We start from the raw sequence: 111,580 nt of genomic DNA, 5'->3' as shown, positions 1-111,580 counted from the left end.
TCGTCGTCCAGGGCGCCCTGGCGTTCGCCGTCGGGGGCACGCTGATCGCCCGGATCCTGTACGAGGCGGCCGGCGCGCCCGCGCTCGCGGGGGCGTACGCGACGGCCGCGCTCAACGTGGGTGCCGTGGCGGGGCCGCTGCTCGCCGCCACGGTCCTCGCGCGGCCGACGGGGCCGTTCCTGCTGAGCGCGGGGCTCGTCGCGACGGCGTCGGCCTACGCGGTCGTCAGCGGTAGTCGTCGGGGTGGTCCTGCATCCACGTGTTGACGAAGCCGCGGGTGTCGAGCAGCGCCGCCCTGTGCTTCTCCAGGTTCTCGAAGGAGCTGTCCCCGGCCAGTGCCCCGTTCAGCTCCCCGATCCTCCGGATCGGCTCGGGGAAGTGGCCGGGTCCCTTGGGGTCGTTCCTCATCGCCCCTTCCAGTTCCTGGAGTTCCTTGTTCACGCGGCCCAGGAAGGGGCCGCAGTCCTTGGCGCAGGAGTCGGAGAGCGTGGCCTGGAGGGTGGCGAAGGCGCCGCGGACGTCCTCGCCGGCGGAGGGCGCGTAGGCGGCGTTCGGGTACCGGGTCGCGCTCGCCCCGCCCGGCGCGTCCCCGCCCGGTGCCGGGCCGTCGGGTTCGGGGGTCGTGGTGCAGGAGACGGCCAGGGCCGCCAGTACCGCGACGGCCAGTGCGGTGCCTCGTCCGGACTTCTCGTGGATCATGCGGGTCCCCTCCCGGTGTCATGGACCGGGCGAGCCTATCCGGGCCCCTGCCCCGGGGTCCGGCGCCGAACGGCTTCCGGCTCCTGCCTCCGCCCCGGGGTCCGGCGCCGAACGGCTTCCGGCTCCGGCCTCCGCCCCGGGGTCCGGCGCCGAACGGCTTCCGGCTCCGGCCCCTGCCCCGGGGCCCGGTGCCGGAAGGCACCGGTGCCGGACCCCGGGGGTCCGCCGTGCTTCCCCGGTCCCTCAGCCGGAGAAGCCGACGTGCGCGAGGCGCACCGGCCCGCGCAGCTCGACGCGGAGGTCCGCCACGTCCCGGAGGTGGCAGGGCGCTCCCACGGTGGCGTGGTCGTACGGGCCGTCCGTGGGGCCCACCGCGACCCGGGCGGCCTCGGTCCCGTCCGCTCCCGCGAAGAACGTCACCTCGCCCGCGCCGGACGCCGTCACGGCCAGTTCCGTGACGCCGTCTCCGAAGTCGCACGCCCGGTAGAGGAGGGTGCCCGGCGCGTCCGGATCCGCCGGGGTCACCACGTCGCCCGCCTCCCGCGAGCGGTCGGCGATCACGGTGCCCGTCTGTTCGTCGTAGTCGGCCGCTTCCAGGCCCGCGTCCAGGACCGGGCGCGGGCCCGGGGCCACGCCCGCCAGCTCGACGCGGACGGTGTGGCGGACGTCGGCCGAGGACGGACCGGCCAGGAACTCGTAGGCGCCCGGCTCGACCGTCCAGCGCCCGTGCGCCACGTCCCAGTGGGCGAGCGCGGACAGCGGCACCGTGAAGGAGGGCGTCGCCGTCGCGCCCGGCGCCAGGTGGATCCGCTCGTGGGCGACGAGCGCGCGGTGCGGGCGCGGGACGGACGGGGCGACCGCGCGCGCGTACACCTGGACGACCTCGTCCGAGGCGACGGCGCCGGTGTTGGCGACCGTGCAGGAGAGCCGTACCTCCCGCGCGTCCGCGGTCGCCGTCAGCCCCTCGTAGCCGAAGCTCGTGTACGTCAGGCCGTGGCCGAAGGGGAAGAGCGGGGTCCGGTCGGAGTAGAGGTAGGTCTGCCGGCCGCCGATGACGTCGTAGTCGAAGAGGTCCGGCAGGTCGGCGTCGGAGCCGTACCAGGTCTGCGGCAGGCGTCCGGCGGGGGAGACGTCGCCGGCGAGGACGCGGGCGAGGGCGGTGCCGGCGGCCTGCCCGCCGTGCGCGGTCCACAGCAGCGCCGGCAGCCCGGCGGCCGCGTCCGGCACCGCGTACGGGTAGGAGGAGACGAGGACGAGGACCGTGCGCGGGTTCGCCGCGCGCGCGGCCCGCCACAGGCGGTCCTGCTGGGGCGGGAGCGCCAGCGTCGTGCGGTCCTCCGTCTCGCGGCCGTTGATGTGCGGGTCGTTCCCGGCGACCACGATCACCGTGCCGGCCCCGGCCGCGGCCCGGGCCACCGCGTCCTCGCCCCGCTCGACCGTCTCCACGGTGAGGATCCCGGCGGATCCGCGATCGGCGGCAACCTTCACGCCATCGGCGGCGACAGAGACGTAGCCCCCCGTCCCGAGGTGCCGAAGGAGGAGCCCGTCATGTCCGCCGCCGATGGATTCGAAGCGGAACGTCTCCTGGACGACCCAGCCGCCCGGCTCGTCCGCCGAGGCCCGCAGCAGGCCGTCGTCGGCCACCGACAGGTAGCGGCCGCCGGGGGCGCGCAGGGTCAGCACCCCGTCGCCCCAGTCGATCAGGTCGAGGACCGAGCCCTCGGTGTCTGCGGTGAGCGGCGGCAGGTCGGTGCGGCCGGCGAGCAGCGCCGGGTCGAGGGCGATCTCCGCCCCGCGCGCGGACTCCGCGTCCGTGGCGTCGGGGACGCGCAGGGCGCGCCCGTCGGCGGTCCGCAGCCGGATCCGGTCGACGCCCTCGGCGAAGTCCACCCGGTCCGCGCCGAACCGCTCCCGGATCCCGTCCAGCGGGGAGGAGCGGTGCAGCGGCGAGCCGCTGTACCAGTCCCGTTTGGCGGCGTCGGCGAGCAGCCCGACCACCGCGATCCGGCCCCCGTCCTCCGGCCCGGGCGGCGCCAGCGGGAGCAGCGGGGCGCCGTCCGCCGCCGGTGCGTTGCGCAGCAGGACGAGCGCCGCCTCCGCCGCCTCCCGGGCCAGCGCGCGGTGGTCCTCGGTGTCGTACGCGGTCTCCCGGGCGTACGGATCGAGCTCCGGGTCGAACTCGCCGAGCAGGAACCGCACGGTCAGCTGCCGGCGCGCCGCCCGGTCCACGTCCTCCTGCCCGATCAGGCCCCGCTCCAGGGCGCGCTCCAGCCGGCCCAGCATCACGGAGGCGTCCGTGCCGTGGTCGGTGAAGGAGTCGACGCCCGCGCGGAGCGCCGCCGCGACGGCCTCCTCGTGGGTGTCGAAGTACGCCTGCGAGCCCGCGAGGTTGCTCGGCGCGCCCGCGTCCGAGCAGACGAGCAGCTCCTGCCCGGTCCAGGCCCGCAGCTCGGACTCCAGGTACGGGGAGAGGTGGTTGGGGCGGCCGTTGACCAGGTTGTACGCGGGCATCACGCCGGCCACCGTGCCCGCCTCGACGGCGCCGCGGAAGGCCCGCAGGTCGTACTCGTGGAGCACGCGCGGGCGGACGGACGCGGAGGAGGTGTCGCGGGCCGTCTCGTTGTTGTGCGCGAGCCAGTGCTTGAGCACCGGCGCCGTGCGCCAGTACGCGGGATGGTCTCCGCGCAGGCCGCGGGTGAACGCGACGGCGATCGCGGAGGTGAGCGCCGGGTCCTCGGAGTAGCCCTCCTCGCCGCGGCCCCACAGCGGATGGCGCAGCAGGTTCACGGTGGGCGCCCACACGTTGAGGCCGACCCGGTCGTCCCTGGCGCGCATCACGCGCGCCTCGCGGGAGACGGCCTCGCCGACCCGGCGCACCAGCTCCGGGTGCCAGCTCGCGCCGAGGCCGACGGCCTGCGGGAAGACGGTGGCCGGGCCCATCCAGGCGACGCCGTGCAGTGCCTCCTGGCCGGTGCGGAAGGCGGCGAGGTCGAGGCGCTCGACGGCGGGGGCGAACTGGTGGAGCAGCGTGAGGCGTTCGGCGGGGGTGAGGCGGCCGAGGAGGTCGGCGACGCGGTCGCCGACGGGAAGGGCCGGGTCACGGAAGGGCGGCCGGTCTGCGGTCACGTACGAGTCCCTTGGACGGCGGTCACCGGACGGCGACCGGAGGTTTCGAAGCGCTTCGATGCTCAAGCCCTCCAGGATGGGTGTCAAGGTGCCGGACGCCGGTACTTCCCGCTTCGGTCACAGGAGTTGAAGGCATCCGGCCGTATCGGTCACCGCTTCGAGAAACTCCTGAACGACTCTTGCCGCGCCTGGGGGTGTCACTTAGCCTCGCAGCAACATCGAAGCGCTTCGACTCGCCGGTGCCGCTCTGCCGCGCCCGTCGCCGCGCCCCCGGGGCCCCGCCCCGCCCGCATCCCGCACCTTGCTCCATCTCCGTCACCGCAGCCGGCCGGCGCTCCCTCGGACGCCGTGTGTCCTGGCGCGTGCCATGAAGGGTTGACGCAATGACGCCGAACGCCGCCTCCACGGGCTCCCCGAGAACCGAACCGAGCCGGAGGGGCTTCCTCGCCACCGGCGCCGTCGCCGCCGTCGCGGTGGCCGGCGGAGCCCCGCTGCTCACCGCCTGCGGCGGCGATGGCGACACCGGCAAGAAGGACGGCACCACCAGCGGCAAGGACGCCGCCAGGATCCTCCCCGCCTTCGTGGCCACCAGCGTCGTCCCCGCCGACCTCCCCGCGCGGAACGGCTCCGCCGCCGGCTACACCCGCGCCGTCCCCAGCACCGAACTCAAGGCGTCCGTACCGGAGAAGCTCGGCAAGGGCGGCGCGCTGACCGTCATGGCACCCTTCTGGGGCACCCCGCCCGCCCCCGGCAACCCGTACTACAGGGCCATGGACGAGGCCGTCGGCGTCCAGGCCACCTGGCAGAACCAGGACGGCAACGTCTACGACCAGAAGCTCGGCGCCGTCCTCGCCTCCAGCACCGTCCCCGACCTCGTCGTCGTCCCCGGCTGGAACCTCGGCGGCAAGATCCCCGGAGCCGTCAGCGCCAAGTTCGAGGACCTGGGACCGTACCTCTCCGGCGACAAGGTCAAGGCGTACCCCAACCTCGCCGCCATCCCCACCGACGCCTGGCAGCGCGGCATCTTCGGCGGCAGGCTCCGCGGCCTGCCCATGCCCGCCTCGTACGTCACCAACATCGCGCCCTTCTACCGCAAGGACCTCTTCGATGCGAAGGGATGGCAACTCCCCAAGAGCGCCGATGAGTTCCTGGCCCTCGCCAAGGAGATCACCAGCGCGAAGGCGAAGGTGTGGGCCTGCGCCGACATGACCTGGACCGCCTACAACATGTTCGGCGTCCTCAACGGCGGCGACAAGGCGCTCGGCTGGCACCTCGTCGACGGCCGGCTGGTCAACCGCATCGAGACCCCCGAGTACCTCGAAGCCCTGGAGTGGACCCGCAAGCTCTTCGACGCCGGCGTCGTCCACCCCGACGAGAAGGCCCAGAACCAGGGCGACACCAGCGTCCGCTTCACCTCCGGCCAGTGCCTCGTCTACAACAACGACCTCGCCCACTGGTACGGCAAGACCGCCGAGATGGCCGCCCAGAACCCGGACTTCGCGATGGCCGCCATGGACATCCCGGGACACGACGGCGGCGACCCCGGACTCTGGGCCACCAACCCCGCCAACATCTGGTCCTTCGTCCGCAAGGGCGCCCCCAAGGAGGTCGTCGAGGACGCCCTCGCCATCGCCAACTTCACCGCCGCGCCCTACGGCACCAAGGAGCGCATGCTCACCGACTACGGCGTCGAGGGCGTCCACCACACGATCAAGGACGGCCTGCCGGTCAAGACCGACGCCGGCAACCAGGAGGTCAGCAGCTCCTGGATGTTCATCGCCAGCCCCGCCCCCTACATCGCCCACCCCGACCTGCCCGAGATCACCACGGCGCAGATCGGCTGGCAGCAGCGGATGGGCGCCTTCACCCGCAAGTCCTCCTTCTACGGCCTCACCGTCGCCGAACCCAGCCGGTGGACGGGGCTCATGAACGACTTCGAGCAACTGGAGAAGGACATCGTCCGCGGCCGGAAGAAGCTCTCCGACATGCAGCAGGCCGTCTCCGAGTGGAGGAGCAAGGGCGGCGACGAGCTCCGCGACTGGTACAAGAAGCTCCTCGACACCACCGGCTCCGCGGCGAGCTGACGTGAGCAGGCACGACACCACCGACCGCCGGCCGAGGGTCCCCCTCGGCCGGCGGCTCCGCCGCGACCGCACCCTCCTCCTGATGACGGTGCCCGCCCTCGTCCTCGTCCTCGTCTTCCACTACGTCCCCGTCCTCGGGAACGTCGTCGCCTTCCAGGAGTACGACCCCTACCTCTCCACCAACGGCGTCACCGCCGTCCTGGAGTCCCCCTGGGTCGGCCTCGCCCAGTTCGACCGGGTGCTGACCGACCCCTCCTTCTGGGACGCCGTCGAGAACACCCTGGTGTTCTTCGTCCTCCAGCTGCTGCTCTTCTTCCCCGTCCCCATCGCCCTCGCCCTGCTCGTGCACAGCCTGCTGCGGCCCCGCGTCCGCGCCTTCGTCCAGGCCGTGCTCTACCTGCCGCACTTCTTCTCCTGGGTCATCGTCATCACCGTCTTCCAGCAGGTCTTCGGAGGCGCGGGCATCATCGCCCAGACCCTGCGCGAGCACGGCCACGAGGGCTTCGACCTGATGACCGACCCCGGCGTCTTCAAGTTCCTCGTCACCGCCGAGGGCATCTGGAAGGACGCCGGCTGGGGCGTCATCGTCTTCCTCGCCGCGCTCGCCGCCGTCGACCAGTCCCTCTACGAGGCCGCCGCCATCGACGGCGCCGACCGGTGGCGCCGCATGTGGCACGTCACCCTCCCCGCGCTCCGGCCCGTCATCGCCCTGCTCCTCGTCCTCCGCGTCGGCGACGCCCTCACCGTCGGCTTCGAACAGCTGCTGCTCCAGCGCGACGCCGTCGGACCCGCCGCCGCCGAGGTCCTCGACACCTTCGTCTGGTGGACCGGTCTGCGCAGCCAGGACTTCAGCTACGCCGCCGCGGCCGGACTCGTCAAGGGCCTCGTCGGCCTCGTGCTCGTCCTCTCCGCGAACAAGGCCGCCCACCTCATGGGCGAACAGGGGGTGTACCGGAAATGACCCAGCGACTCCTCGAACGGCCCCTGTCGGCCGTCCGCCCGCCCCACCCGGAACGGCGCTCCCGGTGGGCGGCGCCCGCCCGCCCCGTCTGGGAGGAACCACCGACCCGCGCCGGCCTCACCGCCAAGGCCGGCCTCCTCGTCCTCGCCTGCCTGGCGGTCCTCTTCCCGCTCTGGATCGTCGTCGTCACCAGCCTCTCCTCCAAGCGGACCATCACCGAGACCGGCGGCCTCGTCGTCGTCCCCCGCGACCTCACCCTCATCGCCTACCGGGAGCTGCTGAGCGGCGGCCAGGTGACCCGGGCCGTCCTGGTCAGCCTCGGCGTCACCGTCGCCGGCACCCTCTTCTCGATGACGGTCTCGGTGCTCTGCGCCTACGGCCTCTCCCGGCCCGGCTCCTTCGGACACCGGATCATCCTCTTCACGCTGATGGGCACCATGTTCTTCGGCGCCGGCCTCATCCCCACCTACCTGCTGGTGCAGACCCTCGGCCTCACCGACACCTACCTGGCCCTGATCCTCCCCAGCGCCGTCAGCGTCTTCAACATCCTCGTCCTGCGCGCCTTCTTCATGGGCATCTCGCCCGAACTCACCGACAGCGCCCGCATCGACGGCGCCGGCGACCTGCGCATCCTGTGGACGATCGTGATGCCGCTCTCCCGCGCGGTGATCGCCGTCATCACCCTCTTCTACGCGGTCGGCTACTGGAGCGCCTGGTTCAACGCCTCCATCTACCTCAACGACCAGACCATGATGCCGCTCCAGAACGTCCTCATCCAGCTCGCCCAGAAACAGGAGATCCCCGTCGGACTCGGCCAGGCCGTCAAGGCGGGCGACCTCTCCGGGCTCGCCGTCCAGATGGCCGTCATGGTCCTCGCCCTGCTGCCCGTCGCCGCCCTCTCGCCCTTCGTCCAGAAGCACTTCAAGAAGGGCATGCTCACCGGCGCCGTCAAGGGCTGAGCCCCAGGGCCCGTCCGGCGCGAAGGGCCGGACGGGCCCTCCCCATCCCCCTCAGGAAGGCCCCATGCCCCGCCTCGACGACCTCACCCGGCCCCCCGGCCGTCCCGCCCGCCTCCTCTACGGCGGCGACTGGAACCCCGAACAGTGGCCGGAGGAGACCTGGGCCGAGGACCTGCGGCTCATGCGGCGGGCCGGGGTCACCACCGTCACCCTCGGCGTCTTCTCCTGGGCCCGGCTCGAACCCGAGCCGGGCGCCCGCGAGTTCGGCTGGCTCGACCGGCTCATGGACCTCACCCGCGCGCACGGGATCGACGTCGTCCTCGCCACCCCCACCGCCTCCCCGCCGCCCTGGCTCGGCCGCCGCCACCCCGAGACCCTGCCCCGGGACGAGGACGGCCGCACCGAATGGTGGGGCTCCCGCCAGCACTTCGCCCACTCCAGCGAGGCGTACCGCGCCCACGCCGCCGCCATCACCGAGGACCTCGCCGCCCGCTACGCCGGGCACCCCGCGCTCGTGATGTGGCACATCAACAACGAGTACTGCACCTACGACTGGGGCGACGAGGCCGCCCGCACCTTCCGCGGCTGGCTCCGCGACCGGTACGGCACCCTCGACGCCCTCAACACCACCTGGGGCACCGACTTCTGGAGCCAGCGGTACGCCTCCTGGGACGAGATCCTGCCGCCGCGCCGGGCCCACTACCTGCGCAACCCCTCCCACGTCCTCGACTTCCGCCGCTACACCTCCGACCTGCTCCTGGAGTGCTACCGCGCCGAACGCGACATCGTCCGCAAGCACACCCCGCACCTGCCGGTCACCACCAACTTCATGCCGTTCTGGTCCGGCCAGGACGGCTGGGCCTGGGCCGCCGAGGAGGACGTCGTCTCCGTCGACGTCTACCCCGACCCGGCCGACCCCCGCGCCGGCGCCCACGAGAACGCGTTCGTCGCCGACCTCACCCGCGCCGAGGCCGGCGGCCGACCCTGGATGGTCATGGAACAGGCCGCCGGCGCCGTCAACTGGCGAACCGTCAACCGCCCCAAACCCGAAGGGCTCAACCGGCTCTGGACCCTCCAGGCCGTCGCCCGGGGCGCCGACGCCGTCCACTTCTTCCAGTGGCGCCCCTCCCGCCAGGGCGCCGAGAAGTTCCACTCCGGCATGATCGGCCACAGCGGCGCCCGCGGCCGCGGCTACCGCGAGACCGTCCGCATCGGCGCCGACCTCGCCCGCCTCGGCCCCCGCGTCGCCGGCAGCCGCGTCCCCGGCCCCGGGATCGCCCTCCTCCACGACTGGCACTCCTGGTGGGCCGGGCGCCACGAGGGCGCCCTCTCCGGCCACCTCGACCAGGGCGACCTCGTCCGTACCTGGCACCGCGCCCTCTGGGAGGCCGGACTCCCCGTCACCCTCGCCCACCCCCACCACGACCTCGCCGCCCACCCCCTCGTCGTCCTCCCGCACCTCTACCTGCTCGACGACACGGCCGTCGCGAACCTGGAGCGGTACGTCGCCGGCGGCGGCCGGCTCGTCTGCGGCTTCTTCACCGGCGTCGCCGACCCGCACGACCGGATCCGCCCCGGCGGCATGGACGCCCGCCTCCGCGCCCTCCTCGGCATCGACCGGATCGACGAGTGGTGGCCCCTCGACCCCGACGGCCCCGACGCCCGCGCCGACTGCGGCACCTTCCGCGGCACCCTCTGGTCCGAGGAACTGGTCCCCGCCCCCGGCGCCGAGATCCTGGCCTCCTACCGGGGCGGCCCGCTCGACGGCCGCCCCGCCGTCCTCCGCCACGGCCGCACCCGCTACCTCTCCACCCTCCCCGAACCCCGCGCGCTCCGTACCCTCCTCGCCGAGGCCGCCCACGAGGCCGGGATCCACCCCGTCGTGACCGGACTCCCCGACGGCGTCGAGGCCGTCCGCCGCGGCGACCTCCTCTTCCTGCTCCACCACGGCCGCGACCCGGTCACCGTCCGCGTCCCCGGCCGCCACCGCGACCTGCTCACCGGCGCCACCGTCGACGACACCGTCACCCTCGACCGCTTCGGCGCCGCCGTCCTGGAGGAGCACCCATGACCGCACCCGCCCCCGAACCCCCGCGCACCCCCGTGCACGGCACGTGGGAACCCGCGCCCGCCACCCGCTGGGAGGACGCCTTCCCCGCCGGGAACGGCCGGCACGGGGCCCTGGTGTACGGCGACCCCGCGGACGACCGGGTGATCGTCACCCACCACACCCTCGTCCGCCCCCACCACCGTCCCGGCGACACCGACCCGCCCCGCCTCGCCGGCCGGCTCCCCGCCCTCCAGGACGCCCTCCTCGCCGGCGACCTCACGGCGGCCGAGACCTTCACCGACGGCCGCCCGCTCCGCTGGATCCAGCCCTTCCATCCCGGCTTCCTCACCCGCGTCCGCGGCGAGCCCCCGGCAGGCGGCGCAGGGACGCGGCGCGAGGCGGACTTCACCACCGGCGTCGTCACCGCCACCACGGGCGACCGCGTCAGCCGGGTCCTCGTCTCCCGCGCCGACGACGTCCTCGTCCAGTACGTGACGGAGCCCGGACCCCGCGTCCGCGTCGAGCTCGACCACCGCCTCGACGGCGTCCCGCCCGGCCTCACGGCCGGCCGCTCCGTCGCCACCGCCCACGGCGAGACCGTCCTCACCCTGCGCGCCGGCTACCCCGGCTCCACCCTCGGCTACACCGGCGTCACCCTCGCCGTCGCCGACACCGGCCGCACCACCCTCACCGACCGGGGCATCCGCGTCGAAGGCGCCCGCCGGCTGCTCCTGCTCACCCGGGTCCGCCGCCACGACGGCCCGTACGACCCCGCCGCGGAGACCGCCGCGCTCCGCGCCCTCGCCGGCGAGGACGGCCCCGCCGCCGCGTACGCCCGGCTCCTCGGCCGGCACACCGCGCTCCACCGCGCCGCCTACCGCCGGGTCGCCCTCGACCTCGCCGCCGACCCCGCCGACCGCGCCCTGCCCGGATCCGCGCTGCTCGCCCGCCCCGCCGGACCCGCCCTCCTCGAACGCCTCTTCGCCGCCGGCCGCCACCACCTGCTCTCCTCGGCCGGCCTGTACCCGCCGCGCCTCTGCGGCCTGTGGACCGGCGACTGGGACACCGCCTGGGCCGGCGGCTTCACCACCGACGCCAACCTCGCCCTCCAGACCGCCTCCGCCGTCGCCGCCGACCTGCCCGAGGTCACCGACGCCCACCGCGCCCTGATCCGGGGCCAGTCGGCCCACTGGCGGGACAACGCCCGGGCCGTCTTCGGCACCCGCGGCATCGTCGCCCCCGCCCACACCGACGGCGAGACCGGCCACACCTACCACTTCGACCGCGAATACCCCCTCCACCTCTGGACGGCCGCCGCCGACTGGCTCCTCCTCCCGCTCCTCGAAGCGGACGAGGCCGACGGCCGCCGCGATCCCTGGCTCACTGGACTCCTCGACGAACTCGCCGACTTCTACGAGGACTTCCTCACCCGCACCGACGCCGCGGGGCACCTCGTCGTCGTCCCCTCCTACTCGCCGGAGAACCGGCCGCGCGGCGGCAGCTGGGGCGCCGTCAACGCCACCATGGACCTCGCCGCCGCCCGCCACGCGCTCACCGCCGCGGCCGACCGCGCCCCCGCCGACCGCGCCACCCGGCTGCGTGCCCTCGCCGACCGCCTGCCGCCCCACCGCGTCAACGACGACGGCGCCCTCGCCGAATGGGCCTGGCCCGGCCTCGGCGACCGCTACGACCACCGGCACCTCAGCCACCTCTACCCCGTCTGGCCGCTCGACGAGATCACCCCGTACGACACCCCCGGCCTGGCCCGGGCCGCCGCCCGCGCCCTCGAACTGCGCGGCAGCGAGAACGACTCGGCCCACGGCCACCTCCACCAGGGCCTCATCGCCGCCCGGCTCGGCGACGCCGGCCGCACGGGCGAGGCCCTCCGGCGGGTCCTCGGCGGCGACTACTTCCACGCCTCCCTGATGAGCGCCCACTACCCGGAGCGCGACGTGTACAACGCCGACGCCGCCCACGCCCTGCCCGCCCTGCTCATCGAGGCGCTGGTCCGCTCCACCCCCGGGCGGCTCGTCCTGTTGCCCGCCCCGCCGCCCGGGCTCTGCGCCCGCGGCCGGCTCACCGGCGTCCGGACCCGCTTCGGCGCCCGGATCGACCTGAGCTGGGCGCCGGGGGAGTGGCGGGCCGTGCTCCGCCCCGACCGGGACGCCGACGTCGAGCTCCGCGCCCCCGGGGTGCGGCGGCGGCTGAGGCTGCGGGCGGGGGTGGAGCGCGCACTGGTCAGTCCGCGGGCCGGCGGGCGGGCGGCGGACCCGAACTCTCCCGGACCGTCAGCACCGGCGTGAGCAGCTCCACCCCGGTCGCTCCCGGACCGTCCGGGCCGTCCGGACCGGTCAGCCGGGCGAAGAGCCGCTCCACGGCCCGCCGGCCCAGCTCCTGCGCCGGGATCGCCACCGAGGTGAGCGGCACGGACGCACGCTCGGCCACTGCCTCCGGGCAGACCGCGACCACCGACACGTCCTCCGGGACCGCCCGGCCGGTCCGCCGCAGCAGGGCGAGGAGCGGCTCCACGGCCGTCTCGTTCTGCACCACGAAGGCGCTGACCGCCGGGCGTTCGTCGAGGATGCGGGCGAGCACCCCGGCGACCGCGTCGTGACTGCCGTCGCACGGCCGGTGCAGCAGTCCGACGCCCAGCCGGGCGGCCCGCTCACGCAGTCCGCCGAGGGTCCGCTCGGCGAAGCCGGTGTGCCGGGCGTACACCCCGGGCGAGCCGCCGACGACGGCGATCTCCCGGTGCCCGAGGCCGGCCAGGTGCTCCACGCAGAGCGCCCCGGCGGCGGCGAAGTCCAGGTCCACGCAGTTGAGTCCGGCCGGGTCGGCGGGGAGGCCGACGAGGACGGCCGGCGGCGCGGCCCCGCGCAGCAGCGGCAGCCGCCCGTCGTCGAGCTGGACGTCCATGAGGATCACGGCCTCGGCGAGCCCGCTGCCGGTGACCCGGCGCAGCGCGGACGGCCCCTCCTCGCCGGTGAGCAGCAGGACGTCGTAGCCGTGCGCCCGGGCCGTGGTGGCGACGGCGACGGCGATCTCCAGCATGACCGGCACGTACATGTCGGTGCGCAGCGGCACCATCAGCGCGATGATCCGCGACCGGCTGCTGGCGAGCGCGCGGGCCCCGGCGTGCGGCTGGTAGCCGAGCTCCTCGATGCTGTCCCGCACCCGTCGCCGGGTGAGGTCGGAGATGGGCCGCTTGCCGCTGAGGACATAGCTCACCGTGCTGGCCGACACTCCGGCGTGCCGGGCGACCTCGGCAAGCGTGACCATCCGATCTCCCCGCGCGCAGGACTGTGGTGAATCGCTTCGACGGAGGCGTCGAACGTGTGCGTCGACGGCTCAGCGAGACCGTAACGCGGGGGAGTTGACGTGTCCAGACTGGCGGCGGGGAAAGGTCGAAGCGCTTCGACTGAAGGGGCGTCCCCGATGTCGACCGAACGGTTCAGTCTTGACAGTGAACTGATCGGTGTAGTTCCTTCTGTCGCAGCGGTGGCGCGGGTGGCCCGGGCCGCCGGAGGGACGAGGGAGGCGGAGAGATGTTCGCGGTGGTGTACCGGTGGCGGTTGCGGCCCGGGCGGGAGCAGCAGCTCATGGACGGCTGGCACCGGGTGACCCTGGCCATCCGTCAGGAGTGCGGCAGCTACGGCTCCCGGCTCCACCGGGCGGACGACGGCACCTGGGTGTCGTACGCCCGCTGGCCGGACCGGGAGACACGGGAGAAGTGCGGCACCCCCGACCCGGAGGGCGAGGCGATGATGCGCGAGGCGATCGCGGAGTACTTCCCCGAGACCCGCCTCGCCCTCGTCGACGACCTGCTCGCCGAGCCGGAGGCCGGCTGACGGGCCGGCCGGTCAGGAGGGGCCGGCGGGCTTGCGCAGCAGCTCGGTGAGGGCGGCGATGCTGTCCTCGCCGTGACCGGCCTCGGCGGCCCGCCGCACCAGGTCGTGCATCGGCGCGAGCCAGCCGGAGTCCACCCCGGTCTCCTTCTCCAGCTCCGCGTCGTGGGCGGTGCCGGCGAGGAAGAGGTTCACGGAGGACTCGCCGGCGCCGTAGTCGCCCCGGTCGATCTCGTCGGCGAGCACCGGCAGCAGCTCCTTGGTCATGTCGAGCAGCCGGCCGGTGAAGCCCACCATGCTCGCGGCCGTCCGGCCGCGCGCCTGGAGGGCGGCTGCGCCCTGGAAGAAGCCGACGAGCGCGGGCAGCAGGGCCGCCCCCACCGCCATCTCGTACAGCGCCGCCAGATCGGGCTCCTCGCCCAGGTGGACCGTGTCCCCGCCCAGCGCCCGCAGCGCCGGCGCGTGCGTGTCGAACGCCGCCCGGTCGCCGGCGTAGGTGAGCAGGGTCCCGGGCGCGCCGACCGCCGACGGCACGTCGAGGATGGCCCCCGCCAGGAACCGCGCCCCGTGCCCGGACGCCCACAGGGCCGTGTCGCGGGCCCCGGCGGGCGACCCGCTGTTGAGGGTCACCAGGGTCCGGCCGGCGAGCTCGGCCCCGGCCGCGCCGAGGGCGTCCCGGGTGGCGTCGAAGGTGGTGAGGCAGGTGACGGCCAGCGGGCTCGCCGCCAGGGCCTCCGCCGGTGTCGCGGCGACCGTCGCGCCGCGCTCCGCGAGCGGCGCCGCCCGCTCCGGCGTCCGGTTCCAGACCGTCGTCGGGTGGCCGGCGGCGAGGAACGCCGCCGCGAGGGCGCTGCCCATCGATCCGAGGCCGATCACGGTGACGGGTGTGCGGTGCTGCTCGGACATGCCCAACTCCCTGGTGCGCGTGGTGGATCGGGGTGCGAAACGTGCTGTTCACGGCCCCGGTTCCATCGTGCGAGAGCCCGTACATTGGATCAAGTACCGACATTTCTGTCGGGTACACACACGGATGTATGCGGAGGCGCGGGCGGCATGGGCGGACGGAAGTACACCTGCGGACTGGACGCGGCCATCACGGTCATGGGAGGCAAGTGGAAAGGGCTCATCCTCTTCGAGCTGGGTGAACAGCCGCTGCGGTTCGGCGCGTTACGCCGCGCCGTGCCGGGGATCAGTGAGCGGATCCTGATCCTCCAGCTCAAGGAGATGGCGGCGAGCGGACTGGTCCACCGCGAGGTGCACGAACAGGTGCCGCCGAAGGTCGTCTACTCGCTCACCCCCTTCGGGCACTCGCTGAACGCCGCCCTCGCTCCGCTCGGCGCGTGGGGCGAGGAGAACCTGGAACGGATCGAGCGGCTGCCCTGAGCGGGGCCGGGCGGCCGCGCGGTCTCCCCCGGTCGAGGGGAGCGCGTCCACGCCGGGTCCGTTGCCCGGCACCCGGCACCCGGCTAGTCTCTGTCCGCGATTCCGGCCGTGGTGCGGCATGTCGAACAGCGCGGCACGACGGCCGGCGGGAAGGTGAGGCAGGGGCCATGGGGCGACTCGTACCCGCGGTGACCAGGGCACTCGACATCCTGGAGCTCTTCCTCCAGGGAGACGGAACGCTCTCCGCCCCCGAGATCACCCGCCGGCTCCAGCTGCCCCGCACCACCACCCACGAGCTGGTCTCCACGCTCGCGGCCCGCAACTACCTCGTCCCGGTGCCCGACCAGCCCGGCCGCTACCGGCTCGGGGTGCGCACCTACCAGCTCGGCAGCCGGTACGCCGAGCGGCTCGACCTCGCCGCCGAGGGCCGCGAGGTCGCCCGTGAGATCGCCGAGAGCTGCGGCGAGACCGTCCACGTCGCCCTCCTGGAGGACGCCGACGTCATCCGCGTCGCCACGGTGGACTCCACCCACGCGGTCCGCGTGGTGCCGGAGGCCGGCCGGCGGCTCCCCGCCCACTGCACGGCCGTCGGCAAGATGCTCCTCGCCATGCTCCCCGCCGACGCGCTCGGCGAACTCCTGGACGGGCGCGCGCTGGTGGCCATGACCCCGGAGAGCATCACCGACCCGGACGTGCTGCGCGCCGCCCTCGCCGAGATCGCCGTCCTCGGCGTCGCCGTCGAGCGGCGCGAGTCCCACCCGGACGTCTCCTGCGTCGCCGCGCCCGTCCGCGACCGCTCCGGCCGGGTCGTCGCCGCGCTCTCCGTCTCCGTGCCGGTCATCCGCTGGGACGAGGCCCGTGAGGACGAACTGACCGCCCTCGCCGTGCGCGGCGCCGGTGAGCTCTCCGCCCGCCTGGGCCACCGCGGCGCCGTCCGCTGACCCGCCGGCGCGCACGCCGCCGGCGGGCACCCGGCCCTGCGTCACGCGGCGCGGGCTCGGCGGTGGGCGAACCGGGCCGCCGCCGGCGGCAGCCCGCTGTCGTGGCCGAACGGCGCCTGGTGCGTCAGCCGTCCAGGCGGACGACCCGGACCCCGCCCGCAGGGACGGTGAGCGTGCCGCTCGTCCGTTCGCCGCCGAGCAGCTCCGTGCCGGTGCCGTCCAGCGGCACCTTCGCCTCCGCGTCCGTGTGGTTGAGCGCGAAGAGATAGTGGCCGCGGGCGCCGGCCCGGCGGACGACCTCCACGTCGCGCGGGAGCGCGGTCCGCCCGGGCACGCCGGCGTCCTCGCAGGCCGCCGCCACGATCGTGTCCAGCGAGGCCGCGTCGAGGCGGGTGGAGACGTACCAGGCGGTGCCCCGGCCGAGCCGGTGCCGGGTGACGGCGGGCCCGCCCGCGGCCGGTCCGTCCGCGTAGGTCCAGACGGTCTCGGCGCCGCGCGGCCGGACGGACTCGGTCCACACGTCGCCGGTGAGCACGGCGCCGCCGGGGCCGGCGATCCCGACGCGCTGGTGGTCCAGGAGCGGCGACCACTCGTCGACGGTGAGGCCGAGGACGTCCCGGAGCGCGCCCGGGTAGGCGCCGGGGTGGACGGCGTCGTGCTCGTCGACGATGCCGGAGAAGTACGAGACGACCAGGGTGCCGCCGTTCTCCACGTACTCCCGCAGGTTCCGCCCGGCGGCCTCCGTGGTCAGGTAGAGCGCCGGGACGACGACGAGCGGGTAGGCCGAGAGGTCCGCCTCGGGAGGGGCGAAGTCCACCGTGAGGTGCCGGTCGTAGAGCGTCTCGTAGAAGCTGTCGGCGCGCTCCCGGGCGTCGTGGGCCTCGCTCGGGCGCCACTCCAGGCCCTGGGCCCACCAGGACTGCCAGTCCCACACCATGGCCACGTCCGGGACGGTCCGGCTGCCCCGGATCTCCTCCAGGGCGCCGAGGCCGGCGCCGAGTTCGGTCACCTCGCGCCAGATCCGGGTGTCGGTGCCGCCGTGCGGGACCATCGCCGAGTGGAACTTCTCGGCGCCGCGCCGGGACTGCCGCCACTGGAAGAACATCGCGCCCTCGGAGCCGCGGGCGACATGGGCGAGGGAGTTGCGGGCCATCTCGCCGGGGCGCTTGGCCGGGTTGCGGGGCTGCCAGTTCACGCCCGAGGTGGAGTGCTCCAGGAGCAGCCAGGGGGCGCCGCCGGCGACGGAGCGGGTGAGGTCGGCGGCCATGGCGAGGTTGACGTGGGTGCGCCGGCCGTCGGTGATCAGATAGTGGTCGTTGGTGACGAGGTCCACCTCGCGGCCCCAGGCCCAGTAGTCGATCGCGTCGCACTGGCTGAGCGCTGTCATGAAGTTGGTGGTGACCGGGACGCCCGGGGACAGCGCGTGGAGGATGTCCCGCTCGGCCCGGAAGTTCTCGCGGAGGGTGGCGTCGGCGAAGCGGCGGTAGTCGAGACGCTGGGCCGGGTTGCCGACGGTGGGGGTGGTGCGGGGCGGCAGGATCTCCTCGTACGCGCCGTACCGCTGGCCCCAGAAGGCGGTGCCCCACGCCTCGTTCACGGCCTCCAGCGAGCCGTACGTGCCGGCCAGCCACCGGCGGAACCCGGCGGCGCAGGTGTCGCAGTGGCAGGCGCTGACGGGGACGCCGTACTCGTTGTGGACGTGCCAGAGCGCGAGCGCCGGGTGGCCGGCGTAGCGGCGGGCCAGCTCGGTGGTGATCCGGGCGGCGGCCTCGCGGTAGGCGGGGGAGCTGTGGCAGATCGCCCCGCGCGAGCCGTAGGTGTGCCGGACGCCGTCGGCGGTGACGGGCAGCGCCTCGGGGTGCGCGCGGTAGAACCAGGCGGGCGGGGCCACGGTGGGGGTGCCGAGGTCGACCCGGACGCCGTTCGCGTGCAGGAGGTCGAGGACCCGGTCGAGCCAGCCGAAGTCGTAGCGGCCCGGCTCGGGCTCCAGGAGCGCCCAGGAGAAGATCCCGACGCTCACCATCGTGACGCCGGCCTCCCGCATCAGCCGGACGTCCTCCTGCCAGACGCTCTCCGGCCATTGTTCGGGGTTGTAGTCCCCGCCGAACGCGAGCCGGGTCAGGCCCTGGGGGGTCGTGGCTGACATGAGTCTCTCCTGAGCGCCTGGGGAACGGAAGGGGTGTGTGGTGAGCGTATCTGTGAACGTACACACACCAGATTCTGCAGCGACAACGCAACATAACCGCACAGGAACAACCATTGACAAGTGTCCGGAACGTTTCTCTACTGTGAACGCTCACAGATGCATGGTCGGCCTCCCCGTCCGAGGGGGAGGCCCCTTTCGGTCAGGGAGAACCCACCCATGCCCCAGATCACGCGCCGCAGCCTCGCCGCCGCCACCGCCGTCCTCCTGGGCGCCTCCGCGCTCACCGCCTGCGGATCCGACTCCGGCGACGAGGCGGGCGCGGCGTCCGGCTCCGTCGAGCTCACCTACTGGGCCTGGGCGCCCGGCATGGACAAGGTCGCCGCCCTCTGGAACGCCAAGCACCCCGACATCGAGGTCACGGTGCAGAAGCAGGCGTCCGGCGACGACCTCGTCACCAAGATCATCACGGCGGCCAAGGCCCACAAGGGCCCCGACCTCGTCCAGGCCGAGTACCAGGCCCTGCCGACCCTCGTCAGCAACGACGCCCTCGCCGACATCGCCGCCGAGGTCGAGGGCGTCGAGCGGCACTTCGCCCCCGGCGTCTGGCAGCAGACCACCTTCGGCGGCGACGCCGTGTACGCCCTGCCCCAGGACTCCGGCCCCCTGATGTTCTTCTACCGCGAGGACCTCTTCCGGCAGTACGGCCTCACCGTCCCCACCACCTGGGACGAGTTCGCCGAGACGGCCCGCGCCCTGAAGAAGAAGGCCCCGGAGAAGGCCCTCACCACCTTCTCCGCCAACGACTCCGGCCTCTTCGCCGGTCTCTCCCAGCAGGCCGGCGCCGCGTGGTGGACCTTCGAGGGCGACACCTGGAAGGTCGGCATCGACGACGCCGCCACCCGGAAGGTCACCGACTTCTGGGGCGGCCTGGTCGCCGAGGGCGCCATCGACAACCAGCCCATGTACACCCCCGCCTGGAACAAGGCCCTCAACACCGGCGAGCAGATCGCCTGGGTCTCCGCCGTCTGGGCTCCCGGCACCCTCACCACCGCCGCCCCCGACACCAGGGGCAAGTGGGCCATGGCCCCCCTCCCGCAGTGGAACCGGGGCGAGAACGCCACCGGCAGCTGGGGCGGCTCCTCCACCGCCGTCACCAGCGACTCGAAGCACAAGGCCGCCGCCGCGCGGTTCGCCACCTGGCTCAACACCGACCCCGAGGCGCTGGCCGCCCTCGTCCGGGAGAGCGGCATCTACCCGGCCGCCACCGCCGCCCAGACCAGCGGCGCCCTCGCCAAGGCCCCCGACTACTTCGCCAACCAGCCCGACTTCTACCCGAAGGCCGCCGAGATAGCGAAGACCACCGCCCCCGCCGCCTGGGGCCCCAACGTGAACGTCGCCTACACCGCCTTCAAGGACGAGTTCGGCAAGGCCGCCAAGGCCAGGACCGCGCCCGCCTTCGGCGCCGCCCTCGCCAAGGTCCAGGAGACCACGGTGACCGACCTCGGCAAGCAGGGCTTCGAGGTCGCGAAGTGACGCGGCCCTCCCAGGGCGCGCCCCGGTCGTACGGGGCCGAGGCGGCCCCGTACGCCCACCCGTCGCCCACCGCCACCCTCGGACGAGCGCGAAGCGCCCCGTACGCCCACCCGTCGCCCACCGCCACCCCCAGACGAGCGCGAAGCGCCCCCTACGCCTTCCTCCTCCCCGCCGCCGTCCTCTTCGCCCTCTTCTTCGCGCTGCCCATCGGCTACGCGGTCTGGCTCAGCTTCCACAAGATCGAGATCAAGGGGCTCGGCCTCGGCAAGGGAGCCAAGTCCGAGGTCTGGGCCGGCCTGGAGAACTACGCCTCCGCCCTCACCGACTCCGAGTTCCTCGCCAGCGCGCTCCGTGTCCTCGGCTACGGCGCCGTCGTCGTCCCCGTGATGCTCGGCCTCGCCCTCCTCTTCGCGCTCCTGCTCGACTCCCGGCGCGTCCGGGGCCGCTCCTTCGCCCGGCTGGCGATCTTCCTCCCGTACGCCGTCCCCGGCGTCATCGCCGCCGTCCTCTGGGGCTTCCTCTACCTCCCGGACGTCAGCCCCTTCCACCACCTCCTGGAGAAGGCCGGCCTCCCGCAGCCCGATCTCATGGACGGCGGCCCGCTCTACCTCGCGATGGCCAACATCGCCGTCTGGGGCGGCACCGGCTTCAACATGATCGTCATCTACACCGCGCTGCGCGCCCTGCCCGCCGAGGTGTACGAGGCGGCCACGCTCGACGGCTGCTCCGAACTCCAGATCGCGCTCCGCGTCAAGATCCCGATGGTGCTGCCCTCCCTGGTCCTCACCTTCTTCTTCTCCGTCATCGCCACCCTCCAGGTCTTCAACGAGCCGATGACGCTCAAGCCGCTCACCAACGGCATCCCCTCCACCTGGAGCCCCCTGATGAAGGTCTACAACGACGCGTTCACCGGCGGGAACATCCACGCGGCCTCCGCCACGGCCGTCGTCCTCGCCCTCGCCACCTTCGCGCTCTCCTTCACCCTCCTCAGGATCTCCAGCCGCCGCACCACGCAAGGAGCCGGCCGATGACCGGGACCGCCTCCCCGACGCTCCGCAAGGCGGCCCCCGCCGCCGGCACCACCCCCGGCGTCCCGCAGGGCCCCCCGAGCCCCCGCCGCACCGCGCTGCTGCCCACCGCGGCCCTGATCCTCGGCGCCCTCTACTGCCTGCTCCCGGTCGCCTGGGTCGTCGTCGCCGCCACCAAGGCGGACGACGAGCTGTTCTCCACCTTCACCTTCCTCCCGGGCAGCGGCTTCGCCGGCAACCTCGGCGACCTCACCGCCTACCGCGACGGCATCTACTGGCGCTGGATGGGCAACTCCGTCCTCTACGCAGGACTCGGCGCCCTCCTGTCGACGGTCGTCTCCGCCTTCGCCGGCTACGCCCTCGCCGTCTACCGCTTCCGCGGCCGGGAACTCTTCTTCAACGTCATGCTCACCGGCGTCCTCATGCCCCCCGTCATCCTCGCCGTCCCGCAGTACCTGCTGATGGCCGAGGCCGACCTGACCGACAGCCGGCTCTCCGTCCTGCTGCCGCTGATCCTCTCCCCGTACGGCGTCTACCTCGGCCGCATCTACGCCGAGGCCGCCATCCCGGCGGAGCTGGTCGAGGCGGGGCGCGTGGACGGGGCCGGCGAATGGCGGATCTTCACCCGGATCGCCGTCCCGATGCTCGGCCCCGGCCTGGTGACGATCTTCCTCTTCCAGTTCGTCGCCATCTGGAACAACTTCCTGCTGCCGTTCATCATGCTCGGCGACGACGAGAAGTTCCCCATGACCGTCGGCCTGTTCACCCTCCTCAAGCAGGGCGCGAGCCAGCCCGCCCTCTACACCCTGGTGATCACCGGCGCGCTGCTCGCCGTCGTCCCCCTGATCGCCCTCTTCCTCGTCATCCAGCGGTTCTGGAGCCTCGACCTGCTGTCCGGCGCCGTAAAGTCCTGAGCACAGGGGAACGAGGGGAAACACACAGCATGAGCCCAGCAGCGAGCAGACGCCGGCCGGCGACCATCCACGACGTGGCCCGCGAGGCGGGCGTCTCGCGCGGCACCGTCTCCCGCGTCCTCAACGGCGGCCACTACGTCAGCCCGGCGGCGAAGGCGGCCGTCGACGCCGCGATCCGCAGAACGGGGTACGTCGTCAACCGGCACGCCCGCTCGCTGATCACCGGCAAGTCCGACTCGGTCGCCTTCCTGCTCACCGAACCGCAGGAGCGCTTCTTCGAGGACCCCAACTTCAACGTCCTCCTGAGGGCCTGCACCCAGGCCCTCGCCGACCGCGACATCCCCCTGATCCTGATGATCGCCGGCACCGAGGACGAGCGCCGCCGCAACCTCCGCTACATCGAGGCCGGCCACGTCGACGGCGTCCTCCTCGTCTCCAGCCACTCCGGCGACCCCGTCGTGGCGCGGCTCCACGAGGCCGGCGTGCCCGTCGTCGCCTGCGGCAAGCCGCTCGGCCAGACCACCCGCATCGGGTACGTCGCCGCCGACGACCGCGACGGCGCCCGCGAGATGGTCCGCCACCTCCACGCCACCGGCCGGCGCCGGATCGCCACCGTCACCGGCCCCCTCGACACCCCCGGCGGGGTGGAGCGGCTCGCCGGCTACCGCGAGACGCTCACCGCCTGCGGGCTCCCCGTCGACGAGGACCTCGTCGTCACCGGCGACTACAGCCGCGCCAGCGGCGCCGAGGCCGCCCGCACCCTCCTGGAGCGGGCCCCCGACGTCGACGCCGTGTTCGTCGCCTCCGACCTGATGGCCCAGGGCGTCCTCGACGCCCTCGCCCGCGCCGGCAGGCGGGTCCCCGAGGACATCGCCGTCGGCGGCTTCGACGACTCCCCGGCCGCGCTCTCCTCCCAGCCGCCGCTGACCACCATCCGGCAGCCCTGGGACCGGATCAGCGCCGAGATGGTCCGCACCCTCCTCGCCCGGATAGCGGGCGAGGACCCGGCGACCGTCATCCTCCCCACGGAGCTGGTGATCCGCGAGTCGGCCTGAACCTCCTCACGACGGGCCCCGGACCAGGACGACCTCCAGGGTCCGGGGCCCGTGCACGCCCTCCACCCGGTCCAGCTCGATGTCGCTGGTCGCCGACGGCCCCGACACCCAGGTGAGCGCCCGCCGCGGATCCAGCCGGGGCAGCGCCTCCGGCACCGACGCCACCACCTGCTCCGGAGCCCGTACGACACAGAGGTGCAGGTCCGGCACGAGCGTGAGGGCGCGCCGTCCCTGCCCCGGCCCGCCGTCGAGCACCAGCGTCCCGGTCTCCGCGACCGCCAGCGCGCACCCCGTCACCACGGCGTCCACCGCGTCCAGCGCCTCCGGCGCGAGCCCCGGCCCGTCGGCCACCCGCTCGGCACCGGACTCCGCCAGCCACTCCTCCGGCAGCCCCGGCGGGACGACGACGCTCCGCGCCCCGCGTTCGTCGAGCAGCCGCGCGATCAGCCCGGGCAGCCCCGCCGGGTCGGTGCGGTGCACCCGGGCCCGGTAGTCGGCGAGGTTCTCGTGGAGCAGGCCGAGGACCGCGTCCGGGTCGTCCGCGATGTGGCGCGGGAGGTAGGTCCGGGGCACCTCGGGCGCCTCGGGGGCGTCCGCGACGGCGGACCGGATCCGGGCGAGGATCCGCTCGCGGGAGTTTTGGCTCATGGTCGGTCTCCCGTGCGGTCGTCGGGACGGGCTTCGGGACGGTCGTCGGGGCGGTCGTCGGGACGGGTTTCGGGGCGGTTCTTCCTCCACCAGTCACGGAAGGGTTCGGCGGGCATGGCGGGCAGGTCGCGGCTCTCCGACCACTGCCGGGCGCCGGGGCCGGGCAGCTTCCTCGGGTGCAGCGCGCGGGTCCTCGACGCGACCCGCTCACCCGCCGCGAGGACCCCGGGGCGGTCGAGCACCCAGCCCGCCGCCCTGATCGCCGCCTTCTCCAGCCGGTGCCCCTTCCCGCCCTGCCCGGCGACCCTCTCCCGCAGGTGCACCAGCACCTCGGGGATGTCGATGGCGACCGGGCACACCTCGTAGCAGGCGCCGCAGAGCGAGGAGGCGTACGGCAGCGAGGCGTCGACCTCGCTCGCGGTGCCGCGCAGCTGCGGGGTGAGGATCGCGCCGATGGGACCGGGGTAGACGGAGCCGTACGCGTGCCCGCCCGCCCGCTCGTACACCGGGCAGACGTTGAGACAGGCCGAGCAGCGGATGCACCGCAGCGCCTGCCGGCCGACCTCGTCGGCGAGGGCGTCGGTGCGCCCGTTGTCGAGCAGGACGAGGTGGAAGGTCCGCGGCCCGTCCCCGTCCGTCGTGCCGGTCCACATGCTCGTGTACGGGTTCATCCGCTCGGCCGTCGAGGAGCGGGCGAGCGTCTGGAGGAAGACCTCCAGGTCCCGCCAGGTGGGCACCACCTTCTCGATGCCGACGACCGAGATCAGCGTCTCGGGGAGGGTGAGGCACATCCGGCCGTTGCCCTCCGACTCCACCACGACGAGGGTGCCGGTCTCGGCGACCATGAAGTTCGCGCCGGAGATCCCGACCTTGGCGCGGAGGAACTTCTCCCGCAGGTGCAGCCGGGCCGCCTCGGCCAGCTCGGCGGGCTCGTCCGACAGCCCCTCGGGCGCCGGCCTGCCCCACTGCCCCATCTCCGCACGGAAGATGTCGCGGATCTCGCCCCGGTTGCGGTGGATGGCGGGGACCAGGATGTGCGAGGGGCGGTCCTGGCCGAGCTGCACGATCAGCTCCGCGAGGTCGGTCTCGTAGGCGCGGATCCCCTCGGCCTCCAGGGCCTCGTTCAGCCCGATCTCCTGCGTGGCCATCGACTTGACCTTCACGACCTCGGTCTCGCCGGTCGCCCTCACCAGCTCCGTCACGATCCGGTTGGCCTCGGCGGCGTCCGCCGCCCAGTGCACCGTGCCGCCCGCCGCCGTCACCGCCTCCTCCAGCCGCAGCAGGTACGTGTCGAGGTGACGGAGCGTCCGGTCCTTGATCCGCTTCCCCGCCTCGCGCAGCTCCGCCCAGTCGTCCAGCTCGGCCACGGCCCGCGCCCGCTTGTCGCGGATCGTGTGCGTGGCGTGCCGCAGGTTGGCCCGCAGCCGTTCGTCGCGCACGGCCTCGCGGGCGGCCTCCGGGAAGGCCGGCATGCCGACGAAGACTCCGCTCATCGCCAGGGCTCCTCTTCCGTGCTCGCCAGGATCTCCGCCAGGTGCACCGCCCGCAGCGGTGCCTCCCGCCGGCTCAGGACGCCGCCCACGTGCAGCAGGCACGAGTTGTCCGCGCCGCACAGCACCTCGGCGCCGGTCGCCACCGCGTTCGCCACCTTGTCCGCGCCCATCGCCGCCGACACGTCCGGGTTCTTCACCGCGAAGGTGCCGCCGAAGCCGCAGCACTCCTCCGCCCCCGGCAGCTCCCGCAGGTCGAGCCCCTTCACCGACTCCAGGAGCCGGCGCGGGCGTTCGCCGAGGCCGAGCATCCGCAGCCCGTGGCAGGACGGGTGGTAGGTGACCGCGTGCGGGAAGTACGCCCCCACGTCCGTCACCCCCAGCACGTCCACCAGGAACTCGGTCAGCTCGTACGTGCGCGGCCCGAGCGCCGCCGCCTCCGGCCCGAAGGCCGGGTAGTGGTGGCGGACCATCGCCGCGCACGAACCCGACGGCACGACGACGTGGTCGTACCCCTCGAAGGCGCGAACCGTGCGCCGGACCAGCGGCTCGGTCTCCCGCCGGTAGCCGGTGTTGAACGAGGGCTGCCCGCAGCAGGTCTGCGCCGCGGGGAAGTCCACCTCCACACCGAGCCGTTCGAGCAGGCGGACCGTGGCCACCCCGGTCGACGGGAACACGGCGTCGTTGACACAGGTGACGAAGAGGGCGACGCGCATCGGCAGTTCCTCGGGGACGGTACGGATCGGGCGGCGGCCCGGTCCCAGGCGGCGCCGTCGCCCTGCGGCTCGTAGTGTCGCAGGGCGCGGGTCCGGGCGACCAGGCGGCGCACGGAGGCCAGGTCGCCGACGGGGTCCGCGGCCCGCGCCCGCACCGGCACGTTCGCCGGCGCCTCCACCGGGCCCGCCGTCAGCGGCAGCCGGGTCGCGTCCGCCGCGCCGCCCTCATCGCCCGCCGGCGCCGGCCCGGGTGCCCGGGCCCGGCGACGCCCTCCCGGGGCCCGGGGCCGGAGTCCGGGAAGGCGCCGGGCCCGGGGTTCCGGCGCTCAGCGCCGTACGCCGAGCAGGTGCTCCAGGGCCAGCTGGTCGAGCCGCTCGAAGGCCATCGAGCGCGCGGCGGCCGCGTCCACGTCGAAGGTCTCGTACGCGGTCGGGTCGGCCAGCAGCCCGGCCAGACCCTCGGCGGCGGTGGGCACGGCCAGTTCGGGCAGCCGGGAGGCGGCCAGGGCCTCCACGACCTCGGGATCGGCGCGGAACTCCGCCGCCCGCTCCTTGAGGATCAGGTAGTTGCGCATGCAGTTCCTCGCCGACTCCCAGACGCCGTCGAAGCCGTCGGTGCGCACCGGCTTGAAGTCGAAGTGGCGCGGGCCGGTGTATCCGGCCGACTCCAGCAGGTCCACCAGCCAGAACGCCTGGCGCAGATCGCCCGCGCCGAACCGGAAGTCCTGGTCGTACTTGATGCCGGACTGGCCGTTGAGGTCGATGTGGAAGAGCTTGCCGGCCCACAGCGCCTGCGCGATGCCGTGCGGGAAGTTCAGCCCCGCCATCTGCTCGTGGCCCGTCTCCGGGTTCACGCCCACCAGCTCCGGCCGCTCCAGGCGCTCGATGAAGGCGAGGGCGTGGCCGACGGTGGGCAGCAGGATGTCGCCGCGCGGCTCGTTCGGCTTCGGCTCGATCGCGAACCGCAGCTCGTACCCCTGCTCGGTGACGTACTGCCCGAGCAGGTCGAACGCCTCCTTCATCCGGTCCAGGGCCACCCGCACGTCCTTCGCCGCGCCGGACTCGGCGCCCTCGCGCCCGCCCCAGGCGACGTACACGCGCGCGCCGAGCTCCACGGCCAGGTCGATGTTCCGGATCGTCTTGCGCAGGGCGTAGCGGCGCACGTCCCGGTCGTTGGCGGTGAAGGCGCCGTCCTTGAAGACCGGGTGGGTGAAGAGGTTGGTGGTGGCCATGGGGACCTGGAGGCCGGTGCGGTCGAGGGCGTCCCGGAACCGCTTCACGGCGGCGTCGCGCTCCGCCTCCGGCGCGCCGAAGGGGATCAGGTCGTCGTCGTGGAAGGTGACGCCGTACGCCCCGAGGGCGGCCAGCCGCTCGACCGACTCGACCGGGTCGAGGGCGGGGCGGGTCGCGTCGCCGAAGGGGTCGCGGCCCTGCCAGCCGACGGTCCAGAGGCCGAAGGTGAAACGGTCCTCGGGGGTGGGGGAGAAACGCTCGGGCATGGTGGGTCCTTCTCCTGGCGGCCGGATTTGTTTTCTGAGATAACTAATACGCCACCGGCGCCCCGCGGCGCCAGACCCCCCGAGGTCACAGAGATGAGATGAGGTGAGGGCGTGCCCGTCAGCCGCTCCGTCGTGATCGGCGTGGACAGCTCCACGCAGTCCACCAAGGCCGTCGCCGTCGACACCGCCACCGGCGAGGTCCTCGGCCTCGGCCGTGCCCCGCACACCGTCACCGGCACCGGCGGCGCCCGCGAGAGCGACCCCGGACAGTGGTGGACGGCCCTGGTCACCGCCGTCCGCGCGGCGGTCCGCGAGGCCGGCACCGCACCGGAGGCCGTCGCCGGCATCGCCGTCGCCGGCCAGCAGCACGGACTCGTCGTGCTCGGCGCCGGCCACCGGCCGCTGCGCCCCGCCCTCCTCTGGAACGACACCCGCTCCGCCCCCCAGGCCGCCGCCCTCACCGACCTCCTCGGCGGCCCCCGGGCCTGGCTGGACCGCACCGGATCCGTCCCCGTCGCCTCCATGACCGCCGCCAAGTGGCAGTGGCTGCGCGAGCACGAACCCCACCACGCCGAGGCCGCCACCGCCGTCCGTCTCCCGCACGACCTGCTCACCGAACGCCTCTCCGGCGAGGCCGTCACCGACCCCGGCGACGCCTCCGGCACCTGCTGGTACGCCACCGCCGACGGCGCCTACGACCCCGCCCTCCTCGACCTCCTCGGCCTCGACGCGGCACGGCTGCCCGCCGTGGCCCCCACCGGAGCCACCCGCGTCGGCGGCCTCACCGCGGCCGCCGCCGACGCCCTCGGCCTGCCGCGCACGGTCGCCGTCGCCGCCGGCACCGGCGACAACATGGCCGCCGCCGTCGGCCTCGGCCTCGGCGCCGCCGGCCTCCTCGACCACCCCGTCGTCAGCCTCGGCACCTCCGGCACCGTCTTCGCCGCCACCCGCACCCGCCCCGCCGACCCCGCCCTCGCCGGCTTCGCCGCCGCCGACGGCACCCACCTGCCCCTGGGCTGCACCCTCAACTGCACGCTCGCCGTCGACCGCTTCGCCGGCCTCCTCGGCCTCGACCGCGAGGACGCCCTCCCCGGCGGCGGGACGGTCGTCCTCCCGTACCTGGACGGCGAGCGCACCCCCGACCTCCCCGCCGCCTCCGGCCTGCTCACCGGCCTCCGTCACACCACCGACCCGCGCGCGGTCCTCGGCGCCGCCTACGAGGGCGCCGCCTTCACCGTCCTCCGCGCCCTCGACGGCCTCCTCGCCGCCTGCGGCCTCGACCCCGCCGACCCGGCCGTGCGCGACCGGCCGCTGCGCCTCATCGGCGGCGGCGCCCGCGGCCGGACCTGGACCGACACCGTCCGCCGCCTCTCCGGCCGCCCCCTCGTCGTCCCCGCCGCCGGCGAACTCGTCGCCCTCGGCGCCGCCGCCCTCGCGGCGGCCGCCGCCACCGGCGAGGACCCGGTCGCCGTCGCCACCGCCTGGGGCACCGGCGAGGGCGACACCCTCCCGCCGGTCGCCCGCGACGAGGAGACCTGGCACCGGATCGAGTCCGTGCTGACGGCGGCCACGCCGGCCCTGCTGTCCTGACCCCGCCGCGGCGGGACACCGTCGGCGGGCGCCGGGCCCCGCGGCGATGTCACCGCCCCCTGGCAGGATGCCGGTCATGGCGACGGCACTGCGCATCGAGGGCTTCATCCCGGCGGACCGTCCGGTCTCCACGCCGACCACGAAGTTCGGCGGCCGGCCCGTGTGGCTGACCGGCCCGCAGTGGCCGGTCAGCGAGGCATGGGACAGACCGATGCGGTTCGTCGGCCAGTTCGCACTGGATCCGGTGCTCGGCCCCGCCGGGCAGGGGCGACTGGCCTACGTCTTCGTGACCCACGCCGACCACGGAGAGACGTTCTTCGACCCCGACGTCATCGACCCCGACGGCGGCGAGAACGCCGTGATCGTGCAGCCGGGCGGCACCTACGCCGGGCCCGTACGCCCGCTGACGACCGGACCGACGCTGTACGACGCCGACGGGGCGGAGGCGGAGTTCACCGTCGCCCTGCGCCCCGTCCCCGACCCCACCCCGCCGGGGGCCGAGCCGGTCGACGCCGACAAGATCGGCGGAACGCCCGCGTACTTCCAGGGGGACGACCGGCCGGACGGCGACGCCTGGCGGCTGCTCCTGCAACTGGACGCGAACTGGACGCCGTTCTCCCTCCTGCTGGGCTCCGCGCCCCGGCTCTTCGCCTTCGTGTCGCGGGACGGCACCCGGGGCCGGCTGCTCGTCCAGGACTCCTGACCCTCTCGTCTACGCTTCCTGACGAGGACGAGATCACGAGCACGAGCACGAGCGCGAGCACGAGAGAACGAGGACGAAGGGCGGGGGCCGTTCCATGCGTACGACACAGCCGGCGGAGGCCCGCATCGAGGACGCGGCCACCTTCCTGGTCGCGCCTCCGGCGCTGCGGGACCACGACACGGTCAGGGACTTCCTCGGATCCGTGATCACACCGGAGCGGCTCGCCTCCGCCGCGCCCGACCTCACGGGCGCCACCGTCTACCTGTGCGGCGACCTCTCCGGGATCGACGCCCGCCGACTGCGCCCGGCCGCCCGGGTGTTCACCGTCCGGGAGCTGTCGCACGGCCACCCCGAGGACGCCGCGGCGCCATGGACCCCCGTCGGCGCCGGCCGGGTCCCCCTCCGCGTCCACGGCGTCGGCGTCTACTACCCCCGCTTCTTCGAGCCCGGCGACGACCACTTCGCGCGGATCCGCGCGGAGCACACGTTCCAGTCCCTGGCGGAGTCCACGAAGCCCGGGACGGCCCACCGCAGCGGCATCTACCTGACACCCGTCACGCGCGACGGCGACGCGCTCCACTTCCGCCTGCTCCGGTGCTCCACGAACCTCTCGGGCCCCACCGAGGGCTTCGGCCCGACCGACACCCGCATCGTCGAGGCGCTGAACCGCGAGGCCGCCGCCGTCTTCCGGGACCAGGCCCCGCTCAACCACGTCCTCGCGCAGATCTACCACAACACCCGTGCCACCGAGGAGCGCAGGCAGTCCAAGGCGAGGATCTCCTCCCACGCCGACAAGACCAAGGACATGCCCGCCAACGGCGTCATGGCCTTCTGCACCTTCTACGACGGGCTCGACGGGCTCCGGCCCCTGGACGACGCCCCCTTCGACCACGGGGTGAAGGGTGTCAGCGGGCTGACCAGGCTCCGCTTCCGCCTCAAGGAGCCGGCCGGAGACCACCACGGGCGGCCGCTCCCGCCGCAGTTCACGCTGACCCTCCACCCCGGCTCCGTGTTCTTCGTGCCGCTGTCCACCAACCGCCTGTACACCCACGAGATCCGGCCCTCGGCGCTGGACGCCGGAACGCTCCCCACCCGCCTGGGATACGTGGTGCGTTGTTCCGCCGCCGAGGCCGTCCACCGGGACGGCCGCACCTTCCTCAAGAAGGCCGGCGGCCCGGTGGCACTGGAGCCGCCCACCGAGGCCGGCATGGACGAGCTGCGCCGGCTGTACGCCGAGGAGAACAGGACCTCGTCCTTCGTCGACTACGGCGACGGATTCCCCTTCAGCATGAACACGGGAGACTACGTTGCGCCCCGGGTCTAGGCCGTCTCCTTCGGATCAGGCAGGGCTCGCGGCCGGGATCCTCACGTACGCGCTGCCGATCGAGGAGAACCCCTTCGAGGAGCTGTCCGCGTCGATCCGCTGGGAGGACGTGGGGAAGGGCCGGCGCGGCGCCGTGCTCACCAGGGTCGACGAGGACGGCGGCGTCCCCCTCGTGCGCACGACCACGCGGTACGCCCACCCGGCGCAGCGCTTCCGCGCGGTGCACGAACGGCTGGCGCGGCAGGTCCGGGAGCACGGTGCGCTGCCGGCCGGCTTCGACAACGCCCTCGCCGAGACCTGCACGAACGCGTACAGGACCATGGGCGCCCACTCCGACCAGGCCCTCGACCTGGCCGACGGATCGTTCATCGCCGTCTTCTCCTGCTACCGGGACCCCGGGGCGGGCGCGCCGAGGAAGCTCGTCCTCGCGCCGAAGGACTCCGGCGGCGAGACGTTCGAGCTGCCCCTCGCGCACAACGGCGTCGTCGCCTTCTCCGTCGCGACGAACCGGCGGCTCCGGCACAAGATCGTCCTGGACGCCTCCGGACCGACGGCGGACAACCCGTGGCTGGGCGTGACCTTCCGGACGTCGAGGACCTCCGTCCGGTTCGCCGACGGACACCCCCACCTCCCGCGGGGCGCGCGCCTCACCCTGGCCGACGAGGAGCAGCGGCGCGCGTTCTACCGGCTGCGCCGCCGCGAGAACGACGAGACGGACTTCGTCTACCCGCCGCTGACGTACACCGTCAGCGAGAGCGATCTGGTGCCGCCCGTCTGAGCGGGCTCCTGGGCGCCCCTCCCGGGCGTCCCTCCCGGGCGTCCCTCCCGGGCGTCCCTCCTGGGCGCCCCTCCCGGGCACCCCTCCTGGCCCGAAGCCGGGCGGCACGCCCCCGGCGGCCGACTGGCGGGCCTCCCCGCCCCCGGGCGACCATGGTGACGGAGACGACCCGTTCGGGGGCCGCACGCCCGGGAGGCGCCGTGGCACGCACCAGCGGATCAGCGGCACGCGACGCCCGCGGGACCGACGTGCTCGTCGTGGGGGCGGGGCCGGTGGGGCTGACCGCCGCCCTGGAGCTGCGCCGCCAGGGCGTCTCGTGCCGGATCGTCGACCGGTTGCCCGCCCGCCTGCCGTACGCGAAGGCGGTCGGCGTCCAGCCCCGCACCCTGGAGGTGTGGGACCGGATGGGCGTGGTCCGGGCTGCCCTGGAGGCGGCCGTGCCGATGCGGGGCCAGTACGTGTACGTGGACGGCGCCGAGCAGGGCCGGTACGACCTGGTGCTTCCGCCGGAGGTGCCGTACGGCTTCGCCGCCCTGCCGCAGTACGAGACCGAACGGCTGCTCGAAGAGGCCCTGGCCCGCCACGGCACCCGCGTCGAACGCGCCACCGCGCTCGACGCCTTCGCACAGGACCCGGACGGGGTCACCGCCCGCCTCACCGACGCCACCGGCGCCCGGGAGGAGCTGCGGGCCGGCTACCTGATCGGCTGCGACGGCGCGCACAGCACCGTCCGCAAGGGCCTCGGGCTCGCCTTCGAGGGCGGCGCGTTCCCGGAGGAGTACATGCTCGGCGACGTGGAGGTCGACTGGGACCTCCCCGAGGGGTACGGGGTGCGCTCGATGCGCCTGGACGGCACCGGTGCCGTCGACGACGTCCTCGTCTGCATCCCGCTGCCCGGCCGCCGCCGCTACCGGATGTCGATGCGGGTGCCGCCCGGGCTCTCCGCCCGGGACACGGGCTCCGGCGCCTCCGGCACCCGCGTCGCGCACGGCCTCGACGGCGGCCCCGCGCCCGGGCTCGCCGACATCCAGGCCGTCCTCGACCGGCTCTCCCCGCAGCGCACCACGGCCTCGGCGCTCCGCTGGGCCTCGGTGTTCCGGATCAGCCACCGCATCGTGGACCGGTACGGCGCCGGCCGGGTCTTCGTCGCCGGGGACGCGGCCCACATCCATCCGCCGACCGGCGCCCAGGGCATGAACACCGGCATCCAGGACGCCTACAACCTCGCCTGGAAACTCGCCCTCGCCGTCGACGGCGCCGCCTCCCCGACCCTGCTGGCCAGTTACGACGCCGAGCGCCGCCCGGTCGGCGAGGAGGTCGTCGGCCGCACCGTGCGGCACGCCACCGGCGGGGGCGTGCAGGCCGACCCGGAGGACCCGGCGACCCTGATGCTCCGGGAGGCGCAGCTGCTCGTCGGCTACCGGGGCAGCCCGGTCGTGGACCCGCCCGGCGACGGCCCGGGACCCGGGCCGGGGGACCGCGCCCCCGACTGCGGCGGCCTCCTCGGCCCCATCGCCGCCTACCCCGTCCGCCTCTACGACGTCCTCCGTGACCGCCCCACCGTCCTCCTGCTGTACGGGACGGGGTACGGCTCCGGCGGCGTCGCCGGCCGCGACGACCTGGCCTCGACGGCCTGGCGCGCCACCGGAGGCCGTGTCGACGTCTGCGCGGTGCGCCCGCCGGGCGCGGGACGCGGCACCGGACCGCTCCCCGTGTACCAGGACGCGGCGGGTGAGTTCGCCGCCCGCTACGCGACCGGGGGAGACCGGCCCGTCGCCTTCGTCGTCCGCCCCGACGGCCACCTCGGCGCCCGGCTGCCCGACCCGGACCCGGCCCGCCTGACCGCGCACCTGGCCCGGGTCTTCGCCGCGCCCGGCGGCGCGACCGGCGGCGCGGTCTAGGCCGTCTCGCGGCCCTTCTCGTCCTTCTCGTCCTTCTCGTCCGCCGGGGCCTCCGCGTCCTTCGCGCTCCCGTCGCGCTCCTCGCGCTTGTCGTCCGGACGCCTGCGGGGGCGGTCGGCCTCCGCGGTCACGAACTCGGCCGCGGCCGAGTAGGTCTCCGGGACCGTGAGCAGGGAGGCCACGCCCCGTGCCGCCGCGCCGGCCGCCCGCACCACGGCCTCCGCCAGTTCCTCCACCATCACGGGCCCCCTCGTTCTCCGCCGTACGTCGTGCTTCACCCCTACTGACGTGCGGAGACGTCCGAAGGTTGAGCGGCGGGCGCGGTCTTCGCCGCGGCGACGAAGGCGCGGACCAGGGCGTGGTCCTTCACCCCGGGCGCCGACTCGACGCCGCTGGAGACGTCGACGCCCCAGGGGCGGGCGGCGGCGATCGCCTCGGCCACGTTCCCGGGGGCGAGGCCGCCCGCGAGGAGCCAGCGGCCCTCCGGGCGGGCCGCCTCCAGGAGCGAGAGGTCCCAGCGCGCGCCCGAGCCCGCCTTCGGCGAGTCGAGCAGCAGGATCTCCTCGCCGAGCGCGCCGACCCGGGTGTCCGGCCCGTCGGCGAGCGCGGTCGCCCGCCACAGGTGCGGGAAGACCGCGGCGGCGGCCTCGAACTCCGCCCGGCCGTACGCGCGTCCGTGCAGCTGGAGCGCGTCGAAGCCGAGGTCCGCGGCGATCCGGGCGGCCTCGGCGGCCGGGGTGTCGTTGACGACGAGGACCGACACCGGGCCGTCCGGCACGTGCGCGACGAGCGCCGGCACCCGGTCCCGGCCGAGCCCCCGGACACTGGTCCCGCTGATCACCAGGCCGATCGCGTCCGCGCCCGCCTCGGCGGCCACGTCGATGTCGGCGGTCGTGGCGAGCCCGCACACCTTGACGAACACTCTGTCGCTCCTCTGCTCCCGTCCCGGCGCCGCCGAGCCTACTGACCGCGTCCGGCGGCGTCGATCCGCCGCTGGTGGACCCGCAGGTGGAGGGTGGCCAGGTCGAGCAGCGGGGTCGGCACGCCGAGGGCGCGGGCCCGCGCGGTCAGGTCGCCGAAGAGGTGCTCCACCTCGGTCGCGCGGCCCGCCGCCAGGTCCCGGTAGAGCGAGGGGACCATCCGGGAACCGGAGGCCGAGACCACGGCGAGCGTCGCCGCCCGCTCCTCCGCGGGCACCGGGTGTCCGGCCGCCGCGGCGACCGCCGCCGCCTCGTCGAGCACCGCGGGGCCCAGGGCGGGACCGCCGGGGGCGTCGTACACCTCGCCGACGGTGCCCCGCATCAGGCTCGTCACCGCCCCGAAGGTGGTGATGAAGACCCACTTGTGCCACATCGCGGTGACGATCGACGCGGGCACGGGCGCGTCGATCCCGGCGTCCTCCAGGACCGTACGGATCTCCTTGACGCGCGGCGAGACCGTGCCGTCCCGCTCGCCGAGGGCGAGGTGCGCCAGCGGGGCGAGGCGCCGGATCGCGCCGGTGCCGTCGAGCGTCGTGACGACCTTCGCGACCCCGCCGAGGACGGCCCCGGCGCCGAACCGGGCCTCCATCGCGTCGAGGTGGGCCAGGCCGTTGAGCAGCGGCAGCACCGCCGTCCCCGGTCCCGCGAACGGGGCCAGGTCCGTCAGGGCCGCGTCGAGGGCGGTCGCCTTCACACCGAGCAGGACCAGGTCGTACGGGCCGCCCGCCGGTCCCTCGCCGGCCGTGACGAGCCGGGGCGCGTCGACCACCCACTCCTCGTCCCGGCCCACCACCCGCAGCCCGTGCGCGCGCAGCGCCGCCGCGCGCCCGGGCCGGACCAGGAAGGTGACGTCCCGCCCGGAGCGGGCCAGCATCGTGCCGAAGTAGCCACCGGTGGCACCGGCGCCGACGACCAGGATCTTCATGGGGTTCCCTTCGGGGGGCGCCGGACCGGCGCGGTGGCGGGCGGCAGCGGGGTGAGCAGCCGGTGCGGGACGGCCAGGGCGGCCGTGATCGGGTCGGCGTCGTCGCCGGGCGGGGCGAGCCCGGGACCGGGGGCGACCAGGAGGTCGCCGGGCGGGACCGGGGCCCCGCAGCCGGAGCAGTGTCCGCCGGGGCCGACCGGAGCCCCGTCGGTGTGGTGCAGGAAGAGCCGCCGGGGCCCGCCGCCGGGCGGCGGCGCGTGCTCCTCGCCCCATGCGGTGAGCGCCCGGACGGCCGGCCACAGACCGAGGCCCTTCGCCGTGAGGACGTACACCTCGCGGCGGCCCGCGCCCGGTTCGGGGCGGCGGTCGAGGACGCCGGCCGCGGTGAGTCCGGCCAGCCGGTCGGTGAGGACCGCGCGGGGCACCGACAGGTGCGCGGCGAACTCGCCGAACCTGCGCACCCCGTAGAAGGCGTCCCGCACGATCAGCAGCGTCCAGCGCTCGCCGACGACCTCCATCGCGCGGGCGAGGGAGCAGGTCTGGCCGCGGTAGTCGCGCGGAAGCGTCATGACCGGCAGCGTAGGGCAAAGAGTTCGGTCACCGAACTGTTTTCGCGCGAAGGGGCGGTCCGCCGGAGCATTTCTGTTCGAGCGAAAGGGGCGACTAGGCTCACGCTCACCATGAACCAGCCCACGGAACCCAAGGCCGACAAGTCGGGCGTGCGCCGGCACAACCTGAGCCTCGTCCTCAGGACCGTCCACGACGCCGGCGAGACCACCCGGGCCGCCGTCGCCGCCCGCGTCGGCCTCACCCGGCCCGCCGTCTCCTCCCTCGTGGAACAACTCCTCGACCTCGGGTTCCTGGTCGAGTCCGGCAAGACCTTCAGCGGCCAGGCGGGCCGCCCCGGCACCGTCCTCAAGCCGGCCGGCACCGGCCCCGCCGGCCTCGGCGTCGAGATCAACGTCGCCTACGTCTCGGTCTGCCTCGTGGACCTCACCGGCACCGACCGGATCCGCCGCACCGTGCGCCTCGACAACCGCGCCGCCGCCCCCGACGTCCTCGCCCGCGCCGCCCGCGTCGCCGCCGAGGCGCTCGCCGAGGCCGAGGCCCTCGGCCTGAGCCCGGCCGGCGCCGCGCTCGCCCTGCCCGGCCTGGTCTCCGGCGGCACCGTCCGCCAGGCCCCCAACCTCGGCTGGCACGACACCCCCGCCGAGCGCCTCTTCGGCGACGCCCTCGCCGGCCTCCGCCCCACCGGCCCCCGGCTCCCCGTCGCCTCCGACAACGAGGCGAACATGGCGGCCCTCGCCGAACTCCGCTTCGGCGCCCCCGGCGCGCCGCGCACCTTCCTCCACCTCACCGGCGAGACCGGCGTCGGCGGCGCCGTCGTCGTCCACGGCGAACTCCTGCGCGGCGCCCACGGCTTCGCCGGCGAGATCGGCCACCTCGTCGTCGACGCCGGAGGACCCCGCTGCCGCTGCGGCTCCCGCGGCTGCCTGGAGCAGTACGCCGGCCAGGCCGCGCTGCTCGGCGCGGCGGGCGCCGCCGACCTGGACGACCTCGCCGCCCGCGCCGAGCGCGCGGACCCCCGGACGCTCGCGGCGCTCGCCGAGGCCGGCCGGATGCTCGGCCGCGCGCTCTCCGGAGCGGTCAACCTCCTCGACCCGGAGGCCGTCGTCCTCGGCGGGATCTACCCCCGCCTCATGCCGTGGCTGACCCCGGCCGTCACCGCCGAGCTCGCCGAACGGGTCGTCTCCGGCCTCTGGCCCGCCGACGCCGTCCGCCTGCGCGCCGCCTCCCCGGACACCGACGCGGCCCGGGGCGCCGCCGCCCTCGTCCTCCACGACATCCTCGCCGACCCGCTCGCCCACACCCGCTGACGGCCCGCCGGGCGGAAAAGGGCGGGTGGCCGCGGCGGCGCCCCGACTAGGGTGCGGGAATGCCGGAGATCATCCTTCCCTCCAAGCCGCGCCCCGGGGACCGGGTCGCCGTGCTGTCGCCCGCCGCGGGCCTGCCCGAGGTGCTGCCGCTCCCCTTCGAGCTGGGGCTGCGCCGCCTGTCCGAGGAGTACGGGCTGGTGCCCGTCGAGTACCCGACCACGCGCAAGCTCGGCGCGTCCGCGCGCGACCGGGCCGCCGACCTGCACGCCGCCTTCGCCGATCCCACGGTCACGGCGATCGTCGCCAGCATCGGCGGCGACGACCAGATCACCGTCCTCCCGCACCTGGACGACGACCTGATCCGCGCGAACCCGAAGCCGTTCTTCGGGTTCAGCGACAACACGAACCTGCTCATGCGGCTGTGGAACCTCGGCGTGGTCGGCTACCACGGGGCCGCCGTGATGACCCAGTTCGGGCGGCCGGGCGCTGTCCACCCCGTCACCGACGCCTCCGTCCGGGCCGCGCTCTTCGGCTCCGGCCCCTACGAACTCACGGCCCCGACCGACACCAACGACGTCGAGCGGCCCTGGGAGGACCCCCGCACCTTCGACTCCGCACCCGTCATGGAGCCCGCCGGGCCCTGGCACTGGCACCGGGCCGAGCGGGTGGCCGAGGGCCGCTCCTGGGGCGGCTGCCTGGAGATCGTCGCCCAACTCCTCATGGCCGGCCGGGAGATCGCCGAACCCGAGGCGTACGAGGGCGGGGTGCTGTTCCTGGAGACCTCCGAGCTGCTGCCCTCCGCCGACGAGGTGTTCCGGATCCTCCGGGCCATGGGGGAGCGGGGCCTGCTCGCCCGCTTCCCCGCCCTCCTCATGGGCCGGGCCCGCGCCTGGTCCTTCGACGCCCCGAACGACGCGGCCGCCCGGGCCGCCTACCGCGAGGCCCAGCGCGCCGCCGTGCTCCGCGCCCTCGACGCCTACGCCCCCGACACCATGGCCGTCTTCGACGTGGACCTCGGGCACACCGATCCGCAGGTGGTGATCCCGTACGGCGGCACCGTCCGCGTCGACGGACCGGCCCGCCGGATCACCGTCGCCTACTGACCCGGAGCCCGCTCCCCGGCCCCCCGCCCGTGCCGGACCAGATGGTCCCGGACCAGCGCCACGTGCGGGTGGGCCGGCGGACCGGGCCGCTGCACCAGGAAGCCCGTGTTGATCGGCGGGTCCTCGGGCAGGTGCAGCGGTACGAGGGCGCCCGAGGCCAGCTCCGCCGCGCACAGGTAGCGGGGCAGCACGCTCACCCCGGCGCCGCCCGCCACCGCCGCCCGCACCGCCCGCAGGTCCGGTACGGTCACCGCGGGCACGCCGGTCAGGCGCCGGCCGAAGACATGGCGCCAGTAGCGGCGCAGGATCGGCAGCTCCTCGGCGTACGCGACGAGCGGCACGCCGTGCAGCGCGGCCGGCCCCTCCGACGCGACCCGGCCGCCGATCCGCCCGGCCCACACGGGCGCACCCACCAGGACGAACTCCTCGTCGGAGAGCGGCAGCCAGGCGAGGCTGCGGCCCCGGGGCCGTACCGTCGACACCACCAGGTCGTGCCGCCCGGCGCGCAGCTCGTCGAGCAGGGCGTCGGTGAGCCCGAACGCGATCCGCAGCCGCACCCCCCGCTCCACCAGCGGTGCCAGCGTCGGCAGCACGGTGTGCGACAGGTACTCGGCCGGGCCCGCCAGATGGACCGGCTCCGCCGGGCCGTCCTCGCCGGGCGCCGCGCCGGCGGCGGCGCCCAGCGCGTCCAGCGGTCCCATGATCCGCGCCGCCAGGTCGTCGGCGAACGGCGTCGGCGCCACCCCGCGCGGCAGCCGCTCGAACAGCTCCCGCCCGAGCCGGCCCTCCAGGGCCCGGATCTGCGCGGTCACCGTCGGCTGCGACAGGCTCAGCACGCGGGCGCCCGCCGTGAAGGCGCCGGCCCGGTACACGGCCAGGAAGGTCCGCAGCAGGTTCAGGTCCGGGAGCCCGGCGCCCGGACCCGCCGGTATTCCCGGTGATCCATCGGAATTCCTATCGTCCACATGTCCGAGCCTATTGGATTCCCATGGGTCGCGACCCCTACGGTCGAACCCGTCGCCGTCCGGAGCATCCTCTTCCAGGGTGCTGGGGACGGCCGTCCCCACCCCGTGACCGAGAGGCCCCGCAGAACCATGTCGAAGATCCTTTTCGTGCTGACCGGCGCCGACCACTGGACCCTCGCCGACGGCACCGAGCACCCCACCGGCTTCTGGGCCGAGGAGGCCGCCGCCCCTTACGAGGCGTTCACCGCCGCCGGCCACGAGGTCGTCGTCGCCACCCCCGGCGGCGTCGTCCCCACCGTCGACCGGGGCAGCCTCGCCCCCGAGGCCAACGGAGGCCCTGAGGGGGCCGCGCGCGTGGCCGCCACCCTCGACTCCTTCGCGCAGCTGCGCACCCCGGTCCGGCTGGAGGACGTCGACCTCGCCGAGTACGACGCCGTCTTCTACCCCGGCGGTCACGGCCCCATGGAGGACCTCGCCGTGCACGCCGGCTCCGGGCGCCTGCTGGCCGAGGCCCTCGCCTCCGGCAAGCCGCTGGCCGTCGTCTGCCACGGCCCGGCCGCCCTCCTCGCCGCCGTGCGCGAGGACGGCACCAACGCCTTCGCCGGCTATCGCGTCGCCGCGTTCACCGACGCCGAGGAGACCCAGGCCGGGTTCGCCGGCAAGGCGAAGTGGCTCCTGGAGACCCGGCTCCGCGAGGCGGGCGTCGACGTCCGGGCCGGTGAGCCGTGGGCCCCGCACGTCGTCGTGGACCGCAACCTGATCACCGGTCAGAACCCGGCCTCGTCCGCGCCCCTCGCGGCCGAGGTCCTGAAGACGCTGGGCTGAGACCCCGCCGGGCCGTCCGGTCAGGCCCCGGCCGCCTCCTGGGCGATCCGGTCGAACTGGGCGCCCATGGCGGCGGCGAGGGCCTGGGCGGCGGAGAGCGGGCGGACCATGACGGTGAAGTCGTCGATCAGCCCCTCCTCGTCGAAGTGGAGGAAGTCGCAGCCCTGGATCTGCCTGCCGTCGACGGTGGCGGTGAAGACCAGGGCGTGGTCGCGGCCGCCCGGGTCGGCGATCTCGCGGACGTAGGTGAAGTCCTCGAAGACGCGCAGGACCCCGCGGAGGATGGCCGCGGTCATCGCCTTGCCGGGGTACGGCTTGAAGGCCACGGGGCTGGTGAAGACGACGTCCTCGGCGAGCAGCGCCTCGACGGCGGCCTGGTCGCGGTTCTCGACGGCGGTACGGAAGGGGTGCACGGGACCTCCACGGCTCACGAGGTATTCAACGAATTGAATAGGTGTACCGGAGGGTAGGGCGCAGGCCGGGGCTTGTCCAGCGCTCTCATCCGGCTCTCACGCGGGCCTTATCCCGGCCTCACGCGGCAGCCCTACGTTCGCGCCCATGTTCTTCACCTACCTCCGGCGCGAACTGCGCCGCCGCAGAAAGGCGGCGCTCGTCGTCGCCTCCGGCCTGGCGCTCGGCATCGCGCTGGTCATCGTCGTGACCTCGGTCTCCGCCGGCATGAAGCAGGCCCAGGGCAAGGTCCTCGAATCCCTCTACGGACTCGGCACGGACCTCACGGTGACCAAGGCCCAGGAGCGGCCCGCCGAGGGCGCCCAGCCGTCCCGGCCCCGCTTCGAGTTCCAGGGCCGGGGCGACGGCGAGGAGCAGAGCAGCGACCGGCTCATGGTCCAGGGCTTCCAGACCCTCGCAGACTCCACCGTCGCGACCGTCGCGAAGCAGTCCGGCGTCGCCCGCGCGGTCGGCGGCCTCAGCCTCGTCAACCTGAAGATCGACGGCGAGTTCCGGCGCGGCGAGATCCAGCGCGGCGAAGGCCAGGCGCAGGGGCAGGGCTTCGGCCAGGGCGGGACCGGCGGCGGCCCCGGCGACACCGTCACCGGCGGTGGCGCCGCCTTCGACGTCGACTCCTTCACCCTCTACGGCACCGACGTCACCAGCCCCGACCTCGGACCCCTCACCACGTCCACCGTCACCCAGGGCCGCACCTTCAAGGCCACCGAGACCGACGCGGCGGTCGTCGTGGTCGACAGTGCCTACGCCCAGCAGAAGGACCTCGCCGTCGGCGGCGAACTCACCGTCAAGGGCGTGACGTTCGAGATCATCGGCATCGCCACCGCCGACAGCGGCCAGTCCGCCGCCCAGGTCTACCTCCCGCTGAAGCGGGCGCAGACCCTCTCCGGCTCGGCCGGCAAGGTCACCACCGTCTACGTCAAGGCCACCGACTCGACCCGGATCGACGCCGTCAAGGCCGCCATCCAGAAGAACGTCACCGGCACCACCGTCACCACCTCCGCCGACCTCGCCCAGACCGTCTCCGGCTCCCTCGACACCGCGGCCGGCCTCGCCTCCAGCGTCGGCCGGTGGCTCTCGTACGCGGTCCTCCTCGCCGCCGTCCTCGTCGCCGGACTCCTCACCTCCTCCGCCGTCAGCCGCCGCGTCCGCGAGTTCGGCACCCTCAAGGCGCTCGGCTGGAAGAGCGGCCGCGTCACCCGCCAGGTCGTCGGCGAAGCCCTCGTCAACGGCGTCATCGGCGGCGCCCTCGGCATCGCCGCCGGCCTCGCCGGCGCCTACGCCGTCACCGCCGTCAGCCCCACCCTCACCGCCGAACTCGGCTCCGCCACCGGCGGGTTCGCCGGCCGCGGCGGCGGCATGGCCTTCGGAGGCGGGGGCGCGGGCGGACCCGGCGCGACGCGCACCGCCGCCGGCCGCAGCGTCGACATCGCGCTCACCGCCCCCGTCAGCCTCACCACCGTCGGCCTCGCCGTCCTCCTCGCCCTCGTCGGCGGACTCGTCGCCGGAGCCTTCGGCGCCTGGCGCGCCTCCCGGCTGCGCCCCGCCGACGCGCTGCGCCGCGTCGAGTAGCCGCGCCCCACACCCCCGTACCGCAGGAGCCCCTCCCGCGCCCCAGGAGTCCCATCCATGTACGAACTCATCGGCGTCACCAAGCAGTACCGGCGCGGCCAGGCGAGAGTCGACGCCCTCGCCGGGATCGACCTGAAGATCGCGCAGGGCGACCGCCTTGTCATCCAGGGCCCCACCGGCGGCGGCAAGTCCACGCTGCTCCAGATGCTCGGCGGCCTCGACCGCCCCACCGCCGGCAGCGTGTTCCTCGACGGCACCGACCTCGCCGGGCTCTCCGAGAGCCGGCTCACGGCCGTCCGCAGCCAGTACATCGGCTTCGTCTTCCAGAGCTTCAACCTCATCCCCACGCTCACCGCCCAGGAGAACGTGGAGACCGCCCTCGTCCCGCTCGGCGTCAAGGCCGGCGAGCGCCGCCGCCGGGCGGCCGAGGCGCTGGAGTCCGTCGGCCTCGGCGAGCGCCTGGGCCATCTGCCCTCCGAGCTCTCCGGCGGCCAGCAGCAGCGGGTCGCCATCGCCCGCGCGCTGGTCAAGCGGCCCCAGGTGCTGCTCGCCGACGAACCCACCGGCAATCTCGACGAGTCCACCCGCGACGAGATCGCCGACCTGCTCGAAGGGCTCTGGCGGGAACACGGCCTGACCTTCGTCATGGTCACCCACGACAGCACGCTCGCCCGCCGGGCCCCGCGCCTCGCGACCCTCCGCAAGGGCCGCGTCACCGTCACGGAGAACCCGAAGGCGGCCGGAGCGGCCACCGCGGCGGCGGCCGTGGAGACGTGAGCCCCGCCCCGGGGGCCTGAGACGCGGATCACGCCACCGCGCCCTTGTTCGGCAATGCCGAACGAGACGTACGGTGGCGTGACCGATCAGCGAGCGGGCAGAGGAGCCGGAACGCGCCATGTTCACCTTCACCTCCCAGGACGGCGTCCGCGTCCACGTCCACGACTGGCTCCCCGAAGGCCCCGTCCGCGGCGTCGTGCAGATCGCCCACGGCATGGGCGAACACGGCCTGCGCTACGCGCCGCTCGCCGGGCACCTCACGGCCCGCGGGTACGCGGTCTACGCGGCCGACCACCGCGGCCACGGCCGGTCCATGCACGCCGGCCCCGGACACCTCGGCGCCGACGGCTGGAACCTCCTCGTCGACGACCTCGCCACGCTCACCCGCACCGCCCGCGACCGGCACCCCGGCGTCCCGGTCGTCCTGCTCGGCCACAGCATGGGCTCGTTCGCCGCCCAGCAGTACCTCCTCGACCACGCGGAACTCGTCGCCGGCGTCGCCCTCTCCGGCACCACCGCCGTCGACGCCCTCCTCACCGCCCTGGCCGAGGCCCCCCGGCCGGCCGACGGCCCCTCCGACGCCTTCAACGCCCCCTTCGCCCCCGCCCGCACCGAGGCCGACTGGCTCAGCCGCGACGAGGCGCAGGTCGACGCGTACCTCGCCGACCCGCTCTGCGGCTTCGGCCTCGACCTCCAGGGGCTCGCCCACATGGCGGACGCCGCCGCGCGGCTCGCCGCGCCCGCCGGCATCCCCGCCGCCCTGCCCGTCGCGCTCTTCGTCGGCGACCGCGACCCGCTCAACGGCGGCCTCGCCCTCAGCGACCTGCTGGTCGCCCGCTACCGCGAGGCCGGCCTCACCGACGTCGCCTACCACCGCTACGAGGGCGCCCGCCACGAGGTCCTGAACGAGACCAACCGCGACGAGGTCGTGGCCGACCTCACCGCCTGGATCGAACGCGTCACCGGCTGACCCCGCCCGGACCGGCCTCAGATCCGGACGCCGTGCCCGCGCAGATACGCCAGCGGGTCCATGTCCGCCCCGAAGGACGGGCCGGTCCGCACCTCGAAGTGCAGATGCGGACCGGTCACCCGGCCCGTCGCCCCCGAGCGGGCGATCCGCTGCCCGCCCGACACGCTCTGCCCGGCGGACACGTCGACACGGGAGAGATGGGCGTACTGCGTGTAGCGGCCGTCCGGGTGACGGACCACCACCTCGTACCCGTACGCGCCCGCGTACCCGGCCCGTACCACCCGCCCCGGCCCCACCGCCCGCACCGGCGTCCCGCTCGGCACCGCGAAGTCCTGGCCCGTGTGGTAGCCCCGCGACCAGGAGCCGCGCTGCCCGTAGGACCCGGTGAAGACGTACGACTCCACCGGCGTGGTCCAGCCGCGCGCCGCCGTCCCGCCGCCCGGCGAGGGCCGCGGCGGACGCTCCGCCGCGGGCCCCTCCGCACGGCCGGTGCGCTGCTCGTACTTCCAGCGGTGCGAGGTCCAGTACCAGTGCCCGCCCGACCGGAACCAGTAGACCCGGTCCCGCGCGTCCCAGCCCGGCCGTCCCCGGAAGACCGGCTCCCGGGCGGGCGCCGACGGGCCCGCGGCGGCTCCCTGGCCACCGGTGCGCTGGAGGTGGACGGACCGGTGGGCGGTCCACCTCCACTCGCCGGCCGCGTTGCGGAACCAGTAGCGCGAGCCGTCCCAGCCGGCGTGCGCCGGGGCCGGTTCGGCGGCGGCCGTGCCGGTGCCCGCGGCCGTCAGCGCGACGAGACCGGCGGCCGTCGCCACGGCGCGGCGCACCCCGTGCAGGGACGTCGCGGAGTGCGCCGCCCGCGCGGCCCGGAGGCGGGCCGCGAGCGCCCCCGCCGCACAGCCGGCGCAGGCGCAGTCCCCCGGGGTCTCGTCGGTGAAGCCGGGCGCCTCCAGGAGGTCCACGGCAGGGATCCTGTCCACGATCACTCCTCGTCCGGGCGGGGGAGGCCGCCCCGCCGGGTGCAGAACGCGACGGTCAGGTCCTTGACCAGGGCCTGCCGTTCGAAGTCGTCGAGCTCGACCAGGCCGCGCGAGGTCAGCCGGGTGACGGTGTCGTCCACGGCGTCGATGACACCGGTGAGCACCGACTCCCGGTGCCGGGCGTCCAGCACCGCCAGCCGCCGGCGGTGCATCGCGGCGGCCACCTCGGGCGCGTACTCGATCCGGGTGGGCTGGGCCGAGAAGACGGCCACGCCGACCGGCCGGCACTCGGCCGCGAGCAGCCGGGTCAGCGCGTCGCCGACCGCCTCCGCGTTCCGCAGCGTCGGCGCCCCGCCCTGGAAGGCGTCGGCGGGCAGCTGCGACAGCACGCGCGCGGTGGCCGCCTCCACCTGCTCCCGCAGATAGCCCAGATGGTCGTCCACGGCGTACAGCGCCCGCGCCGTGTCGCGCACCGACCAGACCACCAGCACCACCACCCGCAGCGCCGAACCCTCCGCGTCCACGGCCGCGATGGGCTCGCTCCGCCAGTGCCGCAGCCGTACGTCGACCCGGCGGCGCAGCACGAAGGGGCTGATCCAGACCAGTCCGGTGCGGCGCACGCTGCCCCGGTACCGGCCGAACAGCGACAGCACCCAGGCGGAGCCGGTGCGCCCGCGCGTGAGTCCGCCGAGACAGACCACGGCGATCGCGCCGAGGCCGGCCGGCGCGACCCACTCCCAGGGGAGCAGGTGCGCGCCGCGCGGCGGCCGGGCCCGCCAGAGCAGGACGGCGGCGGTGCCCAGGGCGGCCGTCCCCGTGAGGACGGCGAGCCACCCCGGGGCGGCGGGGCCCGGGCGTTCGACGAGACCCGCGTCGGCGGGGGGATGCCGGCGCGGCGGGGCGCCGGCACCGACGAGCGGATGCCCGGCGGTGGCGGCGTTCGAGGTGGAGGTGACGGTGGTGGTGGCTGGGGCGGAGGACGACCGGAAGAGGTCGTCCATCGCTATGCCGTCCGTGTGCCGGCGCACGCGGACGGGCAGGCCCCGTGGGGATGGCTCGGTCATGAGGCCCTTCCGGCCGTGGCGGAGGTGACGGCGCGTCGGATGATCTTCGAATCCCATCGTCACAGGGGTGTATATCCGGAATGCCGGGACAAAGGTCCTGAATGGCCGGGACCTTGGTCCCTCGGCCACGGCCTCACGGGAGGCCGTTGTCAGTGGCGCCCCCTACCGTTCGGATCATGACGACGACGACCTATCTGGAGCTGTCGCAGGACGGCGGCGGTGCCCACAAGTTCTACGAAGTGACCGTCGAAGGGCTGGAGGTGTCGGTCCGTTACGGCCGGATCGGCGCGGCCGGACAGACCCAGCGCTCCTCCTTCGCGACCGTGGAGAAGGCGCACGCCGCGGCGGCGAAGAAGATCGGGGAGAAGGTCCGCAAGGGGTACGCGCCGGCCGTCCCCGGCCAGCGGGCGGCCCGGCCCGTCACCCGCCGCGCGGTCAGCTCCGCGCCCTCCACCGCCCGCTCCGTCGCCCCCGTCCTGTGGCGCTTCCGGACCGGCTCCGCCGCCTTCGGCATCCACGTGGACGAGGACCGGATCTGGGTGGGCAACCAGGCGGGAGACGTCTTCACCCTGGCCCACGGCGGCGAGGTGCTGGCCCGGTTCAGCCTGCCCGACGGCGTGAAGTGCCTGGTCGCGGACGACTTCTGGATCTACGCCGGCTGTGACGACGGCAAGGTCTACGACCTCTCGTCCAAGCTGCCCTTCGCCGCCTACGACATCACCTCCGACGTCGACATCTTCTGGCTCGACATCCACGAGGGCGTCCTGGACGTCGCCGACCGCTCCGGCCGGCTCACCGTCATCGACCACGAGGACGAGCACCAGTGGTCGCGCTCCGGCCGCGGCGAGCACGCCTGGATGGTCCGGGCCGACGCCCGCGCCGTCTACTACGGCGACACCCAGGGCGTCACCGCGTACGCCAACGACGGCTCGGGCGAGCTGTGGCACACCGGCACCGACGGCGCGGTGCTCTTCGGCTGGCAGGAGGACGCCGCCGTCTACGCGGGCACCGGCCGCAAGAAGGTGCAGCGGCTGGCCAAGCGCGACGGCCGGGTCGAGGCCGTCTACGCCTGCGACGCGGTCGTGTACTCGTGCGCCACCTCGCCCGGCGGCCGGTTCGTCTTCGCGGGCGACTCGTCCTCCTCCGTCTACTGCTTCGCCGAGGACGGCACCCGGCTGTGGAAGCTGGGCACCGGCGGCGGTTCGGCACTCTCCATGCAGTACCGCGACGAGCGCCTGTACCTGGTGACCACCGACGGTTCGCTGGTCTGCGTGGACGCGAGCGAGGCGGCGATCGAGGCCGCCCAGCAGGGCAGCGTCCCCGTCGTCCGGGACGTCAAGCTGGCCGCCGCGCTGCCCACGTACACCCCGGCGACCACCGTCGCCGCCGTCGCCTCCGTCGCGTCGGTGGGCGAGGCCCCGGCCGGCTCGATCGTGGTCGAGGTCGCCCGCGAGGGCGGCCGGAGCCGGGTCCGGGTGCTCAGCCCCGGCTACGAGCCGTCGTGGAACGTGCAGTTCCCGCGCGCCATCCGCGAGCCCGGCGCCCGGTTCGTGGTGGAGTCCCTGCACCCGGCGGCCGGCGGCTTCTACCGGGTCCGCGGCGAGATCCGGCGCCTGCTGTGACCGGGGACCCGGACGGCCGAGGGGCGTTCGAGGCGGCGACGGGCGACGGACCGCCCCTCGCCGGGGACGCCGAACAGCGCTCCCGCGAGGTCCGCTCCGCGCTCGACGGACTCCGCCAGATCCGGCGGCTGACCGGCGCGCCGGGCGGCGGCTCCGCCGCCCTCCCCGCCCTCTGGGAGCGACGGCAGCCGGTCCGGGCCGTGGCCCTTGCCCTGGAGGCCGGCGGGATCGCCCCCTCGGCGGTCGACGCCGCCGGGACTCGGACGGCGACCGGCTACCGGGTGCGGGCGGGGGAGCGGCCGGCCACCGTCGTCGTCGAGTGGCTGGGACCGGCCGGTTCCGGCGCCGCGGGCCAGGAGGCCGAGGCGCTCGCCGCCTGCGCCGGCGTCCTCGGACGGCTCGGCTGGGAGGCGCTGCTCTACAAGGGGCCGCGCGGCCGCCGCTTCCTGGAGGCGGAGCCCGCCGCGACGGCCGCCGGCCCGGGCCCGTCCTGAGCGGACGGACACCGGGCCGGGCGAGGAGCGGCGCGCGGTCAGGCGATCGAGGCGGAGACGATCGCGGAGACGGCGATGTTGCAGGAGGCGGTCACCCAGACCGCCGGGTGCGGCTCCGGGTCCACCAGCGTGGCACCCAGCTTGCCGGGCGTCACCAGGTCCACCACCAGGAAGGCGACGGCCATCATGACCAGGCCGAGCAGGCCGAAGGCCGCCGTGGAGACCAGGCCCTTGCCGAAGTTGTCGTAGGTGGTCCAGATGGAGGTGAAGACGATCCCGCCGATGCCCAGCAGGGCGGAGCTGAGCAGGACGGCCGCGTTGCGGTTGCGGTCCTCCCATATCTGCCGGCCCAGCTTGCCGGGGGTCAGGATGTCCACCAGGACGATGCCGAGGATCAGCAGGACCACGCCGAGGGCGCCGTAGGCGGTGGCACGGCCGAGGCCGTTGACGATGTCGGTCATGGGAAGCCGGCTCCGGAGAGTGGTGATCGCGAGCGATCGACGGTCATGGACCGGCAAAATCTAGCGCACGGAACAAGCCGGTCCGCCGCCCGCCCGGAGATCGGGCGGACGGCGGACCGGACGAGCGGGACCTCCTGGGGCGGATCAGACGCCCGGCGGCAGGTTCCTGGCCCGCGAGCGGACCATGAAGGCGGTCACGATCTCGGCCGCGCCGACCGCGATCAGCCAGATCCCGCCGAGGAGGGTCAGCACCGCGACCGACTCCAGCGGGGAGACGATCAGCACCACGCCGGCGATCGCGCTGACGACGCCGAGGAAGATCTGCCAGCCCCGGGCCGGCACGGCTGGGTCCGACGCCGCCGCCACGGTCTGCGTGATGCCGCGGAAGAGCCAGCCGATGCCGATCCACAGCGCCAGCAGCAGGGCCGACTGCGTCGCGCCCCGGAAGCAGAACAGGCCCAGCAGGATCGACAGGGCGCCGCTGATGAAGGCCATCACGCGCAGCGCGGTGGTGGTGTGCGTGCCGAAGGCGGCGATCAGCTGCATCACGCCGCTGAACAGCAGATAGAGACCGAAGAGCACTCCGGCCGCGACCAGGGAGGCGCCCGGCCACACCAGGACGAGCACCCCGAGGACGAGGGCCACGATCCCGGCCAGCAGCAGGGCCTGCCAGGCCGCCCCGGCGAGCATCGTCAGCGGACCCGGCGGTATCCCCTCCCGGGCCGGCCGGTCGTGCGGTCTGTCGTGCGTCTGTGTCATGGGGTCCGTTTTCCTTCCCGTGCCGCCGGCTGCCGGCGCGTACCGCTGTCCGTCGTCACCGGCCCGCCGAGCGCGCGAACGCCCCGGCGTAGGAGCGGAGGAAGAGCGCCTCCGCCAGCGCCATCCGCTCGATCTCGGTGGGGTCGACGCTCTCGTTGGGGGCGTGGATGAGACAGCCCGGTTCCTCCACGCCGATCAGCGCGATCTCCGCGTCCGGGAACCGGCCCGCGAGCACGTTGCACAGCGGGATCGAACCGCCCTGCCCCGACTGCACCATGTCCTTGCCGTACGCCTCGCGCAGGGCCGCCCCGAGCGCCGTGTACGCGGGTCCGTCGGTGCGGGCCCGGAAGGGCTGCCCGGCGCTCTCCGCCTCCACCTCGACCCGGGCGCCCCAGGGCGCCGACGCCACCAGGTGGTCGGTGAGCGCCTTCCTGGCCTGTTCGCCGTCGGTCCCCGGCGGCACCCGCAGGCTCACCCGCGCCCGCACCTTCGCCTGCACGGCGGCGGAGGAACCCACCACCGGCGGGCAGTCGATGCCGAGCACGGTGACCGCGGGCCGCGCCCACAGCTCGTCGGCGACCGACCCGGTGCCGACCAGCTGCACCCCGTCCAGGACCCCGGCGTCCGCGCGGAACTGCTCGGCCGGATAGGACACCCCGTCCCACAGCCCGTCGCCCGGCAGCCCGTCGATCGCCGTGTTGCCGTGCTCGTCGCGCAGGCCGTCCAGGATCCGTACGAGCGCCGCCAGCGCGTCCGGCGCCGGTCCGCCGAACATGCCCGAGTGCATCTCGCCCTTGAGCGTCGAGACGGTCACCACCACGTTCGTCAGCCCGCGCAGCGAGGTCGTCGTGGTGGGCAGTCCCAGGGCGAAGTTCCCTGTGTCGCAGATCAGCAGGGCGTCCGCGTCGAAGAGTTCCGGCCGCATCGGCACCAGCTGTTCGAGCCCGCCGGTGCCCTGCTCCTCCGACCCCTCGGCCACGAACTTGATGCCCACCGGGAAGCCCGCGCCGTCGGGTCCGCCGAGCGCCCGCAGCGCCGTGAGGTGCATGGCGATGTTGCCCTTGCAGTCGGCCGCGCCGCGCCCGTACCAGCGCCCGTCGCGCGCGGTCAGTTCGAACGGCGGGGTCCGCCAGGCCGCGTCGTCGAGCGGCGGCTGCACGTCGTAGTGGCAGTAGAGGAGGACGGTCGGCGCGCCCTCGGGGCCCTCGGCGTGTCCGACCACCGCGTCCGTGCCGTCCGGAGTGGTGACCCGCCGCATGTCGCTCAGCCCCGCCTCGGTGAAGGCGCGCACCAGGAAGTCGGCGGCCTTCGCGCACTCCTCGGGCGGGAACTGGCGCGGATCGGCCACGGAGCGCATCGCCACCAGCGCCGTCAGATCCTCCTCGGCGCGCGGCATCAGGGCCCGGACCCGCTCGCGCAGCGCTGCGGTGTCGGTGGACTCGGCGGTCATGCGTACCCACTTCCCTCGGGCCGCTCCCGGCGGCCGGGGCGGCGACGGCCACCCCAGTCAAGCAATGCCGGACAAACGTCGCAAAATATGACTCATGTGGAGTACGGGACCGGCTCCCGGGCGGCGGCCCGGCGGACGCGCGCCGACAGTGGAGGCGTACGCGTCCCCTCCCGCACCTGGAGAACGACATGGCTCACCCCAACCGGCGCGACCTCGGGCTGCTCGTGCTGAGGGTCGGCACCGGCGCCGTGCTCGCCGCGCACGGCACCCAGAAGCTCTTCGGCTGGTTCGGCGGCGGGGGGATCGAGGGAACCACCCACGGGATGGAGGCCATGGGCTTCCACCCGCCCCGCGAAGCGGCCATCGCCGCCGGGCTCGGCGAGGCGGGCGGCGGCGCGCTGCTCGCCCTCGGCCTCGCCACGCCGGCGGCCGGCGCGGCCGCCGCCGGCGCCATGGCGGGAGCCGTCTCCGTGCACGCACCGGCCGGCTTCTTCGCCCAGGCCGGCGGCTACGAGTACCCGGCCTTCCTCGGCTTCACCGCCGCCGCCATCGGCATCACCGGCGCCGGCCGCTACTCCCTGGACCACGCCACCGGGCACGTCCTCGACCGGCCCTGGGTGGTGGCCGCCGCCTTCCTCGGTTCGGCGGTCGCCGCGGCCGCCGTGGTCGGCCGGCGCGCCCAGGACCGGGCGGCGAAGGCCGCCGCCACCGAGGCCGAGCCGGACTCCGGGACCGAGGGCACCCAGGAGCCGGACGCCGACTGACACCCTGTGCGCCCCACCGGCGCGGCGCGCGGCAGCCCGGACCCGGGGGAGCCGCACGCGCGCCGGAGCGGGGCGTTAGGCTCGCCGCAGAGGAAGGGACGGGCGCCGGGCAATGAAGATCGATCTCACGGACACCAACTCCAGCGCGATCAACAAGGCGATCCTGGAGGGCCGGAGGGCCGTCGGCACCCCCGCCGTCGGTGTCGTCCTCACCCTCGTGATCGTCACCGACGAGGAGAACGCCTACGACTCCGTGCGGGCCGCCAACGAGGCGTCGAAGGAACATCCTTCGCGCACCCTCGTCGTCATCCGCCGCCGCGCGCTCTCGCCCCGCGAGCGCCATGTGACCCGGCTCGACGCCGAGGTCCGCCTCGGCACCGACGCCGGCTCCGGCGAGACGGTGCTGCTCCGCCTCCACGGCGAACTCGGCGCCCGCGCCGACTCCGTGGTGCTGCCGCTGCTGCTGCCCGACGCCCCGGTGGTCGTGTGGTGGCCGGTGGACGCCCCCGCCGTCCCCTCCAAGGACCCGCTCGGCGCCCTCGCCCAGCGGCGCGTCACCGACACCTACGCGGTCGAGGACCCGCTCGGCGCGCTGGACGACCGGGCCGCCTCGTACGCCCCCGGCGACACCGACCTCGCCTGGACCCGGCTCACCCCCTGGCGTTCCATGCTGGCCGCCGCCCTCGACCAGGCCGGGACGGACGTCGTCTCGGCCGCGGTGGAGGCCGAGGAGTTCAACCCGAGCGCCGAGCTGCTGGCCCGCTGGTTCGAGGTCCGGCTCGGCGTGCCGGTGGAGCGGATCGTCTCCGAGGGACCGGTCGTCACCGCCGTCCGGATGGGCACCCCGCAGGGCGAGATCCGGATCGACCGCCCCGAGGGCCCGGTGGCCCGGCTCGCCATCCCCGGCCAGCCGAGCCGCGTCATGGCCCTCAAGGTCCGCACGACCGCGGAGCTGATCGCCGAGGAGCTGCGCCACCTCGACCCCGACGACGCCTACGCGTCGGCCCTGGAGGGCGGCCGCACCTCCTGAGCCGCCGCGCGCCGCCCGCGCGGCGCCGCCGGCAGGTAGTACGGGCGGTGGTGCGCGGCCACCGGGGGCGACTGGTACGTCCACGCCCCGGCGGCGGGCGCTTCCGCACCGAGCAGGGCGCCCAGGTCGCCGCCGAGGGCTCCGTCCGGGGCGTGGACCGTCAGCCTGGCGCGGGCGGAGTGCCCGGGGTCGCCGAGGTCGAACCAGCGGTAGGGCTGGGAGACGTTCATGGGGCCGGCGAGCAGCCGTCCCTCGCGGTCGGTCCCGTAGCCGGTGACCGGCGCGGAGCTCGCGGCCACGGGCGTGAGGCCGTCCAGCCGCACCGTGAGGTCGAGGACGGGGTCCGGGGCCCTCTCCAGGACGTCGCCGGGGCCGGCCGACGCCGCCAGGCAGCGGACGGACCAGGTGTCGCCCTCCGGACCGTTCAGCGACGGCAGGCCGACCTCGAACCAGCCCGGGCGCTTGGGCTCCGCGTACAGCTCGCGTCCGGCCCGGATGGCGAACGGGTTGTCGCACACGACGTGGAGCCGGGCGATCCCGAGCAGCTTCGTCTGGTCCCAGCCCCGCGCGTACTGGGCGTACGTCAGCCGCGGCAGCCGCCCGGCCTCCGTCGTCGGGAAGGCGACGACGTTGCACTCGATCTCCTGGGTCACCCCGCCGCCGAACGCGTACTGCGCGAAGTACAGCTGGTAGTTGAGCGAGACCAGGGCCGACCCGTCGTCGAGGACGGCCGCCGTCAGCCCGGGGTGGTGCTCGGCGAGCAGCCGCCGGACCGGCCCGGGGTCGACCAGCCAGTCCACGCCGACCTGGTGCAGGGCCCCGTAGTGGAAGGGGAGCCGGAACGGGTCCGGCACGGGCGGGAGGGACAGGGGGCCGGTCATGCCGGTGCTCCTCGGGTCGGTGGGGTCCCGCCGGCCACGGAAGGCCCGGTGGCCGGAGGTGCGGAGGGAGCCCCGGAAGGTGCCGCCGACGGGCCGGTGCCGGCCGGGCGGTCGCGGTCCGCCAGCTCCGCCTCGATGCGCCCGGCGCTGCGCAGCGCCAGGGCCGCCATCGTCAGCGTCGGGTTGGAGGTCGCCACCGACGGCATGCTGCCGCAGCCGACCGCGTACAGACCGGGGTGGTCCCAGCACCGCTGCCAGGAGTCGACCACCGAGGTGCCGGGGGAGTCGCCCATGACATGGGTGCCGGCGGCGTGTCCGGCCCCGCGGTAGCCGTGGAGGCGCCCGTCGTGCTCGAAGCGGCCCGGCCAGGCCGCCGCGGGCGCGTAGGCGGTGTGGTCCTCGGCGCCGAGCAGCGCGAAGATCTGGTCCGAGACCGCCCGCGCCGCCGCCATGCCCGCCCTGACGTGCCCGTCGAGGTCGTAGGTGACGAGCGGGAGGGGCAGGCCCAGGGCGTCGCGCTCGCGCGGGTGGAGGGTGACGCGGTTCGCCGGGTCGGCGCCCTGCTCCATCTCGAACTGAAGGGTGAACTGACGGCGGATCCGGTCCCCGACCGCCCTCCTCAACTCGCCTCCCGTCAGCCCCCGTTCGTCGAGGAAGTGCCGCACGTCCGTGTCGACGGGGCCGCGTGCCCAGATCCAGCCCCACGTGCCGAACTCGATGCGGAACGGGGCCCGCAGCCGCCGGGCCGGCCCGGCGCGGAAGCCCTCGAAGCCGGACACCGACCCGGGACCCCGGTACGGCGCCGCGTCCACGGGCAACAGGCCCCAGGTCAGCAGGACCGGATGGTCCATCAGATTGCGCCCGACCTGACCGCTGCGGCGGGCCAGGCCCGAGAGCAGGAGCAGCCGGGCGTTCTCCACGGCGTGCGCGGCCAGGACCACGACATCGGCGCGCGCCACGGACACCGCGCCGTCGTACGACCGGAACTCCACCCCCGTGGCGCGCCCGCGCCCGTCGACGAGGACCCGGCTCACCACGGCGCGGTCCCGCAGCGTGACGCCCGGGCCCCAGCGCCCCTGCGTCTTCAGCGGGGTGTACTTGGCGTAGGAGGGGCAGTGCGGGATGCAGCGCGCGCTGCCCACGCACCGGCTGTCCGGGTCCGGCCGCCCGCCGCGCCCGCGCGGCAGATGGCCGCGGCCGCCGTCGTACCGGGGATTCGGGACGCCGTTGCGCGCGTGCGGGGTGCCGACCACCTTCAGTCCGACCTCGTGGAGCGCCACGGGGTCCTTGACCCGGCGCCCGTCGAGCCGGGCCGCGAGGACGCGGTCCAGACGCGCGGCCGGCAGGGGCAGCATGGGGAACACGTAGTCCTCGGGGAAGGGGAGTCCCAGCCGTTCGCGCTGCTCGTCCACGTCGGCGGCCACCCCCAGCTCCTCCTCCGCCTCCCGGTAGTGCGGCTCCAGTTCGTCGTACGTGAGCGGCCAGCGCCGCCCGTACCCGAAGCGCTCGGTGTCGAAGTCCTCCGGCAGCATGCGCGGCGCGAGGCCGGTCCAGACGTTGCCGGTGCCGCCGTTGGCGCGCACGTATCCGCTGGCGTACGGCAACGGCCCGTCCTGCCGCAGATGCCCCGCCGCCGCGAAGCCGGGACGCCCCTCCGTGCCGGTGAGGTCCGTCGCCACGTCGGGCCAGGGGGCCGCCGGATGGGACCGGTAGGGAGGGCCGGGTGCCTCGGCGGCCGTCGCCGCGCCGCCGTGGTCGCCGGAGCCCGCCGCGCCCGCCTCCAGGACCGGCACCCTGCGGCCGCGCAGGCCGAGCCGGTGGGCGACGAGCGAGCCGGCGACCCCCGCGCCCACGACGATCACGTCGTAGCGCTTCACCGGCGGCCTCCGGAGACTCCGGCGGACGGCCCGCTCTCGTCGGCCCAACTCCCGTATCCCCCCGGCGCCGTGCCGGGCGCGGCCAGGCCGGCCGCCTTCCACACCAGGGCCTCGGCCGAGGCGCGCGACTCCGCCGGAGCCGGCGGGCCGCCGGGCCATCCGCCCGTGTACCAGAGGTACGTCACCGCTCGTGCGGCATGGGCCAGTTCGTCGTCGACGACATCGTCGACGGCGTGGCGCACGGCCTCGTCCGGATCGCGGGCCTCGTGCAGCAGTCGCGCGTAGAGGTCGGGGCCGAGGCGCTCGGCGGCGAGCGCCCGGTGGGCTTCGGTCAGTCCGGTGGCCGTCAGTTCCGTTTCGGTGAAGCCGGTCAGCCGCGCCGACAGGGCACCGAAACGCCGTCTCTCGTCTGTGAGGAGCACGCGGGCATCGGTGCCCGGCCGCCCCCGGCACCATGCGCCGCGCCCCCGGAAGGACCTCGTCCCGCTCCCGGACGCTCCCTCGCGGGGAGGACGTCGTGCGACCTGGCGTTCGACAAGCGCACGCGCGCGCCGGAAAGGGGTGGTTCGGGCCGGTCCCGCCGCACGTCCTTCACCACCGCCGTACGAGGGGCGAGTCGGGTCGCGAGGGGGAGCCGGAGTCGCGGCGGGCACCTCAGCTGAATCCTTTTCTCTCCCACCGGCGCAAACGGGTGATCCTGGAGCGTCGCAGGGCCATTCCGTGCCTAAGATCCACTCCTGTGACAGAGAGTCAACATGCCCAGTCCGCAGGGGAGTCCGCGGACGTGGTCATCATGGGGGGCGGTCCCGCCGGCCTGGTGCTGGGGAACATCCTGCTGCGCCACGGCGTCGACTGCGTGGTGCTGGAATGCGCGTCGCGCCACACCGTCGAGAACCGCGCACGCGCGGGCTTCCTCGTGCCCCACACCGTCCGGGTCCTGGAACGCAACGGTCTCGGCGACGGGGTGCGCAGACAGGGCCGCGAGCACGGCGTCTGCGAGTTCCGCACCGAGGACGGCCGCTTCCGCCTGGACTACCGGCGGCTCGGCAGCGGGGAGCCCCACACCGTCTACCCCCAGCACGAGCTGGTCACCGACCTGCTCGGCCAGTTCCTCGACGGGGGAGGGCGGATCCGCTTCGACACCGAGGCGGTCGCCGTGTCCGACGCGGACGGCCCGGCCCCCTCGGTGACCGTGCGCGAGCCGGACGGGCGCCCCGGACGGTGGCGGGCCCGGTACGTCGCCGCCTGTGACGGGCGCCACGGCGCCGGCCGGCGCTCGCTCCCGCCCGGCGCCGTGCGCCACCACCGCGACCACGGCGTCTCCTGGCTGGGCCTGCTCGCCGAGGCGCCACCGAGCCTGGACGCCGTGGGCTACGCCGTCCATCCGAGCGGATTCGCCGGGCACATGGCACGCTCCGCCGACATCACCCGCTACTACCTCCAGTGCGACCGCGGGACCCGGGCCGACGCGTGGAGCGACGACCGCGTCTGGGACGAACTCGACCTGCGCATGCGAGCCTCCGCGTACGGGCCCCTCGTGCGCGGTCCCGTCGTCCAGCGCGCCGTCGTCGACCTGGAGTCCGACGTCCTCGAACCGCTGCGCCACGGCACGCTGTTCCTGGTGGGCGACGCCGCCGCCCTGATCAGCCCCTCCGCCGCGAAGGGCGCGAACCTCGCGGTGCTGGAGGCCGAGATCCTCGCCCTCGCCCTGATCGACGCCCTCGCGCACGGCGACCCCGGGGCCCTCGACCACTACTCCGAGCGGTCCCTGGCCCACATCTGGCGCGCCCAGGAGTTCTCGCGCTGGATGATCCGCCTGCTGCACGACCTCCCGGACCCCGACGGAGCCTCCCTCTTCCGGGAGCGGCTGCGGCGGGCGCGCATCGCGTCGCTGCGCGACTCCGCCCCTCATCAGCACTGGTTCGCGGAGAACTACGTCGGTATCTGACGCTGCCTCAAATCAGTTGCCCGCGAACCATCTTGCCCCGACCCCGGTCGCCCCCCGCCCCCTTGCCCCCTTCTCGTTTCCCGTTCCCCCTTCCCCCCTTCCCCCCTTTCTCCCTTCACCCATGGACAGGGAATGCACTCCGAACATGCCTTCACCATGCCCGCGCGCCCGCTGCCGAGAACGGCGCCGCACGGCGCCGACGACGCGGGACGGCTGGGCGCGACGGTCCGGTTCGTCCGCGAGCAGGACACCTCCCTCCTGCTCGCCCGCGTGCTGCCCGGCCTCGACGGACCCGAGCTGCGGGCCTTCACCGACCAGTGCCGGTTCGCGCACGCCGCCGTGCTGGTCTTCCCTCCCGACGAGGCCGCGCTGCGGTCGGGGCTGACCGGCTGCGGGCTGGACGGCGGCGTGCCGGCCCGGCCCAGCGTCGTCGTCCGCGACCGCCTCGCGGTGCGGTACGGCCGCCGTCCCGCCGATCTGGACGTGAGGATTCTCCGTCCCGCGGTCCCCGGGCCCGCCGGGGAGCACCGGGCCGTCGAGGTGTTCGCGCTCACCGTGCCGCGGGGCTCCGCGCTGGCGGAGATCGCCGCCGGCGAGCGCGCGCTGGATCACGAGGCGCACCTCGCCTTCGACGTCGAGCGTCCCGATCCGCTGGTGCTGCGGGGGCTGCTGGCGAGCTTCGCACGGCACGGCGCGACCGCCGACGGGGGCGGCTACAACCCGCACGAGGACGGCACCGTCTTCTACCTCGCGGCACCCGAGGACACCAAGACGCCGTACCGGCGGATGGAGTTGTACGCGCGCGGCGACCACCGTGACGTGCTGGCCGAGCACCTCGGACGGACCGCGGAAGCCCGGCCCGTGCCCCCGCACGACGCGTCGCGGCCGGCGGAAACGCTCCTGCGGCTGCTGACCGGGGCCTGGACCACCCAGGCCCTGGCCGCCTGCGCCGAACTCCGGCTGCCGGAGGCCCTGGACCGCCACACCGGGACGCGCGTCCCCGAGCTGGCCCGGGCCGTCGGGGCCCACCCGGAGAGCCTGGCGGTCCTGCTGCGGTACCTCGCCATGCTCGGCGTGGTCGAGGACACCCCGGACGGATTCCGGCTCACCGACGTCGGCGCGCTCCTGGACGAGGCGGCCCCCGCCTCGATGCGGCCCCTGGCGCTGATGTACGGCGGACCGTTCTACCAGTCCTTCGCCCACCTGACCCACACCGTGCGCAGCGGGGAACCCGGCTTCGAGCACCTCTACGGCGAGAATCACTTCGACCACTTCGCCCGCGACCCCGAACTCGCCGCCCGGTTCGACCGGTCCATGGTGTCGAGCGCCCCCCTCTTCGACGCCCTTCCCTCCCACCCGGTCCTCACCGCGGCGGCCGGCGCCCCCGGCCGCACCGTCGTCGACATCGCCGGAGGCACCGGGGAGCTCCTCGGCCGCGTCCTGACCGCCCACCCCACCCTGCGCGGCACCCTCCTGGAACGCCCCCACGTCCTCGCGGCGGCGCGGGAGCGCCTGGCCGGGCCGGAGACGGGCGGGCGGTGCGCGTTCCTGGAGGGCGACTTCGCGGACGTGCCGGCCGGGGCGGACGTCTATCTGCTCTCCCGCGTCCTGCACGACTGGGACGACGAGCGCTGCCGGAGCATCCTGCGGCACTGCGCCGCCGCCATGGGCCGGGACGCGGACCTCCTCGTCGTCGAGCGGCTCCTGCCCGCCGACGGTTCCCCGTCGCTCGCCACCGCGTGGGACCTCCACATGATGTGCAACACCGGGGGCCGCGAGCGCACCGCGGTCCAGTACGCCGGGCTGTTCGCCGCGTGCGGGCTCGAACTGGTCGGCCACGCCCCGCTCGCCCTGGGCGCGTACGCCCTCCACGTCCGGAGGGCGGCGCCGCCGGTCACGGGGTGAGCCAGCGGCGCAGCAGTCTGCTGACCGCCGGCATCGCCGCGTAGGTCATGAGCACGTTGAAGACGCAGGCGACGACCGCGCTGCTGAGCAGCACGGGCAGCGCGGTGAGGCGGGGGACGAGGAAGAGGCTGCCGAGCACGGAGATCGGGTAGATCGCCAGGGTCGCGCTGACGGCCATCTTCCACCGCGGGGGCGCGGGGCGGGTCGAGCCCGGTTCGGCGAACCAGGTCTCCATGCCGGTCAGCCGGCGCCGGGCGATCTCGGTGTGGTGGTGCCCCTCGCAGCCGGCGAACCAGGCGGCCCGCTCGGGCGACTCCTGCCACGTCCGGCACGCCTCCGCGTCCCGGAACCGATGGACGAGGAACCAGGGGGCGTCGCCGCCCGCCGAGCGGAAGAACCCGTATCCGAGGTGGCCGGGGAACGTGGCCGCACAGTCGAGGATGCCCTTCGCCCACCGCTCGAAGGCGGCCTCGTGGCCGGGTTCCACCCGGCGGGCTATCAGGAGGTTCACCTCGCCGCTGTCGGCGGGGACGGTGGTGTGCTCCAGGTCGGTCGCGGTCACGGACGCTCCTCTTGATCACCGCGCGCCCGGCCCCACTGTACGCGGTGACGACGGGGCGCCACCCGCCCGGCAGGACGGGTGGCGCCGCGTACGAGGGAGCGGGGAGCCGGTCAGGCGCGCTGCCAGAGGGCCGGGACGTTCGGGGGCTCCCAGCCGGCCTGGGCCTGGTGGCCCTGGAGGCAGCGGTAGGTGGAGCCGCCGTACGTGACCGTGGCGCCGGCCGCGTAGACCGTGCCCGCCTTCCACGTGCCGCCCGGCTCCGGCTCGCCGGGGCCGGGGCCCGGGTCGGTGCCGGTGGTCCTCAGTGTCAGGCCGTAGTTCGACAGGATCGGGTTCAGCGGCTGGAAGTACGTGGTGCCGCCGCTGGAGCAGTTGCCGGAGCCGCCCGAGGTCACGCCCTGCGCCTGGCTGCCGGAGATGTACGAGCCGCCCGAGTCGCCCGGCTCGGCGCACACGGTCGTCCGGGTCACGCCGGAGATCGTGCCCTCCGGGTACGTCACGCTCGTGTTGTGCTGCTGGATCGTGCCGCAGTGCCAGCCGGTGGTGGAGCCGGACCGGCAGACCGAGGCGCCGACCGGCTGCAGCACGGACCCCGTGACCTGCGTGTTGGCGCCCCCCGCGCCCTTCACGTACGGGGTCGAGGTCCAGTTGCCGTTCGCCGCCACCCACGCCATGTCGTTGCCCGGGAAGACGGACGCCTGGAAGGTGCCCTGCGCGACCTGGTTGTAGCCGCTGGTGGACTGGCCGGCGCGACCGCAGTGGCCCGCCGTCGCGAAGCCCTGCGTGGTGCCCCGGGTCACCGCGAAGCCGACCGAGCAGCGGCCGCCGCCGCCCATGTAGTACGCGTCACCGCCCCGGATGTCGTACAGCGGGCGCGGCGCCTCGGCGCTCCGCACCACCCGCACCAGCTCGCGCGGCACCCCGGTCGCCGCCGCGAGGCCCGCCCCGGCACCGGTCCGGGTCTCCTCGACGACCAGGACGTTCGCCCGCACGTCCACGTACCGGACCGGCGCGTCGGCGTCCGCCGCCCGGTCCAGCCTCTCCTTCGCCCGCTCCAGGGCGGAGAGGTCGTGGCGGACCAGCCGGGCCGTCGCCCCGGCCGCCCGGATCGCGTCGAGGTCGGCGGAGCGGGTGGTGGCGACGGTCAGGGAGCCGGACTCGGCGCCGTCGACCCAGGCGCCGGCGAAGGAGGCGCCGAGCCGGTCGCGGAGCCGGGCGGCCGAGGCCCCGGCCTCGGCCTCGTTGACGAGGCGGCGCTCTGCCTGCGCCCGGGTCAGCCCCAGGTCACGGCCCATCGCGGCGAGCAGCTCGGGCCGCGCCTCGGCGGCGCCGAGCGCGCGGGCGGCGCTCTGCACGGCCGGGGCGGTCCCGGGGGAGGGCTGCGCGGCGGTGGCGGACCCGGACTGGAGCCCGGTCAGCACCATCCCTGCGGCGGCCAGGGCGGTACACGCCGCGCGGGCGTGTCGTCGGAGCATGGGGAGTCTCCTCGGTTCTCGGTGGGGGATCTGCGGAGAACCGTAGGAACGGGTCCGCGGGAGCGGGAGCCTCCGCTCGGCCCCTTCCCCCGCGTTATGGCCGACGGCACTGTCGGTGGCGGCCGTTACGGTGCGCCCATGAACGTTCCCGACGTCGTCCCGATCGCGTACGAGCCCGACTACCGCACCGCCACCATCGGCCGGTGGGACGGGGGCCAGTTCCTCGCCTCGGTCACCGCGGCCTTCCCGGAGGGCCGGACCGTCGGCGACGACTGGGCGCGGCACAAGCGCTGGTACGCGGTCCTGCACCGCTTCGACGCGGCCGGCCGGCACCTGGGGTCGAGCATCGTGTCCACGGGCACGACGGAGGACGGCGAGCGGGAGGTGGTCGAGGCCGCGCGGCTGCTCCTCGACGAGTGGCTGGACGCCCTGCCCGGGCGGCGGTACGAGTCCATCGCCGTCGCGCCCTTCGCCGTCCGGTGCGAAGGGGCCCTGTTCGGGCTGGTCGTGGAGCACCACGGCGAGGAGGACGAGGGTGGGGACGTGGAGGGGGACGGGGACGGGGGCGAGGACGGGGCGGGCGACTGGGTCGAGCTCTACCCCGACGGCCTGGGGTTCTCCGCCCCCTGGGACGGCACGTACGACACCTGACGGACGCTCAGGACGCCGGGTCCGCCGTCCGTCCCCGTCGCACGACCCGGCCGTCCGTCCGCCGCCCGTCCCCGTCGTCCGCCGCCCGTCCCCGTCGTCCGTCGCCCGCCCCCGCCGTCCGTCTGCCTACCCCGTCGTCCGTGGGCCCGTCCCGTCGTCCGGCCCGGCCGTCCGTCCCGCGCTGCGCGCCAGCGCCTCCGCGTGGGCGTCGCGCGCGTGGGCCAGGACGGCGGCGGCGCGTCCGGCGGCCCGGCCCTCGGGGTGCCAGCCCAGGAGGTGGCGCCAGAGGAGCGGGGCGCCGGTCAGCGGCCGGGTGACGATGCCGGGGGTGGCGGGGAAGGTCGCCCGGCACAGGCCCACCGCCCGGCCCACCTGGACCAGGTGCACACAAGAGGCGGTGTCCGTCTCGTACACCCGGGCCGGGGTGAAGCCGGCCCGGACGCACGCCGCGGCGAAGCAGTCGCCGAAACAGCCGTCCCCGGGCACGTCCGTCCAGTCCTCGGCGGCGAGTTCCGCCAGCGCGACGTGCGGCCGGGCGGCCAGCGGGTGGCCGGTCGCCAGCATCACGAACACCGGGTCGCGGGCCACCTCCGTCCAGGCGAGCCGGCCCGCCTCCGGCGGGGAGCTCTCGCCGCAGACCCCGACGAGCGCGAAGTCGAGCCGCCCGGCGACCACGCCGCCGGCGACCTCCCGCTCCGACCAGGAGGTGTACGTGGTCACCTGTGCCTCCGGCTCCGCCCGGGCGAGCCGGTCCACCAGGCCGCCGAGCAGCGGCCCGTGGGTCCCGCCGAGCCGGTGCCCGGCGGCCCCCTCCCGGGCGAACCGGACGGCCTCCTCCTGGAGTCCGCGGACGGCGGGCAGCACCACCCGGGCGCGGTCGAGCACCAGATCGCCCAGCGCGGTGGCCCGCACCCCGTCCCGGCTGCGGACGAACAGGGCGCCGCCCAGGGTCCGTTCGATGCGCTTGAGCTGGGCGCTGAGGGCCGGCTGCGCCAGTCCGAGGGCGGTGGCCGCGCGGGTGAGGCTGCCGGCCTCGGCGATGGCCCGGACCGTCTTCAGGTGCCGCAACTCCAAGTCCATGCGCCCAGCTTGACGGCGCATCACTGACAGGTCCAGACCAAGGGAGGGGCTATCGGGCGCGAAGCCGCTCCGGCAGCCACCGCAGCTGCGCCGCCTGCTGGAACGCCTCGCCGCCCTCGTGGTCGTTGAAGTCGTACACCTCGATCGCCTTGTCCTCGTGCGCGTACGCGTTGAACGCGGCGAACACCGTCGACGGCGGGCAGGTCAGGTCCTCCAGCGCGGTGGAGAACAGCGCCGGAGCCGTCGCGCGGGCCGCGAAGTGCACGCCGTCGAAGTAGGAGAGGGTCCGCCGCACCCGGTCCGTCCGGCCCCGGTGCGTCTTCAGGTAGTTGCCGATCTCCCGGTACGGCGTCCGGTCCGTGACCGTCGTCGCGCGCGGGAAGTCGCACAGGAACGGCACGTCCGGCGCCACCGCCGCCAGGTCCCGCACCAGGCCCGAGACGGCGATCGTGATGCCGCCGCCCTGGCTGACCCCGGTGACCGCGGTCCGGGCCGCGTCCGCCAGCGGGTGCGACCGGGCCGCCTCCACCGCGCGCACCGCGTCCGTGTACACGCGCCGGTAGTAGTACGTCTCCGGATCCTCCACGCCCCGCGTCATGAAGCCCGGGAACGCCGGAGCGCTGCCCACCGGGTCGGCGGTGTCGCCGGGCGCCCAGCCGCTGCCCTGACCACGGGTGTCCATCACGAAGTGCGCGAACCCGGCCGACGCCCACAGCAGATGACTGTGCGCCAGGCCGCGCCCGCCGCCGTACCCGATGAACTCCACCACGACCGGCAGCGGCCCGGTCGCCCCCGCCGGGACGACGAACCAGCCCTTCACCGGATGCCCGCCGAAACCGGCGAAGGTCACGTCGTGCACCTCCACCGTCGAGAGCCCCGTCGCCACGCGCTCGAACCGCGCGTCCAGCTCGTGCTCCCGTGCCTCGCCGAGCGTCCTCGCCCAGAACGCGTCGAAGTCCTCGGGCTCGGCCGCGTCGCTGCGGTACTCCCGGAGCCGGTCGAGGGGCAGGTCGAAAAGGGTCATGCGCACCGCCTGGTCAGGTCGTCACGTTCGAATGTCGACCGGTCCGTCCCGGCCCGAGCCACCCTAGCCCGCCCGCCCGGCGAATTCATATACGTGAATGATCTTCGTTCGCCCGTACGCCCCCACCGGTGGGCGGCATCGGAGCACGCCGCGCGAGCCTTCTTCACGGAGTCGTCCGCGGAGGCCAAGGTGGGAGCGAGAGCGGCGAACGGAGGGGTGCGGTGATTGTCGGAGTCCTCAGGGAAACACGGGACGGCGAGCGGCGGGTGGCGGCGACGCCCGTCACGGTGGGGCGGATCCTCGGGCTCGGGTACGAGGTCGTCGTCGACCCGGACGCGGGCGCGGCGGCGGGCTTCCCCGACGGCGCCTACGAGGCGGCCGGCGCGCGCATCGGCACGGCCGCGGAGGCGGACGTCGTCCTCGGGGTGAACGCCCCCGGCCCGGACCGGCTCGACCGGATGCGGCCCGGGGCCACGGTCGTCGCCCTGTTCGCCCCCGCGTCCGACCCGGCGGCGGTCGAGGACCTGGCCCGGCGCCCTCTCACCGTCCTGTCCCTGGACGCGGTGCCCCGCATCAGCCGCGCCCAGTCGATGGACGTCCTGTCCTCGATGGCGAACATCGCCGGCTACCGGGCCGTGATCGAGGCGGCCCACGCGTTCGGCCGCTTCTTCACCGGACAGGTGACCGCCGCCGGCAAGGTGCCCCCGGCGCGGGTCCTCGTCGCCGGCGCGGGCGTCGCCGGACTCGCGGCGATCGGCACCGCCGGCTCGCTCGGCGCGATCGTCCGCGCCACCGACCCGCGCCCCGAAGTCGCCGACCAGGTCCGGTCGCTGGGCGGCGAGTACCTCGCCATCGAGTCCCCGGAGACCGAGGTCTCGGCGACCGGCTACGCCAAGGAGATGGGCGACGACTACAAGGCCCGCGAGGCCGCCCTCTACGCCGCCGAGTGCCGCGAGGCGGACATCGTCATCACCACCGCCCTGATCCCCGGCCGCCCCGCGCCCCGCCTCGTCACCGCCGAGACGGTCGCCGCCATGAAGCCGGGCTCGGTCATCGTCGACATGGCCGCCGCCAACGGCGGCAACGTGGAGGGCACCGTCCCGGGGGAGCGGACCGTCACCGCGAACGGCGTCACCATCCTCGGCTACACCGACCTGGCCGGACGCCTGCCCGCCCAGGCGTCCCAGCTCTACGGCACCAACCTGCTCAACCTCCTCACCCTCCTGACGCCCGGCAAGGACGGCGTCCTCGTCCTCGACCAGGACGACCCCGTGCAGCGCTCGGTCACCGTCGTCCGCGACGGCGCGCTCGCCTGGCCGCCCCCGCCCGTCCAGGTCTCCGCCACCCCCGCCGGCGACTCCGCCGCGCCGCAGCCCGTCTCGCCGGTGAAGGAACCCATGACGCCGCGGCGCCGCTTCACCGGCGTCGCCCTCGGCGCCCTGGCGCTCTTCCTCGCCGTCGGCTTCGCCCCCGCCGCGCTCCTGCCGCACGTCACCGTCTTCGTGCTCGCGATCGTCATCGGCTACTACGTCATCGGCCACGTCCACCACGCGCTGCACACCCCGCTCATGTCGGTGACCAACGCCATCTCCGGGATCATCGTCGTCGGCGCGCTGCTCCAGATCGGGCACGGCGGCACCGTCGTCACCGTGCTGGCGGCCGCCGCGATCCTGCTGGCGAGCATCAACGTGTTCGGCGGCTTCGCGGTGACCCGCCGCATGCTCGGAATGTTCAACAGGAGCTGACATGTCCGCCACCCACGCCGCACAGGCGGCCTACCTCGTCGCCGCTCTGCTGTTCATCCTCGCCCTCGCCGGACTCTCGAAGCACGAATCGGCCCGCCTCGGCAACGCCTTCGGCATCCTCGGCATGGGCGTCGCCCTCGCCGCCACCGTCGTCCTCGCCGCCGACCGGGGCATCGGCGCCGGCGCCGCCGGCCTGCTCGCCGCCGCCATGACGGCCGGCGCGCTGATCGGCCTGTGGCGCGCCCGCGGCGTCGAGATGACGGGCATGCCCGAACTCATCGCACTGCTGCACTCCTTCGTCGGACTCGCCGCCGTCCTCGTCGGCTGGAACGGCTACCTGGAGGTCGAGCACGACCCCGGCGGCGCCGAGGCCGCCGCCCTCGACGCGGCCGGCACCCTCGGCATCCACCACGCCGAGGTGCTCATCGGCGTGTTCATCGGCGCGGTCACCTTCACCGGCTCCGTCGTCGCCTACCTCAAGCTCTCCGCCCGGATCGACTCCAGGCCGCTCATGCTCCCCGGCAGGAACGCCCTCAACCTCGGAGCGGCCGCCGTCCTCGCCGTCCTCACCGCCCGGTTCACCGTCACCCCCGCCCTCTGGGTGCTCGTCACGGCGACCGTCCTGGCCCTGGCGCTCGGCTGGCACCTGGTCGCCTCCATCGGCGGCGGCGACATGCCCGTCGTCGTGTCGATGCTCAACAGCTACTCCGGCTGGGCGGCCGCCGCCTCCGGCTTCCTCCTCGGCAACGACCTGCTGATCGTCACCGGCGCCCTCGTCGGCTCCTCCGGCGCCTACCTCAGCTACATCATGTGCCGGGCGATGAACCGCTCCTTCCTCGCCGTCATCTCCGGCGGCTTCGGCATCGAGGCCCCGGCCGGCTCGCAGGTCGACTACGGCGAGCACCAGGAGATCACCGCCCAGGGCGCCGCCGAACTCCTCGGCGCCGCCCGCTCGGTGGTCATCACCCCCGGCTACGGCATGGCCGTCGCCCAGGCCCAGTACCCGGTGGCGGAACTCGCCTCCAAGCTCCGCGCCCGCGGCGTGGACGTCCGCTTCGGCATCCACCCCGTCGCCGGCCGGCTGCCCGGCCACATGAACGTCCTCCTGGCCGAGGCCAAGGTGCCGTACGACATCGTCCTGGAGATGGACGAGATCAACGGCGACTTCGCCGACACCGACGTCGTCCTCGTCATCGGCGCCAACGACACCGTCAACCCGGCCGGCGCCGAGGACCCCACCAGCCCCATCGCCGGCATGCCCGTCCTCACCGTCTGGGAGGCCGGCCAGGTCATCGTCTTCAAACGCTCCATGGCCTCCGGCTACGCGGGCGTCCAGAACCCCCTCTTCTACCGCCCCAACACCACCATGCTCTTCGGCGACGCCAAGGACCGCGTGGAGGACATCGTCAGCGCCCTGTGACGAGCGCCCGCTTGAGGATCTTGCCGGTGGCGCCCTTGGGCAGCTCGGCGACCACCCGGACCACGCGCGGGTACTTGTAGGCGGCGACCCGCTCCCTCGCGTACGCCCGGATCTCCTCCGGGGTCGCCTCCTCGCCCGGCCGCAGCACCACGAACGCCGCCACCTCCTCGCCGTGCCGGTGGTGCGGGACGCCCACCACCGCGCACTCGGCGATCGCCCGGTGCCCGTACAGGACCTCCTCCACCTCGCGCGGATACACGTTGTAGCCGCCCCGGATGATCAGGTCCTTCTTCCGGTCCACGACGAAGTAGAAGCCGTCCTCGTCGACGCGCGCCAGGTCACCGGTGCGGAACCAGCCGTCGACCAGCGCCGGAGCGCCGGACGCGTGCACATAGCCCTTCATCACGTTCTCGCCGCGCACGGCGATCTCGCCGACCGCCCCCGGCTCCACCTCGGCCCCGTCGTCCCCGACGAGCCGCAGCTCGACGCCCCGCACGGGGGTGCCGATCGAGCCGGCCCTGCGCGGGCGGTCCGGATGGTTGAAGGCGGCCACCGGCGAGGTCTCCGACAGGCCGTACCCCTCCAGCACCGTCGCCCCGAAGGCCCGCTCGAAGCCGTGCAGCACCTCGACCGGCAGCGCCGCCCCGCCCGACACCGCGAGCCGGATCCGGGGAGAGCCCGGCCCGTCCCGCTCCCCGTCCCGCTCCCCGTCCCGCAGCAGCGCGGAGAGCATCGTCGGCACGCCGAGGAAGACGCTCACCCGGTCGCGGCGCATCACCTCCAGGGCCCGCCCCGCGTCGAACCGGGGCAGCAGGGTGAGCGCCGCCCCGGCGGCGAACGCCGCGTTCATCGCGCAGGTCTGGCCGAAGGCGTGGAACAGGGGCAGGCCGCCGAACAGCACGTCCTCCGGGCCGAGGAGGAGCAGGGTCTCCGCCGTGGTCGCCGCGTTGGTCAGCAGATTGCGGTGCGTCAGCCGGGCGCCCTTGGGGGTGCCGGTCGTGCCCGAGGTGTAGAGGATCACCGCGGTGTCGTCGTCCGCCCGCGCCTCGGCCCCCGCCACCGGCCGGGCGCCGCGCGGCAGAGCGGGGAAGGCGTCGGCGTCCGTGACCAGGCACTCCGCCCCCGCCTCGGCGGCCGCCCGGCCCGCCTCGTCCGCGCACAGCGGGTGGACCAGCGAGAGCCGGGCCCCCGAGTCCCGCAGCACGAAGGCCGCCTCCCGTGCCTTGAGCAGCGGGTTCATCGGAACCACGACCCCGCCGGCGCGCAGGATGCCGTAGTAGGCCACCGGGAACAGCGGCACGTTCGGCATCGTCAGGGCGACCGGGTCGCCCGGCCGGACACCCCGGTCGCGCAGCACCGCGGCGAGCCGCGCGCTCGCCCCGTCGAGCCGCGCGTACGTCAGCGCCGTGTCGTCGTGGCGCACGGCGACACGTTCCGGGTGCGCGGCGGCGGAGTCCAGCAGGAGCGTGGCGAGAGTGGTCATGACGGTCGTGACCTCGATTCGTCTCGGAGGGGCGGCGGACGCCGCCGGCACGGGACCGGCGGCCGGCTCCCGGCCGTACCGTCCGCGTCGCTCCGGGATGCTACGGAGCCGCCACCCGTGACGCTTGACGCCAGGGGACCGGAAACTTAACTTCTGGGGACCCGTCGCCCCTGGAGCGTGCCCATGAGGCCCCTTGCCCGCACCGCCGCGCTGAACGGCTACGTCGAGCTGAGCCGTTCCCTCGGACTCGACCCCCGCGCCCTGATGAGAGGCGTCGGCCTGGACACCGCGGACCTGGCCGTGCAGGACCGCTGGATCTCCGGCACCGCCGTCGCCGACCTGCTGGAGCGGTCCGCCGCAGCCTCCGGACGCGAGGACTTCGGGCTCCTCCTCGCGGAGCTGCGGCGCTTCTCCAACCTCGGCCCCCTCAGCCTCCTCGTCCGCGAGGAACCCGACGTCCGCAGCGCCCTGGCCCTGCTCATCCGCCACCAGCACACGTACAACGAGGTCCTGCACGCCCGGCTCTCGGAGGGCAACGGCGTCGCCACGCTCAAGGTGGACCTCCGGCTCGGCGAACCGCGGCCGGCCCGGCAGGGCACCGAGCTGGCCGTGGCCGCGTTCCACCGGGTGCTGTGCGGCTTCCTCGGCCCCCGCTGGCGTCCGGCGGCCGTCTGCTTCTCCCACCCCGCCCCGCGGGACACGGCGAGCCACCGCAGGCTGTTCGGGCCCGTGGCCGAGTTCGACCGCGACTTCCACGGCATCGTCTTCTACGCCGAGGACCTGGACGCCGCCAACGCGATGGCCGACGCACAGCTCCGCAGCTACACCCGCCGCTACTTCGACTCCGTCGCCGCTCCCCGGGAGGCGACCGAGGTGGACCGGGTGCGCGACCTCATCGAGGCGCTGCTGCCCACCGGACGCTGCTCCATCGAGCAGATCGCGCGCAGTCTCGGCGTCGACCGGCGCACGGTCCACCGGCATCTGGCCCGCTCCGGGGAGACGTTCTCCTCCCTGCTCGACGCGACCCGCACGGGGCTCGCCGAGCAGTTCGTCGCCAACCCCAGCCGCACCCTGACCGAGGTCGCCACCCTGCTCGGGTTCTCGTCGCTCAGCGCCTTCTCCCGCTGGTTCCACGAGCACTTCGGCACCGGCCCGCGGGAGTGGCGCAGGGCCCGCTCCGGGGCGGCGGCCCACGACGGAGGCTGACCACGGGGACCCCGCACGGAGCTCCCGGGGGGTGTCCCCGATCGGCAAGTCCCCTGTCCCGCCAGGAAAAGCGGGCACGGGAGGACCGCCCTACGGTGACACCACCGCACACCCCCTGGACCCCCGGCTCCTCCCGGCCCGGACGTCCGCCGCCGCGGGTCCCGCCGGCGCGTCCGCCGGTGCCGCCGCCCGTCCAGGGGTGCGACCGCCCCTCGACAAGGAGAAGCAGCGTGCACTTCCACGACGACTCCCTCTACCCGGAGAACCAGGAGAAGCTGGTGATCCAGGTCGCGCCGTACGGCCCCGAATGGCTGCCCGGCGACGCGGACGACCTGCCGCTGACCATGGACGAGCACGTCCAGGCGGCCGTCGACTGCCACGCCGCCGGAGCGACGGTGCTCCACATCCACGTCCGCGAGCTCGACGGCAAGGGCTCCAAGCGGATGTCGCTGTTCAACGAACTGCTCGGGCGGCTGCGCGAGGCCGTCCCCGACATGGTGCTCCAGATCGGCGGATCCATCTCCTTCGCCCCGGAGGGCGAGGGCGGCGACGCCAAGTGGCTCGCCTACGACACCCGCCACCTGCTGGCCGAACTCACCCCGGCCCCCGACCAGGTGACGATCGCCATCAACACCAGCCAGATGAACATCGTCGAGATCATGGACGACGACGACCTCGCGGGCACCTCGATCGCCAAGCCCGACTACCACCGCGCCTATCGCGACATGGTCGTCGAGGCCGGCCCCGAGTTCTACCTGGAGCACCTCAGGAGGCTCCGCGACCACGGCATCCAGCCGCACTTCCAGCTCGCCCACCTGGCCCAGCTGGAGACCGTCGAGCGGCTGATCCGCTCGGGCGCCTACACCGGGCCCCTGATCCTCAACTACGTGGCCATCGGCGGCGGTTTCGCCGGCCGGCACCCCGCCGACCTGGTCGAGTTCATCCGGCGCGTGCCGGACGGCGCCGTCCTGACCGTCGAGAGCTCCATGCGCGCGGTCGCGCCGATGAACGCCGTCGCCATCGCGCTCGGCCAGCACGTGCGCGTCGGCAACGAGGACAACCTCTGGCGCGCCAAGGGCGAGCGGATGTCCTCCGTGGCCCAGGTCGAGCAGATGGTGCGGATCTCCGAGTCGCTCGGCCGCGAGATCGCCACCGGCGCGGACGCCCGCCGCGTCTACCGGCTCGGCGAGTACTACGCCGACGCCGACGAGACCCTCGCACGGCTCGGCATGGTGCCCAACCGCCGCCCCGGACAGCGCGGCTTCATGCTCCGCGACGTCACGGCCTGACACCGAGCCCCGAGGCCCCGGGGGCGCGCCGCCCGCGCCCCCGCCCCCGCCCGTCCTGCTGTCCGGCATCCGCCCGTCCCTCCCCGTCCCGACCCGTCCCGCCCCGTCACCCCACGATCCTTCGGAGCATCCCGTGGCACACGCCGTCCGCTTCCACGAGACCGGTGGTCCCTCCGTCCTGACCTGGGAGGAGGTCGCCGTCGGCGACCCCGGCCCCGGTGAAGTGCGCGTCCGGCACGAGGCCGTCGGACTCAACTTCGCCGACACCTACTTCCGCACCGGCCTGTACCCGGCCCGCCTCCCCGACGGCATCGGCGTCGAGGCCGCGGGCGTCGTGGAGGCGGTCGGCGCCGGTGTCACCGACGTCGCCGAGGGCGACCGGGTCACGTACACCGGGAGCCCCCTCGGCGCCTACAGCACCGAGCGCGTCATGCCTGCCGCCCACCTCGTCAAGCTGCCCCCCGAGATCGACTGCGAGACGGCGGCGGCGATGACCATGCGCGGTCTCACCGCCGCCTACCTGCTGCGCCGGATCCATCCGCTGAAGCCCGGCGACACCGTGCTGCTGCACGCCGCCGCCGGAGGGGTGGGCCTCATCGTCTCCCAGTGGGCCGCCCTGCTCGGCATCCGCGTCATCGGCACCGTGTCCACCGAGGAGAAGGCCGAGATCGCGCGGGCCCACGGCTGCGCGCACGTCCTCCTCCACCGGCGCGACGACGTGGCCGAACGCGTCCGCGAACTGACCGGCGGCGCGGGCGTCCCCCTCGTCCTCGACGGCATCGGCAAGGACACCTTCGCCGGCTCCCTGGGCTCCCTGGCCCGCCGGGGACTCCTGGTCTGCTTCGGTACCGCCTCCGGCCCCGTCCCCCCGATCGACGCCATGCAACTGGCCCTGGCCGGCTCGGTCTTCGTCACCCGGCCCGCCCTCGCCGACTACATCGCCGACCCCGCCGAACGGGCCGCGCTGGCCGGAGAACTCTTCGCCCACGTCTCCTCCGGACGCGTGCGGATCGCGGTCAACCAGCGCTACGCCCTCCCCGACGCGGCCCGCGCCCACCGCGACCTGGAGGCCGGGAGGACCACCGGTTCCTCCGTCTTCGTCGTCTGACCGGAGCTCTCCGTCCCCGCCCACCGCCCACCGTCCCCACGCACCCCCCGCCCACGTCCCCCTATCCCCCTATCCCCCTATCCCCCTCCAGGGAGTGATGGCACCCATGCCCGACACCCGCCTCCCGCTCGTCGCCGAGCCCCTGACCTGCGTCATCGGAGCCGAGCTGCGCGGAGTGCGCCTCGCCGACGCGGTCCACGACGACGGCCTGTTCGCCGAGATCAAGCGCCTGCTGCTGCGGCACAAGGTCCTCTTCCTGCGCGACCAGGACCTCTCGCGCGCCGACCACGTCGCGTTCGCCTCCCGCTTCGGCCCGCTGGAGGACCACCCCGTCGCCGGCAGCGATCCCGACCACCCCGGACTGGTCCGCATCTACAAGGACCTCGACAGCCCGCCCGAGCACTACGAGAACGCCCTCCACACGGACGGCACCTGGCGGGAGAACCCCTCGATGGGCGCCGTCCTGCACTGCGTCGCGTCGCCCCCGGTCGGCGGCGACACCATCTGGGTCGACATGGCCGAGGCGTACCGCCGCCTCCCCGAGCACGTCAGGACCCGCGTCGACGGCCTGCGCGCCCGCCACAGCATCGAGGCCACCTTCGGCGCCGTCCTGCCCGAGAAGGAGCGGCACGCGCTCAAGGCGCGCTTCCCCGACGCCGAGCACCCCGTCGTGCGCACCCACCCCGAGACCGGCGAGCGGATCCTCTTCGTCAACGCGTTCACGACGCACTTCGTGAACTACCACACGCCCGAGAACGTCCGCTTCGGCCAGGACTACGCACCGGGCGCGAGCCGGCTGCTCGGCTACCTCGTCGGCCAGGCCGCCGTCCCCGAGTACCAGGTGCGCTGGCGCTGGACCCCCGGCAGCGTGGCCATCTGGGACAACCGCTCCACGCAGCACTACGCCGTCCAGGACTACTGGCCCGCCGTCCGCAGGATGGAGCGCGCCGGGATCGTCGGCGACCGGCCCTTCTGACCCGCACCCACCCGGCAGTCGAGGTGATGACGATGGAGTTCCACCCCCCTGCGCAACCCCTGGCCCCGGCCGCGTCCGCGGCCGACTGGCCCGTTCCCCGACGGTACGCCTGGACCGTCTTCGCACTCGGCTTCGCCCTGCTGCTGTCCGACTACATGTCCCGCCAGGTCCTCAACGCCGTCTTCCCCCTGCTCAAGGCCGAATGGCTGCTGTCCGACGCCGCCCTGGGGTCCCTCAGCGGGGTGGTGGCCCTGGCGGTCGGCGTGCTCACCTTCCCCATGTCCCTGATGGCCGACCGGTGGGGCCGGGTGCGGAGCCTGCTCCTCGCCGCCACGCTGTGGAGCCTGGCCACCCTCGGATGCGCCGTCTCGGCCGGCTACGGGGAGATGCTCGTCGGCCGGCTGTTCGTCGGCATCGGCGAGGCCGCGTACGGCAGCGTGGGGATCGCCGTGGTCCTCAGCGTCTTCCCGGTCACCCTGCGGGCCACCCTCTCCGGGGCCTTCATCGCCGGCGGCGCCTTCGGCTCGGTCCTCGGCGTCTCCGTCGGCGGCGCGGTGGCGCAGGCGGCGGGCTGGCGCTGGGCGTTCGCCGTCATGGGCATCATCGGCCTGGTCCTCGCCGCGGTGTACGGCGCCGTGGTCAAGGAGCGCAGGCTGGTGCCGTACGGCGGATCCGCCGCCGGCCGGGACGGCGCGGCGGCCCCGGCGCGGCTCCGCGCCCAGGTGCCCCGCCTGTTCTCCTCCGTCTCCGTCGTCAGCGCCTACGTCGGCAGCGGACTCCAGATGTGCGTCCCCGCCGCGCTCCTCGCCTGGCTGCCCAGCTACTTCGACCGCTACTACCATCTGGCGCCCGCGAAGGCGGGCGCCGTCGCCGGCGGCTACGCGGTCGTCATCGGCTGCGGGATGATCCTCGGCGGCATCGTCTCCGACCGCGTCAGCACCACGGCCCCGCTCCGCAAGTGGACCGTCGCCGTCGGCTGCAGCCTCGGCTCCCTCCTCCTGCTCACCCTCGCCTTCCAGCTCCCGGCCGGCACCGGTCAGCTGCTCGCCCTCGCGGCGGGCTGCCTGCTGTCCGCGGGCTCCGCCGGGCCCGCCGCCGCCATGGTGGCGAACCTGACCCCCACGGCGATCGCCGCGACCGCGTTCGCCACCCTCACCCTGGCCAACAGCCTCCTCGGCCTGGCCCCGGGCCCCGCCGCGGCGGGAGCGCTCGCGGACCGGATCGGCCTCCTCGGAGCCCTCCGCGTCGTCCCCCTCGTCGCCCTCGCCGCCACCGTCGCCTTCCTCCTCGGCAGACACCGCTACCCACGAGACCTCCTCCGCCTCCGCGTCCCCGCCGCGCGGACGGCGCCCGATCACCCGCCGGAGACCGCCCGATGAACCCCACCCCCACCCCCGGTTCCGTGCCGGAACCGCCCGCCGTGGTCGTCGTCCCCGGCCTCCGGGACCACGTCGCGGACCACTGGCAGACCCTGCTGGCGGAGCGGCTCGCCCGCGCGGGCCACGCCGTCCGCACCGTTCCCCCGGCGACGGGGGACCGGCTCTCCCTGGACACCCGGATCGACGCCCTCGCCGCGACCGTCGCGACGCTGCGCGGACCGGTCGTCCTGGTCGCCCACAGCGCCGGAGTCCTCACCACCGTCCACTGGGCGCGGCACCACCGCGCCGACGTGCGCGGCGCGCTGCTCGCCGCCCCGCCGGACTTCGGGACGCCCCTCCCTGACGGCTACCCCACGCCCTCGGCGCTGGCCCGGAACGGCTGGACCCCCGTGCCCCGCACGCCCCTTCCCTTCCCCAGCGTGGTCGCCGCCGGCTCCGACGACCCGCTCGCCGCACCCGGCCGCGCCGCCGCACTGGCCCGCGCCTGGGGCAGCCGCCTCGTGGAACTGGGCCCCGTCGGCCACCTCAACCCCGCCTCGGGACACGGTGACTGGCCCCTCGCCCTCGACCTGATCCGCCCCTGGCTGACGGACCCCGGCGGGCGCGCCCCGGTACCGACGCCGGCCCGGGCGGCTACGCGTCCTCCGTCGACCCGTCGGCGGGAAGGGCCTGTTCGGCCCAGATGACCTTGCCCTCGCGGTGGTGCCGCGTGCCCCAGCGCCCGGCGAGCTGCGCGACGAGCAGCAGGCCGCGGCCGCCCTCGTCGAAGGTGCGGGCCCGGCGCAGGTGCGGCGCGGTGCCGCTCGCGTCGAAGACCTCGCAGGTCAGCGAGGACTGGCGGATCAGCCGCAGCCGGACGGGGCTCCTGCCGTAGCGGATCGCGTTCGTCACCAGCTCGCTGACGATGAGTCCGGTGGCGAAGGCCAGGTCGTCGAGCGCCCAGGCGGACAGCGTGTCGGAGGCGAACCGGCGGGCGCCGGAGACGGCCGCCGGGTCCGACGGCAGGTCGAGCGTGGCGACCCGCCCGGGGTCCAGCGCCCGGGTGCGGGCGACCAGCAGGGCGACGTCGTCGGCGGGACGGCCGGACAGCAGTCCGGCGAGGAGGCGCTCGCAGACCTCGTCCGGCGCCGTCGGCGCGTGGGCCAGCACCTCGCACAGGGCCGCGCGGGCGGCGTCGGCGTCCCGCGTCCGCAGCTGGAGGAGGCCGTCCGTGTACAGGGTGAGCAGGCTGCCCTCCGCCAGCTCGAACTGCGCGGTCTCGAAGGGGAGTCCGCCCAGGCCGAGCGGGGGACCGATCGGCATGTCCAGGAAGCACGCGGACCGCGTTGGACCGCCGTCGGACCCGCGCGGGCCGGGGGTGGCCAGGGCCGGCAGCACATGTCCCGCGCTCGCCAGGGAGCAGAGCCGGGAGACCGGGTCGTACACCGCGTAGAGGCAGGTGGCGCTCAGCTCGCCGTCCTTCCGGGCCTCCTCGCGCTGGAGCCGGATCACCACGTCGTCGAGGTGGGTGAGCAGTTCGTCGGGCATCAGGTCGATGTCGGCGAAGGCGCGGACGGCCGTCCGCAGCCGGCCCATGGTGGCGGCGGCGTTGACGCCCCGGCCGACGACGTCGCCCACGACGAGGGCGACCCGGGCCCCGGACAGGGGGATGACGTCGTACCAGTCGCCGCCCACGCCCGCGTGCGAACCGCTGGGCAGGTAGCGGGAGGCCGCCACGACGGCGGACTGTTCCACCGGACGGGACGGGAGCAGGCTGCGCTGGAGCGCGAGCGCGGTGGAGCGTTCGTGGGTGTACCGGCGGGCGTTGTCGATGGAGACCGCCGCCCGGGCCGCGATCTCCTGGGCGAGCAGGAGGTCGTCCTCGTCGAAGGGGACGGTGCTCTCGGCGCGGAAGAACTGGGCCAGGCCCAGGGTGTCGCCGCGGGCGAGCAGGGGCAGCAGCAGGGCCGAGTGGCACGTGCCGGCGCCGTCCGCGGCGGGCGGCCACCACTCGGGCCGGGGGCCCGCCTCGGCGGGGAGCAGACAGGGGCGGCCCGTGGCCAGCGCGAGCGCCGGCTCCGAGTCCTCGGGGTACGTGACCGCCGCGGCCCCGGCGGGGGACGGCCCGGTCACGTCGTCCCCCGGCGCGGGTCCCCGGGCGACGCGGCGGAGCGGGGGCGGCCCCGAGGGCGTCCGCGTCCCCTCGCCGTCGAGGACGGAGTCGAGGAGGTCGACGGTGGCGAGGGAGGCGAAGTCGTCCGTGGCGACGTCGGCCAGCTCCCCGGCGGTGCGGACGACGTCGAGCGTGGTGCCGATCCGCCGGCCGGCCTCGCTCGTCAGGGCGATCCGGCGCCCGAGCCGCCGGTCGCGCTCCTCCTGGTAGGCCGCGACGACGCGCTCGGAGCCCCGGTCGACGTACGAGAAACCCGCCTCGGCCAGTCGCATCGCCGCGGCGCTGACCAGCTGGGGGTCGTCGGTGTGCCGGGGGATCTCCGCCTGGATCAGCTGGAGCATGGCGAGGTGGCCGAGCCGGTAGGCGCGCAGGAGGGAGCTGATCGGGATCCCGCTCCGCGCGTACCGGCGGGCGACCGCCACGGCATGCGGCGGCGCGGCGGACCCGGCCGTCCCGGCCCCGTGTTCGAGGAGGTCCAGGAAGGCGGTGACGTGCCCGGCCGTCTCCTCCGCCACGAGGACGCCGTCGCCGCCCTCGTACGGCGGCTCGGGAACCTCGTCGCGGATGCGCCGCACCAGGGCGTCGGCGGACTGCCTCGTGCGCGGCCTGAGCCCCTGGGCCACACGAGCCAGAAGCGCGTCGGCATCGGTCCCCATACGAAAAGTGTGCGGAAGCGGAGGGGGGCCTGCCACCGGGGGCGGCCGACGGCGTTCCCCCACGTGACCTGGACCCGAAGCCGAGCTCCCGGGTCCTGTCCGGAAAGTCGCGCCAGGCGGGACCTTCCGGACAGGACCTACCGGGCGAAGGCGGTGAGGGCCAGGCGCTGGGCCACCTCCGGGACGCCGTCGACCGGGCCGGAGGTGCCCACCGCGTAGACGGCGCGCAGGGTGAGGTCCCGGGAGGCGAAGACGCCGCTGCGGTAGCCGGGGTCCGATCCGGTCTTGCCCCACAGCAGGGTTCCGTCGGGCAGGGGGGTGGACATCAGGCCCACGCTGAAGCAGGCCGTGCCCCTGGCCGGGCCGGTGTTGCAGTGGGAGCCGTCCGCGTACGGGAGCGGCCGGCCGTCGGGGCCCTTCGGGACGGTGAACAGCTCGGCGGTCTGCTCCGGGCGCAGCAGCCGTCCGCCGAAGAGGCCGGAGACGAACCGGTCCAGGTCCGCCGCCGTCGAGGTCATGCTCGCGGGCAGCCCGCCCTGCACGTTGACGTCGACGAGCTCGCCCCCGCCTCTCGCCAGATAGCCCGGCAGGTACGGCCGCGGCACCGGCGCGGGACGGTCCGGCACGGTGACCCGGGTGTCCCGCATCCTCAGCGGCTTCAGGATGCGGGTGGTCGCCTCGTACTGGTACGAGTGCCCGGTGAGCTCCTCGATGAGCTTCCCGGCGATCCGGTAGCCGAAGGAGTTGTACTCCTGCCGCGTGCCGGGGCGGAAGCGCGGCCCCGGACCCGGCCGGCCCTCGGGGCGGAGCGTCTCGCGGATCACCTCGTCGAAGGTGACGTACTCCAGGCGCCCCTCGATCTCCGCGTCCGGGGTGGTCGCCGGCGCGCCCTCCAGGTCGTGGGGGAGGCCGCTGGTGTGGTCGAGCAGCTGGCGCACGCTGATCGGCTCAGGGAAGCGGTCCTCCGGCAGCAGTCCGGGCAGGTAGTGCTGGACGCTCTCGTCCAGGTCGACGCGGCCCTCGGCGGACAGCTGGAGGAGGATCACCGCCTCCATGGGCTTGGTGATGCTGCCGATCCTGAAGTGCGCGCGCGGCGAGACGGACCGGCCGGAGACGACGTCTCCGGCGGCGCCCCGCCATGCGTCCCCGTTCCGGTGCACCTCGGCGACCACGCCGGCCGCGCTCTCCCCGGGACGCGGGACGATCGCGGCCTTCAGCGCGGCCCGGTCGAGCTCCGGCGCGGGGCCGCCGGTGACGGCCAGGGCGGGCGCGGCGGCGCCGAGGGCCAGGGCGGCGGTCAGGGCTAGGGCCGGGAAGCGACGCATGGACGACTCCACCTCTCGAAGCGGTGACCCGCGCCGACCGGGGCTGTTCCGGGCCGATCGGCGTGGGTCTTCGGTGATCTCGGGTTCGCTTCGAGTCTGTCCGCGGCGCCCTCCGGCGACGACGGGGATCACCCCCGCCCCACCCTGAACCGACCCTGACCCCACGTCAGGGACGTGGAGGCGCACGGAGTCAGGGGTCGGCGGGGGCGGTCACCGGCTCACCCGGCGGGCGGCGCCGGCGGCCACGGCACGTCCGCGAGGAGGGGGAGGACCGTGGCCTCCTCGTGGTCGAGATGGGCCGTCAACTCCGAGGCCATCGCGTCCAGTCGGGCCCGGAAGAGCCGGGGCTCGGCGATGCCGATGCCGTCCAGCAGCTCCACCAGCTCGCCCTGGACGCGGGCGACGGTCCGGTGCTCCTCGCGGAGCCGCGCGAACGTGTCGGCGAGCTGCGGGTGGTGCCGGGCGATCCCCGGGAACAGGTGCGCGTCCTCACTGGTGTGGTGGAACTCCAGCGCCTGGCAGAACGCCAGACAGCGCTGCCGGATCTGCAGCCCGAGCCCCGGGCCCGGCGGCTCGCCCGGCCCCTGGTGGGCGGCCCGCTCGGCGAAGTGGGCGTCGGCCTCGGCCCGCACCTGCCGCACCTGCCCCCGCAGCCAGGTGTGGACCTCCAGCAGCTTGTCCGCCAGGGTGCGGACCTCGCGGGGCGGCTCCCACCCCTCCGGGTCGGCGGGTTCCAGCACGACGACGGGCAACGGCCGGTCGGTGCCCTCCTGGTACGTGCCGTACCCGGGCTCCGCCCGTACGACATGGCGGAACAGCTCCTCGCGCCGCTCGCCCTCGGCGGGCACGGCGAGGGCCTCGAACGCCTCCGTCCCGATCTCCACCCGCACCACCGGGCGGGCGAGCAGGTTGTGGTACCAGTCGGGGTGGCGGTGAGCCCCCATGTTGGAGCCGACGATCAGGAGCGCGTCGCCGTGACGGACGTAGCCGAGCGGGGTGGTCCGCTCGATTCCCGACCGTGCGCCGGTCGTGGTGAGCAGGAGCAGGTCGCCGCCCTCGAAGGGGCCGCCGACCTTCCCGCCGTTGGCTCGGAATTCCTCGATGACGGACTGGTTGAAAGGCGTGGGCATACGGTTTCTCGGGTCTCCGGAGAAGGATGAGGACGGCATGGCGACGTCGGTCGTCGCGCGATGCCGGAGGGACAGGGCGGAGCGGCCGCCGTACGGGGAGCGCCGGGCACGCGCACCGGGGGACACCGGCACGTGGGGCACTGCCCCGAGGAATCGGAAGGCCGGAGCCGCGACCTGAGGCGGCTGCGCCGCGTCAGGACGAAAGGTGACGTGCGGCTGCGCTACGTCACGTACAGGGCGCGGAGTATGGACTCAAGGCGGACCCCTCGATGTGCTGGGCGCTCACCCGATCGCCGGCCTGCCCACTGCTCTTCGGCCGGCGCCACGTGGCACCGGCTCCATTACACGCACCGGACCGCCGGCTGTCAACGCGACCGCCCCCGGGCCGCGGCCGGCCGGCGTGCCTCCCGTCCCCGACCCCGAACAGAAGCGGAGGGAACCGGAGTCCGGCGGGACCCGGGCAGGACCGGTAGGCCGCCCCCGACGGGCCGAGGGGGCGACGGGGCCGTCACGCGGCGGGCCGCCGGACGGCCCGCCCGCGCCTGGAGACGAGGGTGGTGACGTTCAGGCGCTTGCTGGAGCGGTACGTCATCAGGGGGCTGCCGCTGACGAGTTCCTTGTACAGGACGGCGCCGCGGCCGGTCAGGCGCAGCCGGACCGGGGTGAAGTCGGCCCTGGTGAACTGGATGACCGCGTCCTTGCGGCCGAGGCTCACCGGCTGGTGGAAGTAGCCGAAGCGGAACGGCTTCACGGACCTGCCGCGGACGATCCGCGCGATGGTGTCGGCGGTGTACTGGGCGGTGGGCAGGCCGCTCTGGCAGGAGCCGTGCAGCGGGCCGAAGTCCATGCGGACGGCGGCGGCGTCGCCGACGGCGTGGATCCGCGGGTGGGAGACCGACCGCAGCGTGGCGTCGGTCAGGATCAGCCCGCGGTCGTCGGTGGCGATCCCGGCGTCGGCCGCGAGCGGCGACACCTTCGTCCCGGCGGTCCACAGGCAGGCGTCGGAGCGCAGGATCCGCCCGTCGGCGAGCTCGACGGCCCCGGACAGCACCCGTGCGACCCGCACGCCCGTCTCCAGGACGATGCCGAGGCGGTTCAGCGCCCGGTGAAGGTACGCACGGGCCCCGGGGCCCATCATGGAGCCGGGCTCCTCCGTGCTCACGAGGGTCACCCGCAGCCCCGGACGGGCCTCCGCGAGCTCCGTCGCCGCCTCGATCCCGGTCAGACCGCCACCGCACACGGTGACCTCGCCGCCGGCGGCCGCGACCTCCGCCGTCCGCGCGGCGAACCGGCCGGCGACCTCGGGGTCGTCGAGGGTGAACGCGTGCGCCTCGACGCCCGGGACCTGTCCGGTGTCCGTCGCGCTGCCGAGCGCGTAGACGAGCGTGTCGTACCCGAGCGACCTCGCGCCGTCGACGGTGACGCTCCGGTCGTCGGGGTCGATGGCCGTCGCGGTGCCCTGGACGAACGTGACGCCGGTGCCCGCGACCAGGTCGGGGATCCGGTGGTGGGCCAGCTCCTGGCCCGCGGCGATCTGGTGCATCCGAAGCCGCTCGACGAACCGCCCCGAGGGGTTGAGCAGGGTGACGCTCGCGCCGGTGCCCCGGGTACGGCGGGCCAGCCGGATCGCGGCGAACATCCCCGTGTAGCCGGCGCCCAGAACGACGATGCGGTGTCCGTTGGTCATCTCGGTCTCCAGGGAGTGGGCACCGGCCTCCGTACCGGTGACACCCCTGAGACAGACCGCCGCCGTCTTTCCTGACACCGCGCCGAGGTGACCTGCGCCATACGACGACAGCCCCACCGGGGCGGCTGCCCGGCTCCGCCGCGCTCACCCGTGGCGGGTGCCGGCGGGGGCGAGGCATGCGTCGGCCGTGAGTGGACAGCCGCCTCAGGAGCGGCCGTACGCGGACGCGAACACCGCGGGACGCGGTCGCCGCGGAGGAGGCGTGATGGAAGCAGTCGCGGTACGGGGACCGGCTGGGCGGGGCGGGGCGCGACGCACATCGACCTCGTGCGCCGCGGCGGGACCCTCCCCCTCTCCGGCGTCCACGGCGGCGCAGCCGACCCGCTGCCGCTGCCGCTGCCGACGATGTTCGACCAGCAGATCCAGCAGATCCAGCAGATCCAGCCGCGCAGGGGCCAGGCGATCGTCCGGCGCCGGGTGGACGACCAAGGCGCGGTTCCGGCCCTGACGCCCGCCCCACGAGCCGGGCGGGCCCCACCGGTCACGGTGCGGACCGCCCCCACCGGTCCGGAGAACCGGGCGGACGGCCCCGGACCGTGCCCCTCGGAAGGAGACGACCATGTCCCTGGACTCCGACCCCCGGAAGGCTCCCCCGGCCCCCGGCGGGGCGGCCGGATGCCGTCTGGTGCTGCTGCGGCACGCCAAGGCGGTGTCGAAGGACGAGCCGATCCACGACTTCGACCGCCCTCTGAAGAAGCGCGGACGGGCCGACGCACCCCGGGCCGGCCGCCGGCTCGCGGATTCCGGTCCCGCGCCGGACCTGGTGCTGTGCTCGCCGGCCCGCAGGGCACGGCAGACCTGGCAGCTCGCCGCCCCCGCGCTGACGGACCCCCCGCCCGCCGTGTACGACGAGCGGCTCTACCGCGCACCGCCGGGCGACCTGGTCGCCGTCCTGGCCGAACGGGGGCACGGCCTCGGATCGGTCCTGCTGGTCGGTCACAACCCGGGCCTCCACGACCTGGCCGTCGGCCTGTGCGGGAGCGGCCCGCCGGAGCTCCTGGAGCGGCTGCGGAACGGGTTCCCGACCTCGGGCCTGGTGGTGATCGAGGTGCCGGGCGGCTGGCGGCGGCTGTCCTCGGGCAGCGGGGTCCTGACCGCCTTCTGGTCGCCCGCCGGCTGACCCGCCCATGGGCTCCGCCGGCCGTTCGAGCCGTCGGGGGAGGCCGGACACGGACGGACGGTGCGCGTGCTGTGCCGATCGGCGGCGGGGCGTAGCGGGGGGAGAGCCAGAAGGCCGGTGGCCTGTACGGCTCCGTACGGCACCCCAACCGGAGGGTTGGTTCTTCCACGGGCCACCAGGCCGGGGCGCGCCCCGGCTCAGGTCGTCGGTACGCCGATGGCGACTCCGCCCGCCCCGGATGCTCCCCGTCCCGGCCTTGCCGGCCCCGGCGGCCCGCGGCCCGCGCGAGCGTTCCCGCCCGCGCCGTCGGGTCCTCCTCGTGAGCCGTCGCCGTCCACCGCCGCGGGGCTCGCCGCCCGCCTCTCCGACCGGGTCCCGGGCGGTCCGGCGGACCGTGAGTGGTCCGCCGCGGCGCGGGTAGGCGCGAAAGCGTCGTGTTCGACCGACTTGTCCACCCGAGGGAGGTCCTTCCATGCCTCTTGCCCCCGAGACCGCCGCCGCCGTTTCCGTACTCGCCGCCGACGGATCGTCCTCGCTGCTCCTGATCCTGGTGGGGGTGGCGCTGGTGGCCGTACTGCTCGCCGCGTTCTGGTGGGGTTCCCGCCGCGTCGCCCGCAGACGGCGGTCCGCCGGCGTCGCCCAGCCACCGTCCGCCGAGGCGAGGCGGGACTCCTGGACCGTCCCGGAGGACGGCCCGGACCGATGAGGAGGGCGTCGACCCCCCGTGCGACCGAAGGAGGAAGGATGAGCGAGAGGAAGCGGGAGCGGAGCCCCGCCGGCCGTGCCCCTCACCCGCGTACGACTCCGGCGCACGCGCCGGGGGAGAGCGGGGACGAAGAGGCCCGGCGGGAGGCGGAGGAGGCCGTGGCGGACAGGGGCGCCACCGCCGACCGTGAGGACGCGGGCGGTCACGCCGCCAAGACCCAGCGCCCGGGCAAGGGGCGCGAGGAACAGGCGAGGGAGCGCCACTGATTTGTGGACGGCGTCGCCGGCGAGACCGTACGAGCTGCCGCTCGGGGTCCGGCGACGCCGTCGCTGCGTGTCGGGGGCGGCGAGACTCGCTGGTGCGGCTGGTGCGGCTGGTGCGGCTGGTGCGGCTGGTGCGGCTGGTGGGATCGGTGGGGCTGGTGGGATCGGTGGGGCTCGTGTGGGGTCTGTCGTCGGGCGGGAGGCTCGTGCGTGCACTCCCGTTCGTCCCCTGATGCCCTGTTTGCCTTCGAGATCGTGGGGCACGCGGACTCCCATGCGGGTCCCGGGTCCCTCCCCGAGGGGCCGGGACCGACAGCGTGACCCAGCGAGTGAACGCGAAAGGATGTGAACCGATGTCGACCGGATTCGGCCTCGTCTTCGTCCTCGTCGTCGCGGCGGTCGTCGTGGCCGGCTTCCTCGCCGGCCTGGCGGCGGACCGTCGGCGGCGGACGCGACTGCGCGACCGCTTCGGGCCCGAGTACGAACGGACCGTCGAGGCGACCGGCAGCAGACGTGCCGCGGAACGGGAACTCGACGCCCGCGAACGCCGCTTCGCCGGACTGGAGATCAAGCCCGTGCCCGGTGAGGCGCGGGAGCAGTACGCCCGACGGTGGATGCGCGTCCAGGAGGAGTTCGTGGTCCGGCCCGAGGCCGCGGTCCACGACGCCGACGAACTCGTGGCGGCCCTCATGCGCGACCGCGGCTACCCCGACGAGGGGTACGAGCAGCGGCTGCGGGACCTGTCCGTGCGGCACGGCCGCGCCCTGGAGCAGTACCGGACGGCCCTGGAGATCTACGCGATGAGCACCCACGAGTCCGCCACCACCGAACAGTTGAGGGGCGCGATGATGCGGTACCGCACCCTCTTCGACGACCTGCTCGCCGACGGCGAGCCGACCGGCACCCGCCGGTCCTGACGCGGAGGCAGGAGAGATGCGACACCACGACACGTCCGAGCGCACCACGCGGGCGCCGAGCCGACGGCACCCCGCGCCCCCCGGGACCACGTCCCCCGGGAACGGAGCGGCCGGAGGCGACGCGGAACGGCCGCCGGAGCCCGGTCCCACGGTCGCGCCGACCCCGCCCGGGCACGCGGAGGCGGGGAGCGCGAGCGGTCGGGCGAGCACCGCCCCCCAGGCGCCGTCGTCCGTCCCGCCCACGCCGTCGGGCCCCACCGTCCGTTCGCCGGCCCCGGGCAGTCCCACGGTCGCGCCGACCCCGCCCCAGCACACCCGAACCGGGCCCGCCGACCCCGGAAGCGCCCCGCCCGGGCCCGCCGACCCCACGAGTGACCGGCCCGGGCCCGCCGACACCGGAAGCGCCCCGCCCGGCCCCGCCGACCCCGCGAGTGAACGGCCCCGGACCGCTGAGCACGGGACCGGCCGGTCCCGGCCCGTCCGGGCCGAGAACTCCCAGCCCCGGCCTGGTGGTTCGCCGAGCGTCCCGCCCCCGCCCCGGCCCGCCGGTCCCGGGGACGCCCAGCCCCGGCCCGCGCTGCCGCATCAGCGGATGCCGTCCCACCCGACCGCGCCGCCGGGCGTGCCGCAGAACCCGCCCATGCCCGCCGCACCCCCCGCGCCGGCACCCGCCTCACCCGGCGGTCACGCCCGTCATGCCGCGCCCGCACCCGACACCGACGGAGACACGGCGGAGGTGCCGGACCTCCTCGCCCCGGCGGAGGAGGCGGAGTTCCGCAGGCGCTGGCACGAGGTCCAGGGCCGGTTCGTCGACGACCCCCGCCAGGCGGTCCACGCGGCGGACGCGCTCGTCGGCGACGTGACGGGCACCCTGGCCGACACCTTCGCCCGCCACCGGCAGGCCCTGGAGGGCCGGTGGAGCCAGGGCCTGGAGGCGGACACCGAAAGCCTGCGCCGCGCCCTGTGCCAGTACCGCGCCCTGTTCCAGCGCCTGCTGTCCGCCTGACACCCGCGTAGTGCCCCGTGCCCGTGCCCGGGGGTGCGGTCGGTCCGCCGTCCGCACCCCCGGGCCGTCGGCGTGCCCGCGGCCGGCCCCGGCGGACCGGGGCCGCCGTGCCCCGGGCCGGGAGGGCCACCGGTGTCCCGTCCGGTACGCGCCGGGCGGGGCGGCGGGAGTCGCGTCAGGACGAGGCGCGCGGGTCGTCCGCGGGGGGAGCGAGCGGCGCCGGCGCCGTCGTACGCGTGCCGTCCGCGGGTTCCGGCAGCGGCGACGCCGCGCTCTCCCCGGCGGGGCGCGCGCCCAGCGAACCCGTCAGGGCGAGACCGAGCGTCACCAGGGTGGCCGTCACGGCCCGCGCGCCGCGACGCTCCGGACGGCCGGCGCCGGGAGACCGGGTCGCAGCGCGGGCACCCGCCCCTGCTTCGGGCCCTCCGGCGACGCGGGGCGCCGCCCTCTTCCGGGAGCCCGTCCCCGGGCCCGGGGAGGAGCCGTGGCCGGCGGTGCGCGGGTCGGCGAGGACGCGGGCGCAGACGGCCGCGCCGGGGCGGGCCTCGGGGGAGCGGGCGGTCATGGCCGTCAGCAGGCCGGCGAGCTCCCCGGGCAGACCGGTCGGAACGACCGGGTGGCGGTGCAGGTGGGCCAGAGCCGCCTCCAGCGGCGTTCCCCCGTACTCCGCCTCACCCTTCAGCGCCTCCAGGAGCACCAGGCCGAGGCTGTACACGTCGGCCTCCGGCCCGGCGCTCCGGCCGAGGGCCTGTTCGGGTGCCATGTAGGAGGCGGTCCCGACGAGCGTGCCGGCGCCGTCGGGCAGGGTGTCCGCGGAGTCGTCGGGGGAGTCGTGGGAGGAGCCGTCGTACGGGCGGGAGATGCCGAAGTCCGAGAGGTGCGGGGTGTCCGCCCGGTCCAGCAGGATGTTCGACGGTTTGACGTCGCGGTGGACGATTCCGCAGGCGTGCACATGGGCGAGTGCCGAGGCGAGGGCGGCGCCCGTCCGGCAGGTCTCGGAAGGGGTGAGGACGGCGCGGGCTATCCGCCGCCGCAGCGTCGTCCCCCGGACGAGCTGCAGGACGAGGTACGGCCGGCCGTCGTCGCCCGTGTCGTAGAGCGTCACCAGTCCGGGATGGTGCATCCGGGCCAGGAGCCTGGCCTCCTGGCCGCACTGCACGTCGGTCCGGCGGACGTCGGACGGCCGGAACACCTTCACCGCCACCGCGCGGCGGAGCCGCAGGTCCAGCGCTTCGTACACGTCGGCCGCGCCGCCGCGACCCAGCAGCCGGTCGAGCCGGTAGCGGCCGGCGACGACACGGGCCGTCGGCGTGAGATCCGGATGGGCGGGCCTCGCACGGACCTGCATCGGGGCTCCCTCTGGGGTGTGGCCGGCCGCCGGCGGCCGGCCGATCGGCGAGTGGACGGCCCGCCGGTACGTGCGCGGGCTCGCGGCAGACGCGTGCCCCGTCGGGCCATGAACATCCCCCCGGGGAAGGCGGAGGCGTGCGAACGGGCCGGACCGGGTGGCACCGGCGACGGCCGAACTCCCTTGGGCGAGAACCGTGTACGCGGACCCCGCCCATGGCGCGGGGAGGGAGGCATCCATGAACCTGGAATGACCGCATGAGACGCGGGTAGGCGGCGTGGAGGAGCGCGTGGGACCGCCTCCTCGCCGCCCGCCTGGGGCCACCCCCCTGCCGCAGGCCGACGGCCTCGCGACCGCCCCGCACCAGGGCCCCCTCCGGTGCGGGGCGGTCGCCTGCGCGGTGCGAGGGCTGCGCCGGCCGTACCGGCGCGGCGCCCGGCACGACCTCCCCGGCGACCTCGTCCGAACCCACCGGGTTTGACCGGAGCGGAAACGGCAAGCCGAACTGACAGGCACCGGAGTGACGGTGACGCGCGGTCGGCCGGTGCCACCCACCAGGAGGGTGGCCATGGCGAACGCGACCCGAGTCCCGTCCGTGCGGCGGGAGCGCACCCGCCGCACCCGTCCCTCGACCGAACCGCCTCCGCGACGCCGAAGCCGAAGCCGAAGCCGAAGCCGTCGTCGTGGAAGTGCACAGTCCCGTCCGAGGACCCCAGCGCCACGGGCCGGAGCGGCGGGAGCCGCACGCACCCTCCCGCCGCGACCCCCGTCGCGCCGTGCGGACGGGGCGGGGCAGGAGAGGGCGGACGGACGGCCTCGCCGCCGTTGACGGCGGGCCGCCTCCAGGTGGACGTCGTGAGCGGCGCCTGACGCGGCACCGCGCCGCGCGGGACGGAAGCCCCTGGTGGCCGGTGGGGCTTCCGCCGCGCCGCACCCGAGCGAGGCGGGCCCGTTCCCCCGGCCATCCGGACCCCGCGTCGACGCGGACACCGCCGCTCGCCCTTCGCACCACCTGCCCGGTGGTTCGCCCGCCCGCGCGGTGCGCCGCCACCGAGGGGTCGGCGCTCGATGATGGGCGGAGCGCCGGCGGGCCCGGGCGGTGCGGCTTCCGCTCGTGCCCCACGTTTCGGAGGAGGACCTTCATGGACGGACCAGACGGCGGTACGCGGAAAGACGGGCGAGGCGGGACGGAGGACGGGCGAGGCGAGCCGAACGACGGGCGAGGCGGGACGGAGGACGGGCGCGGCGAGTCGGAGGAGGAGCGCGCGGACCGGCGCTGGCAGGAGCTGCTCCAGGAGATCCGGGTCGCCCAGACCGGCGTGCAGATCCTCCTCGGCTTCCTCCTCACGGTGGTGTTCACCCCGCTCTTCCAGGACCTGGCGCAGACCGACAAGACGATCTACCTCGTCACCGTCGTCCTCGGCTCACTGGCCACCGGTGCGCTGATCGGCCCCGTCTCCTTCCACCGGATCGTGTCCGGCCGGAAGGTCAAACCGCAGGCCGTGGTCTGGGCCTCCCGGCTCACCTTCACCGGCATCCTGCTCCTCCTCGCGACGCTGACGGCCGCCCTGTTCCTCATCCTGAGGGTGGCGACGCACGACCCGTACGTGCCCTGGCTGGTCGCCGGCGTCCTCGCCTGGTACCTGATCTGCTGGTTCGCGCTGCCCCTCTGGGTCCGCACGCACTACAGCAGCGGAGACTGACCCCCGCGCGGAGCGCCCGGGCGCACGCACGGGCCGTGGAAGCGGGGGCCGCGTCGAGCCCCCGGCCGCCCGCCTCGTCGCCGTCACCATCCGCCGTCGTCGTCCGCCCCTCCGGGCGGGAGAGGGCTACTGTCGATCGTATGAGTGCTGACGGCGTCGCGACCGGCGGCGAGGTGTCCCTGGAGCAGGCGCTCAGCGCGACGGTGCAGCGGACGGGGGCGCTGGCGGCGGGCGTGTACCTGCTCGCGCCGGACCAGCCGGTGCTGTGCCTGGCCGCGGTGTGCGGGATGTCGGCGCGCGCGGTGGAACCGTGGTGGCGGGTGGCGGTGTCGGCGGCCGGGCCGCTGTCCGAGGCGGTGCGGGAGGACCACCTCGTGTGGGTGGGGCGGCAGGAGGACATGGCCCGGCTGTATCCGAACGCCGCGGCCGGACTGCCGTACCAGTTCGCGCTCGCCTTCGCGCCCCTGCGCGGGGCCCGCCGGTGGGGAGCGCTGGCGCTCGTCTGGCCCAAGAGCCATCCGCCCTCGCTGACCCGGCGCGAACGCGGCGCCGTCCTGGCGAGCGCGAGCGGCGTCACCCGCATCCTGGACGAGGCGCCTGGCCCGTGGGACATCCCCGAGGAGCCGCGTCCCGTCCCCCTCCTCCAGCCCGGTCCGGACACCGCGCAGACCGGACTCGCCGCCGACGACCTGCTGAGCCGGCTGCCCGTCGGCGCGCTCGGCATGGACCTCCAGGGCCGCGTCACCTACGTCAACGAGGCGGCCGCCCGGCTGCTCGGCCGCGGCGCCGACGCCCTCATCGGCACCCTGCCGTGGCAGGCCGTGCCCTGGCTCGACTCCCCGGTGCACGAGGACCGGTACCGCACCGCCGTCCTCAGCCGCGAGCCGGTCGCCTACACGGCCATGGGGCCGCCCGACCGCTGGTACGACATCACGCTCTACCCCGGCGACAGCGGCATCAGCGCCTTCATCTCCCCGAGCCTCCGGGACGAGGCGTCCGACACCCCGCTCCCGCGCGTGGCCGCCCACCCGGACCGTCCGGAGGAATCGGTGGGCGCGGGCCGGATCCACCAGCTGATGCACCTGTCCGCGGCGCTGAGCCAGACCGTCACCGTGTCCGACGTCATCGGCACCGTCGCCGACCAGATCCTCCCCGCCTTCGGGGCCCAGGGCATGGTCGTCTCCGCCGCCGACGCCGGCCGTCTCAGGATCATCGGGCACCGCGGCTACGACCCGCGGACCGTGGCGCGCCTCGACGGCGTGCCGGTCGACACGGAGATCACGCCCGTGGGCCGCGTCCTGAGCAGCGGCATGCCCGCCTTCTACTCCGCCCCCGCCGAACTGATCCGCGCCCACCCGCGGGCCCCCCTGCTCACCGGCAAGCGAGCCTGGGCGTTCCTGCCCCTGGTGGTCTCCCAGCGCCATGTGGGCTGCTGCGTCCTGTCGTACGACGAGGAGCACACCTTCGACGCGAGCGACCGGGCCGTCCTGGTGTCCCTGGCCGGACTCATCGCGCAGGCCATGGACCGGGCGCTGCTGTACGACGCCAAGCACGACCTGGCCCACGGCCTCCAGCAGGCCCTCCTCCCCGTGACCCTGCCCCGCGTCCCCCGCCTGGCCGTGGCCGCCCGCTACCTCCCGGCCGCCCACGGCATCGACATCGGCGGGGACTTCTACGACCTCATCCGCCTCGGCGACACCTCCGTCGCCGCGGTCATCGGCGACGTACAGGGCCACAACATCAACGCCGCCGCCCTCATGGGCCAGGTCCGCACGGCCGTCCACGCCACCGCGGGCTCCCGTCCGGGCGACGTGCTGGCCCGCACCAACCGCGTGCTGATCGATCTCGAGACCGACCTGTTCGTGTCCTGCCTGTACCTGCACATCGACCTCGCGGAGCGGCGCCTCCAGCTGGCGAGCGCGGGACACCTGCCCCCGCTGCTGCGCGGCCCCGGAGCGGCCCCGCGCACCGCCCCGCTGCCCGTGGACCCCGGCCCGCTGCTCGGCATCGGACCGTGCACCGAGGCCGACTACCCCGTCACCGCCGCCGCCCTGCCCGCGGGATCCCTGCTCGCGCTCTACACCGACGGTCTCGTGGAGAGCCCCGGCACGGACATCGGCGACTCCCTCGCCGACCTCGCCCACCACCTCGACAAGGTGGGCGGCAAGCCCCTCGACGCGGTCGCCGACACCCTCCTCCGGCACGCGGCGCCCCAGCACGGCCACACGGACGACATCGCCCTGTTCCTCCTGCGCAGCCGGTAGCCGATAGCCGGTAGCCGATCGCCGGCAGGAGGCGGGGCCGGTGTCCGGCGGGCGGACGCCGGGCGTCGTGCGTCATCCGTAGGTGACCGTCACCCGCTCGAAGCCGAGACCGAGCAGAAGCTTGCGGAGCATCGCGGTCGTGTTCCGCTCCGCCCGGGACGTCAGGTCGGACGCGTGGGCGGCTTCGCCGATCCGCTGGACGGCGAGGGCGTGGACGGCCTGCTCGCTCGCGGGGTTGTCCGAGAAGAGGTCGCCCAGCCGGTCGAGCAGACCACGCTGCTTGGACACGGCGTACGAGCGCTCGGGATCGAGCGCGGGCGCGCCCGTCCGGGCGTGCGGCAGACGCAGGGTGGCCTCGGTCCGGCCGGAGTCGACGGTCACGGCGTCGTCCCCGAGGCCGCCCAGGTCGACGTAGGCGCCGACGCTGCCGCTGGCCACGTACAGGGTGCGGGTGCCGCGGATCGCGTCCGGCAGGAACCGCGCGTCGTGCTCCAGGTCGACCACCACCTGATAGGTCCCCGCCGCGCCCTCGTACCGGCTCAGGTCCTGGACGGACTTCAGCACGGCGGGGCCGGAGCGGTCCTTCACGTCGGTCCCGAAGACGTCGAGACCGGGGAGCCTGAGGAACTGCCCGACCAGGATGAGGCCGACGGCGACCACGAGCAGGACGGCGATGACGGGCCGCCACTTCCCTCCGGAGCGCCTCCGGGTCCGGCGGGACGGCGAGGGTCTGTTCTCGGTGTCTTCTCCCATGCCCGCCGGTTGCCCCGGGTGTGCCCGTCCCACTCTCAACTCCCGCGGATCCATGCTCGGTTGGGGCTGCCGGGCAGCGTGTGACGGAGGAGTGGGGTCCGGCGTTCCGCCCGGCATGCGACCCGCTCGGCCGGGTACGCGGGATGCGTTCGCAGAGGGTGTCCAGGTGTCCAGGGGAGGAGCAGGCACATGATCGCGTGGAGAACGTGGAGAACGTGGAGAACGTGGGGGAGACGGAGCGGGGCGGCGGCGGACCGGGCCGCGGCGGACCGGGCGGCGGCGCCCGGCGGACCCCGCGACGAACCGGGCCGGGCGCGGGCTGCCGCTGCCGGTGACCCGGCCGCCGGGCGAGGCGAGGGCGGGGAGGAGGCACGGGCGGGCGGACCGGAGCCGGAAGGGGCCGGTGCCCGGGCGGCGCGGGCGCGACCCCGGGCGAAGGCGGTGGCCCCGGCCCGCAGGGGACCGGGCCGCTTCGTGCGCGCGCTGGTCGCCCTGACCGCCCTCGCGGGCATGGTGGCGTTCGCCGTGGTCCTGGCGCGGCTCACCCTGGCGTCCTCGCCGGCGTCCGTACCCCTCACCCACAGCAACCTGACACCGGGCCGGTCGATCAGGGACTACCTCGCCCAGCCCGGTTTCGTGGACACCCTCAGGCAACTCGGGGGGAACCTCGTCCTCGGTGTCCCCTTCGGCATCCTCCTGCCGCTGCTGTCCCGCAAGGCACGCGGCTTCGTCCGCGTCGCACTCGTCACCGCCGCGACCATGCTGCTCGTGGAGCTGGTGCAGGGCGCGCTCGTCACGGGCCGCGCCTTCGACGTCGACGACGTCCTCCTCAACACCACGGGAGCGCTCCTCGGGTACGTGGTCGTCGGCCGCCGGCTCGGCCGCCTCGTCCATCCCCGCACCCGGCCCCGCTGGTGGCAGCGCCGCCGGCCCGGCGACCCGTCCGTCCGGCGCGGGGAGCGCCGGCCCGCGTAGGACCGGCGGCGGCGGGTACGCGCCGGGACATGGCCGAACGAAACATCCCCCGACGACGGCCGCCGGAGCGCGCGGCCCCGCCCCCGGAGGCGCCTGAGCACCCGCCCCCGCCTCCCGAGGCACCGGACCACCCACCCGCCGACACCGCCGACACCGCCGAGACCGGCGGCCCTCCTGGCACTACCGGGCCCAGCGGCCCCACCGGCGCCACCGGGCCCAGCCACCCCACCGACCGCACCGACCCCACCGGGACGACGGCCGCCGGCTCACCGGAGGCCGAGACCGAGGCCGCCGGCCCGGGGCCCGCCGTCGAGGCGCGTGCCCCGGACTCGCCGGCCGACCTCCCCAGGGCCTCCTGGCTCGCGGTGCTCAAGGGGGCGGTGCGCGAGTTCACGGAGGACGAGCTCATGGACCGGGCGGCGGCGCTGACGTACTACGGCGTGCTGTCGCTCTTCCCCGGGATGCTGGCCCTCGTCTCGCTGCTCGGCGTCAGCGGGCGGCGGACGACCGACCGGGTGACGGAGAGCCTGGGCGAACTGGCGCCGGGACCCGCCCGTGACGTGCTGGAAGAGGCGCTGGCCTCCCTGCGGGACAACGCCGCCACGGGCGCCACGATGGCCGTGCTCGGCCTCGCCGTGGCGCTCTGGTCGTCCTCCGGCTACGTCGGCGCCTTCATGCGCGCCGCCAACCGCGTCCATGACGTGCCCGAGGGCCGGCCCCTGTGGAAGCTGCTGCCGATCCGGATCGGGATGACGGCGGCGCTGATGGTGATGGCGGCCGCCGGCGCCCTGCTGCTCGTGCTCAGCGGCGACGTGGCGCGCCGGGTCGGTGACGTGCTGGGTGTCGGCGACACCGCCCTGACGGTGTGGTCGGTGGTCAAGTGGCCCGCCCTGCTCCTGCTCGCCGTGGCGATGATCGCCCTGCTCTACTGGGCGAGCCCGAACGCGAAGGGCCGGGGGTGGCGCTGGGTCACTCCCGGCAGCCTGCTCGCCCTGCTGATCTGGGCGGCGGCCTCGGCGGGCTTCGCCGTGTACGTTGCCGAGTTCGCGTCGTTCAACCGGGTCTACGGCACCATGGCCGGCGTCGTCGTGTTCCTCGTGTGGCTGTGGATCAGCAACCTGGCCGTGCTGCTGGGCCTGGAGTTCGACGCCGAGCTGCTGCGCCGCCGCGCCGTGGCGGGAGGCATGCCGCCGGACCGGGAACCGTACGTCGAACCGCGGGACACGCGCGCGTGGAGCGACGAGGAACGCCACCGGGCCGGCCTGCCGGCCGTGGACGCGCCCCGCCGGGACGAGTGAGGGAGGCGTACGGGCGGGACCGGCGCGGTCCCGCGACGAGGACGGGGGCCGCCGGGCGCCGCTGTGGCGCTCCGGAGGGACGGTACCGAGAATGGTGGGAGGACCGGACGTGTGGAACACGAGGACCGGGCGAGGACCCAGGTGATCGCCGATGTGCCGATGGCTTGCGTACTGGGGAACGCCGGTGCTGCTCGAAACGATTCTGTACCGGCCCGCCCACTCCCTGATCGACCAGAGCCTGCACTCCAAGCTCGGGGTGGAGACCACGAACGGCGACGGGTTCGGCGTCGGCTGGTACTCGGAGCACAGCGACACCCCCGCGCTGCTCAGGGAGGTCGGGCCCGCCTGGAGCAACCGCAATCTGCGCGAGCTGGCGGACCACGTCAGGTCCCCGCTGTTCTTCGCGCACATCAGGGCGTCGACCGGGACGGCCGTGCAGCAGTCGAACTGCCACCCCTTCCGGCGCGGCCGCTGGATGTTCATGCACAACGGAGCCGTCGCGGACTTCCCGCTCCTGCGCCGCGATCTGACCCTCCTCGTCGACCCCGCGCTCTACGCGGACATCGAGGGCACGACGGATTCCGAGGTCATGTTCTACCTGGCCCTCACCTACGGCCTCGACGAGGACCCGCCCGCGGCCGTCGCCAGGATGGCGGGCGTCGTGGAACGCGTCGGCCGTGAGCACGGGGTGGAGCACCCGCTCCAGATGACGCTCGCCCTCACCGACGGCGAGCGCGTCTGGGCCTTCCGCTACTCCAGCGCGCGCGCCTCCCGGTCGCTCTTCTACAGCAGCCGGGTGGAGGCCCTGCGCCGGCTCCACCCCGACGTGGAGTTCCTGCGGGGCGTCTCCGGCGACACCCGGCTCATCGTCTCCGAACCCCTCGGCGACCTGCCCGGCGCCTGGAACGAGGTGCCGGAGAACAGCTACGGCGTCGTGCAGCCCGGCACCGACGAACTCCACCGCTTCGCCCCCGCGGCGGCCTGACGGCACCCGCCCCGGACGGCCCCGGCCCCCGCCCCCGCCCCAGCCTGTTCCGACGAGTTGCCGCGAGGGGGTTTGGCGGCGCCGATTCGGCGCAGGCGGAATACCAGGAACCACTTACGCGACGAAGTGGAGGCACCTCATGGGCATCATCGCGTGGATCCTCATCGGCCTGCTGGCCGGCGCGATAGCGAAGGCCCTCATGCCGGGCAGGGACCCGGGCGGCATCATCATCACCATGCTCATCGGCATCGCCGGCGGTCTGCTCGGCGGCTGGCTCGGCAAGGTGATCTTCGGGGTCGACTCCCTCGACGGATTCTTCGACCTCTCCACCTGGATCGCGGCCATCGTCGGCTCGATGATCCTCCTCGGCCTCTACCGCCTCTTCGCAGGCGGCCGACACCGGCATGCCTGACCCCGGCCAGGGCCGGCACCGGAAGGACGGCTCCTCGTCCCCCACGGGGGACGAGGAGCCGTCCGGCGTCCGGGCCGCCGTCGCCGCCGCCGTTCAGACCGCACCCGCCCGCAGGTCCTCCAGGACCGTGCGGGCCGCCCGTGTCCCCGACGCCAGCGCTCCCTGAAGCGACCCGGTCGCCCGGTGATCCCCGCACACGTACCGTCCGTGAGCCCACCGCGCGGTCCGGGAGAGCGGCGCCGGTCCCGGCATCGCCGGCAGGGCGTCGGGGACCGTGACCCGATGGACGGGCTCCCAGTCGCCCGTGTCCGTGCCGTACGCCTCGCCCAGGGCGGCCAGGACCGCGGCCGTGTCCGCGGGGCCGGGGGAGCCGAGCACCGACGTGGACACCAGCGCCCGGCCGTCGGAGGAGAAGCCGGGCTGGACGGCGGTGAGGACGCAGCTGTTGAGGAACCTGCGCCGCGAGTCGACGAGCAGCACGGGCTCGTCCAGCGGGGGACGGGCGGTCGCGTGGTACAGCGTGGTCACGGTCCGGCCGTCCGGGACGCGGAGTCCCGGAAGCAGCTCCGCGGCGACCCGCTGCCCGGTGGCGACGACGACCGCGCGGGACCGCAGCTCGCGCCCGTCCGGGAGGACCACGCCCCCGGGCGTCAGGGCGGACACCACGGTTCCGGTCCGCGCCACGCCGGGCGGCAGCCGCGCCGCGAGCTGCGCGGGCACCGCGCCGATCCCCTCGGCCGGCAGGCAGAGGGTCCCGCGCAGCATGCTCCGCCACACCAGGTGGAAGAAGCGCGCCGAGGTCTCCAGCCGGTCCTCCAGGAAGACCCCCGAGAGGAACGGCCGGAAGAACGTCTCCACGAGCCGCGGCGAGACGCCCGCCGCGGCCAGGGCCTCGCGCGCGGTCCCGTCGGCGCCGCGCCGCAGCACCGCGGCCGGTGCCAGGGCGTCCCGTCCCGACAGGGCCAGGAGCGCGAGCAGGTCGCGCCCGGACGCGAGCCGTCCGGGCAGCAGGTCCCGGACGTCCGCCGGGCGCCGGAGCGGATCCGTGAAGCGCCGCCGCCCCCGCTCCGTGTGCACGAGGACGCCCGGCGTGAACGGCCGCAGCCGCAGGGCCCTGAGGTCCACGCGCCGCTTCACCTGCGGGTACGACGTGTTGAAGACCTGGAAGCCGCGATCCGCGGTGAACCCCGCCACCCGGTCGGTACGCATCCGGCCGCCCACCGTGTCGCCCGCCTCCAGGAGCGCCACCCGCAGGCCCGCCGCGCACAGGTCACCGGCGCAGGCGAGCCCGGCGGCACCGGCTCCGACGACCACCACGTCGTGGCGCGCGCCACCGTCCCTCGGCTTCTCCATGCCGTCCTCCTCACCGCGAGGCCCTCGCGCGACGACCCGTTCGCGCGAGGCGGTCACGGCACGTCCGCCCGAACCCGCGCGCCGGCGCCGCGCCGTCACCCGGGTTTCCCCCGGAACCCCTCCGCCGGATGCGTACCGACCGGGTGGCGTCGGGGCGGCGCGCCCCCGGCCGGCGTTCCGGGGGAGGAGAGCAGGGGATGAGGGAGGGGGAGGAGCGGTCCGCGGCACGGAGAGGCCCGGCGGGCTCAGACGGGGGAGGGGCAGGGCCTCACGGTGACGCGCACCGAGAAGACCTCCTTGCCGTTCTGCCGCCCGGTGACCTCGGTGCCGACCGCGCCGCTCCCGCCGCGGCGCGGAGGGGTGGCGTCGACCCAGCAGGGGGCGTCGAGCTCGACGTAGCGGAGGAACCGGGCGTCGAACTCCGTGGGGACGGTCCGGGGGCTGCCGGACAGGGCGTGGGCGGCCTGGGCGGCGGCCTCCAGGAAGACCAGTCCCGGTATGTGGTCGTGGGCGTGGTCGAAGAAGAAGCGGTTGGCGGTGTCCACGCGCAGCTGCCAGCGGTGCGGCTCCGCGAGCGGGCTCAGGACCGCGTTCTCCAGCGAGGTCTGGCCGCCGCGGAGGGCTTCGTCGAGCGCGGGGCCCGGCGGGAGGGCGCGGGCGCTGGCGGTCTGCGCGTCCGCGTACGCCCCGCGCAGCCTGTCGTAGATGGCGGGCGGGTGGGCGGTGTAGCGGACCCGGGCGATGCCGAGCGGTTCTCCGTCGCGCGTGGCCGTGACCTGCGCGGCGAGATGGGCGGAGCCGAACCGGCGGCGGGTCACCTCGGTGTGAGTGATCGTCAGGTGCACGGTGGGCGCCGGTAAGCGGGTGCTCAGGGCCGCCGGCACGACGGAGCTGTCGTAGGACTCCCACCCCAGCCGGAAGTCCAGGGGGATCCCGTGGGCGACGTGGGACAGCAGGGCGAGGGACTGACGGATCGTCTCGGAGAAGAGGAGGGGGTGGTAGTGATCCGTGTGGGATGTGTAGAGGGGATGGCGCTCCGGCCAATCGGCGATGACGGTGTGGGAGACGCCGTCGGCGTGACTGCGCCAACCGGACAGGAGCACCTGACCGGGTACGGTCTTGCGGGTGAGTGCCGCGGGGACGTGCCGGATGCTTTCGAGCGTTGCGATCGAGCCAGTTGTCACGTTCATGGAGTTCTCCCGGAGAACGGCGCGAGTGGGGTGGTGGCAACTGCTGCGGGCAGGGTGCGAGAGACCGCTTCGTAACATAGTGATGATTATGTTTATCTGTCGAGGGAGTGTGAGGACGGATCCATGGCTCAACAAGAACGGAGCGCCCGGACGCGGGCGGCCATCCTGCGGGCGGGTGCTGAGGTGTTCGCCGAGATGGGCTTCGCGGGGGCGAGCGTCAGCAAGATCACCCGCAGGGCGAATCTCACGCTGGGGGCGCTCTACTTCCACTTCGAGTCGAAGGAGCAGCTGGCGCGCGAGATCGTCCGGGCGCAGCCGGAACTGGTGACGTCGGAGGCGGCGGCCGGCCTGCGGGGCGCCGTCGACATGACCCTGGCGTGGGGGGCGCAGCTCACGCGGGACCCTTTACTGCTGGCGGGCGCCAGACTGGTGATGGACCAGGAGTACTTCGTCCGCAGCGAGGAGGGCAACTCCTACCGCCAGTGGACCGAGGTGCTGCTGCCGTACCTCCATGAAGCCTACGAGAAGGGCGAGTTGAGACCCGAGGTGAACGTGCTGGCCCTCGCCCAGCTCGTGGTGAACGCCTGCACCGGGGCGCAGATGAACTCGCAGCTCGACAGCGGCCGGCAGGACCTGCCGGAACGATTGCGCCAGATGTGGTCCCTCCTGCTGCCGCTGGTCGCGACCGAGGAGGCCGCGGGCCGCGTCATGGAGGCACTGGGGCCGCGCGGGAACGATTCTCCGGTGAGGGACGGGAAAGGGGCCTGATCGCCCCACAGGACTGCCGTGTCCGTCGCGTATGGCGTTGAATCGGCCCATGCCATATGTATCGCGTGCGTTACAGGGAAGAACGGTCATGATCACGGGGGCGTCGAGCGGCATCGGCGCCGCCGCCGCGCGGCTCTTCGCCGAGGAGGGCGCGGCCGTCGTGCTGATGGCCCGCCGCGAGGACCGGCTGGAGGCCCTGGCCGCGGCGATCCGCGAGGGGCGGGGGAGGGCGCTGGCCGTGCCGGGGGACGTGCGGAAGCCCCAGGACGTGCGGGAGGCGGTCGCCCGGGCGGTCGAGGAGTTCGGCGGCCTGGACGCCGCGTTCAACAACGCCGGGACGGGGACGTTCGGCAGCGCCCTCCACGAACTCGACGAGGACGCCTACGACACGGCGATGGACGTCAACGTGAGGGGCGTCTGGAACTGCATGCGCCAGCAGATCCCCGTCATGCTGCGGCAGGGCCGCGGCGGCACGATCGTCAACACCTCCAGTGTCGCCGGCCATTCGGCGACGGGCGCCACGGCGCCCTACATCGCCGCCAAGCACGCCGTCCTCGGTCTCACGCGGGCCGCGGCGTCCGAGTACGGGGACTCCGGGATCCGGGTGAACGCCCTGACGGTCGGCGCGACCCGCACGGCACTCCTGGAGCCCTTCACGGACGGCACGCCCGAGACGGAGGGGCGGCTGACCCGGCGCGCGGTGCAGAAGCGGCTGGCGGATCCGGACGAGGTGGCGCAGGCCGCGCTCTGGCTGTGCAGCGATCGGTCGTCCTTCGTCACCGGCGGGGCGATCGCGGTGGACGGAGGGTGGAGCGCGGTGTGATCCCCCTCGGGCGGCGGGTCCACCCGCCCCGCCCCTCGGACCGGTACGCCGGTACGGCGTGACCCCGGCGGGCCGGCGTCCGGTACGGGAACGGCGAGGGGAGCCGGCGGACCCGCCTCCGGTACGGGAGGGGCGCGCCGGACTCAGACGCGGAGCCGGGCCGGCGGCCGGGCGGCCCGGGGCAGCGAGGCGACGGGGATGGTGCGGGACAGGCCGTCCGGGTCGATCTCCGACAGTTCCTGGTAGCAGCAGGCCGCCGAGACCAGCGTCACGTGCCGGTGCCAGCCGGGGTACGACCGGCCTTCGAAGTCCTGGAGCCCGAAGCTGCCCTCCAGGCGGCGCACCGCGCGCGGCGTCGCGGCCTGCAGGGAGGCCAGCTCCAGGAGCTCCTCCACCGACAGGTGGACCAGTGTGGTGAGCCACGCCGAGGCCGGCCGCTCGCCCTCCCGGGGCACCTCGGCGAACAGCCGGTAGAAGCGCTGCGGCTGGGGGCCACGCGGCAGCCGGACCAGCCCGGTGACCACGCGGGTCAGGCCGGTGGGACGAGGATGGCCGTACTTCAGGACCGACCGCAGGAGTTCGCCCTCGGTCTCCAGGAAGCGGCGCGCGCCCACCGGGGGGACGGAGGTGTCCGCTCCGGCGCCGAAGGGGTGGGCCGGCACCGTCGGCAGGACGGGCAGGGAGTCGGGAACGGTGGCCACGAAATCGTGCGCGCGCTCCCGCAGGCCGTGGAGCAGCCGATCGGATTCCTTGTACGCGCGGAGGTCGGCCACCAGCGGCAGCGCGGGGGACCCGCTCGCGGCCAGGGCGTCGGCCAGGTCGAGCACGTGCGCCCAGGCGGGCACGGGCTGGACGTCCTCGGGGATGCGGGTGCGGCGGCGTAAGCGGTCCTCGCTCCACTCGCTCGGCAGGTGCAGGCGCCAGTCGACGGGGACCTGGCCGCGCCCCGTCGCCAGGAACTGTCCCACCCCCACCTGGCAGTTGATGGTGCGGCCCAGGGACGGGACGAACCTGCGGTGCACCCCGCACGACTGGTCCCCCCTCTTGGGGACCAGGGCGATGCCGACGGTCCACGCCTGGGGGCGCGCCCGGTGCCCCACCCAGCGCCTCAGCTCGCCGCGGGCCGGCTCCCACTCCCACGGGCTGGCGTTGACGAAGCGGTGCAGGGACTGGGAGGCGGTGGGGGAGTCGGTGATGGCGGCGGCCATGCTGCGCATCGACTTCCTGCCCGAGACCGCCAGGAGCCCCATCAGGTACGCGGCGGCCCACCGGCGCTGGTCGGCCCGTGGCAGATGCGCGAAGAGCTGGTCGGCGAAGCCGGCGACTCGCTGCCCGGCTTCCACGGCGGACAGCCGGTCCGCGCCGTACGCGGCATTGGTCATGAGGGGGCTCCCAGGTGCGGCTCAGGGGTCGATGACGCAAAGAATAATAGGGGTTGCTATTTTTTTATCGGGATGAATCAGCCACTCCCTCGCTTTCGGGGCCGGCGTCGTGGAGTAAGGGCTTGCTCTGTGTGAACCAGCCAACCGTGATCCACGGGCTTGTCGGTGCTGACCTGCGACGTCACACTGGCCGCCACGACCGCCGGACCGTCAAGGGCCGGCCCCTCGGCCGCCCCCCGGCGGGAGCGGGTCCCAGGCGGGTCGCCCTCCCGCGGAAGGCCGCGCGGCGCACCGCCGCCGGACCGGGCAGGGGTCGACGGGGCTCACCGTTCCGCGTTCTCCGCGTGTGCCGTGTACGAGGCGCGGCCTGCCGTCCTCCGCCGCCACCGCCCGGGAACGGCCCTCCTGTTGACCATCGACCAGCGCACCGGAGACTTGTATGACGAAGCAGTTGCGTGCGGTACGCACCCGGCAGGCCCTCGTGAGCGCCGCGGCGTCCGAGTTCGACCGGAGCGGGTACGCCGGCGCGGCACTGAACAGAGTCTGCCGGGCCGCCGGGATCACCATGGGCGCCCTGACGTTCCACTTCGCGACCAAGGACGAACTGGCCTCCGCGGTCCAGGTGCAGGGGCAGGTCATCACGCGGGCCGCCCTGGCGGGCCTGCCGGCGGGACCGGCGCCGGCCCTGCACCGGGCCATCGACGTGACGCTCGAACTGGCCCGGCTGCTGGAGGAGGAGCCGGCCGTGCGCTCCGCGTCCCGGCTCAGCCGCGAGCGGCCGAACGAGAACCTCGCCTGGACCACCTCCTGGATCGGGGCTCTCCAGGACCTCTTCGGGCAGGCGTACCGGGACGGGCAGCTCCACGCGGCCGTCCGCCCCGAGGATCTGGCCACGCTGTCACGGTTCCTGGTGCTCGGCGCCGAGGACCGGGTGCGCGCGGAGTCCGCGCGGAGCGGGGCGGAGCCGCGCGATTCGGGAGCCGTCGAGGAGGTCCGGCAGATGTGGGACATCATCCAGCGCGGCATCTGCGGCCCCTCCCACCGTGCGACGTGACGAGGCGCCCGCCCGCGGGCACCCGGTGAGGGGCGGAACGGCGAAAAGGGCCGGCGCGCGGTTCCCGGTCGTGACGGCGGTTCGCGGCATTCGCATCTGTGCGCGAACCGCGTCACGATTTTCGCGAGTCGGCATTGCCGCCGCCGCCGCGGACGCGGATCGTGGAATCGCCAACCGACACACATACAAGGGGCGACCCGTGGTGGAGACGGAACGGACCGGCGTGAACGCGGCGCGGGTGGCGGCGGTCGTCCGGTGGCCCCAAGCCCCTCCCCGACCTGCCCGTTCGTACCCGTGCGGCAGGCCGGAGGGGCCGGGCGCCGCCGGGGGCCGTCGCCGGACGGCGCCCGGGACGTAGGCCGCGCGACCCCGCCGCGTCGTCCGGGGCGGGTTTCCCGCCCTTCCCGGAGATGTTCCGCCTTGTGTCCGCCGCGTCCGCGTCGAGCGGCGGTTCCATCGCATGCACCAGCTCGGACTTCCGGCTGCCCATTTCCGGGGCGGTCGATACCGCAATGCCTTGAAAAGACTTCCGTGGAGGACTTCATGGCGACAGCTCAGCGTAGGGACGCAGTGGTGGTCGGGGGAGGCATAGCCGGATCCGCGCTGGCGGCGGCGCTGGCCGGGGACGGCTACGACGTCCTGCTCCTGGAACGGCAGACCGTCTACCGGGACAAGGTGCGCGGCGAGGTCATCAACTGCTGGGGCGTCGTCGAACTCCTCCGCCTCGGCCTGGAACAGCCGCTGCTCGACGCCGGCGGCACCTACATCGACCGCTTCATCGGATTCGACGAGATCGTCGACCCCGAGACCGCCCGCGCCAACGCCCTCCACCTGGACGACATGCTGCCCGGCATCCGCGGTGTGCTCGACGTCGGCCACCCCGAGGCGTGCGAGGCGCTCGCCTCCGCCGCCGCCCAGGCCGGGGCCACGGTCGTGCGGGGGGTCGGGGACGTCATGGTGACCGGCGGAGCGCACCCGAGCGTGCGCTACGAGCACGACGACGTCGAGTGCGAGGTGCCCTGCCGCCTGGTCGTGGGCGCGGACGGGCGCACCTCGACGGTCCGGCGCCAGCTGGGCGTCAGCCTGACCCAGACCCCGCCGAACTCGCTGGGCGGCGGCATGCTCGTGGAGGATCTCCACGAGTGGCCCGCCAACGTGACCTCGATCGGCACCGAGAAGGACCTGCTCTACTTCGTCTTCCCCCGCGCGGGCGCCAAGGCCCGGCTGTACCTGCTGCACGACGTCGCGCAGAAGGGCCGCTTCGCCGGCCCGACCCGCCAGGCCGACTTCCTCGAAGCCTTCCGGCTCGACTGCATTCCGCACAGCGAGATGTTCGCCGCGGCCACCCCGTCGGAGTCCTGTGCCTTCTACCCGATGAACGACGCCTGGACGGACGGCCCCGTCGTCCCCGGTGCGGTGCTCGTGGGCGACGCGGCCGGATGGACCGACCCCGTGGTCGGCCAGGGCCTGTCCATCGCGCTGCGGGACGCGCGCCTCGTGTGGGAGGCGCTGCGGTCCCACGCCACGTGGTCCCCGCAGATCCTCAAGCCGTACGTGGACGAGCGCGAGGAGCGGATGCGCCGCCTGCGGGTCTCGGGCTCGGTCCGTACCGCGATGAACATGACCTTCACCCCCGAGGGCGCCGCCCGCCGCAGGGCCTACGCCCAGGCGTGGCCCACCGACCCGGTGCTGGCCGGCTCCCGGCTCGCCACGTTCAAAGGAGCGTTCGGCGTCCCTGCCGAATCGTTTCACCCGAGCACCATCCAGCGCCTGCTCGCCCTCGGCTAGCCCGCGCCCGACCTGAGCACCCCATCGCATCGAAGGGACTCCGCCATGCACGTGAAGACCGACGCCGACGACATCCGGATCCGGAAGAACGGCTGCGACATCCGCGAGCTCTACCCCTGGCAGGGGGTGGTCGCCCCGCCGTGGAACAGCACCCTGTGCTCCATCCGGCCGACCGAGTCCAGCACGCCCCACGGCCACGCCACCGACGAGACCTTCATCTTCGTCAGCGGCCAGGGCCACCTGCGGGTCGGCACCGAGCACCGCCCGATCACCCCGGGCGACGTCGTCTACATCCCGCACGGCACCGACCACCAGGTCACCAACACCAGCGAGTCCGACCCGCTGACCTTCGTGAGCATCTACTGGCTCCAGCCCGCCCGGCCCGACGAGGACGCGCGATGACCGGCTCCCCGGGCACCGGAGCCCCCGCCCCCCGGCGCGTCAACGTCACCTTCTCGCCCCCCACCCCCAACGGCGACCTGCACCTGGGCCACCTCGCCGGCCCCGTCCTCAACAGCGACGTGTGCGCCCGGTCCCAGAAGGTCCTCGGGCACGACGTGGCCTTCGCCACCAGCACCGACGACAACCAGACCTACGTCGTCACCACCGCCGAGCGCCTCGGCACCACGCCGGAGGCCCTCATCCAGCACGCCCTGGACAGCGTGACGGCGTCGCTGGAACTGGCCGGCGTCGACGTCGACCTGTTCGAACGACCGGACGCCGACTACACCGCGTACGTCCGCTCCTTCTTCACCCGGCTCTGGGAGCACGGCGCCTTCGACCTGCGCGAGGTGGAGCTGCCCTACGACGCCGGCACCGGCGAGTACAAGGCGGAGGCGTTCGTCACCGGCCGCTGCCCCACCTGCCTGGCCCACGCCCGGGCCGGCGTGTGCGAGGCGTGCGGCCTCTACAACCTGCCCGGCGCCCTGCTGCCCGTGGCCGACACGGCCTCCGCCCTCCCGCGGCGCCCCGTCCCGATCTGGGTCCTCGACCTCGAACGCCACCGGTCCCTCATCACCAACTGGTACCGGACGAGCGACGTGCGGCTGCGGCCGGACCTGGCCAAGGTCGTCACCGACACGCTCGCCGGACGCCTCCCCTACATCCCCGTCACCTACCCCAGCACCTGGGGCATCACGGTGGACTGGGACGGCCCCGACGTCCACCCGCAGGCCATCAACGCCTGGCCGGAGATCTACGTCGGACACCTGTACTGGCTTCAGCAGGCCCGCCTGGACCCGCAGGCCGAGTGCGACGAACTCGTCCAGTTCATCGGCATCGACAACGGCTTCTACAACGCCTTCGTCTACGTCACCCTGGCCCTGCTCGCCGCACGCCACGGCATGCCGGTGCACCTGCCCAGGACGCGCACGCTCACCAACCAGTACTACATGCTGGAGGGCCGCAAGTTCTCCACCAGCAAGGGGGACGTGCGCTGGGCGCGCGACTACCTGGAGACGGTCGGCCGCGACCGGGCACGGTTCGTCCTCGCCCTGACCAGCCCCGAGCTCCAGCAGGCGGAGTTCAGCGAACCCATCGCCGCCGACACGATCGCGGCACGCTACGACGCCCCGCTCGCCACCATCGCGGAAGCGCTCGGAGCCCTGACCGGCCGCACCATCGACACGACCCCCTCACCCTGGTGGGACGCCGCGCTCCAGGCTTCCCGCCGGCGCTTCGAGGACGCCTACCGGCTGGAGGACTTCAGCGTCCGCAAGGCCGCCGAGGCGGTCGCCCTCCACCTGGAGGTCCTGGCACTGCGCGCCGGCGACATCCGGCCCGACGACCCGAGCGAGGTCTCCGGCGCCCTGCGCTTCCTGTGGGCCCTGCGCACCCTGGGCTGGCCGGTCACCCCGGACCTCGCCGAGCACATCTCGTCCGCCTTCGCGGGCCCCTCCACCGTCGGCAAGGCACCCCTGCTCGCCGACCTCTCCACCACACCGGAGAACCCCTTCCGCGGGCTGACCGTCCCGGCCGCCCCGCCCACCCCCACCCCGTGACCCGCGGGGCGACCCGCCCCGCGCTCCGCTCCCGCACGTCCGGAACCCGAACCCTCCGAGGAGACCCACCATGCTGCGCACCTTCATGAACGCGAAGATCCACCGCGCCACCGTCACCGACAGCAACCTCAACTACGTCGGGTCCATCACCATCTCGCCGGAGCTGCTCGACGCCGCCGGCATCGGCGTGCACGAGCTCGTGCACGTCGTCAACGTCAACAACGGCGCCCGCTTCGAGACGTACACCATCCTCGGCGAGCCGGCCGCGAACCAGGTCGTCGTCAACGGCGCCGCCGCCCGCCTCGTGGAGACCGGCGACAAAGTCATCATCATCAGCTACGCCCAGCTGACCCCGGACGAGGTCGCCGACCACAAGTCCCGCGTCGTCCACGTCGACGACACCAACGCGATCACCGGGACGGCGCTGCTCAGCGCGTGAACTCCGGGTCCGCCCGTCCCGAAACGACGTTCCTGCATGCACGACAAGTCGAGGATGCGTGAACCGTGACAACCCATGAGATCCATCCGGTGCTGGGAGTGGGGTTCGGACCCGCGAACCTCTCCCTGGCGGTCGCGCTCGAAGAGCGCGGCCGCGCCGGCCTCGCCCGCTTCATCGAACGGTCCGCCGGGTTCCAGTGGCAGCAGGAGCAGCTCCTGCCGGGTGCCGACATCCAGAACAACCCCTTCCGGGACCTCGCCATGCAGCGCAACCCGGACAGCCCGCACACCTTCGTCAAGTACCTCGCCGCCCGCGGCGGCCTGACGGAGTACCTGCACCTGAACGCCAAGTTCCCGCTGCGCAGGGAGTACTCGGCCTACCTCGCCTGGGTCGCCGAGGCGTTCCGCGACCAGGTGGACTACGGCCGGTCGGCCGCACACCTCTCGCTCGTCGAGGGCGACGACGGCGGCGAGCTGTTCTGCGTCGAGACCGACGACGGCAGCCGGTACCTCGCCCGGAGCGTCTCCGTGGGCACCGGGCGCTCGCCGCGGATCCCCTACGTGTTCCAGAAGGGCCTGGGGGAGAGCGTCTTCCACTCCACCCGGTACCTCTCCTCCATCGGGCGCTTCCAGGACCAGGCGATCCGGGTCGCCGTCGTCGGGGCCAGCCAGAGCGCGATCGAGATCATCCTCGACCTGCTCGACCGCCCCAACGTGCGGCAGGTGACCTCCGTCCACCGCGGCATCGGGTTCCGGCTCAAGGACACCAGCCCCTACAGCCGGCAGGTGTTCCTGCCCGAATTCGTGGACTACTTCCACCCGCTGCCCAGCGGCAGGAAGCGGCAGCTCCGCGACGAGCTGCGGTCGATCAACTACGCCGCCTGCGACCAGGACGTCATCGACCGGCTGGTCGGCGCGCAGCGCGAGTACGACCTGACCGGCTCCGACCGGCTCGTGATGAGGCCCTTCCGCGAGGCCGTCATCAGCAGGCCGCACGGTCAGGGCCACCGCATGGTCCTGCGCGACGTCAACCACCTCACCGAGGAGACCCTCGACGCCGACGTGGTCGTCCTGGCCACCGGCTTCCGGGACTTCGGGGGCGAACCCGGTGACGAGCCGTACCACCCGCTCCTGGAGGGCATCGCCCACCGTCTTCCCCTCGACGAGGAGGGCACCCCCGTCGTCGCGCGGGACTACTCGATCGAGCTGAAGACGGAGGCCGGCACCCCGCGGCCGCTCAAGGTCTACCTCAACGGCCTCTGCGAGGCGAGCCACGGCATGGGCGACGCCGGAGCCCTCGCCATGCTCTCGGTACGGGCGACCGACATCGTCGACTCGCTCCTGCGGCACGACACCCGAGGGCATGAGGAGCTGCTGGCCGCCGGGACCACGCCGTGACCTCCTCCACGACCACCGCCGACGTCGCCGTCGTCGGCGGCGGGATCATCGGGCTGGCCACAGCCGAACGGCTGACCGCCCACGGTCTCACCGTCGCCGTCATCGACCCGGCAGGCATCGCCGGAGGCGCCACCAGCGCCTCCGGCGGGCTGGTCCGCGCCTTCGACCCGTCCACCCCACGCCGGAGGCACGCCGCCGCCGGCCTCGCCCTCTACCTCCGCCAGGGCCACCGCGGAACCTGGCCCGCGCTCCGCCGCCAGGGGAGCCTGAGCCTCGTCGCGCGCACCGGCCTCCCCGAGGCCGCCGCCGCGGTCGCGGACCTCGAAGCGGCCGGCCACACGGCGGAGATCCTCACCGCGCACGACCTCGCCGCCCGCTTCCCGTCCCTCGACGTGCCCGACGACCTGGCGGCGGTGCACGAACCGGACGCGGGCTGGCTCCCCGTCGGCCAGGTGGCCCGCGCCATGGCCCGCGACGCGGGCCCCCGGCTCCGGACGGTCCCGGCGCGGGCCACCCGCCTGCTCACCGACGGCTCCCGCGCGACCGGCGTCCACACCACCGCCGGACCCGTGCGCGCCCGGGCCGTCCTGCTGGCCGCCGGCGCGGCCAGCACCGGCCTGGCCGCGACCGCGGGCGTCCACCTGCCTCTGCGCACCCGAGCCGTCGGCTACTGCCTGTTCCGCGTGGACGACCCCGTCGGCCTCGCCGCGCTCCCCACCGTCGTGGACCGCACCACCGGAGCGTGGCTGCGCCCCTGGGGGGCGGACGGGCTCGTCCTGGCGGGAGTCTCGTCGCGGGAGACCGACGTCCCCGAAGCCGTACGCCGGGGCGTGCCGCCCCAGGAGGAGGAGCGCGTCCGGGCCGTGGTCCGCCACCGCTACCCGCGACTGGCCACGGCACCCCTCGCGGGCGGAGTCACCGCGTACGACGCCATGGCACCACAAGGCGACGGCGAGGTCACCGCGCGGACCGGACTCGCCGGCCTGGTCACCGCGACCGGATGGAACGGCGGCGGATTCAAACTGGCGCCCGCGATCGGCGAGATCGCCGCCGCCCGTCTCCAGGAGGAGGCCAGCCGATGACGGGCACCGCACGCCTCAACCCCACCGACGAGATGCTCCACCGGGCCGCCGGCGCCCTGGGGTCCACCCGGATCGTCCAGGTGCTGTGGACCTTCCCGGACCCGGTGCCCCCCTCCGCCCTCCAGGCCGCCTGGGAGGACCTCGACCAGGGCCGCCTCAGCCGCCGGGCCCGGCCCGCACGCGTACCCGGCGCCCGGCGCAGCTGGGTTCCGGCCGCCAACGAGGAACCCCTCCACACCACGTCGACGCCGCTGACCGACGCCACCCTGACCGACTGGATCGACACCCAGGTCAAAGCGCCGCTGCACCCCGGCGGCGGCGCCCTGTGGCGGCTGGCCGCCGCCCCGTACGGTGAGGGCACCCTCGTCTCGCTGACCGTGCCGCACTTCCGCTGCGACGGACTCGGCATCTTCCACGCCATCGGCTCTGGCGGACGCGACACCCGCCGCGCCCCCGCCCCCCGGCTGCTCGACGACCTGGCCGACCTGGCGCGGCAGACGCTCCACGGCGGGCTGGCCGCCGCGCGCTGGGTCCCGGCGACCCTGGCCAGTCCGTCCCGGCGCGAACGGATCAGGACCGCACTCCAGGCCCCTCCGGCTCCCCCTTCCACGCCCCCGGCCGCACCCCGCTTCTTCACCTCGGCGATCTTCGAGACGGACGCGGCCCACTGGCAGCGGCAGGCGGACCGCTTCGGCGGGACGACCAACAGCCTCTTCATCGAGATCGCCGCCAACCTCGTCCGGTCCGCGACGGCCGGCGACCCGGCCGAACCCTTCGACGTCGGCATCCCCGTGAGCCTGCGGCGGTCCGCCCACGACCCGCGGGCCAACGCCCTCGTCGTCAGGCCGCTGACGGTGCCGGGCGGCCCCGCCCGCCACACCGGCCTCCGCCAGACCCGGCAGGCGACCAGGGAACTCCTCCAGGACACGGGAGAACACAGCGCCACCCTCGTCCCCGAACCCCTGTGGCACCTGCTCCCCACGCGCCACGCCGATCGCCTCAAGAACCCCGGCGCGCAGCAGACCACCGTCGTCGCCTCCAACTTCGGCCGCACCCCCGACGCGATCGCCCGGTTCACCGGCCGGACAGCCGCCGGCATCGCCGTCCGCACCATGAACGTGCCCGGGGTCCTGCCGGACCGGGCACGCCTGCGCGCCTCCCTCTGCCTGCTGCGGACCGGCGACCGGCTGACCGTGACCGCGACCGGCATTCCCGACCGGTTCGGTGACGCCTCGTCGCTCCGGCGCCTCGTCCACGAGGAGCTGGCGGCCTGGGGCCTCACCGTCCACCGCTGGTGGGGCGAGCCCTCGCCGCACCGAGTGAAGGAGCCCTGACGCGATGCCCACCGTCCCCGCGGCCGCGCTGCCGGACCGCTGGTTCCGCACCACGCCCGACTCCGCCGTGCTGCCCCGCCCGCGCCTGCTGGCCCGCTCCCTCGTCGACGTCACCGTCCTCGACGACCGCATCCGCGCCTACGAACGACTCACCGGCACCCCCGCGGACCTGCGGATGCCGATCCCGGACTTCGGCGGCCTGGAGCTCGCGGCGGTCGGCAACATGCTCCTCATCGCCAGCGCCCGCCCCTTCACCCCCATCCAGCGCCGCACGGCCTACTCCGTGATCGTGCCCTCCCTCGACGGCGCGCTCCGCAGGCTGGACCAGGTCGGCGGCACCGTGCTGGAACCCCCCGAGACCATCCTCCCGGGCAGCCGGGCCCGCGTCCGCTTCCCCGACGGCGCGATCGCCGAACTCGTCGAGCACCGCCCCAACCCCGGCGAACGACCGCGCCCCCCGGAGCCCCGGACGACCGGGGACTCCGGCGTGCGGCTGCTCCTGCGCAAGGCGGTGAGCCGCAGCGTGTTCGCCTCGCTCGTCCGCCTCTACGAGACGGTCCTCGGCACCGACCGCGACACCCGCCTCCACCTGGACGCCCCCGACGGCACCGAACTGGCGACGGTCGGGAACCTCCTCCTCGTCGGCACGGACGAGCCGGAGTCCACCCGCACGGCACACGTCCGGCTGGCGCTGGTGACCCCGGCACCGCGGGACGTACCGGGAGCCCGCCCCGCCGGCCACCGGCTCGTCCGCCTCGAAGACGGCTCCGTCGCCGAGGTCTGGGACAGCGCGACCGGCCTCCGCGCCCCGCACGCGGCCCCCGCGCGCGCCCCCCGTGGGACCGGTGCCCCGTGACCCCACGACACGAGGTCCGCCGTCTGGACCGGGTGATCATCCGGTTCGCGGGGGACTCCGGTGACGGGATGCAGCTCACCGGTGACCGTTTCACCTCGGAGACGGCGTCCTTCGGGAACGACCTGTCGACGCTGCCGAACTTCCCGGCCGAGATCCGGGCTCCCGCCGGGACGCTGCCGGGGGTGTCGTCGTTCCAGCTGCATTTCGCCGATCACGACATCCTGACGCCGGGCGACGCGCCGAACGTGCTGGTGGCGATGAATCCGGCCGCGCTGAAGGCGAACATCGCGGACGTGCCGCGCGGTGGCGAGATCATCGTGAACACGGACGAGTTCGCGAAGCGGGCGATGGCGAAGGTCGGGTACGAGCGGAGTCCGCTGGAGGACGGGTCGCTGGACGGTTACCGGGTGCATCCGGTGCCGCTGACGACGCTGACGATCGAGGCGCTGAAGGAGTTCGGCCTGTCGAGGAAGGAGGCCGAGCGGTCGAAGAACATGTTCGCGCTCGGGCTGCTGTCCTGGATGTATCACCGGCCCACGGAGGGCACGGAGGCGTTCCTGCGGTCGAAGTTCGCGAAGAAGCCGCAGATCGCCGAGGCGAACGTGGCCGCCTTCCGGGCCGGCTGGAACTTCGGCGAGACCACCGAGGACTTCGCCGTCTCCTACGAAGTGGCTCCGGCTGTACAGGCGTTCCCGACAGGGACCTACCGGAACATCTCCGGGAACCTGGCGCTGTCGTACGGCCTCGTCGCGGCGGGGCGTCAGGCGGACCTTCGCCTGTTCCTGGGGTCGTATCCGATCACGCCGGCCTCGGACATCCTGCACGAGCTCAGCCGGCACAAGAACTTCGGCGTGCGGACCTTCCAGGCCGAGGACGAGATCGCCGGCAT

97 protein-coding genes and 2 pseudogenes (1 of these 99 cut by a window edge) are annotated in these 111,580 nt (G+C 74.7%); 62 read left to right on the top strand and 37 right to left on the bottom strand.

Going from position 1 to position 111,580, the window contains the following annotated elements; translation table 11 throughout:
* Positions 1-266, top strand: a pseudogene (locus ACFVU3_RS05255) (Cmx/CmrA family chloramphenicol efflux MFS transporter) (its annotated part extends 880 nt beyond the left edge of the window); the annotation flags it as partial.
* On the opposite strand, the gene ACFVU3_RS05250 reads toward ACFVU3_RS05255, so the two are convergent.
* Together ACFVU3_RS05250 and ACFVU3_RS05245 are read right to left on the bottom strand one after the other, a co-directional pair.
* On the bottom strand, positions 226-699 hold the full coding sequence (locus tag ACFVU3_RS05250) for a hypothetical protein (protein ID WP_390063830.1): 474 nt from the start codon (positions 697-699) through the stop codon (positions 226-228). The pseudogene ACFVU3_RS05255 and the gene ACFVU3_RS05250 sit on opposite strands and share 41 nt — an antisense overlap.
* Positions 700-942: 243 nt before the next feature.
* Positions 943-3,825, bottom strand: coding sequence for a glycoside hydrolase family 3 C-terminal domain-containing protein (locus ACFVU3_RS05245; RefSeq protein ID WP_390063828.1), 2,883 nt, complete (start codon positions 3,823-3,825; stop codon positions 943-945).
* Positions 3,826-4,208: 383 nt separating this feature from the next.
* Here ACFVU3_RS05245 and ACFVU3_RS05240 point away from each other — a divergent pair, with 383 nt between their 5' ends.
* From ACFVU3_RS05240 to ACFVU3_RS05220, 5 genes are all read left to right on the top strand, one after another.
* A complete protein-coding gene (locus ACFVU3_RS05240) occupies positions 4,209-5,909 on the top strand; it encodes an extracellular solute-binding protein (protein ID WP_390063827.1) in 1,701 nt (566 codons plus the stop codon).
* 1 nt (position 5,910) lies between these two features.
* The gene (locus ACFVU3_RS05235; RefSeq protein WP_390063825.1) at positions 5,911-6,870 is read left to right on the top strand and encodes an ABC transporter permease; all 960 of its coding nucleotides are present in this window, start codon (positions 5,911-5,913) and stop codon (positions 6,868-6,870) included.
* A complete protein-coding gene (locus ACFVU3_RS05230; RefSeq protein WP_390063823.1) occupies positions 6,867-7,829 on the top strand; it encodes a carbohydrate ABC transporter permease in 963 nt (320 codons plus the stop codon). Before ACFVU3_RS05235 ends, ACFVU3_RS05230 begins: the two co-directional genes overlap by 4 nt.
* Before the next feature lie 64 nt (positions 7,830-7,893).
* The gene (locus ACFVU3_RS05225; protein WP_390063822.1) at positions 7,894-9,900 is read left to right on the top strand and encodes a beta-galactosidase; all 2,007 of its coding nucleotides are present in this window, start codon (positions 7,894-7,896) and stop codon (positions 9,898-9,900) included.
* Positions 9,897-12,182: a glycoside hydrolase N-terminal domain-containing protein gene (locus ACFVU3_RS05220; protein WP_390063821.1), complete on the top strand. Its 2,286-nt coding sequence runs from the start codon at positions 9,897-9,899 to the stop codon at positions 12,180-12,182. Before ACFVU3_RS05225 ends, ACFVU3_RS05220 begins: the two co-directional genes overlap by 4 nt.
* Here the strand turns inward: ACFVU3_RS05220 and ACFVU3_RS05215 are convergent.
* Positions 12,118-13,158, bottom strand: a complete 1,041-nt coding sequence (locus tag ACFVU3_RS05215) for a LacI family DNA-binding transcriptional regulator (protein ID WP_390063819.1) — start codon at positions 13,156-13,158, stop codon at positions 12,118-12,120. The two genes, ACFVU3_RS05220 and ACFVU3_RS05215, sit on opposite strands and share 65 nt — an antisense overlap.
* 266 nt (positions 13,159-13,424) lie before the next feature.
* On the opposite strand from ACFVU3_RS05215, the gene ACFVU3_RS05210 reads away from it, so the two are divergent.
* Positions 13,425-13,727, top strand: a complete 303-nt coding sequence (locus ACFVU3_RS05210; RefSeq protein ID WP_390063818.1) for a putative quinol monooxygenase — start codon at positions 13,425-13,427, stop codon at positions 13,725-13,727.
* Between the two features lie 12 nt (positions 13,728-13,739).
* Here ACFVU3_RS05210 and ACFVU3_RS05205 read toward each other — a convergent pair whose 3' ends face one another.
* A complete protein-coding gene (locus tag ACFVU3_RS05205; RefSeq protein WP_390063817.1) occupies positions 13,740-14,630 on the bottom strand; it encodes an NAD(P)-dependent oxidoreductase in 891 nt (296 codons plus the stop codon).
* A gap of 147 nt (positions 14,631-14,777) precedes the next feature.
* Here ACFVU3_RS05205 and ACFVU3_RS05200 point away from each other — a divergent pair, with 147 nt between their 5' ends.
* Both ACFVU3_RS05200 and ACFVU3_RS05195 read left to right on the top strand, forming a co-directional pair.
* Positions 14,778-15,107: a winged helix-turn-helix transcriptional regulator gene (locus ACFVU3_RS05200; protein ID WP_390063815.1), complete on the top strand. Its 330-nt coding sequence runs from the start codon at positions 14,778-14,780 to the stop codon at positions 15,105-15,107.
* A gap of 167 nt (positions 15,108-15,274) precedes the next feature.
* Positions 15,275-16,048, top strand: coding sequence for an IclR family transcriptional regulator (locus ACFVU3_RS05195; RefSeq protein ID WP_390063813.1), 774 nt, complete (start codon positions 15,275-15,277; stop codon positions 16,046-16,048).
* Between the two features lie 124 nt (positions 16,049-16,172).
* On the opposite strand, the gene ACFVU3_RS05190 is transcribed toward ACFVU3_RS05195, so the two are convergent.
* The gene (locus tag ACFVU3_RS05190; protein WP_390063811.1) at positions 16,173-18,194 is read right to left on the bottom strand and encodes a beta-galactosidase; all 2,022 of its coding nucleotides are present in this window, start codon (positions 18,192-18,194) and stop codon (positions 16,173-16,175) included.
* A gap of 216 nt (positions 18,195-18,410) precedes the next feature.
* On the opposite strand from ACFVU3_RS05190, the gene ACFVU3_RS05185 reads away from it, so the two are divergent.
* Genes ACFVU3_RS05185 through ACFVU3_RS05170 form a run of 4 tightly spaced genes read left to right on the top strand, consistent with a single transcriptional unit; the run spans position 18,411 to position 22,724 of the window.
* Complete coding sequence (locus ACFVU3_RS05185; RefSeq protein WP_390063809.1) at positions 18,411-19,727, top strand: ABC transporter substrate-binding protein; 1,317 nt, start codon at positions 18,411-18,413, stop codon at positions 19,725-19,727.
* Positions 19,724-20,758, top strand: a complete 1,035-nt coding sequence (locus ACFVU3_RS05180; protein WP_390063807.1) for a carbohydrate ABC transporter permease — start codon at positions 19,724-19,726, stop codon at positions 20,756-20,758. The genes ACFVU3_RS05185 and ACFVU3_RS05180 overlap by 4 nt, the downstream gene beginning before the upstream one ends.
* Complete coding sequence (locus tag ACFVU3_RS05175; RefSeq protein ID WP_390063805.1) at positions 20,755-21,669, top strand: carbohydrate ABC transporter permease; 915 nt, start codon at positions 20,755-20,757, stop codon at positions 21,667-21,669. Before ACFVU3_RS05180 ends, ACFVU3_RS05175 begins: the two co-directional genes overlap by 4 nt.
* A 29-nt stretch (positions 21,670-21,698) precedes the next feature.
* Positions 21,699-22,724, top strand: coding sequence for a LacI family DNA-binding transcriptional regulator (locus ACFVU3_RS05170; protein ID WP_390063803.1), 1,026 nt, complete (start codon positions 21,699-21,701; stop codon positions 22,722-22,724).
* 6 nt (positions 22,725-22,730) lie between these two features.
* Here the strand turns inward: ACFVU3_RS05170 and ACFVU3_RS05165 are convergent, their stop codons facing one another.
* The 4 genes from ACFVU3_RS05165 to xylA form a co-directional block, all read right to left on the bottom strand.
* On the bottom strand, positions 22,731-23,372 hold the full coding sequence (locus ACFVU3_RS05165; protein WP_390063801.1) for a lactate utilization protein C: 642 nt from the start codon (positions 23,370-23,372) through the stop codon (positions 22,731-22,733).
* On the bottom strand, positions 23,369-24,865 hold the full coding sequence (locus tag ACFVU3_RS05160) for a LutB/LldF family L-lactate oxidation iron-sulfur protein (RefSeq protein WP_390063800.1): 1,497 nt from the start codon (positions 24,863-24,865) through the stop codon (positions 23,369-23,371). The genes ACFVU3_RS05165 and ACFVU3_RS05160 overlap by 4 nt, the downstream gene beginning before the upstream one ends.
* Positions 24,862-25,578, bottom strand: a complete 717-nt coding sequence (locus tag ACFVU3_RS05155; protein WP_390063798.1) for a (Fe-S)-binding protein — start codon at positions 25,576-25,578, stop codon at positions 24,862-24,864. Before ACFVU3_RS05155 ends, ACFVU3_RS05160 begins: the two co-directional genes overlap by 4 nt.
* A gap of 326 nt (positions 25,579-25,904) precedes the next feature.
* Positions 25,905-27,077, bottom strand: a complete 1,173-nt coding sequence (xylA, locus tag ACFVU3_RS05150; protein WP_390063797.1) for a xylose isomerase — start codon at positions 27,075-27,077, stop codon at positions 25,905-25,907.
* Between the two features lie 111 nt (positions 27,078-27,188).
* Between xylA and xylB the strand changes: the two genes are divergently transcribed.
* The 5 genes from xylB (at position 27,189) to ACFVU3_RS05125 (ending at position 33,373) form a co-directional block, all read left to right on the top strand.
* Positions 27,189-28,667: a xylulokinase gene (gene xylB / locus ACFVU3_RS05145; RefSeq protein WP_390063795.1), complete on the top strand. Its 1,479-nt coding sequence runs from the start codon at positions 27,189-27,191 to the stop codon at positions 28,665-28,667.
* 76 nt (positions 28,668-28,743) lie between these two features.
* Positions 28,744-29,370 (top strand): hypothetical protein, encoded by a 627-nt coding sequence (locus tag ACFVU3_RS05140; RefSeq protein ID WP_390063793.1) that lies wholly within the window; start codon positions 28,744-28,746, stop codon positions 29,368-29,370.
* A 94-nt stretch (positions 29,371-29,464) separates the two neighbouring features.
* Positions 29,465-30,694 (top strand): hypothetical protein, encoded by a 1,230-nt coding sequence (locus ACFVU3_RS05135; protein WP_390063791.1) that lies wholly within the window; start codon positions 29,465-29,467, stop codon positions 30,692-30,694.
* Complete coding sequence (locus tag ACFVU3_RS05130; protein ID WP_390063790.1) at positions 30,678-31,472, top strand: hypothetical protein; 795 nt, start codon at positions 30,678-30,680, stop codon at positions 31,470-31,472. The genes ACFVU3_RS05135 and ACFVU3_RS05130 overlap by 17 nt, the downstream gene beginning before the upstream one ends.
* A gap of 152 nt (positions 31,473-31,624) precedes the next feature.
* On the top strand, positions 31,625-33,373 hold the full coding sequence (locus ACFVU3_RS05125) for an FAD-dependent monooxygenase (protein WP_390063789.1): 1,749 nt from the start codon (positions 31,625-31,627) through the stop codon (positions 33,371-33,373).
* Here ACFVU3_RS05125 and ACFVU3_RS05120 read toward each other — a convergent pair.
* From ACFVU3_RS05120 to ACFVU3_RS05105, 4 genes are read right to left on the bottom strand one after another with little or no spacing between them, the layout of a single operon-like run.
* Positions 33,370-33,612 (bottom strand): hypothetical protein, encoded by a 243-nt coding sequence (locus ACFVU3_RS05120; protein ID WP_390063788.1) that lies wholly within the window; start codon positions 33,610-33,612, stop codon positions 33,370-33,372. The genes ACFVU3_RS05125 and ACFVU3_RS05120 overlap by 4 nt on opposite strands.
* A 41-nt stretch (positions 33,613-33,653) precedes the next feature.
* Positions 33,654-34,295 carry a phosphoribosylanthranilate isomerase gene (locus ACFVU3_RS05115; protein ID WP_390063786.1) on the bottom strand — a complete coding sequence of 214 codons (642 nt, stop codon included), beginning with the start codon at positions 34,293-34,295 and terminating at the stop codon, positions 33,654-33,656.
* A gap of 38 nt (positions 34,296-34,333) precedes the next feature.
* The gene (locus ACFVU3_RS05110) at positions 34,334-35,278 is read right to left on the bottom strand and encodes a ketopantoate reductase family protein (protein ID WP_390063785.1); all 945 of its coding nucleotides are present in this window, start codon (positions 35,276-35,278) and stop codon (positions 34,334-34,336) included.
* Positions 35,275-35,847 (bottom strand): winged helix-turn-helix transcriptional regulator, encoded by a 573-nt coding sequence (locus ACFVU3_RS05105; protein ID WP_390063784.1) that lies wholly within the window; start codon positions 35,845-35,847, stop codon positions 35,275-35,277. Before ACFVU3_RS05105 ends, ACFVU3_RS05110 begins: the two co-directional genes overlap by 4 nt.
* A gap of 111 nt (positions 35,848-35,958) precedes the next feature.
* Here ACFVU3_RS05105 and ACFVU3_RS05100 point away from each other — a divergent pair, with 111 nt between their 5' ends.
* Together ACFVU3_RS05100 and ACFVU3_RS05095 are read left to right on the top strand one after the other, a co-directional pair.
* On the top strand, positions 35,959-37,155 hold the full coding sequence (locus ACFVU3_RS05100; protein WP_390063783.1) for an ROK family protein: 1,197 nt from the start codon (positions 35,959-35,961) through the stop codon (positions 37,153-37,155).
* A gap of 59 nt (positions 37,156-37,214) precedes the next feature.
* The gene (locus tag ACFVU3_RS05095; protein ID WP_390063781.1) at positions 37,215-38,258 is read left to right on the top strand and encodes a S66 peptidase family protein; all 1,044 of its coding nucleotides are present in this window, start codon (positions 37,215-37,217) and stop codon (positions 38,256-38,258) included.
* Here ACFVU3_RS05095 and ACFVU3_RS05090 read toward each other — a convergent pair.
* Positions 38,252-39,223: a LysR family transcriptional regulator gene (locus ACFVU3_RS05090; RefSeq protein WP_390063779.1), complete on the bottom strand. Its 972-nt coding sequence runs from the start codon at positions 39,221-39,223 to the stop codon at positions 38,252-38,254. The genes ACFVU3_RS05095 and ACFVU3_RS05090 overlap by 7 nt on opposite strands.
* Positions 39,224-39,352: 129 nt before the next feature.
* Between ACFVU3_RS05090 and ACFVU3_RS05085 the strand changes: the two genes are divergently transcribed.
* A complete protein-coding gene (locus ACFVU3_RS05085) occupies positions 39,353-40,048 on the top strand; it encodes a type 1 glutamine amidotransferase domain-containing protein (protein WP_390063778.1) in 696 nt (231 codons plus the stop codon).
* 20 nt (positions 40,049-40,068) lie between these two features.
* Here the strand turns inward: ACFVU3_RS05085 and ACFVU3_RS05080 are convergent, their stop codons facing one another.
* The gene (locus ACFVU3_RS05080; protein WP_390063776.1) at positions 40,069-40,461 is read right to left on the bottom strand and encodes a nuclear transport factor 2 family protein; all 393 of its coding nucleotides are present in this window, start codon (positions 40,459-40,461) and stop codon (positions 40,069-40,071) included.
* A gap of 145 nt (positions 40,462-40,606) precedes the next feature.
* Here ACFVU3_RS05080 and ACFVU3_RS05075 point away from each other — a divergent pair, with 145 nt between their 5' ends.
* The 3 genes from ACFVU3_RS05075 (at position 40,607) to ACFVU3_RS05065 (ending at position 43,835) form a co-directional block, all read left to right on the top strand.
* The gene (locus tag ACFVU3_RS05075) at positions 40,607-42,088 is read left to right on the top strand and encodes an ABC transporter permease (RefSeq protein ID WP_390063775.1); all 1,482 of its coding nucleotides are present in this window, start codon (positions 40,607-40,609) and stop codon (positions 42,086-42,088) included.
* Between the two features lie 57 nt (positions 42,089-42,145).
* Positions 42,146-42,865: an ABC transporter ATP-binding protein gene (locus tag ACFVU3_RS05070; protein ID WP_390063773.1), complete on the top strand. Its 720-nt coding sequence runs from the start codon at positions 42,146-42,148 to the stop codon at positions 42,863-42,865.
* 118 nt (positions 42,866-42,983) lie between these two features.
* Complete coding sequence (locus ACFVU3_RS05065) at positions 42,984-43,835, top strand: alpha/beta fold hydrolase (protein ID WP_390063772.1); 852 nt, start codon at positions 42,984-42,986, stop codon at positions 43,833-43,835.
* A gap of 17 nt (positions 43,836-43,852) precedes the next feature.
* Here the strand turns inward: ACFVU3_RS05065 and ACFVU3_RS05060 are convergent.
* Both ACFVU3_RS05060 and ACFVU3_RS05055 read right to left on the bottom strand, forming a co-directional pair.
* Positions 43,853-44,212 (bottom strand): annotated as a pseudogene (locus tag ACFVU3_RS05060) (M23 family metallopeptidase); the annotation flags it as partial.
* 602 nt (positions 44,213-44,814) lie between these two features.
* Positions 44,815-45,876 carry an SPFH domain-containing protein gene (locus ACFVU3_RS05055; protein WP_390063770.1) on the bottom strand — a complete coding sequence of 354 codons (1,062 nt, stop codon included), beginning with the start codon at positions 45,874-45,876 and terminating at the stop codon, positions 44,815-44,817.
* A gap of 176 nt (positions 45,877-46,052) precedes the next feature.
* Between ACFVU3_RS05055 and ACFVU3_RS05050 the strand changes: the two genes are divergently transcribed.
* Both ACFVU3_RS05050 and ACFVU3_RS05045 read left to right on the top strand, forming a co-directional pair.
* Positions 46,053-47,498, top strand: a complete 1,446-nt coding sequence (locus ACFVU3_RS05050) for a WGR domain-containing protein (protein WP_390063769.1) — start codon at positions 46,053-46,055, stop codon at positions 47,496-47,498.
* Positions 47,495-47,992: a hypothetical protein gene (locus ACFVU3_RS05045; RefSeq protein ID WP_390063767.1), complete on the top strand. Its 498-nt coding sequence runs from the start codon at positions 47,495-47,497 to the stop codon at positions 47,990-47,992. Before ACFVU3_RS05050 ends, ACFVU3_RS05045 begins: the two co-directional genes overlap by 4 nt.
* Positions 47,993-48,030: 38 nt before the next feature.
* On the opposite strand, the gene ACFVU3_RS05040 is transcribed toward ACFVU3_RS05045, so the two are convergent.
* The 3 genes from ACFVU3_RS05040 to ACFVU3_RS05030 form a co-directional block, all read right to left on the bottom strand.
* A complete protein-coding gene (locus ACFVU3_RS05040; RefSeq protein WP_030498656.1) occupies positions 48,031-48,453 on the bottom strand; it encodes a DUF350 domain-containing protein in 423 nt (140 codons plus the stop codon).
* A gap of 144 nt (positions 48,454-48,597) precedes the next feature.
* On the bottom strand, positions 48,598-49,212 hold the full coding sequence (locus ACFVU3_RS05035; protein ID WP_390063765.1) for an HdeD family acid-resistance protein: 615 nt from the start codon (positions 49,210-49,212) through the stop codon (positions 48,598-48,600).
* Between the two features lie 55 nt (positions 49,213-49,267).
* Positions 49,268-50,662, bottom strand: coding sequence for a dipeptidase (locus ACFVU3_RS05030; RefSeq protein WP_390063764.1), 1,395 nt, complete (start codon positions 50,660-50,662; stop codon positions 49,268-49,270).
* 188 nt (positions 50,663-50,850) lie between these two features.
* Between ACFVU3_RS05030 and ACFVU3_RS05025 the strand changes: the two genes are divergently transcribed.
* Positions 50,851-51,426, top strand: coding sequence for a DoxX family protein (locus tag ACFVU3_RS05025; RefSeq protein WP_390063762.1), 576 nt, complete (start codon positions 50,851-50,853; stop codon positions 51,424-51,426).
* Between the two features lie 112 nt (positions 51,427-51,538).
* A complete protein-coding gene (gene opcA, locus ACFVU3_RS05020; RefSeq protein ID WP_390063760.1) occupies positions 51,539-52,456 on the top strand; it encodes a glucose-6-phosphate dehydrogenase assembly protein OpcA in 918 nt (305 codons plus the stop codon).
* Here opcA and ACFVU3_RS05015 read toward each other — a convergent pair.
* The 3 genes from ACFVU3_RS05015 to ACFVU3_RS05005 are packed head-to-tail and all read right to left on the bottom strand — an operon-like array spanning position 52,420 to position 55,636.
* Positions 52,420-53,337: a hypothetical protein gene (locus ACFVU3_RS05015; RefSeq protein WP_390063758.1), complete on the bottom strand. Its 918-nt coding sequence runs from the start codon at positions 53,335-53,337 to the stop codon at positions 52,420-52,422. The two genes, opcA and ACFVU3_RS05015, sit on opposite strands and share 37 nt — an antisense overlap.
* Complete coding sequence (locus ACFVU3_RS05010) at positions 53,334-55,214, bottom strand: GMC family oxidoreductase (RefSeq protein WP_390063757.1); 1,881 nt, start codon at positions 55,212-55,214, stop codon at positions 53,334-53,336. Before ACFVU3_RS05010 ends, ACFVU3_RS05015 begins: the two co-directional genes overlap by 4 nt.
* Complete coding sequence (locus ACFVU3_RS05005; protein WP_390063755.1) at positions 55,211-55,636, bottom strand: hypothetical protein; 426 nt, start codon at positions 55,634-55,636, stop codon at positions 55,211-55,213. Before ACFVU3_RS05005 ends, ACFVU3_RS05010 begins: the two co-directional genes overlap by 4 nt.
* A 362-nt stretch (positions 55,637-55,998) precedes the next feature.
* Here ACFVU3_RS05005 and ACFVU3_RS05000 point away from each other — a divergent pair, with 362 nt between their 5' ends.
* Together ACFVU3_RS05000 and ACFVU3_RS04995 are read left to right on the top strand one after the other, a co-directional pair.
* Positions 55,999-57,162, top strand: coding sequence for a 4-hydroxybenzoate 3-monooxygenase (locus ACFVU3_RS05000; protein WP_390063754.1), 1,164 nt, complete (start codon positions 55,999-56,001; stop codon positions 57,160-57,162).
* A 132-nt stretch (positions 57,163-57,294) separates the two neighbouring features.
* A complete protein-coding gene (locus tag ACFVU3_RS04995; RefSeq protein WP_390063752.1) occupies positions 57,295-59,067 on the top strand; it encodes a methyltransferase in 1,773 nt (590 codons plus the stop codon).
* Here the strand turns inward: ACFVU3_RS04995 and ACFVU3_RS04990 are convergent.
* Positions 59,057-59,629: an antibiotic biosynthesis monooxygenase gene (locus ACFVU3_RS04990; protein WP_390063750.1), complete on the bottom strand. Its 573-nt coding sequence runs from the start codon at positions 59,627-59,629 to the stop codon at positions 59,057-59,059. The two genes, ACFVU3_RS04995 and ACFVU3_RS04990, sit on opposite strands and share 11 nt — an antisense overlap.
* Before the next feature lie 110 nt (positions 59,630-59,739).
* Positions 59,740-61,104, bottom strand: a complete 1,365-nt coding sequence (locus ACFVU3_RS04985) for a carbohydrate-binding protein (RefSeq protein WP_390063748.1) — start codon at positions 61,102-61,104, stop codon at positions 59,740-59,742.
* A gap of 138 nt (positions 61,105-61,242) precedes the next feature.
* Here ACFVU3_RS04985 and ACFVU3_RS04980 point away from each other — a divergent pair, with 138 nt between their 5' ends.
* Positions 61,243-61,755: a hypothetical protein gene (locus tag ACFVU3_RS04980; RefSeq protein WP_390063747.1), complete on the top strand. Its 513-nt coding sequence runs from the start codon at positions 61,243-61,245 to the stop codon at positions 61,753-61,755.
* Between the two features lie 126 nt (positions 61,756-61,881).
* Here ACFVU3_RS04980 and ACFVU3_RS04975 read toward each other — a convergent pair whose 3' ends face one another.
* Positions 61,882-62,835 (bottom strand): LysR family transcriptional regulator, encoded by a 954-nt coding sequence (locus ACFVU3_RS04975; protein WP_390063745.1) that lies wholly within the window; start codon positions 62,833-62,835, stop codon positions 61,882-61,884.
* A gap of 49 nt (positions 62,836-62,884) precedes the next feature.
* Positions 62,885-63,859 carry an acetylxylan esterase gene (locus ACFVU3_RS04970; protein WP_390063744.1) on the bottom strand — a complete coding sequence of 325 codons (975 nt, stop codon included), beginning with the start codon at positions 63,857-63,859 and terminating at the stop codon, positions 62,885-62,887.
* Positions 63,860-64,080: 221 nt separating this feature from the next.
* On the opposite strand from ACFVU3_RS04970, the gene ACFVU3_RS04965 reads away from it, so the two are divergent.
* Together ACFVU3_RS04965 and pntB are read left to right on the top strand one after the other, a co-directional pair.
* Positions 64,081-65,604, top strand: coding sequence for a Re/Si-specific NAD(P)(+) transhydrogenase subunit alpha (locus ACFVU3_RS04965; protein WP_390063743.1), 1,524 nt, complete (start codon positions 64,081-64,083; stop codon positions 65,602-65,604).
* Position 65,605: 1 nt separating this feature from the next.
* Complete coding sequence (gene pntB, locus ACFVU3_RS04960; RefSeq protein ID WP_390063741.1) at positions 65,606-67,024, top strand: Re/Si-specific NAD(P)(+) transhydrogenase subunit beta; 1,419 nt, start codon at positions 65,606-65,608, stop codon at positions 67,022-67,024.
* Here pntB and ACFVU3_RS04955 read toward each other — a convergent pair.
* Positions 67,011-68,507 carry a long-chain fatty acid--CoA ligase gene (locus tag ACFVU3_RS04955; RefSeq protein WP_390063740.1) on the bottom strand — a complete coding sequence of 499 codons (1,497 nt, stop codon included), beginning with the start codon at positions 68,505-68,507 and terminating at the stop codon, positions 67,011-67,013. The two genes, pntB and ACFVU3_RS04955, sit on opposite strands and share 14 nt — an antisense overlap.
* 183 nt (positions 68,508-68,690) lie before the next feature.
* Between ACFVU3_RS04955 and ACFVU3_RS04950 the strand changes: the two genes are divergently transcribed.
* The 6 genes from ACFVU3_RS04950 (at position 68,691) to ACFVU3_RS04925 (ending at position 75,151) form a co-directional block, all read left to right on the top strand.
* Positions 68,691-69,713 (top strand): AraC family transcriptional regulator, encoded by a 1,023-nt coding sequence (locus tag ACFVU3_RS04950; protein WP_390063738.1) that lies wholly within the window; start codon positions 68,691-68,693, stop codon positions 69,711-69,713.
* Between the two features lie 230 nt (positions 69,714-69,943).
* Positions 69,944-71,002, top strand: coding sequence for a 3-keto-5-aminohexanoate cleavage protein (locus tag ACFVU3_RS04945; RefSeq protein ID WP_390063737.1), 1,059 nt, complete (start codon positions 69,944-69,946; stop codon positions 71,000-71,002).
* Between the two features lie 133 nt (positions 71,003-71,135).
* Positions 71,136-72,110, top strand: a complete 975-nt coding sequence (locus ACFVU3_RS04940) for a quinone oxidoreductase family protein (protein WP_390063736.1) — start codon at positions 71,136-71,138, stop codon at positions 72,108-72,110.
* A 106-nt stretch (positions 72,111-72,216) separates the two neighbouring features.
* Positions 72,217-73,086, top strand: coding sequence for a TauD/TfdA dioxygenase family protein (locus tag ACFVU3_RS04935; protein WP_390063735.1), 870 nt, complete (start codon positions 72,217-72,219; stop codon positions 73,084-73,086).
* A gap of 32 nt (positions 73,087-73,118) precedes the next feature.
* Positions 73,119-74,465 carry an MFS transporter gene (locus ACFVU3_RS04930; RefSeq protein WP_390063733.1) on the top strand — a complete coding sequence of 449 codons (1,347 nt, stop codon included), beginning with the start codon at positions 73,119-73,121 and terminating at the stop codon, positions 74,463-74,465.
* Positions 74,462-75,151: an RBBP9/YdeN family alpha/beta hydrolase gene (locus tag ACFVU3_RS04925; RefSeq protein ID WP_390063731.1), complete on the top strand. Its 690-nt coding sequence runs from the start codon at positions 74,462-74,464 to the stop codon at positions 75,149-75,151. The genes ACFVU3_RS04930 and ACFVU3_RS04925 overlap by 4 nt, the downstream gene beginning before the upstream one ends.
* On the opposite strand, the gene ACFVU3_RS04920 is transcribed toward ACFVU3_RS04925, so the two are convergent.
* The 4 genes from ACFVU3_RS04920 to ACFVU3_RS04905 all read right to left on the bottom strand — a co-directional run bounded on the left by ACFVU3_RS04920 (position 75,099) and on the right by ACFVU3_RS04905 (position 81,415).
* Positions 75,099-77,273: a SpoIIE family protein phosphatase gene (locus ACFVU3_RS04920; RefSeq protein ID WP_390063729.1), complete on the bottom strand. Its 2,175-nt coding sequence runs from the start codon at positions 77,271-77,273 to the stop codon at positions 75,099-75,101. The genes ACFVU3_RS04925 and ACFVU3_RS04920 overlap by 53 nt on opposite strands.
* A 137-nt stretch (positions 77,274-77,410) precedes the next feature.
* On the bottom strand, positions 77,411-78,598 hold the full coding sequence (locus tag ACFVU3_RS04915; protein ID WP_390063728.1) for a serine hydrolase domain-containing protein: 1,188 nt from the start codon (positions 78,596-78,598) through the stop codon (positions 77,411-77,413).
* A gap of 218 nt (positions 78,599-78,816) precedes the next feature.
* On the bottom strand, positions 78,817-79,728 hold the full coding sequence (locus tag ACFVU3_RS04910) for a nitroreductase/quinone reductase family protein (protein ID WP_390063726.1): 912 nt from the start codon (positions 79,726-79,728) through the stop codon (positions 78,817-78,819).
* 508 nt (positions 79,729-80,236) lie between these two features.
* Positions 80,237-81,415 (bottom strand): NAD(P)/FAD-dependent oxidoreductase, encoded by a 1,179-nt coding sequence (locus tag ACFVU3_RS04905; protein ID WP_390064299.1) that lies wholly within the window; start codon positions 81,413-81,415, stop codon positions 80,237-80,239.
* Between the two features lie 619 nt (positions 81,416-82,034).
* Between ACFVU3_RS04905 and ACFVU3_RS04900 the strand changes: the two genes are divergently transcribed.
* The 5 genes from ACFVU3_RS04900 (at position 82,035) to ACFVU3_RS04880 (ending at position 85,487) form a co-directional block, all read left to right on the top strand.
* Positions 82,035-82,595: a SixA phosphatase family protein gene (locus ACFVU3_RS04900; RefSeq protein WP_390063724.1), complete on the top strand. Its 561-nt coding sequence runs from the start codon at positions 82,035-82,037 to the stop codon at positions 82,593-82,595.
* A gap of 472 nt (positions 82,596-83,067) precedes the next feature.
* Entirely contained in the window at positions 83,068-83,301 is a 234-nt protein-coding gene (locus ACFVU3_RS04895) for a DUF6479 family protein (protein WP_390063722.1), read from the top strand.
* A gap of 38 nt (positions 83,302-83,339) precedes the next feature.
* Positions 83,340-83,567 carry a hypothetical protein gene (locus tag ACFVU3_RS04890; RefSeq protein WP_390063720.1) on the top strand — a complete coding sequence of 76 codons (228 nt, stop codon included), beginning with the start codon at positions 83,340-83,342 and terminating at the stop codon, positions 83,565-83,567.
* A 350-nt stretch (positions 83,568-83,917) separates the two neighbouring features.
* Positions 83,918-84,481, top strand: a complete 564-nt coding sequence (locus tag ACFVU3_RS04885) for a hypothetical protein (protein ID WP_390063718.1) — start codon at positions 83,918-83,920, stop codon at positions 84,479-84,481.
* Positions 84,482-85,121: 640 nt separating this feature from the next.
* The gene (locus ACFVU3_RS04880) at positions 85,122-85,487 is read left to right on the top strand and encodes a hypothetical protein (protein ID WP_390063716.1); all 366 of its coding nucleotides are present in this window, start codon (positions 85,122-85,124) and stop codon (positions 85,485-85,487) included.
* A 175-nt stretch (positions 85,488-85,662) separates the two neighbouring features.
* Here ACFVU3_RS04880 and ACFVU3_RS04875 read toward each other — a convergent pair whose 3' ends face one another.
* Complete coding sequence (locus ACFVU3_RS04875; RefSeq protein ID WP_390063714.1) at positions 85,663-86,835, bottom strand: serine/threonine-protein kinase; 1,173 nt, start codon at positions 86,833-86,835, stop codon at positions 85,663-85,665.
* A gap of 1,142 nt (positions 86,836-87,977) precedes the next feature.
* Here ACFVU3_RS04875 and ACFVU3_RS04870 point away from each other — a divergent pair.
* Both ACFVU3_RS04870 and ACFVU3_RS04865 read left to right on the top strand, forming a co-directional pair.
* Positions 87,978-88,538 carry a DUF6328 family protein gene (locus ACFVU3_RS04870; RefSeq protein WP_390063712.1) on the top strand — a complete coding sequence of 187 codons (561 nt, stop codon included), beginning with the start codon at positions 87,978-87,980 and terminating at the stop codon, positions 88,536-88,538.
* Positions 88,539-88,678: 140 nt separating this feature from the next.
* Positions 88,679-90,802, top strand: coding sequence for a SpoIIE family protein phosphatase (locus tag ACFVU3_RS04865; protein ID WP_390063710.1), 2,124 nt, complete (start codon positions 88,679-88,681; stop codon positions 90,800-90,802).
* A 72-nt stretch (positions 90,803-90,874) separates the two neighbouring features.
* On the opposite strand, the gene ACFVU3_RS04860 is transcribed toward ACFVU3_RS04865, so the two are convergent.
* Complete coding sequence (locus tag ACFVU3_RS04860) at positions 90,875-91,555, bottom strand: DUF4230 domain-containing protein (RefSeq protein WP_390063708.1); 681 nt, start codon at positions 91,553-91,555, stop codon at positions 90,875-90,877.
* Positions 91,556-92,029: 474 nt separating this feature from the next.
* On the opposite strand from ACFVU3_RS04860, the gene ACFVU3_RS04855 reads away from it, so the two are divergent.
* From ACFVU3_RS04855 to ACFVU3_RS04840, 4 genes are all read left to right on the top strand, one after another.
* Positions 92,030-92,530 carry a VanZ family protein gene (locus ACFVU3_RS04855; RefSeq protein WP_390063707.1) on the top strand — a complete coding sequence of 167 codons (501 nt, stop codon included), beginning with the start codon at positions 92,030-92,032 and terminating at the stop codon, positions 92,528-92,530.
* 29 nt (positions 92,531-92,559) lie between these two features.
* Complete coding sequence (locus ACFVU3_RS04850) at positions 92,560-93,828, top strand: YihY/virulence factor BrkB family protein (protein ID WP_390063705.1); 1,269 nt, start codon at positions 92,560-92,562, stop codon at positions 93,826-93,828.
* 151 nt (positions 93,829-93,979) lie between these two features.
* The gene (locus ACFVU3_RS04845; protein ID WP_390063704.1) at positions 93,980-94,813 is read left to right on the top strand and encodes a class II glutamine amidotransferase; all 834 of its coding nucleotides are present in this window, start codon (positions 93,980-93,982) and stop codon (positions 94,811-94,813) included.
* 139 nt (positions 94,814-94,952) lie between these two features.
* On the top strand, positions 94,953-95,225 hold the full coding sequence (locus tag ACFVU3_RS04840; protein WP_390063702.1) for a GlsB/YeaQ/YmgE family stress response membrane protein: 273 nt from the start codon (positions 94,953-94,955) through the stop codon (positions 95,223-95,225).
* A gap of 93 nt (positions 95,226-95,318) precedes the next feature.
* On the opposite strand, the gene ACFVU3_RS04835 is transcribed toward ACFVU3_RS04840, so the two are convergent.
* Together ACFVU3_RS04835 and ACFVU3_RS04830 are read right to left on the bottom strand one after the other, a co-directional pair.
* A complete protein-coding gene (locus tag ACFVU3_RS04835) occupies positions 95,319-96,578 on the bottom strand; it encodes an NAD(P)/FAD-dependent oxidoreductase (RefSeq protein ID WP_390063700.1) in 1,260 nt (419 codons plus the stop codon).
* 245 nt (positions 96,579-96,823) lie between these two features.
* The gene (locus tag ACFVU3_RS04830) at positions 96,824-97,768 is read right to left on the bottom strand and encodes a ScbA/BarX family gamma-butyrolactone biosynthesis protein (RefSeq protein ID WP_390063698.1); all 945 of its coding nucleotides are present in this window, start codon (positions 97,766-97,768) and stop codon (positions 96,824-96,826) included.
* A 123-nt stretch (positions 97,769-97,891) separates the two neighbouring features.
* On the opposite strand from ACFVU3_RS04830, the gene ACFVU3_RS04825 reads away from it, so the two are divergent.
* Together ACFVU3_RS04825 and ACFVU3_RS04820 are read left to right on the top strand one after the other, a co-directional pair.
* Complete coding sequence (locus tag ACFVU3_RS04825; RefSeq protein ID WP_390063697.1) at positions 97,892-98,536, top strand: ScbR family autoregulator-binding transcription factor; 645 nt, start codon at positions 97,892-97,894, stop codon at positions 98,534-98,536.
* A 49-nt stretch (positions 98,537-98,585) separates the two neighbouring features.
* Positions 98,586-99,359, top strand: coding sequence for an SDR family NAD(P)-dependent oxidoreductase (locus ACFVU3_RS04820; RefSeq protein ID WP_390063695.1), 774 nt, complete (start codon positions 98,586-98,588; stop codon positions 99,357-99,359).
* 143 nt (positions 99,360-99,502) lie between these two features.
* Here ACFVU3_RS04820 and ACFVU3_RS04815 read toward each other — a convergent pair whose 3' ends face one another.
* Positions 99,503-100,741 (bottom strand): IS701 family transposase, encoded by a 1,239-nt coding sequence (locus ACFVU3_RS04815; RefSeq protein WP_390063693.1) that lies wholly within the window; start codon positions 100,739-100,741, stop codon positions 99,503-99,505.
* A 439-nt stretch (positions 100,742-101,180) separates the two neighbouring features.
* Between ACFVU3_RS04815 and ACFVU3_RS04810 the strand changes: the two genes are divergently transcribed.
* The 10 genes from ACFVU3_RS04810 to ACFVU3_RS04765 form a co-directional block, all read left to right on the top strand.
* Positions 101,181-101,795, top strand: coding sequence for a TetR family transcriptional regulator (locus ACFVU3_RS04810; RefSeq protein WP_390063692.1), 615 nt, complete (start codon positions 101,181-101,183; stop codon positions 101,793-101,795).
* Between the two features lie 543 nt (positions 101,796-102,338).
* Positions 102,339-103,583, top strand: a complete 1,245-nt coding sequence (locus tag ACFVU3_RS04805) for an FAD-dependent oxidoreductase (protein WP_390063690.1) — start codon at positions 102,339-102,341, stop codon at positions 103,581-103,583.
* A gap of 45 nt (positions 103,584-103,628) precedes the next feature.
* Complete coding sequence (locus tag ACFVU3_RS04800; protein WP_390063689.1) at positions 103,629-103,985, top strand: cupin domain-containing protein; 357 nt, start codon at positions 103,629-103,631, stop codon at positions 103,983-103,985.
* Positions 103,982-105,583, top strand: coding sequence for a class I tRNA ligase family protein (locus tag ACFVU3_RS04795; protein WP_390063687.1), 1,602 nt, complete (start codon positions 103,982-103,984; stop codon positions 105,581-105,583). Before ACFVU3_RS04800 ends, ACFVU3_RS04795 begins: the two co-directional genes overlap by 4 nt.
* A gap of 70 nt (positions 105,584-105,653) precedes the next feature.
* Entirely contained in the window at positions 105,654-106,022 is a 369-nt protein-coding gene (gene panD, locus ACFVU3_RS04790) for an aspartate 1-decarboxylase (protein ID WP_390063685.1), read from the top strand.
* Positions 106,023-106,087: 65 nt separating this feature from the next.
* On the top strand, positions 106,088-107,419 hold the full coding sequence (locus ACFVU3_RS04785) for a SidA/IucD/PvdA family monooxygenase (RefSeq protein WP_390063683.1): 1,332 nt from the start codon (positions 106,088-106,090) through the stop codon (positions 107,417-107,419).
* Complete coding sequence (locus ACFVU3_RS04780; RefSeq protein ID WP_390063682.1) at positions 107,416-108,501, top strand: NAD(P)/FAD-dependent oxidoreductase; 1,086 nt, start codon at positions 107,416-107,418, stop codon at positions 108,499-108,501. The genes ACFVU3_RS04785 and ACFVU3_RS04780 overlap by 4 nt, the downstream gene beginning before the upstream one ends.
* Positions 108,498-109,835, top strand: a complete 1,338-nt coding sequence (locus tag ACFVU3_RS04775; RefSeq protein WP_390063680.1) for a hypothetical protein — start codon at positions 108,498-108,500, stop codon at positions 109,833-109,835. The genes ACFVU3_RS04780 and ACFVU3_RS04775 overlap by 4 nt, the downstream gene beginning before the upstream one ends.
* A gap of 4 nt (positions 109,836-109,839) precedes the next feature.
* Positions 109,840-110,691 carry a VOC family protein gene (locus ACFVU3_RS04770; RefSeq protein ID WP_390063678.1) on the top strand — a complete coding sequence of 284 codons (852 nt, stop codon included), beginning with the start codon at positions 109,840-109,842 and terminating at the stop codon, positions 110,689-110,691.
* On the top strand, positions 110,688-111,580 hold an 893-nt coding region (locus ACFVU3_RS04765; protein WP_390063677.1), incomplete at its 3' end, for a 2-oxoacid:acceptor oxidoreductase family protein. The genes ACFVU3_RS04770 and ACFVU3_RS04765, both read left to right, overlap by 4 nt.

Source organism: Streptomyces sp. NPDC058052 (assembly GCF_042885515.1).
Taxonomy (GTDB): Bacteria; Actinomycetota; Actinomycetes; order Streptomycetales; family Streptomycetaceae; genus Streptomyces.
Note: the sequence above shows the minus strand (reverse complement) of the source record. Positions and strands in the feature narration are given on the sequence as shown.

Bases quoted from the DNA above. Each gene is read 5' to 3' on its own strand.
- ACFVU3_RS05250 (WP_390063830.1), bottom strand. From the start codon at position 699: ATGATCCACGAGAAGTCCGGACGAGGCACCGCACTGGCCGTCGCGGTA.
- ACFVU3_RS05240 (WP_390063827.1), top strand. From the start codon at position 4,209: ATGACGCCGAACGCCGCCTCCACGGGCTCCCCGAGAACCGAACCGAGC.
- ACFVU3_RS05230 (WP_390063823.1), top strand. From the start codon at position 6,867: ATGACCCAGCGACTCCTCGAACGGCCCCTGTCGGCCGTCCGCCCGCCC.
- ACFVU3_RS05225 (WP_390063822.1), top strand. From the start codon at position 7,894: ATGCCCCGCCTCGACGACCTCACCCGGCCCCCCGGCCGTCCCGCCCGC.
- ACFVU3_RS05220 (WP_390063821.1), top strand. From the start codon at position 9,897: ATGACCGCACCCGCCCCCGAACCCCCGCGCACCCCCGTGCACGGCACG.
- ACFVU3_RS05215 (WP_390063819.1), bottom strand. From the start codon at position 13,158: ATGGTCACGCTTGCCGAGGTCGCCCGGCACGCCGGAGTGTCGGCCAGC.
- ACFVU3_RS05210 (WP_390063818.1), top strand. From the start codon at position 13,425: ATGTTCGCGGTGGTGTACCGGTGGCGGTTGCGGCCCGGGCGGGAGCAG.
- ACFVU3_RS05205 (WP_390063817.1), bottom strand. From the start codon at position 14,630: ATGTCCGAGCAGCACCGCACACCCGTCACCGTGATCGGCCTCGGATCG.
- ACFVU3_RS05200 (WP_390063815.1), top strand. From the start codon at position 14,778: ATGGGCGGACGGAAGTACACCTGCGGACTGGACGCGGCCATCACGGTC.
- ACFVU3_RS05195 (WP_390063813.1), top strand. From the start codon at position 15,275: ATGGGGCGACTCGTACCCGCGGTGACCAGGGCACTCGACATCCTGGAG.
- ACFVU3_RS05190 (WP_390063811.1), bottom strand. From the start codon at position 18,194: ATGTCAGCCACGACCCCCCAGGGCCTGACCCGGCTCGCGTTCGGCGGG.
- ACFVU3_RS05185 (WP_390063809.1), top strand. From the start codon at position 18,411: ATGCCCCAGATCACGCGCCGCAGCCTCGCCGCCGCCACCGCCGTCCTC.
- ACFVU3_RS05175 (WP_390063805.1), top strand. From the start codon at position 20,755: ATGACCGGGACCGCCTCCCCGACGCTCCGCAAGGCGGCCCCCGCCGCC.
- ACFVU3_RS05170 (WP_390063803.1), top strand. From the start codon at position 21,699: ATGAGCCCAGCAGCGAGCAGACGCCGGCCGGCGACCATCCACGACGTG.
- ACFVU3_RS05165 (WP_390063801.1), bottom strand. From the start codon at position 23,372: ATGAGCCAAAACTCCCGCGAGCGGATCCTCGCCCGGATCCGGTCCGCC.
- ACFVU3_RS05160 (WP_390063800.1), bottom strand. From the start codon at position 24,865: ATGAGCGGAGTCTTCGTCGGCATGCCGGCCTTCCCGGAGGCCGCCCGC.
- ACFVU3_RS05155 (WP_390063798.1), bottom strand. From the start codon at position 25,578: ATGCGCGTCGCCCTCTTCGTCACCTGTGTCAACGACGCCGTGTTCCCG.
- xylA (WP_390063797.1), bottom strand. From the start codon at position 27,077: ATGCCCGAGCGTTTCTCCCCCACCCCCGAGGACCGTTTCACCTTCGGC.
- ACFVU3_RS05140 (WP_390063793.1), top strand. From the start codon at position 28,744: ATGGCGACGGCACTGCGCATCGAGGGCTTCATCCCGGCGGACCGTCCG.
- ACFVU3_RS05135 (WP_390063791.1), top strand. From the start codon at position 29,465: ATGCGTACGACACAGCCGGCGGAGGCCCGCATCGAGGACGCGGCCACC.
- ACFVU3_RS05125 (WP_390063789.1), top strand. From the start codon at position 31,625: ATGGTGACGGAGACGACCCGTTCGGGGGCCGCACGCCCGGGAGGCGCC.
- ACFVU3_RS05120 (WP_390063788.1), bottom strand. From the start codon at position 33,612: ATGGTGGAGGAACTGGCGGAGGCCGTGGTGCGGGCGGCCGGCGCGGCG.
- ACFVU3_RS05110 (WP_390063785.1), bottom strand. From the start codon at position 35,278: ATGAAGATCCTGGTCGTCGGCGCCGGTGCCACCGGTGGCTACTTCGGC.
- ACFVU3_RS05105 (WP_390063784.1), bottom strand. From the start codon at position 35,847: ATGACGCTTCCGCGCGACTACCGCGGCCAGACCTGCTCCCTCGCCCGC.
- ACFVU3_RS05100 (WP_390063783.1), top strand. From the start codon at position 35,959: ATGAACCAGCCCACGGAACCCAAGGCCGACAAGTCGGGCGTGCGCCGG.
- ACFVU3_RS05095 (WP_390063781.1), top strand. From the start codon at position 37,215: ATGCCGGAGATCATCCTTCCCTCCAAGCCGCGCCCCGGGGACCGGGTC.
- ACFVU3_RS05085 (WP_390063778.1), top strand. From the start codon at position 39,353: ATGTCGAAGATCCTTTTCGTGCTGACCGGCGCCGACCACTGGACCCTC.
- ACFVU3_RS05075 (WP_390063775.1), top strand. From the start codon at position 40,607: ATGTTCTTCACCTACCTCCGGCGCGAACTGCGCCGCCGCAGAAAGGCG.
- ACFVU3_RS05070 (WP_390063773.1), top strand. From the start codon at position 42,146: ATGTACGAACTCATCGGCGTCACCAAGCAGTACCGGCGCGGCCAGGCG.
- ACFVU3_RS05065 (WP_390063772.1), top strand. From the start codon at position 42,984: ATGTTCACCTTCACCTCCCAGGACGGCGTCCGCGTCCACGTCCACGAC.
- ACFVU3_RS05055 (WP_390063770.1), bottom strand. From the start codon at position 45,876: ATGACCGAGCCATCCCCACGGGGCCTGCCCGTCCGCGTGCGCCGGCAC.
- ACFVU3_RS05050 (WP_390063769.1), top strand. From the start codon at position 46,053: ATGACGACGACGACCTATCTGGAGCTGTCGCAGGACGGCGGCGGTGCC.
- ACFVU3_RS05040 (WP_030498656.1), bottom strand. From the start codon at position 48,453: ATGACCGACATCGTCAACGGCCTCGGCCGTGCCACCGCCTACGGCGCC.
- ACFVU3_RS05035 (WP_390063765.1), bottom strand. From the start codon at position 49,212: ATGACACAGACGCACGACAGACCGCACGACCGGCCGGCCCGGGAGGGG.
- ACFVU3_RS05030 (WP_390063764.1), bottom strand. From the start codon at position 50,662: ATGACCGCCGAGTCCACCGACACCGCAGCGCTGCGCGAGCGGGTCCGG.
- ACFVU3_RS05025 (WP_390063762.1), top strand. From the start codon at position 50,851: ATGGCTCACCCCAACCGGCGCGACCTCGGGCTGCTCGTGCTGAGGGTC.
- opcA (WP_390063760.1), top strand. From the start codon at position 51,539: ATGAAGATCGATCTCACGGACACCAACTCCAGCGCGATCAACAAGGCG.
- ACFVU3_RS05015 (WP_390063758.1), bottom strand. From the start codon at position 53,337: ATGACCGGCCCCCTGTCCCTCCCGCCCGTGCCGGACCCGTTCCGGCTC.
- ACFVU3_RS04995 (WP_390063752.1), top strand. From the start codon at position 57,295: ATGCACTCCGAACATGCCTTCACCATGCCCGCGCGCCCGCTGCCGAGA.
- ACFVU3_RS04985 (WP_390063748.1), bottom strand. From the start codon at position 61,104: ATGCTCCGACGACACGCCCGCGCGGCGTGTACCGCCCTGGCCGCCGCA.
- ACFVU3_RS04980 (WP_390063747.1), top strand. From the start codon at position 61,243: ATGAACGTTCCCGACGTCGTCCCGATCGCGTACGAGCCCGACTACCGC.
- ACFVU3_RS04975 (WP_390063745.1), bottom strand. From the start codon at position 62,835: ATGGACTTGGAGTTGCGGCACCTGAAGACGGTCCGGGCCATCGCCGAG.
- ACFVU3_RS04970 (WP_390063744.1), bottom strand. From the start codon at position 63,859: ATGACCCTTTTCGACCTGCCCCTCGACCGGCTCCGGGAGTACCGCAGC.
- pntB (WP_390063741.1), top strand. From the start codon at position 65,606: ATGTCCGCCACCCACGCCGCACAGGCGGCCTACCTCGTCGCCGCTCTG.
- ACFVU3_RS04955 (WP_390063740.1), bottom strand. From the start codon at position 68,507: ATGACCACTCTCGCCACGCTCCTGCTGGACTCCGCCGCCGCGCACCCG.
- ACFVU3_RS04950 (WP_390063738.1), top strand. From the start codon at position 68,691: ATGAGGCCCCTTGCCCGCACCGCCGCGCTGAACGGCTACGTCGAGCTG.
- ACFVU3_RS04935 (WP_390063735.1), top strand. From the start codon at position 72,217: ATGCCCGACACCCGCCTCCCGCTCGTCGCCGAGCCCCTGACCTGCGTC.
- ACFVU3_RS04930 (WP_390063733.1), top strand. From the start codon at position 73,119: ATGGAGTTCCACCCCCCTGCGCAACCCCTGGCCCCGGCCGCGTCCGCG.
- ACFVU3_RS04925 (WP_390063731.1), top strand. From the start codon at position 74,462: ATGAACCCCACCCCCACCCCCGGTTCCGTGCCGGAACCGCCCGCCGTG.
- ACFVU3_RS04920 (WP_390063729.1), bottom strand. From the start codon at position 77,273: ATGGGGACCGATGCCGACGCGCTTCTGGCTCGTGTGGCCCAGGGGCTC.
- ACFVU3_RS04915 (WP_390063728.1), bottom strand. From the start codon at position 78,598: ATGCGTCGCTTCCCGGCCCTAGCCCTGACCGCCGCCCTGGCCCTCGGC.
- ACFVU3_RS04910 (WP_390063726.1), bottom strand. From the start codon at position 79,728: ATGCCCACGCCTTTCAACCAGTCCGTCATCGAGGAATTCCGAGCCAAC.
- ACFVU3_RS04905 (WP_390064299.1), bottom strand. From the start codon at position 81,415: ATGACCAACGGACACCGCATCGTCGTTCTGGGCGCCGGCTACACGGGG.
- ACFVU3_RS04900 (WP_390063724.1), top strand. From the start codon at position 82,035: ATGTCCCTGGACTCCGACCCCCGGAAGGCTCCCCCGGCCCCCGGCGGG.
- ACFVU3_RS04895 (WP_390063722.1), top strand. From the start codon at position 83,068: ATGCCTCTTGCCCCCGAGACCGCCGCCGCCGTTTCCGTACTCGCCGCC.
- ACFVU3_RS04890 (WP_390063720.1), top strand. From the start codon at position 83,340: ATGAGCGAGAGGAAGCGGGAGCGGAGCCCCGCCGGCCGTGCCCCTCAC.
- ACFVU3_RS04885 (WP_390063718.1), top strand. From the start codon at position 83,918: ATGTCGACCGGATTCGGCCTCGTCTTCGTCCTCGTCGTCGCGGCGGTC.
- ACFVU3_RS04880 (WP_390063716.1), top strand. From the start codon at position 85,122: ATGCCCGCCGCACCCCCCGCGCCGGCACCCGCCTCACCCGGCGGTCAC.
- ACFVU3_RS04875 (WP_390063714.1), bottom strand. From the start codon at position 86,835: ATGCAGGTCCGTGCGAGGCCCGCCCATCCGGATCTCACGCCGACGGCC.
- ACFVU3_RS04870 (WP_390063712.1), top strand. From the start codon at position 87,978: ATGGACGGACCAGACGGCGGTACGCGGAAAGACGGGCGAGGCGGGACG.
- ACFVU3_RS04865 (WP_390063710.1), top strand. From the start codon at position 88,679: ATGAGTGCTGACGGCGTCGCGACCGGCGGCGAGGTGTCCCTGGAGCAG.
- ACFVU3_RS04860 (WP_390063708.1), bottom strand. From the start codon at position 91,555: ATGGGAGAAGACACCGAGAACAGACCCTCGCCGTCCCGCCGGACCCGG.
- ACFVU3_RS04850 (WP_390063705.1), top strand. From the start codon at position 92,560: ATGGCCGAACGAAACATCCCCCGACGACGGCCGCCGGAGCGCGCGGCC.
- ACFVU3_RS04845 (WP_390063704.1), top strand. From the start codon at position 93,980: ATGTGCCGATGGCTTGCGTACTGGGGAACGCCGGTGCTGCTCGAAACG.
- ACFVU3_RS04840 (WP_390063702.1), top strand. From the start codon at position 94,953: ATGGGCATCATCGCGTGGATCCTCATCGGCCTGCTGGCCGGCGCGATA.
- ACFVU3_RS04835 (WP_390063700.1), bottom strand. From the start codon at position 96,578: ATGGAGAAGCCGAGGGACGGTGGCGCGCGCCACGACGTGGTGGTCGTC.
- ACFVU3_RS04830 (WP_390063698.1), bottom strand. From the start codon at position 97,768: ATGAACGTGACAACTGGCTCGATCGCAACGCTCGAAAGCATCCGGCAC.
- ACFVU3_RS04825 (WP_390063697.1), top strand. From the start codon at position 97,892: ATGGCTCAACAAGAACGGAGCGCCCGGACGCGGGCGGCCATCCTGCGG.
- ACFVU3_RS04820 (WP_390063695.1), top strand. From the start codon at position 98,586: ATGCCATATGTATCGCGTGCGTTACAGGGAAGAACGGTCATGATCACG.
- ACFVU3_RS04815 (WP_390063693.1), bottom strand. From the start codon at position 100,741: ATGACCAATGCCGCGTACGGCGCGGACCGGCTGTCCGCCGTGGAAGCC.
- ACFVU3_RS04810 (WP_390063692.1), top strand. From the start codon at position 101,181: ATGACGAAGCAGTTGCGTGCGGTACGCACCCGGCAGGCCCTCGTGAGC.
- ACFVU3_RS04805 (WP_390063690.1), top strand. From the start codon at position 102,339: ATGGCGACAGCTCAGCGTAGGGACGCAGTGGTGGTCGGGGGAGGCATA.
- ACFVU3_RS04800 (WP_390063689.1), top strand. From the start codon at position 103,629: ATGCACGTGAAGACCGACGCCGACGACATCCGGATCCGGAAGAACGGC.
- ACFVU3_RS04795 (WP_390063687.1), top strand. From the start codon at position 103,982: ATGACCGGCTCCCCGGGCACCGGAGCCCCCGCCCCCCGGCGCGTCAAC.
- panD (WP_390063685.1), top strand. From the start codon at position 105,654: ATGCTGCGCACCTTCATGAACGCGAAGATCCACCGCGCCACCGTCACC.
- ACFVU3_RS04775 (WP_390063680.1), top strand. From the start codon at position 108,498: ATGACGGGCACCGCACGCCTCAACCCCACCGACGAGATGCTCCACCGG.
- ACFVU3_RS04770 (WP_390063678.1), top strand. From the start codon at position 109,840: ATGCCCACCGTCCCCGCGGCCGCGCTGCCGGACCGCTGGTTCCGCACC.